The following is a 115,343-nucleotide window of genomic DNA, read 5'->3' as shown; positions in this document are numbered from 1 at the left end:
ATCACATCACTTACTCTGCAGTTATAATTTATCTTTACTCCATATTTTTTAAGGATATTCACAAAAAAATCTCTCACTTCTATTGATTTATCTGAAACCGGAAAAACCCTTAAGCCTCTTTCTACTTTAGTTTTAAGCCCATTTCTATTTAAAAACTCTATTAAATCCTTATTAGAAAACTTGCTAAAAGCGCTATATAAAAATTTACTATTGCCTGGAATATTCTCGAAAAATTCTTCTTTGTCAGCAAAATTCGTAATATTACACCTTCCATTACCTGTAACTAATAATTTTTTACCTAAAATGTTATTCCTCTCAAATATACTTACTTCTTTTCCCATCATAGCTGCTGATAAAGCTGCCATCATTCCTGCTGGACCGCCGCCTACTACAAATATTTTTTTCATATTATTTTTTCATCTCTCCTCAAATGACAAGTATCGTTAAATAGCACTAAAACAGTTTTTCCATCTTCTTTAACATCTATTATATTAAGAGAAGTATTATCAAGTCTAAATCTAGGATAAAAACTTAAGTCAATTCCTAAAAGCCCTAAAATCAGTGCTTTTATAGAAGTCCCATGAGAAACAATCAATATATTTTTTCCTTTATTCTCTTCAACTATCTTCAAAGTATTTTTTACCATTCTCTTTTGAACTTCTTCTAAAGTTTCTCCTTTTTCTATATTAGCTTTAACAGGATTTGTTTTCCATAATGTATATATTTCTTTATACAATTCATTAATTTCTTCCGATGTAAGCCCTTCCCATATACCAAAGGACATTTCTCTAAACTCAGGAATTTTCTGAACTTCTAATCCCAACTCTTTTGCAATTATTTGTGCAGTTACATAAGCTCTTTTTAAATCACTTGAATATATACAATCTATTTTCTCATTTTTTAATCGACTCGCCAGTAGTTCAGCCTGTTTTAAACCTGTAGGTGTCAAATCAATATCCTGCACACCTTGCATTTTATTGTGTAAATTCCACTCTGACTGCCCGTGACGTGCTATATATAGTCGTGTAGTCATACAATTCCTCCTTAAGTTTTATGCGAAATTAAGGTAAAAGATTTGATCTGCGTAAGAAAGCTTTGACACCTCCCATTTTCTCTCTTTTAATGGAATTTTCTTGAAAGGCAAGCCTAACTCATTTATAAATTTTTCAAATCGCTCATCCAGCCAAGGAGGTGTCCAAATACCCGACCTACAAATGTGTATAACCCCTATCAAATTCTCTTTTGGTAATTCTTCTACAGATTTATAATACTGTATATTGTAAAGATTGTTAAAGTCCTCAAAATCTGAAGGCTTTTCAAAGGTGTAAGGGCTATATACAATGTTGGCTCTTTTTACTATACCTTCTTTTAAAAGTTTACCTAGCCAATTAGCACAATTTAATTCAAAATCCAGTGAAGGTAGTCCACCATATCCTAAATCAGAATGGGCATCAAAAGAAATTACTTCAGAACACTCAAAATTTTTTGCCAAATAATAGGCAACTTTATGGGATTCAGAGACAAAAATTTTAATATTTTTATCAAACTCAAACTGTGTCTTTATTTTATCCCAGAAGCCTTTTATGACTTTACCTACTTTTATAGTCTTTTCCAAATTTTCTCCCTCTAATTTCCCTTTTATATATCTCTTATACCACAGTTGAGTCAAATTTTTATCATTTTCTATATAAGAGAAAAACCACTCTTTTTTAGAAGGTATAAAATAATCCCAATCTACAGTTAGAAGACTCCTTACCATAAAGAAGCCTCCTCTGATAAGCTTTTTATAATATTTTACCATATAAAAAAAAGACCTTCAATTGAAGGCCTTTATAACCAACCTCTAATTTTCATAGCTTCATAGACTCGCTTAATCGATATCATGTAAGCTGCTGTCCTCATATCAACTTTGTACTGCTGTGCTAATTCATATATAGCGTTAAAAGCATTTACCATCATAATTTCCTGTCTTTCTTCTACTTCTTTTTCTGTCCAGTAATAATTCATGAGATTTTGCACCCATTCAAAATATGAGACTATTACTCCTCCTGAATTAGCTAAAATATCTGGAACTACAAACACGCCTTTTTCTGCTAAAATTTTATCTGCTTCAGGGGTGGTAGGACCATTTGCTCCCTCGCAAATTATTTTCGCCTTTACATCTGGCGCATTTGCAGAAGTTATCTGGTTTTCTAAAGCTGCTAAAGCTAAAATATCTACATCCATTGTTAAAAGCTCTTCATTTGTTATACTGGTTGTTCCTTCAAAATTGCAAACTGTTCCTGTCTTATTTACATGCTCTACTAATTTTTCGACATCAATTCCGTCTTTATTGTATATACCTCCATACACATCACTTACTGCCACAATTTTAGCTCCTAATCTATGAAGATTTAAAGCTGTGTAACTTCCAACATTTCCAAAGCCCTGTACAGCTGATGTACAATTTTTGAAATCCATCTGTAAACGTTTTACAGCCTCCCGTGCCATCAATGCAACTCCATATCCAGTTGCAGCAGTTCTTCCTTTAGAACCACCATATATCAAAGGTTTTCCTGTAATGACCGCAGGGCTATTGTAGCCTACAATTTTGTTATACTCATCTACCATCCAAGCCATAATTTGCATGTTAGTATTTACATCTGGAGCTGGTATATCTTTATTAGGACCAATTATACTGACTATTGCTCTTATATAGCCCCTGCTTAACCGCTGCAACTCATCGTTAGATAATTCTTTTGGATTTACCACTACTCCGCCTTTTGCTCCCCCGTATGGCAGCCCAACTACCCCACATTTAAATGTCATCCACATGGATAAGGCTTTTACTTCATCTAATGTAACATCAGGATGAAATCTTATTCCACCTTTTGTGGGCCCTAATGCGTCATTGTGTTGGGACCTATAACCTTTAAAGACTTTTACCGTACCATCATCCATCTGCACAGGAATGGAAACTTCTAATACTCGCATAGGTTCCTTTAAAAGTTCGTAAACAGATTCTTCTAACCCCAGCAAATCACAAGCATTTTTAATCTGTTTTTGCGCAATAATCAAAGGATTTAATGACTCTTTTGACATTTTATTATCCTCCTAATTTTAAAATTTTGAAGCAAATAAATCGATTTCTAAATTATATATTCTACAAATTTTTTAATAATCCTTCAAAAATTTTATTATTAATTTGGCTTCGAGAAATATACTCCATATTCATCCCAAATACTTTCCAATTTTTCAAAAGTATCCGTTATTTTCTCTTTTTCTTTGAGACCCACAGCTACAACAAGAGCATTGACAAGACTTAGCGGTGCCACTAATGAATCCACAAAAGAAGCCATGTTGCTTTTCGCAATTAATATCTCATCAGCAACAGAGGTAAGAGGAGAAATTAAACTGTCTGTTATTGTAACGATTTTTGCATTCTGAGATTTTGCATATTTCAGCACATCTAATGTTCTTTTTGAGTATCTCGGAAAACCAATTCCTATCACTAAATCATTTTCACTAACTCTGAGAATTTGCTCGAAAACATCTGATACGCCGGCTTTAACGACTGACACATTTTCCCGTATTAAATTTAAATAAAATCCCAAATATTCTGCAATGACAATAGAACTTCTGGAACCTATTATATAAATTTTTGTAGCATTGATGATATCTGAAACGACTCTTCTAAAGTCATCCTTATTTATTTCATTTATGGTCTCTTTTATGTTTTCTATGTCGGCTTTTAGTACATTATTCAATATAGCAATTTCATCTGTCTCTTCTGTCATTTCTAACCTTTGGACTGTTGTAAGTTTATTTTTTATAAGCTCTTGCAGTGCATTTTGAAGTTCTGGATATCCATTATAGCCTAAAGTATTAGCAAATCTTACAACAGTTGATTCACTTACATTTATGCTGGCTCCCAATTTTGCAGCTGTCATAAAAGCTGCCTTATCATAATGATTTATAATGTACTCTGCTATTATCTTTTGGCTTTTGCTTAATTTTGTATAATTATCTTGTATCCTTTTTATCAAATCATCTGTTTTTGCCATATTTCACTACCCCTCATTTTTACAAGATTATAGCCCTCTGTCAATGCTCTTTTGTTAATCTCTTCTGTGCCTGGAGGTACTCTATTTAAAACAGCTCTTTCCAAAGATTCTTTTGTTACTACATTAGTTAACTCTGCTATTACACCTAAAGATATTATATTCGCCACAAAAGCTCTTCCAATTACCTCTTGTGCAGTTTTTATTATGGGAAGTCGGACAACTTTTTGGGCATCTTCATCATTAGGAATTATTGATTCATCTATTATAATTATTCCATTTTCTTTCATGTCATTTTTATAACATAAATAGGCAGAAGGCGCAAGAGTAAGTAGTATGTCTGGCTTTAATACCTTAGGATACGTTATATATTCATCACTTATTATTATTTCTGCTTTGCTGGACCCCCCTCTTGCCTCAGGACCATAGGACTGACTTTGAACACTATTTTTACCATCCAATATTGCAGCTTCCGCCAAAATTATTCCTGCAAGGATTAAACCTTGCCCTCCTGAACCACTTAATCTTATCTCTATTGAACTCATTTGTAATTCACCTTCAAATTATTTAACATTTTTTGATATTCTTCTACAAATTCAGGCTCATCAATATTTAAAAGCTCTCCAATAATAAATTTGTCATGAAACTCTTCAGGGTCCATTTTACTACCTTGTTTTATGTCTACTGCATGGTCTTTTAACCACTTTAGCATATCTGCAGGTGTTCCTTTTTTATTTTTTCTTCCATAGTAAGTAGGACATATACTTAAAGCTTCAATGAAGGAAAAACCTTTATGAGAAATTCCTCTTTCAATTAGTTTTGTCAATTGTTGAACATGGTAAGCAGTACCTCTAGCTACATAAGTAGCACCTGCTCCAATAGCCAATTTGCAAATATCAAAATACCTATCAATATTTCCGTAAGGTGCAGTAGTAGCTCTGTCAAATCGTGGAGTCGTTGGAGAATACTGTCCTCCTGTCATTCCATAAATATGGTTGTTGTACATTACTACAGTTAAGTCTATATTTCTTCTGCAAGCATGAATAAAGTGATTACCTCCAATAGCCGCATTATCTCCATCTCCAGTAATAACTATTACTGTAAGCTCAGGATTAGCAAATTTAATACCTGTTGCAAAAGCAATAGCTCTTCCATGGGTAGTATGCAAAGTATTAAAATCCAAGTATCCTGATGCCCTTGCAGAACAACCAATTCCAGATACAATACATACCTTATCTTGGTCAAGTCCTAAGTTGTCAATTGCTCTTACAATAGCTGCCGTTACTATTCCATTGCTACAACCTGGACACCAAATATTTGGTAACGTTTCCTTCCTGAAATACCCTTCCACCAGCTCAGATGCCATTTTTAAAACTCTCCTTTATTTTCTCTACAATCTCAAAAGGAGTGAAAAATTCTCCATTAAATTTGTTAATTTTCTCTACATAGGTATTACCTTTGATTATTCTATCTACTTCATAGTAAAGTTGCCCTGTATTCATTTCAACTACAAACACTTTCTTAAATCTAGGATATATTTCCCTCAATTTTTCATCAGGGAAAGGCCATATGGTTATAGGTCTAAAAAGTCCAACTTTTATTCCTTCTTTTTTAAGTTCTTCCATTGCTGCTTCACAAGCTCTAGCAGAAGAACCAAAGGATATAAGTAATATATCTCCTCCTTCAGTATCTTTTTCTTCAAACATCAGTATGTCTTTTTTATTGTTTTCAATTTTTCCCATCAATCTTTTTACCAATTTTTCTGTTACTTTAGGGTCATTTGTAGGCAATCCTTTTTCATTGTGGGCAAGTCCTGTTACATGAAATCTAAAACCTTTACCAAAGGGTGCTAAAGGTGCAACTCCATTTTCTATAAACTGGTAAGGTAAGTAGTTCTCTTTGTCTTGGGGCATGGGTCGTTCAAAAATTTCTACATCTTTATATTCATCCAAATTAACTGCTTCTCTTAGATGACCTATAACTTCATCCATAAGTAAAATTACAGGTGTCCTGTATTTTTCAGAAAGATTAAAAGCTTGAATAGTAATATAGTAAGCTTCCTTTACAGAAGATGGTGATAAAACGATTATAGGATGGTCGCCATGAGTTCCCCATCTGGATTGCATTACATCTCCTTGTGCAGGGGAAGTAGGCATTCCTGTGCTCGGACCCATTCGTTGAACATCTACTATAACACATGGAATTTCTGCCATAGCAGCGAAGCCTATGTTTTCTTGTTTTAAAGAAAACCCAGGACCCGATGTAGCAGTCATTGCTTTTAATCCAGTAAGGGAAGCTCCTATAACTGCTGCCATGCTGGCGATTTCATCTTCCATTTGAATAAATTTCCCACCTACAAAAGGAAGTTTTTCGGCACAAAGTTCAGCAATCTCAGTAGAGGGAGTTATTGGATATCCTGCATAAAATTTTAGTCCAGCATCTATAGCTCCCTCCACTACCGCTTCATTTCCTTGCATCAATACCGTAGGCATCATTCTTTCACCTCTAAATATATGGCAAAATCAGGACACCGGAGCTCGCAAAGGCCGCATTTAGTGCATTTATCCGCATCTATTAGTCTAACTTTACCATTTTTTAGTTCCAATACTTTAACAGGACAAAATTCTACACAAATGCCGCAGCCTTTGCACCATTCTTCTATTATTACGAGCTCTTTATTTTTTACCAATTTATCACCCTCATTAAATTTTGTTTGCAATATATAATATTCTATACAAAAATAAAAAATCCTCCATAAAATGAATAATAAATTTCATGAATATTTTTGATACAATTCTTGCATCATATAGAATATTAGAAATATTTATTCTATTTTTATGTCCCAGGAGTTTAAAATATTTATCATGTTGTACTCTGTTAAATCAAAATGAATTGGAGTAATAGAAATATAACCTTCTTTCACAGAAACAATGTCTGTCCTTTCATCCTTTTCTATTTCCGAAATTTTCCCTGCCATCCAATAGTACTCTTTCCCTCTTGGGTCATAATTTTTTTGAAAAGTCTCAATATAGATTCTCTTGCCGAGTATTGTAGCTTTTACGCCCTTTATTCCCTTCTTAAAATCGGGTATATTTACATTCAATAATGTGTTTTTAGGTAATCCTTTTTCTAAAACTTTTTCTATTAAATTCTCCAAAAATTTATATATACGCCTATCTTCAATATCAGCGGTTTCTGCAAGGGAAACTGCAATAGCAGGAATGGCGTAAATTGCAGCTTCTATAGCCGCAGAAACAGTACCAGAATAAAGTATATCTGTCCCTAAATTTAGACCTTCATTAATGCCAGAAATTATAATATCAGGTTTTTCTTCCAGCACCACTTCAATTCCTAATTTGACACAATCGGAGGGCGTACCATTTGCCGCATATATTTTCAAACCATCCTCTTCCTTCACTTTTTTAAGCCTTAAAGGTTTATGTAAAGTTATAGCATGGCTTATAGCACTTCTTTCTTTTTCAGGAGCTACTACCGTTACCTTATACTTATCTTTAAGATATTCTGCTAATTTTAACATCCCTAATCCTTGTACTCCATCGTCATTAGTAAGAAGTATTTTCATTTTCTACCTCCTCTAATTAATAACGTATAATTACTTTGATTTTATTACAAAATTTATATATAGGCAAGGAGTGATACAGTGATACAAATAGACGACGCGGGAAGTGGAAGTTTAGTAGGTGGAACGTGTATTGGGGCTATGAGAGTAGAAACCGGAGAATTTTTCTGTGATATAATTCCCATAGAATATTATAACGAAGAAAACTTTAAAAATAAATTGTATTTAAAAAAAGCCTGTGAAATCGGGAAAAAACTTTTAGAAAAGCTTAAAGTAAGCAAAACTGAAAAAATACAAGTTTGTAGAGGTTACATGTTTGATACTTTTAGAAAATGGTTAGAACAAGAAGAGTATAATTGGGAAAGTACCCAAATATTAAATCCTCTTCAGGATATAATAGAAAATTCTTTTGAAAATTACGCTTTATCTTTAGGATTGCCAGAAAAGTTTTTAAGATACACAAAATATCCTTTTCATTTTCATCGATTGCTGAGATGGGTATATGCCGATCATGAAAACAGAGCCAAATTGTGCAAAACTGGGTGGAATAGCTGGAAAAAATATGGAAAATTAGAGGTAGAAATAAGCTACACTTATTTGCAAGAAAACAAAAATTACCTATGCTTAAAATGTGGAAAAAATATTCAACCAGGGACTGTAAAAGTTATAAAATATACAAGCAATTATCCTAATACTATATATCTTCACATTAATTGTTAAGGCACCTTAAAAGGTGCCTTAACAATTAAATATTTAGGCAGAAGGTATACATATTTGTTGTCCTGGGTATATCAAATTGGGATCTGGTATTTGTGGATTTGCTCTTATCAATGCATCAAGACTTACGCCAAACATATTAGCTATTGACCACATACTGTCTCCCGGTTTTACTGTGTATATTGTTTTGCAGGTTTCTGGAGACACTGGTGGACAATAGAAAGGTATGCAAATTTGTTGCCCTGGATATATCAAATTAGGATCCGATATCTGAGGATTAGCTCTTATTAAGCAGTCAAGACTTATTCCAAACATATTCGCTATAGACCACATACTGTCTCCTGGCTGCACTGTATAAAAAGTCTTACAATGTCCCGGATGAGGATGATGTGGATAATAGGGATGATGGTAAGGATACTTAGGATAGTTGGGATTGTAATAAGATCCATCTATTGTCATCTTATTTCCCTCCTTTTAAACTTAAACTTTCTACTACATGTTATGAAGGATAAAAATATATGTTACAGGAGGGATTTTTAAATATAAAAAACAGGGAAGATTATTTCCCTGTCAGACTGGATATGTCATATATTCCATATTAAGAAGAGTTGCATCTATTTGATATTTTTTTGCTCTTCTGTATTCAAAAAATTTCTTTGCTACTTGTGGGAAAAGAGCATAAGATAAAACATCTTCTTCTTGTTCATAATACTCTTTAATCTCTTCTTTAATCGCTTCAAATTGCGGTTTTAAAAGATCTGCTGGTCTAACATCTATTACCTCTTCATCTCCTATTATTTTCTTCTTTATTTCTTCTGAAATTGGCGCTGGTGGTCTACCATACAGTCCTTTCACATAATCTTTTATTTCTTTTGGTACCATTTTATACCTTTCTCCAGTTATTACATTCAAGACGGCTTGAGTCCCTACCATCTGACTCATAGGAGTAACAAGAGGTGGGTATCCTAATTCTTCTCTAACTTTAGGAATTTCTTTTAAAACCTCCGGGTACTTATCTAAAGCATTTTGTTGTTTCAATTGGGAAATCAAATTTGATAGCATTCCTCCTGGAACTTGATAAATTAATACATCTGTATCTACACTCGTAACCATAGATAAATCTATTTCTTTATTGTGATTTTGTTTTACTTCTTTAAAGTATGAAGCAATCTCTGATAATAACTCCATATCCAAACCAGTGTCATATTGAGTGCCTTTTAAAGCTGCCACCATTGTTTCTGTAGCAGGTTGAGAAGTTCCTAATGCCAAAGGTGAAATAGCAGTGTCTATTATATCTACTCCAGCCTCTATTGCTTTAAGATAAGTCATGGCCGCCATTCCACTCGTATAATGGCTGTGCAACTGTATAGGAACATTTACTGTATCTTTAAGGCTTTTTACTAACTCATAAGCAACATAAGGAGTTAATATTCCTGACATATCCTTTATGCATATGGAATCTACTCCTAATTCTGTCAGCTCTTTTGCTACTTTAATATAATGGTCAATGTTGTGAACAGGACTTATAGTATAAACAAGGGTACCTTGAGCGTGAGCTCCCGCCTTTTTAGTAGCTTTTATAGCAACTTCAAGATTTCGTACATCATTTAAAGCATCAAAAATTCTTATTATATCTATTCCATTGTAAACAGCCTTCTCAATAAATCTTTCTACTATATCATCAGGATAATGCCTATATCCTAATAGATTTTGTCCTCTCAAAAGCATTTGAAGAGGCGTATTTTTTATCCTTTTCTTTAATCTTCTTAATCTTTCCCAAGGGTCTTCGTCAAGAAATCTCATACAAGCATCAAAGGTAGCTCCTCCCCACGCTTCAATAGAATAATATCCTACTGCATCCAATTTTTCTGCAATTGGGAGCATTTCTTCCGTCGACATTCGAGTAGCCAAGAGTGATTGATGGGCATCTCTTAATACAGTTTCTGTAATTTTAATTTTATTGCTCATATTAATACCTCCTCATAATATATTATACTATTTTTTCAAAAGAAACAAAATAAAAAAAGAGCCAAAAGGCTCAAAATTTTAGAAGAAGGAAAGGATAGATTCCCTTATAAGTTTAGCTGCTAAAATAGAGGTTATACCAGCTATATCGTGAGAAGGCGAGACTTCCACCAAATCCATCCCAACTACATTTAAATCTTTTAAAATATGAATAGCCTCTAATGCCTCTTTTGTGGTTATTCCCCCTGGTTCTGGTGTACCAGTGCCTGGTGCAAAAGCAGGGTCTATAACATCTATATCCCAGCTAATATAAATTGGATAATCTTTTATATCATCAATTACACCTTTCAAAGGTTCAACTACTTCGTACAAAAACATATGGGTATTTTTTTCTGCAAACTCAAATTCTTCTTTTTCACCTGACCTTATCCCAAAATTATACATTTTAATACCTTTAGCAATATCCCATACTTTTCTCATCACTGTAGCGTGAGAATATGCTTCACCAAAAAATTCTTCTCTTAAATCAGTATGGGCATCAAAATGAAGGATTACAAGGTTATCCTCATATTTTTTTAAGTACTCTTTTAAAATTCCATAAGTCACTAAATGTTCTCCACCCAAGAACAATCCTTTTTTTCCACTTTTCAAAATGTCTTCTGTAGCTTTTGAGATTAAATCTAAACTCTTTTCCACATTCCCATAAGGAAGTACTAAATCTCCTAAATCATAAAATTTCTTATCTTCCAGCCTCCTATCTAAATACACACTATAATATTCTAAACCATAAGAGGCTTGCCTTATGGCAGCAGGTCCAAAGCGGCTTCCTGCTTTGAAACTCACTGTGTAATCCATAGGCAAACCTACTATAACTACCTCTGCCTTTTCATAATCTTCAGTAGCCCCTAAAAACTTTCCCGGATCAACAAAATATTTTCCTTCTATCATATTACACCTCATCAAAAATATCCTTCACAAATTTAGGCAATACAAAGGCCGCTTTGTGAATTTCAGGTGTATAGTATTTAGTATCTATTCTTGGAATAGAATTTATGTCCACTTCTTCAGGGTCATATTTTTTTGAACCCATGGTAAAAGTCCACAAACTTCCTGGATAAGTCGGTATTGTTGCTATATAAGCTTTTGTAATAGGATATATTTCTTTGAACATTTTGCTGAGTTTGTTTATCAATTTTCCATAAATAAAAGGTGATTCTGTCTGAGCCACAATAATACCATCTTCTTTCAAGCATTCATATACGGCTTTATAAAAATCAGAAGTAAAAAGCCCTACAGCTGGCCCAATTGGGTCAGTAGAATCCACTATTACCACATCAAATTCATTTTTGTGTTCATTAACATATTTAATTCCATCTCCAATCATTATTTCTACTCTTGGGTCATCTAATGCCTGGCTTATTGTAGGAAGATATTTTTTAGAATTTCTCACTACTGCCTCGTCAATTTCTGCCAAAACTACTTTTTCTACAGAAGGGTGCTTTAAGACCTCTCTTACTGAGCCTCCATCTCCGCCTCCAACAATTAACACGCTTTTTGGATTTTTATGAGTAAAGAGGGGTACATGTACTATCATCTCATGATATACAAATTCATCTTTTTCAGTGGTTTGAAGTATACCATCTAAAGTTAATACTCTTCCAAATTGATATGTATCGAGTATTGCTAAATGTTGATAAGGAGTTTTTTCTACCACCAATGTTTCTTTAACTTTCAAAGAAAATCTCAAATTTTCATCCTGATTTTCTGTAAACCATAATTCCATTGAAAACACCTCCAAGATTTTTAATAATATATTTAAAAAAATATCTCACTCTCCAAAAAACTCTTTTAATTTAACTATCTGAAAATCGCCTTTTTCTTTAAAACCTAATTTACAAAAAAAATCTTTATAAAAAGGTATATTGACACAAGCATTTTCTAACCCCATATCTAGGGCATGATTAAGTACTACTCTTACCATTAAATTTTCAAACCCCTTATCCCTGTAGGAAGGCAAAATTGCCAAATTAGTTATTATAGCATTATTATTTTCTTCTTTCATAGAAATAAAGCCAAAAGGCTTGTCTTCTCTTGCAATCATGAAAATCTCTTCTAAAAAATTTAAAGTTCCCTTCAAATTACACTCATTAGCAATTTTTTTAATAATTTCGAAATCCTCTGCTTTAGCAAAGTTAACTGAAAACATACTTCACCTCAAGCTTTTTAAATAATCTATTTCCTTTTGTGTCAAATACCTCCACTCTCCTGGTTTTAACCCTTCTAAAGATAACTCACCAATTTTAGTTCTTGTAAGAGAAATAACAGGATGTCCAATAGCCTCACACATTCTTCTAACTTGTCTATTTTTACCTTCATGAATTTTTATTTCTACAACACTTGTCCCATTTTTAACTGCTAAAATCTCTATTTCTGCTTTCGAAGTCAAATAATCTCCTATCAAAAGTCCATTTCTAAACCTTTCCAACTCTTCTTGTGTTGGAATTCCTTTGATTTTTGCAATATACGTCTTCACAATTTCATGTCGAGGATGCATTAAGATATTGGCTATCTCCCCATCATTTGTGAGTAACAGAAGCCCTGATGTATCATAATCTAAGCGGCCAACAGGATATATTCTTTCCTTAACTTTAACTAAGTCCATCACTGTAGGCCTGCCAAACTGGTCTTTTACGGAAGTAATATATCCTGTTGGCTTATTTAACATAATATAAACTTTTTTCTTTTCTCTTCTCACAATTTTATCATCAAATTCAATTATGTCAACATCAGGATTGATTTTTACTCCCAACTCTTTTACTACTTTTCCATTTACTTTTACACGGCCTTGTAAAATATACTCTTCGCACTTTCTTCGTGAGGCTATTCCACATTCTGCTAAGTATTTTTGCAACCTTTCCATTTGTGTTCACCCATTTTTTCGTTTATACAAGTTTTTCGTCATAAATTTTTAATAAATTATTTCTCATGATCCTTTCTTTTATCAAGTTGGTATCAGTAGTATAAAGGCCTAATTGTTTCATCCTCTCAAAATATTCTGCCCCTGCAAAAGTATACCTCTTTTTCAAGCCTTCTTTCGTCTTTATGCTTTCATTAGCATATGCTATCAAATCACCAGAAGCTAAATTCCTTGGTAACTCCAAAAGAGGCATGCCAAGAGCTAATCTTACGCTGTTATGTCCAGCAAGACATCCTGTCACCATTGCCTCAGTATGCCCAGTAAACAAGCCAGACTTCTCCCCTGCACATAATAAATTCTCTAAACCTATAACTTTCATTGTATTATCTCGCGGTGCCATTGACAAATATCTTACAGAATTAGCTTTTCCTCCAGAATAGGGGTCATCATAACGTGCTCTTTCTAAGCCAGGAATTTTTCTAAGTTTTTCTAATGGATAAAAAGGAGTCATGAGCTTTACATAACCAGTATCTAATAGTATAACATTTTCTGCGTATTCTGGCAATGCATATTGTTGACACACCTTCAAATTCAATTTTTCCATGTTAATATCTTCTTTAGGCACAGGCAATACTATTACTCCATCTCTTTCCAACTTTTCTCTTATCTCTTTGCTTAAAGATTCTTTATTTAATTTACATGAACCACTAAAAGCACCATAAACTTCATCTGCCCTCATTCCTAAAAGGTCTTCTACCCCTGCCCTATAACTTATGCTAATTCGAGGGCCAAAAGAAGGGCACCTTAAAATACACATAGCACATCCGTTTCCATATCTTAGGCAATTGCCCATAGGTCCTGTAGAACCCGTAGTTTCTATAAAAACATCTCCATACTCTATAGTATCATCTGCTAAAACTATTCCTTTTATTCTTTTTTTGCTTTCCATCACAACATCTGTAGCTCTTGTCATCAGCTTAATAGTAACCCCTTTTTCAAGTAACATTTTTCTAATCATTGGTTCTACCATTGTCACATCATACAGATTTGCATGAGCATGGCCAGGAAAGTTGATATTTACATGTCTTGCTGCCTTATCTGTTATTTCAATAAGTTCATTTCCACCCAAATATATAAGTTCTTCTGCAGCAGTATATCTCCCGTTATTTCTCATTATACCTCCTACAAGTCCGCATCCCAAAAGCATATCAGTCTTTTCTAAAAGCACTACTTCCGCCCCTGCTTTTCGAGCCGTTAAAGCAGCTGCACAACCAGCCCAACCTCCACCTATTACAACAACTTTAACCATGTAACATCTTCCTTTCCAAAGCTTTTCTAATATCCACTTGAACCTTACAGGTTCTTACTTTTTGGTATCCTATCTGAACTTCACAACTACCACATATCCCTTCACCACAGCATATAGTATTATTGTTTGAAACCGCTAAATAGGCTTCTTGATTATATAAGTCCAAATAATTTAAAATATTCACATGCTGTTCATCAGAGCCTCCACTATATACAACCGTTATTTCTTTATCTTTAATTAACTCCTTTAAAATTCTTTCTCCTTCTTCGCTTAAAAGGTCTGTTTCAATTATCATTATATTAAACTCTTTCAAATAGTCATTTATAAAATTTACTCCTACTTTTCCTTTGTCTACGATAGCAATAACTTTGTTTTTGTTGTTTATTAGTTTTGAAATAACAATTACCCCCGGAGCTTGTGCAATTCCTCTCAAAACAACTAAAGCCTTAGAATTGTGAATTCCTTTAATATACCTATGACCTAAAAGCCCATTCCAATAAGGCCCTCTTAAATAAACCTCTTCTCCTTCCTCAGCTTTTTGAATCAATTTTGTTTTTGGACCACTTACTTGTATAGCTATCTTGATTATTCCTTCAAGCTCGTCTGCATACATTACTGACATAGGAGTATCAAAAAAAGGTGGGCTTGAAATTCCCCTTAAAAAAACAAAAGAACCTGGTTCATTCAAATCTCGTGCCATCTTATTTGGTACTTTAAGAGTCAAAATTATAACTTCTTCGTTAATTTCTTCCCTTTTTAACACTTTAGAAAAAATTGTGCTGCGGGTAGCTTTAGCCTTGTATCCTGCCCAAACAAATTCCTGAAAGATACAAACTCCTCGCCAATTACAATCGCAAAAATTTTTCCCCTGAAGTTGTGAACATACTATGCACTCATTTAATTCAGCCAAATAGCAAGGACAATAATCAGTACCAGCGTCAATGCATTCTAATCTATTTGCCAATTTATCTCACCTCCAATTTCACACTAATAAAATATTCTTCAAACTTAAAAACTATTACAAAATCGAGTAGGAGCTGAATCATTATTTTATTCAGCGTCCTCTCACACCACCGTACGTACCGTTCGGTATACGGCGGTTCATTAGGAATTATGTACAATTCTTAGTACATCGTTTCTTCCATCCCTTGACGCCGATGATATACTATGCACTTCCGTTGTCTTTTGAAATTCCCTTTCTCTATCCAACGGATAGCCTCTTTGTTGAGTTGTCTGCAGTCTTCGCATATCTCTCGAGTTCATAGGATTTCCGAAACCTCCTAATGTTCAGTCCTTCCTTATCTATTCATGTCTAGATAAGTACTATGACCTCTGCTGACTTCTCAAGGTTCAGCCATACATCACTGTATGGGTTGTCACTTCATATTTTACTTCCATGACTTATCCTTGAGACCTCCCCGGGTAAGAACGATAGCTTTCATCTCATATATCTGCCAGATTTACTGTATGGGATTCGGGTAGTGTTGGACTTTGTTTTGATGTGCAAACTCGTCCATCCCAATTCAGCCTCTTATCTGGTTCTTGTTCATCAGACCGAGATTTTGCCTTAAGCTTCCTTCAGATTCCACCTCATGATGGACACCCTTGCTCTCGGCTAGTGGTTCCCACTACCAAGCCCACAGCGGACTTTCACCGCCTAGCTATCGCCCATGCCGGGCGCACACAAATAACCCTCTTGAGTCATATTCAAGAGGGATTCAGCACCTTTAACCAATTTTTTATTATCTTTTGAAAATTGTAACCAAACTCTTCTTGTTCTACTTTCTTTAAGGCTACACAATTGACATCACAAACTTTTTCTTCTCCTATCTTTACTGTCACATAACCTATTTTTTCGCCTTTTTCAACAGGAGCTTTGACACTTTTGGGAAGATAAAATTCTAAATTCACATTCTGCTTCTCCTCTTCTAATGCTGGAATAACACATGCTTTCTCACTTACAACTGATACAGTATTTTCTTTCCCACCTTCTACTTTTACCTTCTTAATTAACTCCCCTTTTTCTAAAACTTTATAGGGTTTGTACTTTGAAAAAGCATAATCTAATATTTTCATGGAATCTTCCCACATAGGAGGACTATTTAAAACAACTGCAATAAATCTCCTTCCCTCTCTTGTAGCAGAAGATACAAGACACCTACCTGCTTTATTAGTAAATCCAGTTTTTACTCCATCTGCTCCTTCGTATATCCATAAGAGCTTATTTTTATTTCTCAAATATCTATCCCATTCTTTCCCTTCCCAAGGAATTGTCTTTTCTTTTGTTGATACAATCTCTGTAAATTTAGGATATCTAAAAGCATACCTTGTTATTAAAGCTAAATCATAAGCAGTAGTATAATGGTCATCAATGCCAATGTCTAAACCAGAAGGTGTTACAAAATGGGTGTTATATGCCCCTATTTCTTTTGCTTTTTGGTTCATAATTTCGACAAAACTTTCTACACTACCACCTATATGTTCCGCAATAGCTGTGGCGGCATCGTTCCCTGAGTTTAACATAAGTCCATAAAGTAAGCTTTCCATATCAATTTTTTCTCCTGGCGAAAGCCAAATAGATGAACCTCCAACGCTTGCAGCCCTTTTGCTGACAGTTACAATATCATTTAAATTACCTTTTTCTAAAGCAACCAACAAAGTCATTATTTTTGTAGTGCTTGCCATTGGCAGCTTTTCATGAGAATTTTTTTCATATAACACTCTCCCTGTCTCTTGGTCCATTACAATTGCTGCTTTAGCAGAGATAGAAGGATAGCTCTCAGCATACACTTTTACAGAAGACATAAAATACAACAAAATAAAAAGATAAAGTATAAATTTTTTCATTTTAACCCACATCCTTTCGCTTTGCTCAAGCACAAATTGTAATGAAAGTGTGCTTTTGAGCGATATTTTTGATATAATTTCTTTAAAATATATAGATATACTACAAAGCACGGAGGAGGGAGTGGAATTATTTCTCCCACTCATTGGACTCAAGTCCGCATTTTAACATGTGTAGAATATCCTCTCAAGCACAAATAAGTGTGACTCTGATCACGTACACTAATCATTGTATAAGCAATTCCTTAGTGTTTTATGTGCTGGATATTCAGTCAATGTCTATATATTTTAATTCTTTCCCTTTTGGAGGGTTGTTTATGTTAAAAATTGTTCACCCTATCTGCTGTGGCATAGATGTCCACAAAAAATTCCTAGTTGCTGCTATTGCTATTACTGATTCTAACAATGTTACTACTTATGTTAAAAGACGCTTTTCTACCTTTAACTCTGACCTTATTAAGTTAAGGGATTGGCTTCTCAGTTACAATTGTTTCGAAGTCTGCATGGAATCCACCGGTAAGTATTGGATCCCAATCTTTAATGTCCTTGAAAAATCCTGCCATGTTGTTATTGCTAATCCTAAGTATCTCCGTGCCATTAAAGGGCAAAAAACCGATGATAAAGATGCTACTTGGATTGCCAATCTATTTAAATTCAATATCGTCCCCTCTAGTTTTATTCCCCCTGAGGATATCCGCATGTTACGTGAACTTGTTCGCTATCGTTTTAAACTTATTGGTCATCGCTCTAGTGAAAAAAACAGGCTTCAAAATGCCCTCACCGTATCCAACATCGCTTTAGCCTCCGTCGTCACTGATTCTTTCGGTAAATCTGCTTCTTCTATCATTGATATATCTTAACTTGCGATACTTTTGACCCTGAATACTGCAAGTCACTTCTACACAAAACTCTTTATAAAAAGGCTGACGAAATCATTCAGTCGATTATTGGATACGAATTGAGGGATGATCAATCAGTCAAGATGAAGGTTTGCAGAAAACACTATGATTTTATTAATCAATGTGTTTCTGATTTAGATAAAGCCATTTCTCAATTAGCCAAACCTTATCAAGACTTGATTGATATCGCTGTTACTCTCCCTGGCATAACCGAAAAATCGGCAACTTATATCATCGCTGAAATCGGCACGGATATGACAGTTTTTAAATCTGACAAGCACCTTTGCTCTTGGGCTGGTCTTTCTCCCCAAAACAACGAAAGTGCAGGTAAGAAAAAATCTGTCCATGTCTCAAGAGCAGGTGTTTATTTAAAACCTCTCTTAATACAGTGTGCCAATGCAGCAATTAGGGATAAAAAGAATCCTTATTTTAGGCTTAAATATGAACGTATTAAAAAGCGTCGCGGTCATAAACGGGCAATTGTTGCTATTGCTCGTATGATCCTTACTTGTCTCTATCATATGCTTTTGAAAAGGGAACCTTTTAATCCTTCTGACGCCGATTACATTAATATGCCAGAAAAACTTTATCAAAAGCATAAGCAACAATATATTAAGAAAGCTATTAAACTTTTAGAAAAAGAAGGTTGTACTATTATCCCTCCAACTATTACTTAACATTATTATATATTACCATTATCTGGATTTTGGGCAGCTTTATTTGGTGCCCTTTTTTGTCATGCCCAAATTTCACTATTTCACTTTCACACTATGCCTCCTTTATATACAAAAAAGTGGGATTCCCCACTTTTTAAATATCAGCATTGTTATTTATTGTTGGATTTTGTACCTTTTTTGTCGGCTTACCTTTATTGAACAAGTTTTGTATTTCTTCTATCAATTTAGGCGTCAAATCTATTATTCTCTCCAGCATAGCACTTTGAGTAACTGGCAAGAGTCTGATTTGCCCTTGGCCAACCACCATAAAGGCAACGGGTTGTACAGAAACCCCTGCGCCACTGCCACCGGCAAAGGGCATGTTTTGAGATGAATCTTGTTCTGCACCTTTTTTATCATTTTTTGGCAAGTTAATTTCACCGCCTCCAGCAGCAAAGCCAAAGGTCACACGAGAGATAGGAATTATTATCGTTCCATCAGGAGTTTCTACAGCATCTCCTACTATTGTATTGACATCTATCATGTCTTTTAAGCTTTCCATGGTCGTTTTCATCAAAGCATCGATTGGGTGGTCACTCATTTATTTTCACCTCCCATTTAAACTACCCAAAAACTTTATTCCATTAATAATAATATTACCACAGGTTATTTTAAATATGCAAATTAAATTTCCTTCTAACTTATTCTGACCATAGTAAGGTGTGATATAAACCTCCGGCGCATTAGTAAAAGTAGCATTATTATATATCGGCATAAGAGCTGTATATATTGTTCCCCATAAAGAGCCGTTCAAGATAGCAGTCCAAGCTGCATCTTCTAAGCCAATTTTTAAATTTAAATAAAATCTATAAACAATAGTATCTTTTAGCACATCTTTTAAAAATTCTATAATCTTAAAAAAATCTTTATATCCTATATCTAAAGTCGAAAATTTTCTCTCTTTTTTAGTTCTCTCTAATTTTTTTGTTCCTACACTTTTAAGTATCTGGATGCCAAAAATTTTAAAATACAATTCCTCTTTTTCAGGCTCTTTCTGTAATTTAAAGGTCAAAAAATTTACAAAAAATATATTAGCTGCTATTTCCAGGGAAATATTTTTCTCCTCTTTATTCGCTTTTATTTTAATTTTAAGAGGCAAAAAATACAGTAAAATCAAAAAAATAAGGATTATAAAAACAACAGACAAATATTTCATCATTTCACCTCATATCACGCTGTTTATAAGCCTTTTCTAAGCAAGATTTAGGTCTTTATTATAGTTTTGGTAAAAAAATTGATAGTTATTAAAAACTGCCTATATTGTATTTTTATCCATATAAAGGAAATATAGTATCTTGATATATGATAACCTCTTTTTGAAAAAATAGCAAGTACAATTGTAGAAAACTTCTATGTAAAATTGTACTATAAATTGCAATATTAAATGCAACACTTAATGAAAATCATGTAGATATAGGATTTGGGACAAATCATATATAACCTTAAGCCCATCTTAGTTAACAAATTGAGCGAAGGTCGTAATTTGTCAAGGGTTTAAGTCAGGCGAAGCCTGCCCCTTGACAAATCACGAGCGAGCTCTATACTTTATAAGAGATGGGCTTAACAGATTTTTGCCAGTTCCTCATAAAAGCATTCTTTAGGTGTTTTATAATTTAACAATTTTCGTGGAAGGTTATTAAGCCAATTTTCTACTCTCTTTATCGTATCTATAGATAAATCTTTAATACTTTTTCCTTTAGGGATAAAACGTCGTATAAGACCATTATGTCGTTCATTCGTAGCTCTTTCCCAAGATGAATATGGATGTGTATAATATACTTCTACCCCATATTCTAAAAGAGTACTTTCTAAATCACTAAACTCTGTACCATTATCAGATGTTATGGTTTTAAATACTTTGTTTAAATTATCACCAAATATATCTTTTAATTTTGATAGTGCATCTTTAACAGATTTGCTGTCTTTTGCATCTAAAAGAAGTATTATTTCATGGCGAGTCTTACGCTCTGTTAATGTCAAAAGGACCTTGTCATTAGACTTCTTGCCAATTAACGTATCTATTTCCCAATGTCCAAAAACTTCACGGCTTTCAACTTCTTTAGGCCTAAAATCAATACTTTTACCCATAATACGTTTATTTTTACGGTTTTGCTTCTTCCTTGGTTTTAAACGTAGTTTTAAAGGTAAATCAATGTTTTTAACTTTTAATAATCCTCTATCTATATAGTTGTAGAGTGTTTTAGTACAAACAATGGTTTTATTATTCCAGCTTGGGTCCTTCTTACAATAACCTACAACTGCATCCGGCGACCATTTTTCATGTAATATTTTATTTTCAGCATATTTCAAAAAATCTTCTGCTTTAGCTGCTTTAAATTTAGCTCCACAATTTGAACGATTTTTTTCGTAGACAGCCTGACCAGTTTCAGGGAAATAGCTTGTATAAGAAGACAAATCACTTCTAAGTTGTGTAGTAGTTCCACGTTTAATTTCACGGCTTATGGTACTTGGAGATCGATTAAGTTTTTTAGCAATATACCGAATACTCCTTCCTTCCTTGAGTAATGCATAGATTTCTCCTCGTTCATAGCTACGGCAGTGTAAAATTTAAGTAGGTGAAATGAAGCAGGAAAAAGGGGGTCAAATGTAGAAAAAAGACCTCACCACCAAAACACAATCAAAAACAAAAATGAAAAGGAAGGTGAGGTCTGATATGTTAGATATTCGACACATAGTGGGTGCAATCCTGCTTTTTGCTAATGGTTTAATAAAAATAATAAAAGAAAGCAAAGACTTTTATGAACTTGAAGAAGGTATACATGAGCTTACGCAGAGAATTTCCAATCAAATTTTTGCATGGGCTTTAGAAGAAATAGATACTCGTCTTATGAAGGAACGTGATCGTAACATATGGGAAGTAGTAGGATTTAGGGCGAAACAGGTTGTTAGTACATTTGGAGAATTTATTTACAGGAGGCGTCTTTACAGAAATAAACAGACAGGAGAGACAAAGTTTTTGCTAGATGAGTTATTGGGTTGGCCATCCCGTTCCCAAATAACGCCAAGGTTAAGAGAGATAGCTGTAAAACTAAGTACAGAAATGCCGTTTAGGCGCGCAGCAGAGATATTAAGTTATCTTTTTCCTGGCATTAGTCCAATGACAATTTGGAAAGCAGTACAGGAATTAGGGGAAATTTTAAAACAAGATAGTGAAGAAAGAAGGAAAGAAGTTTTTGAATATGGAGAGGTTCCTAAAGGAGAGAAGGTTACAAAGAGACTGTATATCGAAAGTGACGGGGTGATAATAAGACTACAAAGAGCAGATAAAAAGAGGGGAGAAATAAAGCATTTAATAGCCTATGAAGGCAAAGAGAAGATAGATAAAGAGCGATATAGATTGAAGAACAAGCTAGTAGTAAGTGGATTAGGTAATAGTGAAGAGATATGGGAAGAGACTTATGCAAAAGTGGGATGCAAATGGGATATAGAAGGTGTAGAGAAAGTATACATAGGAGGAGACGGAGCAGAATGGCCGAAAGAGGGTTTAGAATATTTTCCTGCTGCAGAGTATAGATTAGATCCATATCATCTTAACAGACAATTAACAGAAGCACTTTGGTATGACGAAGAAACTTATGACAAAGTACGTGAAGCTATTTATCAAGGCGACCTACAAAAAACTGAGGGAACATTAAGGGAGGCGATAAAGAGAGCCAAAGGAGAACGTAAGAAAAAGCTCTATTAAAAGTAGAGACGCAATATTTCGTTTCATATATAATCCTCCCTCGTATAATTAATTTTAAAGGCAATAAATTTGTCTCACTTCTTAAAATTTAATAAAGCAAATTTATAACTGGAAATCTTTAATATTCTCATCTTGTCTAAAATCTTATCTATTGCCATGAATCCGTAATATTGCGCAATATGCAGGATTCATGGCGCGGCCGTCTCATCTTTTTTCGGCCTTATTATTTACTTTTGAGATAACTTGTAGCATTATTATACTGTAAAGTTAATGTGGGACAGGCTTTCGTCCTCCATGCGGCTTGACCGCTCTTTTAAGTGTGGTCCCTACACCAGATTTGCCTTTTCTTACGCGAAATCTGCTTTGTCATATATAAGCCCCTGGCAGCAGAGGATTCAGGCTTATATATTAAGAGCTAATTGCGAGGTTGCTACATAATCTGGTTGCTAGGGTTATCTCAAATTAACTTTTACTTACTTTATCACTTTTGAAAGGAGGTGTAACAATCTTGAATAAGCTTTTTGTTGGTATGGATGTAAGCCTGAATGATGTCAAGGTTCATATTCTCGACCAGGAGGGTAATGATGCTTCCTCTCGTTTTTCTGTAGAAAATAACCCTCATGGTTGTGATGTTATAGTATCACGTATCTTGGAGTGTTGTAATAAATACAATATCCAAAAGGTCTTTATTGGTTTGGAATCTACCTCAGTCTATGGCTGGCACCTCCAGTATTATTTGGCTGATCATTTTGCTCTTAAGCCTTATCAACCTTCTATTACTACTTTTAATGCTAATATTATTAATGCTTTTAAAAAGTCTCTCGGCAATTTGCCTAAAAATGACTGGATGGATGCCTTTGCTATTGCTGAAAAACTGAGATTCGGTAGACTCCCTAAATCTTGTTCTGTAGATTTTAGATATCTTGCTCTCCAGAGGCTTACTCGCCATCGCTTTCACATTGTTAATAGTATTGTTAGAGAAAAAAATTATTTACTCAGCAATTTGTTCCTTAAGTTTAGCGGTTTGTGCCAAAATAAAGTCTTTAGTAATAATTTTGGAGCAACTGCTACTGAAATGTTTAATGAGTTTTTCACCCTTGATGATATTGCGGCTCGACCGCTTGATGAGCTTGCCGGCTTTTTGGTTGATAAGAGTAAAGATCGCTTTGATGATCCAGAAGCTACAGCTAAATTGCTTCAAGAGGCTGTTCGCAAGTCTTATAGAATTAATGCTACTGTAGATGATTCTTTAAACTTTGTTATCAAGTCTTGCTTTGATAATCTACAGTCCCTTGAAAAACAGAAGAAAGCTGTAGAAAAAGCCATTATTAATGAGGTAAAAGGATTTAACAATGAATTTCTTTGTCTTACATCAGTAAAAGGTATTGGCCCAACCATCGCAGCCGGCTTAATATCTGAGATAGGCGGAATTTCAAGGTTTGATAATGATAATGCCCTTGCAAAGTTTTCCGGCCTTTATTGGTCAGAATACCAGTCTGCTGATTTTAAAGCGGAGGACACATATCTCAAGCGTACTGGTAATGAGTATCTCAGATATTATTTTATTCAAGCAGCTGACCAACTCAGGAAGTATTTACCTGAGTTCTCACAATACTATGCTCGCAAATTTAAAGAAAGCAAAACTCACAAGCATAAACGTGCTCTTGTATTGACTGCACGTAAAACTGTAAGGTTAGTCTTCGCTCTGCTGCGCGAAGAAAAACTTTATAAATCCCCAATAATGAAAGGAGATGATTGTATAAGTTAACATATTATCCCATAACCATATTTTACATTAATTTCCATCAGCTTATTGCGTGATGGTTAGCTTTGCTATGCCCTTTTTTAGGTTATTTTATTAAATTTTTTTTGAATTTTTTTTATCACCCTCTTGACATATTACCGAAATACTTAAGGTGTGATTTCAATTTGCGGTAACTCTTTTAAAGATTTAATTCCAAAATACTTTAAAAAATCTTCTGTAGTAGTATACAGTATTGGCCTACCAGGAGATAAAGCCCTTCCGCTTTCTTTGATCAAATTATACTCCAGCAAAGTATTTATAGCTTTATCGCTTTTTACACCCCTTATTCTTTCAATTTCTGCCCTTGTAATAGGTTGATTATAAGCTATTATAGCCAAAACCTCTAATGCTGCTTGAGAAAGTCCTTGTTTTATTTCTAATCCCAAAGCTTGTCTAACTATTTCTCCATAATTATCATTTGTACACATTTGAACTTTATCTTCAAAAAATATAATATCTAAACCGCGATTTTCTCGGTCGTAATATTCTTTTAATTTGTTTGCAACATCTACTATTTCCTCTTGAGAAAGTCCTACTACTTCGGATAAGGTTTTTAATTTTACTGGTCCCCCTGCTGCGAACAATATAGCTTCTATTTTTCCTTCATTGCTCATTTTTTTCTCCTCTCCTAAAGGATTTAATAAGTATATCCCCATAAGTAGTCTTTTGTTCCGCTATAATTCTATTTAATCTCACTAACTCTAAAACAGCGATAAAAGAAACAATAATTTCTCCTTTTGCTCGACTTTTCTTAATAAGTTCACTAAACCAAAGGAAAGGCTTTTTTACTAATTTCACTAATAACTCTTTAATCTTATTCTCTACAGTATATTCATCTTTTTTTATTTCTATTTCATTTTCTCTGGCGTTATTTTTTGAAATAACTTTAAGATACGCTTTATATATATCTTCACTAGAGTAGTTTAAAGCAATTTTTTTATCTATATATTTTACTTCAGACTCTTCTCTAAAAAAACGAGAACCAATTTTGCACATTTCTTTAAAAGTCTGGGCAATAATTTTATATTTCTTGTACTCAATCAATTTAGTTACTAATTCTTCTCTTGGGTCTACTTCTTCCATTTCTAATTGTTGTCCCTCAAACTGCTGTTTGGGAAGCAACATTTTAGATTTAATTTCTAATAAAGTAGCTGCCATTACAATAAATTCTGATGCCACATTTAAATCCATTTCCTGCAAAGTTTTAATATATTCCATATATTGATCTAAAATAACTGAAATCGGGATATCCATCAAATCAATTTCATTTTTTTCTATAAGGTGAAAAAGCAAATCAAAAGGTCCTTCAAACACTTCTAATTTTACGTTGTACATCTTCACACCTCAAAAGGCTTTAAAATAAGAGTTATAAAAGAGTCCAAAGCATTCATAAGAGGCCCCATGATTTGTCCTATAACCCCAGTGAAAACAAGAAGGAGCAAAATAACCTGTCCATACATTTCATATTGAGAAATCATATAAGCTTCTCTTGGGGGTAACAAACTCCACAGTACTTTTGAACCATCCAAAGGCGGCACCGGTATTATATTGAAAACAGCAAAAATTAAATTGTAAATGTACAATAGATATAAAAGTGGATACAGTATTGGAACATCTTTAAATGCTATCATCAATATTCGAGAAACGATAGCCAACAAGACGTTGGAAAGAGGGCCTGCTAAGGATACAAGCAATACACCTTTTTTTCTATCTCTAAAATATAAAGGATTAATAGGAACAGGTTTCGCCCACCCAAACCTTAAAAGCCAAAGCATTAAAAGACCAAGGGGGTCAATATGAGCTAACGGATTTAATGTAAGCCTGCCACTTTGCCTTGGAGTAGGGTCCCCCAATTTATCTGCCACATAACCATGGCTAAATTCGTGGAAACTCATCGCAATAAGAAGTGCAGGTATTCTATATAAAAAATCTATAAAATCTATCAAATTTATTCTCCTTTCTTTAATTTTTCTATCAGTTTTTTCAAAAATGCAATTTCTTCATCTCTTGTAGCAATAATTCCATTAATTTTCGCCTCAAACACATTATCCATTAATTCCCCATATAAAGAACCGGGAGGAAGTCCTAAATTTTCTATGTCTTTTCCCTTTACAGTCAATTTCCCCTTTATAATTTTTTCGGCTTTTTCTCCTTCCATTACTTCAATAGCTTTTAAAACTTCTTCTTTTGTTTCTTCTATAGTTTCTCTTATTTTTCTGATATTTTTATTTTGGCAATTGAGTTGCTCTCTCAAAAAAACCAAGTCTTTTAAAGCCTTGAGATAAATTTTATTTATTCGCAACCTCTTTTCAATTTCATTAATATCTTTTTCTTTTAGATAGTAAAAAAGCACTAAAAATCTGTATAATTCAATTTCCAAATTTACATATACTGTATCGAGATGTTGAGTATTAAGTGTAATTCCATCAAAAATAACTTTATCAATACCGTAATAAATAAGCTTATCAATCATCTCTTGGGCTTTACTTTCTTTTAAAATTAAAAAGATTTCATTCCTTATTCTATCAGCAGACAAAAGTCTAATATTTTCTATTGATTCTTTCATCAAATTGTGTGTCTTTTCTTCAATCTCAAAAGAATATCTAGTAGCATATCTTATAGCTCTAAATATTCTGGTAGGGTCATCAATAAAACTTTTAGGATGAAGGACTCTAATTAAACCCTTTTTTAAGTCCTCTAATCCATTAAAATAATCCAAAATCTTCTCTTCTATTACATCATAAGCCAAAGTGTTTATAGTAAAATCTCTTCTTGCCATGTCATCGTATATATTTGAAAATTCGATTGTTGGCAGTGCAGCAGGACGTTCATAATACTCTTTACGAGCAGATATAATATCAATAGAAATACCGTCATAACTTAAGGTAGCAGTCCTAAAAGCTTCATACACTACAATATCACCTTTTAAATAAGAAAGCAATATATAAGCAAACTCAATTCCGTCTCCTTCCACTACTACATCAATATCAAGGTTTTTAACCCCTAATAAAAAGTCTCTTACAACTCCACCTACAATATAAGATTTAATTTTTGTTTTTAAAGAAATTTCTTTCAGCAGTTTAATTAAATCTATTTCATTAATCTCTATACGCAAAAAATCACCCTTTTACCAACAAAATAATTCCTTGCTTTTTATATTATACCATAGGAAAAGATAAAAAAATAAGTATAAGTTAAAATTCATTAACCTATACTTATTTCTTAGTCTTTGAATTAAAAATTAAAGAAAAAATGTACCCAAAAAATACTGCAGCAGAAATTCCTCCGGCAGTGGCTGTCAATCCTCCTGTAAAAACTCCAATCAATCCATCTTTCTCAACAGCTTTTATTACACCTTGGGCAAGGGAATTTCCAAAGCCCAAAAGGGGTATTGTAGCTCCTGCACCACCTATATCTATCAATTTCTTATAAACTCCAAGGCCTCCAAGTATTGCTCCTAATGTCACATATGTTACTAATATTCTTGCAGGAGTCAATTTAGTCTTATCAATCAAAATTTGTGCAATAGCACAAATCAAACCTCCCATTAAAAACGCTTTTATATAATCCATATTGACCTCCTTATAATGTTGTCGATATTGTAATAGCATGGGCAATCCCAGGAATAGATTCCCCTTGCTGGCTGCTGGTAGGAGATAAAAGAGCTCCCGTCGCCATAAATAAAACTTTTTTATAGACTCCATTTTGTATTTGAGATAACAGCCATCCATTCAAAACCACTGCAGAACAAGCCGCACCGCTGCCACCAGAGTGAACGTCTTGTGATTCATCAAAAATTTCTATTCCACAATCTTTATACTTGCTTTCTATGTCATACCCCTCTTTATACAGTAACTCTAAAAGTATGTCTCTCCCTACTCTTCCCATGTCTCCCGTCATAATAAGGTCATAGTCTTCTATTGTAAAACCTGTATCTTTAAAATGAGTGATAATTGTATCTGCTGCAGCAGGTGCCATTGCCGCTCCCATGTTATTGGCATCCTTCATCCCCAAATCTACAACTTTGCCAGTAGTAGCATGGGTAATATAAGGGCCTTCTCCTGTGGAGGCTAAAATTGTAGCTCCTGCACCTGTCACCGTCCACTGTGAAGTAAAAGGCCTTTGAATGCCTTGTTCTAAAGGATATCTGAACTGTCTTTCTGCAGTAGAAAAATGGCTGGAAGTTGCCGCTATTATATAGTCAGCATAGCCTCCATCAATAAGCATAGCCCCTAAAGTCAATCCCTCTGTCATAGTAGAACAAGCACCATACAATCCGAAATGTGGCACATTCAGTTGTCGCGCAGCAAAATTTGCACTTATAATTTGATTTAACAAATCACCACCTAATAGGTAATCAATTTCTGAAATCTTGAGATTGGCCTTTTTTAATGCTAAATTTACAGCATCTTGAAACATTTTTGACTCTGCTTTTTCCCAACTTTTTTCTCCATAAGTATCGTCTACTAAAATCATATCAAAATAATCTCTTAAAGGTCCTTCTCCTTCTTTAGGTCCTACAATAGTGCCTCCAGCTATTATAGAAGGAGGATTTTTAAACTTAATAGTTTGTGTGCCTAATTTTTTTTTGCCATATCTAACTTCCCCTTTTACTTTAAAAAATAATATATCAAACCTATAATAATTGAAGTACTGACCCCATATACAATAACAGGTCCTGCAATTGTAAACATCTTTGCTGCCGCCCCAAAAACAAAACCTTCCCTTTTAAACTCCATTGCCGGTGACACAATAGAATTTGCAAAACCTGTTATTGGCACTATAGAACCTGCCCCTGCAAACTTCCCTATATCGTCATAGACCCCAATTCCAGTTAAAAAAGCCCCAAGAAATACCATAGTAATTGATACAAGAGTATTGGCATCTTGCATAGAATAACCTCTTGATAGGTAAAAATTTAAAAAGAACTGCCCTATGTCGCTTATCAATCCTCCTACTACAAAAGCCATTACTAGGTTTTTAAGCAAAGCAGGTTTAGGCTCATATTTCTGTGCTATGTTTTTATATTCTTGCTCTTTTTTTACATCTCTTTCCATTAATTTCACCCTTCCTTATGACAAGAGCACCATAGACGGTGCTCCTTTATTTTCAACCTAATTCTTTATCTGCTCTATAAGCTATTTGTATATTAGCTTTATATTCTACTATTTTACCGTTTTTTACATTTGCTGTTTGATTGATAATTTCAATTCCTGATATATTGTCAATAGACTTAGCTGCCTCTTCTACAGCTTTGTGTATTGCATCTTCCCAGCTCACTGTTGAATCCCCTACAACATTTAATACTTTCACAACTGCCATACAATTTCCTCCTCCCTTATATACCAAATCAGCACTGTCAGGTATTTTTTTATTGGTTTTATGCATATAAAAATAGCTAACAGCAAAAATTAGCAATATTGCCACGATTATAATTAACATCTTTTTCATTTTCATTTCACCAGCCATTATTAGTATGTGAAGATAAGCAAAATTAATTCAAAAAAAGTGTAGTATTTGTGTTAAAATACTACACTTCTTCCAATTCTTTTCTTAGTTTTTGTAAAACTTTTTTCTCAATTCTAGATACTTGCACTTGGGAAATTCCTAAAACACTTGCCACCTCCATCTGCGTCATATCCTTGAAATATCTCAAAAATATTATTTGTTTTTCTCGTGGTTTAAGTTTATTTATAACCATCTGTAAAGCTAATTTATCGTCTATATCAACTTCTTTTTCCTCTTCACTCACCATTTCAATTAAAAGCCTGTCATCTTCGTCATGAGTTGCGTTGTCATATAATGACTCAGCAGTAGCAGCCGATTCAAAAGCCATAGCAATTTCTTCAGGACTTACATTTAATCTTTCAGCAATTTCATTAATAGTTGGCTCTCTATTTAATTCATTGCTTAAAATCTCTTTAACATAAAAAGCTTTTGTAGAAAGCTCCTTTAAAGAACGACTCACTTTTATTAATCCATCATCTCTTAGAAATCTCTTAATTTCTCCCATTATTATAGGTACTGCATAGGTTGACAATTTTACATTGTAAGATTCATCAAATTTTTGAATTGCCTTTACAAAACCTATACAACCTATTTGATACAAATCCTCCAATTCATATCCTCTATTAGAAAACTTTTTAACAATACTCCAAATAAGGCCACTATTTTCTAAAATTAATTTTTCCAAGCTTTCTTTATCATTTTTTTGTGCCGCTCTTATCAATTCCAAATTCTCATCACTTTTTTCAAAATTCCCTTCTTTCATAAAGTCACCTCATTTATCAGACCTTATATACTTTGTCATTCGGACAAGAGTTCCCTTTCCTGGAGTTGATTCAACTTCTAATTCATCCATAAAGGTCTGCATGACAGTAAAACCCATTCCTGCTCGCTCTTCTTCTAAGCGAGTAGTAAAAAGAGGTTGCATAGCTTTCTCAATATCGTCAATCCCTTTTCCCTCATCTATGACTTCAATTGTTATTTTGTTACCTGAAATAAAAGCTTTAATAGTAATGATGCCGATCTTATTCTCATATCCGTGAATTATGCAGTTAGTAACTGCTTCTGAAACAGCAGTTTTTATATCTGCAATTTCCTCAATTGTCGGATCTAGTTGAGCAGCAAAAGCTGCAACAACAGTCCTTGCAAAAGACTCATTTTGCGACTTACTTAAAAATTTTAACTCCATCATGTTTGTGTATTCCATGATAATCCCCCTTCTATATTTCCTTTAAGGCTTCTTCAATGTCATTATAACATTTAATTATACGCAACAATCCAGAAACTTCAATAATTTTATGTAATTGCTTATTGGCATTTACTATAGCTACCTTACCATTATTCTCTTTGATTTTTTTATATCTTCCTATTATAACGCCAATTCCTGAACTATCCATAAAATTTACATTTTTAAAATCAAAAATTAAATTTTTACACGACTTTTTTTTATACTCGTCATCAATAACACTTTTTATGCTCTCCGCCACATGATGGTCTAACTCACCTTCAATTTTTACTATCAAAGCATCCCCTTTTTTTGCAAATTTTACTCTCATTTTATCAACCTCCCCCTATTATATTCGATGTAAATTTTAAAATTCCTCCTTTTTTGTGATATTTTTCTAAAAAATATAAAAAGCACTAAACATCTGTTTAGTGCTTAAGTAAACTACTGATATCTTAGCCATCCAATAAAAACTTTATTGAGATTTTCAAAAAAGTTCGCTTTTTCTACTACTTCCTGAGGATATATGTTAAATGTCTTTATAATCTTGCCATCCTGTGTTATTTTTACAGTGCCTATTGGGACCTCTTTGGCCAGAGGAGCTAATACAGCATTCTTTAGCTCCACCTCTGTTTTTATATTTTTACCTTCTCCTTTTTTAATCAGTATATACTCATCATCGCGGCACACAACACTAACAGCCTGCTTTTTTCCTTTAAAAACTTTGACATTGCCAAAACTTTGCCCCTTTGAAGCTACTTTTACACTTTCATAATTAGCAAATCCGTAATCTAATAACTTAGCCGCTTCACTAAACCTCGTCTCAGAATCAGGTGCTCCAAATACCACCGCTATTAGCCTTGTATCTCCCCTTTTAGCTGTTGCTGCCATACAATAAAGTGCTTCCGAAGTAGATCCTGTTTTAATACCATCTGCTCCTTTATAGCGCCATAATAATTTATTAGTATTTATGAGACTAAATTTCCCATTTCTTAAAGAATCTAATTTATTGGTTAGATATTTAAATATGCTCTCGTGCTTTACTAATTCCCTTGAAATCATTGCAATATCATATACGCTTGTCAAGTGCCCTTCCTCAGGTAGTCCAGTTGCATTTTTAAAAGTAGTATTTTTTGCTCCCAATTCCTTAGCCCTTTTATTCATCATTTCAACAAAATTTTCCTCTGTACCCGCAATATACTCAGCTAAAGCAACAGAAGCATCATTTGCCGAATTCATCGCTATAGCCTTCATTAAATCATCTACTGTCATTTCCTCTCCTACTTCTAAATATATTTGTGTACCTCCCATATCAAAGGCATGTTTACTTGTGACAACTTTATCTGTTATTTTAATTTTACCAGAATCTATTGCTTCAATCGCCAGTAAAAGAGTCATTACTTTGGTAACACTGGCAGGCGGCAAGGGATTATGGCTATCTTTTTCATAAAGAATTTGTCCAGTATTAGCCTCTATCAAAATAGCAGATTTTGACTTTAAATTTAAAGTATCAGCATATACTGTGCCATTTAAGACAAAAGAAATAGCTAGTATCACACTCACTAATAATGTTAAAAGCCTTTTAAACATAAAATCACCCTCCTCATCACTATTTATTTTGCGCTGGAGGGTGAATATTATACTTTTTATATTTTTAAGCACGAGGGTGAAATTTATTATAAACTTCTTTTATTTTTGATTTTGAAATTAAAGAAAGTAAATTTGTATTTAAATCTGTTTGATAACCTAACATTTCTTGAACAGCTCGAATATCTGCACCATTTTGAAGCATATGCTGCGCAAAAGATTGTCTTAGCGTATTTGGAGTAACAGGAAAGCCAGGATTAATTTTATCAGTGTATTCTCTTATTATTTTCCAACATCCTTGTCTTGTAAGTTTTTGCCCTCGCAAATTTAAAAAAGAGTATTTTCTCCATTTTTTGCTTTTCTTCCTTTTTCAATGTAATTTTTTAAGGCCTCAATTGCATGAGAGCCTATTGGAATAACTCTTTCTTTATTAGAGCGAATAACTACATAGCCATAAGAGAGATTCACATCTTCTAATTTTAAAGAAATAACTTCGGAGACTTTAAGTCCTGTAGCATAAAGTAATTCAATAAGAGCTTTATCTCTAAGTCCTTTTTCATCATCACCAAAATCTAGTGAAAGTAACATATCTACCTGTTCAACTGTTAAAGTAGTAGGCTGCTTTTTTTCTACTTTCGGGGTATTAATCATGTATGTTGGGTCTTCTTCTATTTTCTTTTTCATAAATAGATAATGATAAAAGGCTTTAAGAGAAGAAAGATTTCGAGAAACAGTTGCTTGCGATTTGCCTTTTTTCTTCAAATAATAAAGATAATTTAATATTGTTGATTTTTTGACATTATAACAGTTTATTCCGATTTCTTCAAGATAATTCAAAAACTGGTTTATGTCTCTGTTATAAGATTCAAGAGTGTTTTTTGACAGTTTTTTGTTCTTTTTTAAAAAATCCAAAAACTCCCCAACCGCATTATTTAACATATTCTTTACCCCTACAATTCTTGAATTTTTATAATAAATCCATTTAATTATAAATATTCAACATAAATCGTCATTTTCCTTCTTTTATGGTGAAAAAATCGGCAAAAGTAATATATAAGGTGAAAGATAAGATTCTATCAAGCAGCCTATTAATATAACTAAAAACCCTGCATATACCATAAAAGTATAAGATACGAATTGTGATACTAATTCTTCTAAATAAAATTTGCGATTTTTCAAAAGATATAAAGAAAAATTAATAGCCGTTACAGATATAAACAAGATTCCTAATAAGACAAAAATATTTTGAGGCAAAATTCCCATCAATACGAGTAGTATCCCTTTTGTTTCAAATTCTTTTATCAAAACTCCAATAGAAAATCCTAAAATAAAACCTCTTATCCCCACAAGCAAAAATATAAAAGGAATCCCTATAATTGTAGCCCCTAAAATCCATAAAGCAAAAACAGTAACAAAATTATTTAAAAGCGACTGTTTAAAAATTTGAGTAGAATTTAAGTCTACAGATTTTGCAATTTGATAAAATTTCGAAATATATCCTATTATTTGCTCCATCTGTATGTCAGTGAGGTTATTAACAGTAAAAGATCCTGCTGCTATTCCTATCATTAAAGACATTACAGCCAACACATACAATAAAAAATTATTTTTAATATGCAAATAAAGATTTCCTTTTAAAAACTTCAAGAATATTGCCCCCTATTTTTTATAAAGCTAATTTAAATTTATGATTCAAAAGGGGACAATATTCCTTTTAAGTTATAGTAACTTTGCCGTATATTCCTCCTCCTCCCGCTGAAACATCCAATTTCCCTTCTCTTCCTCTCAAAATATTTAATGCCTTTGAAGTTCCTATCACTTTCTCTAATTCTTCATAAGGTACATGATGCAAAGCATACAATTCACTTCCAAAGTAATTCACCAATTTTTCGATAGTCTTACCTCCAATATTAGGAATAAATTCTAAGGGAATTTGATAGACATATAAAGGTCTAAAAGGAGGATGTTTTGTATCATAATCTTTAATTTCCTCTATTCTGTCCTTTACACCTAAAACTATATTTGAACTTCCACATTTTAAGCATTTTTTTACAGGAGGTCCTTCCTTCGCAATATAGCCACAATCCAAGCAAAAAGTTCTGTGGTATTTCCCTAATTTAGGATTTAAGCCATAATTTTTTGCAATTTCTCTTCCCTTTTCTCTTTTTATAGCCAACAAAATCTCCTCAAAATTTGCCTCTTTTATATCAAAAACATTAAACTCTCTGCCTATTTTTTCTAAAGAATGGGCATCTGAATTGGAAAGAAAAGTTTTATTTTGTAACTCCTCAATCTGATCAGCCATATCAGAGTCCGCGCTAAGGCCTAACTCTACTCCATAAATATATTGATAAAAATCTTTAAAGACATATTTAAGCTTATCAGTAGAACTGCCATAATAACTTTTAAAGGGAGTAAAAACATGGGCGGGAATCACAACCCCGCTGTATTTTTCTGCGATTTCAACAACTTGCACACTTGTAAGATTTACTCGTTGAGAGCTTAGATTTATATTTTTAATGTATTTAGAAATTTCTTGAGAAAACAAAGAAATACTCTCAATATCTCTAAAATAACAAGTTAAATGAGGAGAACCCTTTTCCTCTTTGCCAATTTCTATTTCACTGCCTAAAATCAAAGTAACTTTATTTTTATACCTAAGCCCTCCTTCTTCAAGGGAGAATAATATTCCTTCTTGTATATATTCTTTTAGCTCCTCCAAAATAAGCGGAGAAGCGCCATCTACAATGCCAACTATATCAATTCCCTTTAATATACTTTTTTCTAATATATTTAAAACAGTTAAATTTTTTGAGGCCGCAATTTTTACAGGAACTCCTTTTATACTCCTTGCAACATGAACATGCAAATCTCCGTAAAATCTCATAAGCTACTCCTCATTTTTAAATAATATAAAATTCCAATTATCGTTTTAGAATCTTTTATTTGATTTTGTAAAATCATTTCCCACAATTCCTCTGGAGTATATTCATATAATTCTAAAAATTCGTCCTCATCAGGTTGAGCAGTGTATTTTTTTAAATCTTTTGCAAAATACAAATACATTTTTTCATTAGAAAAACCGGGAGTAGTATAAAAAGTAATCAAATGCTTTATAAAACTTGCTTCATAACCTGTCTCTTCTAATAACTCTCTTTTAGCACAAATCAAAGGGTCTTCACCCTTTTCTAATTTTCCTGCCGGTATTTCTAATAAAGACTCCTCTGCAGGTTTTCTATACTGTTTGACTAATAAAATCTTTCCTTCTTCATTAACTGCTACTATGGATACACCGCCAGGATGCTCAACTATTTCTCGCGTAGTAACTTTTCCATTAGGCAGTTTTACCTCTTCTACTCTTAAATTTATTATTTTCCCTTCAAAAATCTTGTTGGTGTTAACTGTAACTTCTTTTTGTTCCAAAATTCATCTTCCTTTCTATGTATAATTTTAGCAATAAATACATACTATAGAAATGAGGTGAGAAAAATGATTATAGTGGGAAACACTCTTTATTATGCTGGAAAATTTTCCACCCTATTATTTTTATTAAAGGAACTAAATAAAAAATACAAAACTTTAGGAGAAGTAATCAAATCAGTTTCGCACTAATTTAAAAGACACATAAAGGGCTGCAGCTCCACAAGCATTAAAAAAGTCTGGCTCACTTTCATAATTTCTTCCCATTGTTGTCAATTTAAGCCCAGATTCTTCTATATATCTTTTAGTAATGGAAGACTCCACAAATTCTATTGTAAATCGCGAAAATACTGGATTCGAAATTATTTGTTCTTTTATTATCTTCTCTTTTTCTCTTTCCATTGTAGGAAAAGTCAAAACACATGAACTGTTACACAGCTCTAAAACAGTTATAGTATGGTGACTAATCCCTTGATGTCTCTGCCTTTTATCATTAAACCCAATTCTTGGGATAAGTACAGGCTTACCTCCTAATTTACTTGTAGCATCTATTATATGGGCTTGTTCTACCCCTGAAAACCCATATTTGGTTCCTGTGCCTACTATTCCCGGTCCCATCGTTACTATAACAACATCTGTTTTTAACACTTCCTTTGCACCTATCAAAGCAGTATAAATATTTACACATTCATAATCTCCTCCAAAAGCATGTCCAATTGTAACTGTTTTATCTATTATTCCCCTCTTTTTAAGCTCAAAAACTGTATTGCTGAAACTAATAGGCAGACATCCTCCATCTGTCATCACATATGTAATTTTAAGGTTAGGATTTGTACTTTTTAGCACTAAGGCTACAGGCGCTACCATACTGTGAAGTTCTCCAACTATTACAGGTAAATCTTCTAAACTTTCAAACTCTTCAAAAGCAGTATGATAAGGACTGTTTTGCTCCTCCATAGTCAACACATTTATCTGAAAAGGCGTATATCTCAATTTCATAATATGCCCATTTCCCACAGCATCGTATTCAGAGTATTTGAGATTTACAACTATAAAGTCATAGCCACCTGTCCCAAGATTTAAAAGGCGAGCAGTTCGGTTTACATAAACTTTATCTCCTACTTCTATTTTACCAGTTATATCGTCATAATTTAAAGCTAACGCCTTTTCTCCCTCTGACTCAACTTCCACAACAGTTATACCTTCTCTTTGTGCAACAATTTTACTTACTTTAGCTAAATAAACGCTAATCACATTATCTTTCTCCTTTTCTTCCTAACATATCGAGGTAATTTAAGACTTTATTTTTTTCGATTAAAGCAGTTAAAGAATATTTTTCTGTAAAAATATGTAATAAAATTAGCAACGCCAATATTATCAACCTGCCATATAAATCAAAAATAAGAATACTGCTTATTCCCAAAGACATTCCTAAAACATTTGATCCAGTGTCCCCCATCATCACATTTGCTTTTAAATCTTCTGGAAAATACACTAAAAGAATCATAGTCAGCAAGACTAAGAAATGGGGATGGGTTTTCCCGATTATTAGAAAAATTAAAGAAATAACCAAAAAAGTTTTTCCGCATCTTCCAGGTCGCAAGTCTACAAGGTTTAAAAAATTCGTAAAAAGTGCAATTATCAAGGTATTTATTATCAATTCCTCTATATTATTTTTTCCAACATTAAAACTCACATAAAAAGCAATTAAAATTCCTGATAAAGCCTTTAAACTGCCTGTAGTAGGCTTTCCTTTTAAAAGCATAGTTATATGACCCTTTAGCCCTCTTACACTCCTGTCTCCTAATACATCATCTATAAAACCGACAAAAGAAATCAGTGATAAGCTCAATAAAATTACCTCTTGATATTCTATTCTAACTCCAAATAAATTGAGAAGTACAATTGACACAAATAAAGCAGGAACAAATACAATACCACCACAAACAGGTATCATAACTTTTTTATAGTTTTCCTTCAAACACAAAGGCTTGTTAATAATGCTATAAAAAAGCTTTTTTGTTATAACTGTCATTATTAAAGGAATTAATATTTTAGTCCAAAACACTATCTCACCTGCTATTCTTTAATATTCTTTGAAAACAACTTATACATTAATACTTTTAGTATATCCCAAAACTGCTTACCTCTGTGCAGGAAGCCTTTCAAGTTTCTCCCTGTAACAGAGTGCGTCATATTCACTTCTACTTCTTTTATTTTATACCCTTTCTTTAATATATCTATTGTCATACCAACTTCTATTCCAAAGCCTTTATAAAAAGTTTTTAAACTCTCTAAAACCTCTTTTTTAAAAGCCCTTTGACCTGACAAGACAGATTCAATTTCATTTCCTGTAAAGTATTTTACTCCTTTTCTGGCTAAAGTTTTAACAAAGCCAAATCCAGCTTTTACATTTGTCTTTGGAAATTTAGCAATTGTAACATCTGCTTCTCCCTCAAGAACAGGCAATATAAGTTTTTTGACTTCTCGTGACGAAAGACCTACATCTGCATCTAAAAAAACTATCACATCATTTTTTGCATATTTCAAGCCTTCTTTTAAAGCTGTCCCTTTGCCAACATTTTTCTTCATATTGACTATTTTAGCTCCTGCTTTTCTTGCCTTTTCAGCAGTACTATCAGTTGAGCCATCATTTATTACGATGACTTCATCAACTTCTTCAACATCTTTTAATCCCTTTATGGTATCAATTATTCTTTCTTCTTCATTGTAAGCAGGTATCAATACACTAACTTTTTTATTCATCTATCTACCCTCACTTTTTAGAATTAGCAGAGGAATTATGTGTAGAATTGTCAGTATTCATAAAAGAATCTGGCATTAAGCTCATTGCACTTTGCTTAATTCCATAATTTCCTTCTTTACCCTCCATTACCATTATAAGCGACGTCTGCCCTATTATATCCTCCACATTATCTATTGTGGAAATATGCTGTTTTTTATACGCATCAATATAGGAATATTTAGTATCACTTTGTTCAACACCTACAATAGGAACATTAAGTAGCTTCACTTGTTTTATAATGGGAATATCTATAGAAGCTACATTATTATCTTTATTATTACTTCCTCCAGCTATAATTACAAAATCTGTATTACCTGGAATCCCTGTAAAATCTATATAACCATTTGTCTTTAAATAATTAATAAGGTCCACATCCTGACCTGTTACAATTGAATTAGCTAATTTTGAAACTACAAATTCATTCAAATGCTTTTCGTCTACTGTAACTCCATATTTATTAGAAAGGAAGTTTATTAAATTTTGCACTTCCAATTCATCGCCAGTATCAAAACTGTCTTTTATAACAGTAATCGACTCAATAGTAGCTCCTGCCTTTAAAAGAGCATTTCTCATGCCAGAATATATAAACTCATTTGTAGTTTCAATAATCGCTACTTTCACTCCCGTTAATCTATCAGCTACTAACTCAGGAAAAATAATTTGATGATATTGATTGTAATACCCTATCTGTTTATTTAACTCTTGAACAGTGTTTTTTAAATTATTATTTTCTGTTTGTAAATCCTTAAACTTTTGTTCTAACTCGTTTATAATTGCAGTTTGTTGCTCTGAAAAAACTTTTTGGCCATCTAACATAAAACCTATAAAAATTCCAATTCCTAAAGCAATAAAAATAGAAGCAATTGTCAAAACATAGTATTTAATATTTATATTCATAGAAAGTCCTCCTCAAAATCCGATTAAAAGGCGAATTCTAAGTTGTAATAGTTTCAATAGCTGCTGCATAGGTGGTGAAAAATACGCTATTACTCCAAGAGGAATCAATGCTGCCAGTATAATGCTAAATATATAAGAAATTTTAAAAGTTTCTCTGTACAGCTTATTTACTCCTTTGGCATCGATTAATTTTTCTCCTACTTTTAATCGCACTAAAAAAGTGCTTGACATTCCTTTTCTCCCTTTTTCCAGAAAATCAATCATGCTGGAATGGGTCCCTACAGCCACAATTAAGTCAGCACCTTTTTCAAAAGCCAAAAGCATAGCTATATCTTCACTTGTACCTGGAGCCTTAAAAATTTCTGCTTTAAGGCCTAATGCCGTTACTCTTTCCAAGCCCGGCGCTCTTCCGTCGGGATAGGCATGAACAATAATTTCCTTAGCCTTTTTTAAAGCCTCATCGCTTACACTGTCCATATCTCCAATGACTATGTCAGGAACAAGGCCAAACTCTAAAAGAGCATCTGCCCCTCCATCTACCCCTATTAAAATCGGTTTTACATCGTTAATATACTGTTTTATTGTAAACAAATCTTCTTTGTAATCCTTTCCTCTAACAACCACAAGAGCATGTCTATTTTTAAAACGAGTTTTAGTATTAGGTAATTCAACACCACCCAAAATAAAATATTTTTCTTTTTTTGCATATTCCAATGTATTTTCAATAAATTTATCTAATTCAACACCTATGTTTTCGCGACTTTCTTGCAATTTATAGTTTATAACGTCCTTTGTAAGAAGTTTCCCGCTTTTTATAAACACACCATCTTTATATATTTCATTATCTATTATAGTGATTTTGTCATTTTCTTTCAACAAATCAAAAATATCCTTCCCAACATCGTCAATAATTGGAATTCCAGCCTCACATAAAATAGAAGGCCCCATGTTAGGATATCTGCCACTTATAGACTTATCAGCATTTATGACTGCCAAAACTTTTTTTTCAACTAAGGATTCAGCAGCCACTTCATCTATATCTCTATGGTCAATTATAGCTATTTCTCCAGAATTTAGTCTTTTTACTAAATTTTTAGTTCTTTTATCCATTTTAATTGTACCTGTTATTTGCATACAAGCTTCCTCCATAAAGTAACATCCCATTGTTTATTATTATAGCATAAAAAATTTTTACATGAAATAAAAAGTCAACATGTCAATCACATAAAATATGCCCTCTATTTGTTTTTTTAACAAACAGAGGACATAACTTATTTGTCGCCGTGAAAATTCAATATTTATCGCCCTATTTTATGTTTGTTGCCCTTTTGAAATGGGAGGTTAAAAAAGAGAAAGCAGGTATCTACCCCTTTTACCCCGCTTTCATCCCCAACCTCAATTTATCAGCAATAAGCGCGATGAATTCTGAGTTTGTCGGCTTACCTTTTTCGTCATTTATAGTATATCCAAAAAGTTCATTTAAGACTTCTGTTTTGCCCCTGCTCCAAGCAACTTCTATTGCATGCCTTATAGCTCTTTCTACTCTGCTAGGAGTAGTATTGTACTTTTCAGCAATTTTAGGATATAACATTTTAGTTACAGAATTTAAATACTCCATATTGCTAATAACAAGAGAAATAGCATCTCTTAGATACATATAGCCTTTTATATGAGCTGGTACTCCTACCTCATGAATAATTTCTGTAATCATTGCTTCAAGGTCATAATTTTTCTTCGCTTTTACCACAGGAAATACAGTCTTTGATACTACATCTAATTCAGGCTCCATAAGCTCAGAAATCCTTTTTGACAACATAGCTAAATCAAAAGGTTTTAAAATATAATAATCTGCCCCTAATGCAATAGCCCGTTGAGTTATTTTTTCTTGGCCTACTGCAGATAAGACTAAAATTTTAGGCTTTTTTAATTGTTCTTCATTTATCTTTTCCAAAACACCAATGCCATCTAAATATGGCATTATAATATCTAAAATTAACAAATCTGGCGGTTGATTTTTAATGAGTTCAATCGCTTGGTTGCCGTCATTGGCAACACCAACCACTTCAATATTTTCTTGAGTAGATAAATACTCAGCTAAAATAGTAGCAAATTCTTTGTTATCATCTGCTATCCCTACTCTAATCTTCTTAACCAATTATTTAACCTCCCATTGCTAATATTAGTATATAATATTTATTCTACATAATAATTGAATTTCCTTCTTTTTCCCTTAAAAATTTTTAGTTATTTGTAAAAACCTGCTTATTATTAAGTAGAGTATTCATTTCATTAATCATCCATTCTGCATAAACAGCATATCCTTTTGTAGGGTCATTCACAAAAACGTGAGTAACTGCTCCTACCAGTTTTCCATCTTGTATAATAGGACTACCACTCATACCCTGTATTATGCCTCCAGTCTTTTTTAATAAATTCTTGTCAACAATTTTAATTATCATACTTTTAGGGCTAGGAGTTTCTTGATACGCTTTTTTGATAATTTCAATATCAAATTGCTGTATACCTGTATTATCAATGGTAGCCAATATTTTAGCTGGCCCTTCTTTTATTTGGCTTTGATATGCTATAGGAATCTCACCATACAAATCGTTCTTAAAGTCTTCATACATATTCCCGTAAATTCCAAATTCAGTGTTTTTTAATATATTCCCTATTGTATCAACTTCTTCTAAAAAAATCCCTTTTAATTCCCCAGGTTTACTTCTTCTTCCTTGGTCAATAGAAGTAATTCGAGAATTCATAATCTCTCCATTTTCTACTGATAACATGTGACCAGTATCTATATCAGTTATAGCATGACCTAAAGCTCCATACATCTTGCTAGTAGGATAATAAAAGGTTAAAGTACCTATACCAGCAGTGTGGTCTCTCACCCAAAGACCTATTCTGTATTGTCTATCCTCTTTTGACTTTATAGGATAAATCGTAGTATAAAAGATATTATTTTTTCTATTTATTTTTAACTTTAAGGCTTTTCCCTGTAATTCATTTGCAATTTGTGTAATGTCTTCTGCTTGCTTTATTTCTATGCCGTTGACTTCTAATATTATATCTCCTATCTGTATTTTCCCTTGCTTATAAGGACTATAAATTTTACCGTCCTCCCCCATTATATCTGAATAGCCTACTACTAATACTCCCTTTGTATTTAACTTGACCCCTATCGCTTGGCCGCCCGGTACTACTTTTATTGTCGGAACGATGTCAACACTGATATGCTTTATAGGAAATATTCCAAAGAGCTTAAAATCCAAATTTACTGTGCCAGTGTTTACCGCTTCTATAGTAATAGGTTCTTTCAAATTTAAAACATTTTTATCTTCTGTCTCATTAATTTTTAAAAAACCTTTTTTATCAGCTTGAAAACTTACTTTTATTGGTATATTAAAGTTATAATTAACTTTTTCACCTTGAAAAAATTTAAAACTTGAGGGAGTTTTCGCTATATCTTGTATAGGAGTAAAATAATTTGCAAATACTAAAAAAAAGCTTAAGGATATAAAAAGTAGCAATTTTACTGTATTTTTTGTCATTCTCTCACTTCCTTTTTTGCAGCTTATTTTAATCTAAAATTAACTTAACCTTTTTTAAAGCTTTATATACTGTCAATATATTATCCGATAGTAAAAGGAAGTGAGATTAAACTAAAATATTAAATTTTGCTTTTAAATTGAGATGCAATATCTAATAATTCTTTTGAATGTTCTAAAGTAGTCTGAGTAACATGTGATCCTCCCATAATACGAGCTAATTCATTTATTTTACCTTGATAGTCAAGTTTTTCCACATTTATATAAGTTCTTTCATTTTTTGTAATTTTGGAGATTCGATAATGTGTATCTGCCATAGAAGCGATTTGAGGTAAATGAGTCACACAAATCAATTGATGTTTTTTAGAAAGATATGCCATTTTTTCAGCTACTAATTGGGCAGTTTTCCCGCTTATTCCTGTATCAACTTCGTCGAAAATCAAAGTGGAAATTCCATCTGCGGAAGCGAGAATAGTTTTTAATGCCAGCATAATTCTCGAAAGCTCGCCACCAGAAGCAATTTTAGACAAAGGTTTTAAAGGCTCTCCTATATTTGTAGAAATTAAAAATTCAATTTTATCAAATCCTGTTTCAGTAGGTTCTTCCATTTTTTCTATATTCACTTTAAAATAAGCATTTGGCATATTAAGTTCAACTAAAATTTGATTTATATTTTTTTCTATGTTATCTGCTATTTGCTTCCTTTTGAGATGTAATGCTTCACCAACTTCTAAAATTTTTTTCCATAACTTTTGCTGCTTAAGCTTCAATTCTTCTTGCTTTTCTTCAAAATTTAATATATTCTCTAATTCTCTTTTTTTATTTTCTTTAAATTCTAAAATATGCTGTATTGTAGGTCCATATTTTCTTTTCAAGGAATTTATTTGATCTAATCGTATTTCTATTTCCTCTAAACTTTGCTGGTTAAAATCTAAGCCATTCAAGTAATCCCGTACCTGTAAAGCACAATCCTCTAATTCATAGAGAATATTCTCCAGCTTATCTTTTAAACCTTTAAGCTTTTCATCTATAGAAAAGGCTGTTTCTAAATTTTTTATTACAACATGTAAATTATCTAAAACAGAAAAGCTCCCACTACCTTCGTACAAAATTTTGTAACTAGAATTCATAGCAGTAAATAATTTTTCGAAATTCATAAGCAAATTTCTTTTTTCTAACAACTGTGTTTCCTCTTCTACGCTCAAATTCGCCTTTTCAATCTCTTCAATTTGATACTTCAAAAGATCAATTGTTTCATTCTTTTCTTTTTCATCTTTAAAAAAACTTGAAATCTCATTTTGTATCTTTCTATATTCTTCTAACAGCTCTTTAAATTTTTCTTTTAAACTTTTAAACTTTTGGTCACCAAAATTATCTAAAATAGAAAGATGTTTTGTATTGTCTAAAAGAAACTGATGCTCATGTTGACCTAAAATATCTACCAAGAAAGCACCTATTTTACTCAAAAAAGAAAGAGGCACTATTCTGCCATTTATCCTACAATAACTTCTTCCACTGCTTGTAATTTCTCTATTTATTATCAAAGTATCATCCTCTTCTAAGCTCAAACCTACTTCTTCTAAAATTTCTACAATTTTATCCTTGTTAGAATCCACAAAAAATATTCCTTCTACGATAGCTTTTTCTTCACCAGTACGTATTATATCTCTACTGGCTCGACTACCTAAAAGCAGCAAAACCGAGTCTATAACTATAGATTTCCCTGCTCCTGTTTCTCCAGTTAATACATTGAATCCTTCTTCAAATTGTATTTCTGCCTTGTCAATAAGTGCAACGTTTTGGATGCTAAGTGCTAAAAGCATAACAAAACCCCCAAAAATCACTTAACTAACTTTCTGAATTTCTCCAATAGCTCTTGAACAGCTTCTTCATTTCTCACTAAAACAAAAATGGTATTGTCACCTGCTAAAGTTCCAACTATATCTTTCCAATTTAATGTATCAATCGCCTCTGCTGCTGCGGGAGCTGTGCCTGATAACGTTTTTATAGCTATGATATTTCCAGCATAATCCACGCTCACTATAGACTCAGATAATAAAGTCATTAGTCTATCTGTAATATGGCTATCTACTTTTCCCATCGGGGCGTATTTATATCTTTTTCCATCCTCTGTTAAAACTTTTATCAGTCTCAATTCTTTTATATCTCTTGACACAGTCGCTTGAGTCACATCAATACCTTGTTTTTGAAGTTCAGCTGCTAACTCTTCCTGTGTTTCAATTTCTTTTTCAGATATTATTTCAAGAATTTTAGCGTGTCGAGCTATTTTCATCATAGTAATCTTCACCTCTTTTACTTTTTATCTTTCTGTAAGTTTGTCCCTCAATAAGTCAAAAAAATTGGTATTTTTTACTTTTATAAGATTGGTATATTCATTGCTTTTTTTAATGTAAATTATATCTCTATAATCAAGTTTATATCCCTGTTGTCCGTCGGTTGTTATCATTAAATCTTGATTCTCTTCGCTTATTTCCAACCTGAGGACATCCTCTCGTGAAACTATTATAGACCTTGAATATAAAGTATGGGGACATATAGGTGTTATTATTATAACTTCTACTGTAGGATATACAATAGGACCTCCTGCTGAAAGTGAATAAGCAGTTGAACCAGTAGGAGTTGCAATTATTACTCCATCTGCTAAATAAGTATCTACATAGTTATTATTGACATAGGTATTTATACGAGCCATTCTTGAAAAAGCTCCTCTTGTAATGACAATATCATTCAAAGCTCTAAAATTAATAATCTCCATATCATTTTTAACTACATTTGCCTCTAGCATCATCCTTTTTTCTACTGTATATTCTCCTTTATATATTTTATCTAAAGAAACAAACACCTCATTTACATCTACTTCCGTAAGAAATCCAAGATGACCTAAATTCACGGCAAAAATAGGCGTGTCAAAAGGCGCACAAAGCCTTGCAACATTTAAAATAGTACCATCTCCACCTAAAGCAATTATAAAATCGCATTTACTATATATATCTGTAGATTTTCTACCGTATTCATCATAACCCATTTTAGACGCAACTATTTCGTTAAGATATGGTTCAGAACCATGCTCCAATAGCCATTTTACTACAGATTTTGTCACTTCTAAGTCTTTATCTTTATTAATATTTGGAATTACACCGACTTTTTTCATTATAATATCACCACATTTATCATATTCTACAAAAAAACAAATTTTCCTGCTACAAATTTTTAAATGCCTCTTTTACAATTTTCGTAATGTCAAAATTGTGTTGCTTTTCAATTCCCTTTTTGCCGTAAATTAAATATTCTATATTGCCTTCTGCCCCTTTTATAGGAGAATAGGTAATATCTATTATACCGTAGTTAAACTTTTGAAACAAAGTCACAATTTTTTCAATCACTTCCCTATGAACGGCCGGGTCTCTCACGACGCCTTTTTTACCTACTTTTTCTCTCCCTGCTTCAAATTGAGGTTTTATTAAAGCTATCAAATCTCCCTCTGGTTTTAAAAATTTATCTGCAGAAGGTATAACAAGTTCAAGGGAGATAAAAGAAACGTCTATTGTGATCATGTCCACTATTTCAGGCAATGTCTCTAAAAATCTTATATTAGTCTTTTCCATGTTTATGACCCGAGGGTCATTTCTTAAACTCCAATCCAATTGCCCGTATCCTACATCTACAGCATATACTTTCAAAGCACCGTGTTTTAAAAGGCAGTCAGTAAAACCTCCTGTGGAAGCTCCAATGTCTAAGGCAATCTTGCCAGTCACATTAATATTAAACGTTTCTATCGCTTTTTGTAACTTTAGCCCACCTCTACTTACATAAGGTAAAGAATTAGTTTTTACTTCAATTGAAGAATCTATGTTGACAAACTCTCCAGCTTTTTCAATTCTCTTGCCATCAACATATACTTCTCCTGCCATAATAGAAGCTTTTGCTTTTTCTCTTGAGGAGAAAAAACCTTTTTGAACAAGCAAAACATCCAATCTTTCTTTTTTTGAAGCCATATTTACCTCATTTCCTTATATTTTTGTAGTATAGTATTTGCGATAGACTCGGCATCTAAATTGTATTTTTTAAACAAGTTTTCCACATCTCCGTGTTCAATAAATTTATCAGGAAACCCCAAACGCAAAACTGGCTTATATATTCCATTAGAATTTAAAAGCTCGAGTATAGCGCTTCCAACACCACCAGCTATGACATTGTCTTCCACTGTAACAATAAATTTAACTTTGTTTGAGATATCAAAAATCAGCTCTTCATCTACAGGTTTGACAAATCTCAAATTGACAATAAAGGGTTGCAAATCAGAAGCTTTTAAAATTTCTTTTGCTTCTAACACCTTTCCTACCATTCTTCCTAATGCAAAAATTGCTATTTCTGTTCCTTCAGAAATTAACTCTGCCTTTCCAAACTCTATACTGCATTCTCTTGTAATATCGAATTCTCCTGCTTTTCCCCTTGGATACCTTATGGCAACAGGGAAGTCAAGATTTCTTGATAATTTAACCATTTCAACTAATTCATTGGCATCTTTAGGAGACATAATCGCTATATTAGGTATAGGCCTCAAATATGATAGGTCAAAAACTCCTTGATGGGTTTCTCCATCCTCTCCTACAATTCCCGCTCTATCAATTGCAAAAACAACAGGTAATTTTTGTATACATACATCGTGTATAAGCTGGTCATAAGCTCTTTGTAAAAAGATAGAATACACTGCAAAATAAGGTTTATATCCTTGCACTGCCATTCCTGCTGCAAAGGTAGTAGCATGCTGCTCTGCTATTCCTACATCAAAAAATCTTTCAGGAATCAATTTTGCAAAATGAATAAGCCCTGTTCCCTCTGGCATGGCAGCAGTTATTGCAACAATTTTGTCATCTTTTAATGCCATTTCAGTAAGAGTCTTCCCAAATACATCAGAATAAGTCGCCTGCCCCTCATTTACAAACTTACCTGTTTGTATGTCAAAAGGAGCTGCAGAATGAAATTTATCAGGAAATTTTTCTGCAAATTTATAGCCTTTGCCTTTTTTTGTGATAACATGTACTAAAATAGGTCCTTTTATTTTCTTTGCTCTTTCTAAAACCTCTATTAGGCTATCAACGTCATGTCCGTCAATAGGTCCTAAATATGTAAAGCCCATCTCTTCAAAAAACATTCCTGGCACTACTAACTGTTTTACAGAATCCTTAATTCTTTCAATGTATTTATGAAGGCTTTTTCCTATTGGAGGTACAATATTGAGTAAATTATCAACCTCTTGTTTTAATTTGTTGTAAGTAGGGTCAGTTCTAAGTTTACTTAAATACAAAGATAAACTACCTACGTTTTCCGAAATAGACATCTCATTGTGATTTAGCACGACAATCAAATCTGTTTTAGACCTTCCTGCATTATTTAATGCTTCAAAAGCCATGCCACCTGTCAAAGCTCCATCACCGATTACCGCTACAACAGAATATTTTTCACCCTTTAAATCTCTTGCCTTGGCAATACCCAATGCTGCAGATATAGAGGTGCTACTGTGACCTGCTCCAAATATATCATGCACACTTTCCGTTCTTTTAGTATAACCAGAAAGGCCATTGAATTTCCTTAAAGTATCAAACTGGTCTTTCCTACCTGTAATTATTTTATGTACATAACATTGATGCCCAACATCCCAAATTATTTTGTCAACAGGTGAATTAAAAACATAGTGAAGTGCAACTGTAAGTTCAACAATTCCAAGGTTTGAAGCTAAATGCCCACCTGTTTTAGACACCTTTTCTATTAAAAACTGGCGTATTTCTTCACAAAGCAGTGGAAAGTCCTTTTTGTCAATTTTTTTTAAATCATAAGGGCTGTTAATTTGTTCTAACATTTAAAACCCTCACTTTCTTTTTTTCCTTTTATTATTTTTATAATCGGGCAAAATCTTTATACCCGTGTTTTTTTCTATCCAAGCAAAAATTACAGCAACTGTATAAACAATAGACTGGCTTTTAGCTATACCTATATTTTTACCAATAGCTTTTCCTCCAATTGTAATGGCAGATAATAAACCTCCTAAAATCGCAGTATAAATAGAACCTTTGGGTCCCTCAAAAGCTAATTTTACAATTATTGCCATCAGAGCAGCACCAGAAACAATTCCAGAAATATCTCCTACTACGTCATTGCAAAAATTAGCCACAATATTAGCATTTCTAAGAAGTTTTATGGCTTCCTTTGCTCCAAATACTTTTTTAGCCGCCATTGCATGAAAAGGTTCTTCTCTGCCTGAAATTACTGCTGTACCTATTATATCAAAAATTATACCAATTAACACTATAAAACCAAGAATACAAAAGGCTACAAGGAGATTGCTCTCTTTTAATGCAACATCAGAAAAAAATTTAATATAGTGGCAAGAAAAAAGGTTATAATAGTTATATGTAAAATCCACTTATAATTCGTATTTATGTTTTTATTTTTCATAATAAAAAAAGACCTCCTACATGTATAAAGGCAAAGTGGTAGCATATTGGGTAAACTTTGCGGCTTAGGTCCAGTAGGATTTCCCAAGCGTGCACTGAACGTCGCCGTTCAGCGGTTCCCCTTTAAGCCCGCTTTTACCTTGTCGCCAAAGGTAAGACTGGACTACCACTTAGTCCGCACCGTAATCCCCAATATGCCGCCCGGCAAGGCGCAGCCTAGGAGTTTTCCTCAACAGAGGGACTAACCCCTATCCTCTTTTGCAATTCGGGTTTCATCAGCAATAGCCAGTAATTCAAGAGCTCTTTGAATTATGGCTTACAACTGATATCCACCCGAATCACTCAAGGCAGGCTACACTGTCCGCAGCTTTATGGCCGCGAGACAGGTTCATCCTACCCCGTAGCCTGTAAAAGCCACGCAAGTAGGTCTCCGCGGAGGAAGGGTCAACGCCCACATGCCATTGTGGATCGCCCCCCCTCCTTAACTCCCAGCACCAGCCCCCAACTGGGCGTTGAAAGCCAGCACCAGGAACTTCATCGATGTGCCCTTGACGGATTTTTAGGCCCGTCTTCGGGATTAGCGCCTCTGACTAGGATACTGCACCACTTTGCCTTTCTTTTCAAGGTATATTAATTATAACATAATAAAAATGACAATATCAAACCTCTACAAAGTCTGTAGAAGGTTGCTACAGTCATTTAACTGTCAAAAAACTCATTTCTTTCAAAAAGCATTGTCAATACTCCCTTAAGCTTTAGTTTACTCTTTCAATCAAATAATTGGAAAGCTCTTTTAAAAACTCTGCTTTTTCTCCAAACCTATCTAAAATCTTTATAGCATTCTGTGTAAGCTCTACAACCATCTCTTGAGATTTTTCTAATCCAAAAATATTGACAAAAGTAAACTTGCCTTTTTCTTTATCACTACCTACTTTTTTACCCAATTTTTCCTCTTCTCCTATTACATCCAATATATCATCTTTTATTTGAAAAGCAAAACCTATTAAGCGTGCATATTCCCTTAAGGCATGAATCTCTTCTTCTGTAGCACTAGCGATGTAAGCTCCTGCGCAAACAGAGGCTTCTATCAAAGCTCCTGTCTTGTGTTCATGCATAAATTTTAATTCTTCATAAGTAAGCTCCGTATTCTGGGATAGTATATCTACAACTTGCCCACCAATAATTCCTTTACATCCTGAGGCTGTCGCAATTTCATTGGTAGCTTTCAATATTCTTTCATAATCTTCAGGATGTTCTAAAGCATGTCTTACTAACACTTCATACCCTAAATTTAAAAGCCCATCGCCAGCTAAAATTGCTATAGCTTCCCCATAAACTTTGTGATTCGTGGGCTTTCCTCTTCTTAAATCATCATTATCCATTGCTGGAAGGTCATCGTGAATCAGAGAATAAGTATGAATAAGTTCAATCGCACAAGCTACAGGAAGAGCTTTTTTTATATCTCCTCCTAAAAGCTCACAAGAAGAAAGGCATAAAACTGGTCTTAACCTTTTCCCTCCCGCAAACACACTATATCTCATTGCTTCATAAATTATCTCTGGTTTTTCATCTATATCAAGTATTCTGTGTAGTTCTTTCTCAACAAGCTGTTGTTTTTCTCTTAACTTTTCTTTAAACATTCTTTTCCTCCTCTTTAAAATCAATTTCTTCATTTTCGTTGATGAGAAGGGTTATCTTTCCTTCAACCTCACTTAACCTTTTTTCTAATCTCTTAGAAATTTCAACACCTTCTTTAAACAAGTTAAAAGACTCTTCCAACCTTAAATTTCCTTTTTCTAGTGTATTTACAATTTCTTCTAATCTCATCATTTCTTCTTCAAAAGTCAATTCCTCATTCATTCTCTTTCACCTCTTGTACAATCGCTTTAGCTTTGCCATCTTTAAATAAAATTTTTATTTCATCATAAGGTTTTATATCTTTCACAGAAGAAATAACTTTTTCTTGCTTATCTAAAACAATTGTATAACCTCTTGTAAGTACTTTTAAAGGACTTAAAGAATTCAACTTTTCTGCTAAAATTAAAAAATCATTTCTTTTATGTTGGTATATAGAAAGCATTTCATTGTATAAAGAGGCTGTTAAATTTTCAACTTTATGCCTTAAAATTTCACTTTTCTTAGTGGGGCTATTAAGATACAAAGCCCTATTAAGCCCTTCAAATTCTTTTTTCTTGCGATTTAATTCAGCAGTCATCAATGTTAATAATTTCGTTTTTAATAAAAACAATTCCCTTTGGTAAACTTTTATGTCTGGTACTACAATTTCAGCAGCTGCAGAAGGGGTAGGAGCTCTCAAATCCGCCACAAAATCAGAAATAGTAAAGTCTGTCTCATGGCCTACAGCAGAAACAACTGGTATGCGAGATGCATAAATACATCTTGCCACTTTTTCTTCATTGAAAGGCCAAATTTCTTCTAATGAACCTCCACCCCTTGCTAAAATAATTACATCAATGTCTTCCCTTTTGTTCAAAATTCGAAGAGCATTACATATTTCATCGGCGGCTGAGCTTCCTTGCACCAAAACAGGAACCACTAAAATGTCTACTGTTGGATTTCTCCTTCTCGAAATTGTTATTATATCTCGTATTACAGCCCCTGTTGGAGAAGTCACCACAGCAATTTTTTTAGGATGTTTAGGGATAGGTTCCTTTTTATCAGAATCAAAAAGTCCTTCTTTTTCCAGTTTCTCTTTAAGCTTATTAAAAGCAAGGTATAAAGCCCCAATACCCTCCGATTGAATAGACTGCACATAAAGCTGATAAGTACCGCTTTTTTCATAAACTGTTATTCTACCTGTAGCAATCACCGACATACCGTCCTGCAAAGTAAAATTTAAAAGTCTACTATATTCATTAAACATCACACACTTTAAAGAAGCTACTTCATCCTTTAAAGTAAAATATATTCCAGTGCTGTGATATTTTAAATTAGAGATTTCTCCTCTTACTCGGACATTTCTCAAAATTATATCATTGTCCATCATTCTCTTGATATAGTCCGTTATCTCACTGACGTTAAGTGCTTTTAATTGCATATTTAAAAGCCTCCAGGGTGTTTTTAAGTATCATAGCTGTCGTCACAGGCCCAACTCCTCCTGGAACTGGTGTTACATAAGAACACAAGTCTTTTACAGATTCAAAATCCGCGTCTCCATATATATTTCCATCGTAAACGTTTATACCTGCATCTATAAGAATTGTCCCTTCTTTAATCATATCTCCCTTTACCAAATTCATTTTTCCGGCTGCCAACACTAAAATGTCTGCTTGTTTAGTATAATAAGCCAAATCTTTTGTCTTTGAATGGCATACCGTAACTGTACAATTTTTATCCAATAAAAGCTTAGCTACAGGTTTTCCTAAAATATTGCTTCTGCCTATTACAACTGCGTGTTTTCCCTCAAATTGAGTATCAATACTTTCTAGAATATGTAAAATTGCTTTGGGAGTACAAGGAACAAAAAGAGGTTTTCCAGCAAAAAGCCTTCCCATATTATAATTAGATATGCAATCAACGTCTTTATAAGGATTTAGCGTATCGTATACCAATTCAGCATTAAAGTTTTTAGGAAGAGGCATTTCTATCATTATGCCGTGGGTATTTTTATCTTCATTTAAAAACTTTAAGGTGTCAAAAAACTTCGACTCTTCACTTTCTGAAAAATAATAGATTTCAGCTTCAATCCCCACATTTTCACAAGCTTTAACTTTAGAGTTTGCATAAACTTTTGAAGACTCATCATTTCCAGCCATCAAAATCGCTAATCTGGGCTTGTAACCAAACTCCCTTATCTCTCTTTTTACCTCTTCTCTTATCTTTTTAGAAATCTCCTTACCATCAATTATCATTTGATTTACCTTCCTCCAATCCTTTATCCCTTACAAACGCTCCCAACAAACCGTTTATAAACACATGAGAATCTTCTGTACTGTATTTTTTAGCTATTTCTACTGCTTCGTTTATAGAAATATTTACAGGAATATTCCCGTATTGCATCTCATAAATGCTGCACCTTAAAATAGCCAAATCTATTTTTGGCATGCGGTTAAGAGCCCAATTTTGAGAGTATCTTTCTATTTCCTTATCAATTTCCTCTAAATGTTCAATAGCCCCTATTACGGTATTTTCTATGTACTCTTTTTGCTCGCCTGGGTCGTTTTCCTTATAAAAATTCTCAAATATTTTGCTTATAGGTAGCCTTGAAACGTCGTATTGATAAAGCATTTTTACAACCCATTCCCTGGCTTCTGTTCTGTTCATTGTCCCAACTCCTTGAATTTTACTTCTTACATATATTGTACCATAACTCTACTTAAACTAACCCTCTGTCTAGCAGAGGGTTAGTTTAAGTAGATATTTTAATTTTCCTCTTCTTTAACTTGCTGTTGTTTTTTATTTTCCTTATCCATATTTACCCCTTGAACGTGAATATTGACTTCAACAACTTTTAATCCTGTCATATTTTCCACAGCATTTTTAACATTTTCTTGTACATTCCAAGCTACTTCAGGAATTCTAACACCATAATCTACAATTAAGTACAAATCTATTGATACTTCTTTTTCTCCCACCTCTACTTTTACACCTTTGCCTAGATTCTTTCTTCCTAACATTTCAGAAAGTCCGTTTACGACTCCCCCGCTCATTCCAGCTACTCCAGGTACTTCCGTTGCCGCCAAGCCTGCAATTACACTAACTACTTCTTCAGAGATTTTAATAGTTCCTAACTCTTGATTTTCATTTGCATTTACATTTTCTTCCATAAATTTCACCCCCTTAAAAAGCAAAAATTTTTAGAGAAAATAAATATTTGTCAAATAAATTATATCATAATTGTAGTTACAAAAACAATTAAGTTTTCTTATTCCAGTCTCGTCATAATTTTTATATTATCTAATGAGACTCCTGTCTGCCTTGAGACAATTTCTACAATTTGTGCCACTTCCTCTTCTGACAGTTTATCTGCCTGTACAATTACATTTACTATGCCATTATCTATCATCACAACTGCATCTTGAAACCCCTTAGCTTTTATCAAATTTTCTATTATCATCTCTTGATTTGTTATTTCTGTAAGTTTTATTATTTGCCTTTGAGCTTCGTCTCTTGTCGCTTCACTGGTATTTTTATTTTCTACTATTTCTTTTAAAGCATCAATACTTCTACTCCTATTTATTTCTCTTTCTTCTCTATAAGTAGTAAATATTCCAGTGAAAAGTTTATCTTTTTCTGTACTAGTTTCTTTTGCAGAAGAAGTACTTGTTTGAATAACTTGCGAATTCTGACTGTACTCATTTTTAGCAGCTTCTTCTTTTTTATTGGTATACCCATAGTTTAAAACAAAAGCAATAGCAATTAGCAAGACAAGGGATATAATCGCTATAAGCTTTTTTCTCATATAGACCATAAAAACTCCTCCCCACTCTTATTTTGAAGATATTACCTTTACTTTATAGGCAGGAATCCCTAAAGCAGTTTGAACTGCCGAAGAAAGTTCGTATCTTAATCTTGGATCTTTTGCTCCATCAGCAACTACAATCACTCCCCTTATTTCTGGCATTATTCTTTTTAATACAATAGGAGCATTTTGCCCAGAGGTATCTTGAGAGGTAACTACTCTGTTGTTTGATTCTGTTTGAATGGTTTCTCGTATTCCTCCACTACTATCTTTTTCATTTGTAGTAGTACTGGATTCTACTATATCCATTGCCGCTACTACCTCTTCATCTGAATTTAGTGTTATGAGGACCTCAACATTTCCCACCCCTTCAATTTTTGACAATATATTTTTTAAATCCTTTTCTAATTTTTGAGCATAATCTTCACTACTACTTTCTTTTTGAGCTAATACCAATTCTTTGTTATCGTTGTTATTTGAAGGGCGAGGTTTTGAAAGAGCACTCGCACCTATTAACAAAATTAAACCTATTAAAAAGATAACAGTCAAATTCTCAACCAACTTTTTATTATCTTTTAAAAGCTTATCTTTAAGTTTATCAAAATCCACTCAAGTACCTCCTTTCAATTTATTCCTCTTTTATAGATATATTCTTTAATGGTACATTATAGAATGCACTTATTGTTTTTTTAATCTCTTCATAGTTAAATTTTTTATCTTCTGTCGGTTTTGCTATTTTTTCTGAATTTTGAGAAACCCTTCTCGCATTTCTAAAAGATAAGGTTATTTCTTTGATTTTCCCAAATTCTTTGTCATTTAAGTCTTCTACAAAAGAAACCTCTACTTCCACTCCCTCAATTTCATACAGATTTAAAAGCTTTTCTTTAATCTGTTCAATCAGCCTTTTTTTATATTCTGCCACAATTAGATTATCCCTCTGCTTTTCTGCTTCTTTTGAGATTTGCTCAATATTTATGTTTTTTAAAAAGTAATCATTTTTAAATACGTAGGCTTCTATATTTGCTCCTCCTTTTAAAAAATTTATCAAAGGATTTAAGATAGTAATCATGATTACAAACCCTATCGCAACTTTAGCATATTTTTTTAAACTGGAGGAAGGAACTAAAAGTTCTAAAACTATCAAAAGGATTGCAATATAAATTATCTGTGTTATCCAGTCTTTTAAAAACTCCATTGTTTCACCTACCTCAGCATAGTGGTAATATTAGCTGTTCCTATAATAGCTGTTATTGTAAAGAACATCATCACAGTAACAGAAGCCAATACCCCAAAAACATAAGTTAAAGAAGTTGCCACATCTGAAAGGCAATTTACTATCCTTTTATCGGAGATTGGTTCAATCACTGCTGCTGCAAAGCGATAAATGATTATGAGAGAAAAAAGCTTTATTAAAGGTACTGCAGAAATTATCACAATTGCTATAAGCCCATAAGTGCCTACTGCTCCTTTTATCAATAATGATGCCCCTATAACTGCATCGACACTATCAGATAAAAGCCCTCCTACTACTGGTAAAAAAGCACCAACTGTATACTTCGCCGTTCTCGATATGACACCATCTGCCATTGAAGAAGATAAACCTTGTATAGTTACTACTCCTAAAAAAATACTCAATAAAATTGAAATAGAAGCTGTAGACAAAGTCTTAAAAAAATCCCCCATTTTATTCAAGCTAAACTTTTCAGAAATATTTCCTACAATTTTTACAGCTGTCATGAGCAAAATAATAGGCAACACAAAATCCCTCATCAGATGGGCTATAAACTCAACTGTCACAATGACAACAGGGTGAAAAAACGCTGCAGAGGTAAAAGCACCTACAGAGACGAGTAAAGTTATAAGTACAGGCAGCATCGATTGCATAAAATCAATCATACTGTCAATTGCCTCTTTGCCAATTCCTAAAGCTTCTGTGAAGCTTTTAACCGCTATTACAATAAAAACTATATAAACCGCTAAAAAAGCAATCTCACTTATATTTTCATTTTCAAAGGAACCGTGTAAATTCATTAATATGCCGCCAATTACAGCCAAAATTAAAAGTTGTGTTAAAAGTCTTACAGAAGAATATAATTCTTTGAAAAACAATTTTAATAAATTTTCAAAGAGTTCCTTTATATTAAAAGGTTGTTTTCCTGATATCACATCTTGTATATAAGTCTTTATATCAACATAGGGAAGTATATTGCCATTTTTTTGATTAGCTTCTTTTACAAAGCGGTCAATCTGATAAGTGTCAATACCTTTCAATTGGCTTTCTATATCTTGTTGTCCCGTATCCGCTCTGGCAGTTGTTAATAAAATCATAATCATTAAAATTACAAAAAGTACCTTTTTCAATCTTTTACACCTCACGGCATTATTGAAAGAATTGTTTCCATCAATGCAACAATTATAGGTATTGATAAAAAAATTATGATTATCTTTCCTGCTATCTCTATTTTAGAAGCCAAATTTTTCTCATTTGCGTCGAGACATAGCTGAACTCCAAATTCTGTTATATAAGCTATACCAATGATTTTTAAAGTTGTCATAAAATAAATATTGTCAAGTCCACTTTTTCTAGCAAGAGTATTCAATACTTCTACAATTGCGCTGAGTTTTGGAAGAATCATCATAAAGATGATGACTCCGGCTACCAAACTTAAAATTATTGCCATTTCAGGATTTGTTTCTCTTAGAACTGTCAAAATAATCAAAACCACTATTCCTAAAATAACAATTTGAAATATTTCCATTCTATCACCTAATAAAGTTGAAATATTGTTTTTACTGCATTAAACAAATTGTTTATCATATATATCACCATCATCAAAACCACTACTATTCCTGCCAGTGTCACCATCATTGCTTGTTCTTCTCGCCCTGAACGGATTAATACTTGATTTAATACTGTTACCAGAATGCCAATTGCCGCAATTTTAAAAATTATATCTATGTTCATTATAATCCTCCTCTATAAAAACAATATGATTATCGCCAGTCCTGCCAAAACTCCAATATTTTTGTACAGCTTTTCGTTCTTTTTACTCTCTTCTTCTGCGTTACTAAGTTGCCTTTTTAAAAGCTCAATGGCTAAATCAAAATTTTTTTCTTGATTGTATACGTCAGAATTGCCAAGTCCATACCCAAAAGACCTCAAAATTTCTACATCTTCTTTTTTAAGATAGCCATTGTCCCATTCATTTAAAGCTATCTCCCAAGCTTCTCCTGCAGTATAACCCTCATTTTGTGATAATATCATTCCTGTCTTAGAAAAAACAAATTTTATACTTTTATCTGAAGAGCGAGAAATTGCCATGAGTATTTCTCCTAAAGGAGCTTTTGAATATGTGATTTCTATTTTAAAAAGATTTAATGAAGATATCATGCTTTTAAGTATCCAACGCCTCATTTTATATTTCAAAGCAAACAAATACCCTAAACTACTGGTAGAAAAAATAACTAAAACTATTCCAAGTAATTTCATTTTTCAGTCCTTCCTCTCCTATAGGGCCCTTTAAACAAAGTATTAAAATTCTCATCTAATATTTTTTCTACTGTACCTGCCCCTAAACGATTGCTTAAAATTACATAACGTTCAAAATATCTTAAAGAAATAACGTCTTTTAAAACAGGTTTTTTCATAAGGTCTTCAATGTCATTTGCATGAACTGTAGTTATAATCTTAACACCAGTATTCAGCACTTCATGAATCGCTTCTATATCCTCTTTTTTACCTATCTCATCTGTCACTACTACTTCTGGAGACATAGACCTTATAAGCATTATCATGCCATAAGCCTTAGGACATCCATCTAACACATCAGTCCTAATTCCCACATCCATTTGAGGTATACCATTGTAACAGCCGGCAATTTCTGACCTCTCATCTACTGCGCCTACTTTTTTACCTTTAAATCCCAAAAAATCTATTCCATTACTTATCCATCTTGTAATATCTCTTAAGAGAGTTGTTTTGCCACATTGAGGAGGTGATATTATTAAAATGTTATATACGTCTTTAGAAGGAGTAATTAAATATTTTAATATTTCCTCTGCCACTCCTATTATCTCTTTTGATATTCGATAATTGTATCCAGAAATATTCTTTAAAGTCTTTATATAACCATTTTCTAACACACATTTTCCAACTATACCTACTCTGTAACCACCTTTTAAAGTAATATATCCATTTCTTATTTCTTCTTCAAAAGCATAAAGAGAAGATTTAGATATTAATTGAAGAGCTTTTTCACAATCTTCAGAAGTAACAATATAGGCCAAAGAAGGTGAAAAAGAAATAGTCCCTTCTTTTGACACAAACTTTTCTTCATTTTTTAAATAAACTGTGAGAGGTCTATTTACTCTAAGACGTATTTCTTCTACTTCTTGCAACAGGTCATCAGGAATTTTTGTAATTACCTCTCTTACTGACGGAGGAAGAGCATAAAGTACTTCCTCAAAATTTTTTCTTGTGTTCATATACCTGTCCCTCCCCTTGTAAAATTATATTTATAAGGCTAAATATTTATGAATAAAAAAATGCCCACTAACTTTTAGTTAGTGGGCATTTTTTTATTAATCTTCATCATCATCTACAATTTTCAAATTTTTTACTTTTAGGGTTTCATTGCAATGAGGACATACCAACTCAGCATCTTCATCTTCTAGAAGCTCTTCTTCCACACTCATCAACATATGGCAATTAGGACATTCTACCTCTACATACTCTTCATAATCCTCGTCTTCATCCTCATATTCCTCATCATCGTCATAATCATAGTCATAGTCGTCATCCTCATCCTCATAGTCCTCATCGCCATATATGTGGTTTTCAATTTCAGAAAGGTCTTCATCTATTTCTCCCACATAATCATCTAATTCGGAATGGGAAGCTTCCAGCTCATTTATAGCATCTGCAAAATCCTCTAAAGTATCTAAAATTGCCAAAATTATTTTACCTTCTTTTGTGCTGTCATCTATCCCTAAGCCGTCTGCTAACCCTCTTAAGTAGGAAACCCTTTCATTTAAGTATTCCATATTCCACATACCCTCCTTTACAAAATAGTATTTGACAAATTGCTGCGTTTATACCCTCTCTAAATATTCTCCGGTTCGAGTGTCAATTCTTATTTTGTCTCCAACGTTTATAAACAATGGGACTTGGATGACAGCACCAGTTTCTACAGTTGCCGGCTTAGAACCCCCTGTTGCAGTATCTCCTCTAAATCCAGGCTCCGTTTCTACAACTTCCAGTTCAACAAAAGTAGGGGGCTCAACGGAAAAGGCTTCGCCTTTATAGAACTTTACTGTAACAATCATATTTTCTTTTATGTATTTAATTGCGTCCTCAACTTTATCATAATTTAAAGGAATTTGCTCATAAGTTTCTGTGTCCATAAAATAATAAAGTTCTCCATCATTGTACAAATACTGCATTTCTCTTCTTTCTATAACTGCTTCTTCAAACTTTTCTGTTGGGCTGAAAGTTTTCTCTATTACAGCTCCTGTCATGACATTTTTAAGTTTTGTCCTCACGAAAGCTGCACCTTTTCCTGGTTTAACATGCATAAAATCCACAACTGTAAAAACCTGCCCGTCAACCTCAATAGTTACTCCTTTTCTGAAATCACCCGCTGCTATCAAAAAAATCCCTCCATCGCTTTAGTTTAATTCAATTAAATATTTCGGTGATTTAGTTAAATTTATAACACCATCTTCTTTTAATAATACCATATCTTCGATTCTTACGCCACCAAAATCGGGAATATATATACCTGGTTCTACTGTAACAATTGCCCTTTCTTTTAAAATTTCTTCTTTTTTGAAAGACAAGCTCGGCGCCTCATGAACTTCAAGTCCTACTCCATGTCCTAAAGAGTGACTAAAATACTGTCCATAACCTTTTTCTTCAATAACAGACCTTGCTAACAAATCCGCCTCTTTAGAAGTGACACCTGCTCTTATATTATCTATCGCTTTTTGCTGGGCTTCTAAAACTATGTTATATATCTCTTTTTGCTTTTCACTGGCTTTCCCCATCACTATTGTTCTTGTCATATCAGAACAATAGCCACCTACTTTACATCCAAAATCTATTGTGACAAAATCACCTTTTTCTATCACTTTTTCAGAAGCTTTTCCATGAGGAAGAGAAGACCTTTTACCTGATGCTACAATCGTATCAAAAGATAGGTCTTCTGCTCCTTGTTTCTTCATAAAATACTCTAATTCTAATGCTACTTCTTTTTCTGTCATTCCTACTTTAATGAATTTTAACAGATGCTCAAAAGCCCTATCAGTAATATTTTGTGCTTTTTTTATGTTTTCTATTTCTTCCTCATCTTTTACCATTCTCAAAGTCTCTACCAAATTAGCCTGTGGTATTAGCTCAATCCCTAAGAGCTCTTTTAATTCCCTATACTGTCCATAAGAAATATTTTCTTCAAAGGCTAGTTTCTTTATCTCCAATGTTTTAATGTATTCTTTTAAAACTTCTTTTATGCCAGTTTTGTGCTCGATAACTTCAAAATCTTTAACTTCTTTTTGTGCTTGCTCAGTATATCTTCCATCTGTAATAAAAATAGCTTTATCGTGGGTCACAAGAGCTACGCTGTCATCTCCAGTAAAGCCAGTAATATATGTAACATTGACAAATTTATAAATAACAAACGCTTCTATGTCTTTTTCTTTCATCAATTCTCTCAAATTTTGTAACCTTTTATTCATGATTTTACCCCCCAATTGAATCCTCTAAAAACTTAACTGCATTGAGGGCAAGGACATAACTATAAGGTCCAAACCCCGTTATCACACCTTTACACTTAGATGCAGTAACAGAGGTCTTTCTGTAATCCTCCCTTCCAAAAATATTTGAAATATGAACTTCTATTACTGGAACTGACACAGCTGCAATAGCATCCATAATAGCTAAACTGTAATGAGTGTAAGCTGCCGGATTTATAATTATAGCATCGAAATTGTTTTCTGCAGAATGGATAAGGTTAATTATTTCTCCTTCACTATTAGATTGCTGAATCTTGACAGCTATATCTAATTTTGCAGCCTCTCTTTTTATCAGATTATTTATTTCTTCGTAATTTATATCTCCATATACCTCTTTTTCTCTTTTACCTGTCAGATTTACATTAGGGCCATGAATTATCAAAACTCTTTTCATAATCTCACCTCACTTTACTATAATACACCTTATTTCCTTATTTGTCCACTACCTAAAATTACATATTTGTAGGTGGTAAGTTCTTTAAGTCCCATTGGCCCTCTCGCATGCATTTTTTGTGTACTTATTCCTATCTCTGCCCCAAAACCAAATTCTCCTCCATCTGTAAAGCGAGTAGAAGCATTTACATATACAGCAGCCGAATCTACTGATTTTAAAAACATCATGGCATTTTCATAATTTTCTGTAATAATGCTTTCCGAATGGCCTGTCGAATACTTTGAAATATGATCTAAGGCTTCTTCTATGCTATCTACAACTTTTACAGCCAGTATAAGGTCTAAATATTCCGTTTCCCAATCCTTATCTGTAGCATCTTTAACTTGAGGACATATTTCTTTTGTAATTTGACACCCTCTTATTTCTACTCCCAAAGAAGTCAATTCTTCTACCATTAAAGGCAAAAATTCTTTTGCAATAGATTTGTGAACCAAAACTGTCTCTACTGCATTACATACCCCTGGCCTTTGTACTTTTGCATTCACAATGATGTCTTTTGCCATATTAAACTTGGCAGTCTCATCTACAAAAATATGGCAATTGCCTACTCCTGTCTCTATTACAGGCACTGTAGAATTTTCAATGACATTTTTTATAAGACTTGCTCCCCCTCGAGGAATAATGAGGTCAATTAGACCATTTAACTTCATCATACGGTTTACTTCTTCTCTATCGGTATTTTCTATAAGCTGTATTGCCCCTTCAGGAATACCAGCCTCATAGGCAGCTTCAGCAAGAATAGAAGAAATTGCTATATTGGAATTGATCGCATCACTTCCTCCCCTTAAAATCACCGCATTCCCCGACTTTAAACATAGGCCTGCCGCATCAGCTGTCACATTCGGGCGAGATTCATAAATTATACCTATTACTCCAATTGGCACTCTCATTTTGCCAATTTGAAGTCCATTTGGCCTCTTCCACATCTTTTCTATACTTCCTACAGGGTCAGGAAGAGCAGAAATCTCTCTTAATCCTTTTGCCATAACTTCGACTCTTTTTTCATCAAGTTTTAGTCTATCTATGAGAGAAGCTTTTATATTCCTTTTTTCAGCCTCCACAACATCCTTTTTATTAGCCTCAAGTATTTTTCCAATATCTTTTATTAAAGCATCTGCCATGTGATTCAAAGCTAAATTCTTTGTATTTTCATCCAACACAGCCATTCTTCTTGCCGCAGCTTTTGCCTGTTTCGCCTTTACTTCAACTTCCATACTTCTCACCTCTTTCAAGTATTACAAGATTGTTCCTATGGATTACTTCATCATAATATTTATAACCTAATACCTTTTCTATTTCATGAGTTTTACAACCTTTTATCTTTTCAACTTCTTCTGAAGAATAATTAATAAGTCCTCTGGCAATCTCTTTTTCTTGATGGTCAACCACTGCAACACAGTCTCCTACATCATAATCCCCTTCAGTTTTTACAACTCCACTTGGTAATAGACTTTTCCCATGCTTTATAATAGCTTTCGCTGCTCCTTCATCAATAAAAAGAAATCCGTTCACTTTCGCATTAAAAGCAATCCAAATTTTCCTGCTATTTATCGGGTTTTTCATAGGCAAAAATGTAGTGCCAATTTTTTCGCCATTTGCTATCCTATTTAATACATTGTCAATTTTCCCATTCGCTATAATCATCTTAACTCCTGAATTCCAACATATCTTTGCTGCCTGAATCTTTGTATACATTCCCCCAGTTCCTCTTTTTGTCCCAGCACTACCCGCAATTTTAAACAATTCATCTGAAAACTCTTCTACGATTTCTATAATTTTTGCCTCTTTATAAATTCGAGGGTCTTTATTATAAAGTCCATCAATGTCAGTCAAAATTATCAAAAGGTCAGCCTCAACTAAACTAGCAAGCAGCGCCGCTAAAGTGTCATTGTCTCCAATTTTGATTTCATCAACAGTTACTGTATCATTCTCATTTATTATTGGCACAACGCCCCATTTGAGCAGGTTTGACAAGGTATAACTGACATTTAAATACCTTCTTCTATCGCTAAAATCTTCCTTAGTCAAAAGAACTTGCGCAGTAATTTTGCCATATTCATTAAAAAACTTTTCATAAATCTCAATTAAAAGCCCTTGCCCTATAGCCGCTAGGGATTGCTTTTCTGGAATGGTTTTAGGTTTTTCCTTTAAATTTAATTTTCCCATTCCCGCCCCAATTGCCCCAGAGGTTACTAATACTACTTCCTCTCCTCTGTTTAATAAATTAGCAATTTGCCTTACTAACTTCTCCATTATTTCTAAATTCAATTTACCATTTTCATATGTCAAAGTGCTTGTACCAACTTTTACTACAATTTTCATACTTTCGACATCCTTTTTGCAATATTTAGATATATCTCTTTTAGTTTTAAAGCATCTTCTGCCATAGTTCCTCTCGATTCACATATGACAATAGGCTCCATCTTTCTTTCATAGAAAAGCTGTGCCAAAGGCTCAAATTCTGGCCCGTATTGAGTGTCTTTCAGTGTCCAATGCCTTTTTTCTCCCTGCTCTGTGTATTCAATTCTGCTAAAATGGACGTGTATCTTTTTCGCCCTTTCTTTTCCCAAATACCTTTCAATAATATCCAAAACCTCTGCATAATCTTCTATAGACTTAAACCTTCCATTATCTCTTGCATGTAAATGGGCAAAGTCTATAGTGGGAATAATTCTCTTATCCACATTGCACAGCTCCAATACTTCTTCTAAAGTACCCAATTGGTTTTTCTTTCCCATTGTCTCTGGACATATGGTTACGTCAGTAAGTCCTTTGTCCTCCATCTCTTTTAAAATTTCATTTAAAACTTTTTTTGCTCTCTCTAAAGCCTCTTTTCTCGTCCCTTCAGTCGCAGAGCCGGGATGAAAAGTTACCCTTTTTGCCCCCATCCATTTTCCCGCAATTAAACTATCTATTAAGTATCTTTTAGAATTCTCCATTTTGGTTTTATCAGTAGTAGCTAAGTTTATGTAATAAGGAGCATGAACAGTAATAGTTATGTTGAATTTTTGTGCGTTTTCCTTAACCTCTTTCGCCATCTTTTCGCTAATTTTTATTCCCCTTGAAAAAGAATATTCATACGCATCAAGCCCCATGTTATAAAGCCATTCAGGCATCTCTAGAGAAGACTTATGCCCTTCTTTGTAAAAACTGTCGGAATTCCCAGAAGGTCCAAATTTTATCGTCAATCCCCTCATCCTTTCTTAAGTCTGATGTAAGCCTTTATAACTTCCTCTGCTACTTCATCTATTGTCATATCGGATACATCAATAGTGTAGTCGGCAAACCTATAAAAAGGCTCTCTTTCTCTTAGAAGCTGTCTTATTTTTTCTTCTGGATTATCCACCATAAGAAGAGGCCTGTCTTTATTCTTTCCTATATTCCTCAATATAATTTCTGGCCTCGCTGTAAAGCAAATTACAACTCCATTTTTTCTTAATTGTACAATATTTGAAGGGTTTAATACAACACCCCCTCCTGTAGCAATCACAAAATTTTTTAATCGAGCTGCTTTTATAACCGCTGCTTTTTCTAATCTCCTAAAAAAGTCTTCTCCATATTTTTCAAAAATCTCTGAAACAGTCATATTTGCCATTTTTTCGATCATTTTATCAGTATCTATAAAACCAAAGGACATAGTGGTAGCTACTTTTTTGCCAACAGTAGTTTTCCCGGTAGCCATAAAACCCGTTAAAACGATGTTTTTCATGAATATTTCCTCCCTAAGGCAATGAAGATATTTTCTCTTTTAAAACTTTTTCTATAGTATCAGTTATTACCTTATTCACATCTATGTTTTGAGGAGATTGAGAAGCAGAAGGCTGTTCTACATTATTTGATTGTTCACTTCTGGTATCATCATACAGAGACTTGAAAGGGTCACTTTTACCTTTTAAAAAATCTGTCGGTATTGAAGTACCACCACTGTCTTTCATTGAATAAATAAAGATCTGTAGAGTCAAAAGAAGGTTGTGCTGATTTTGGTCTTTTTCAATAGAGAAACTTTGAATGTTACAAAGTCTCTTAGAATTTTGTATTTCATTTAGAAAAGCTATAATCTCATCGTAATTACCTGAAACAGTAATATTTACGGGTATTGTCACAAAATCTTCTTTTTTCACATTACTAGTTTCTTTTTGACTTTGATCTTGGTTTTCAAAAGTTAAGCTTTTTGTCTTTACACCTGTATCATTGACCATTTGTTGTAAATTAAAAAGAAAAATTTCTATATCCCTTTCTTCTGGTAAAATCATGCTTAATTCCTTTAGTTGAGTTTGTTGCTTGTCTAAACCTTCTCTTAAATTTTTATTGTTTAAAGCAGTTACTTGTTCTAAAATTTGTCTTTTATTTTTTAATTCAATAGATAAATTTCGTATTTCTAAAATTTTGGGAGTTAAATAATATTGATAATAAAGTGCAAAAAATCCGAGTATGACAGCAAAGTAAATTAATACTCTTTCTCTTCTTGTAAGCTTCATCTATGATACCACCTTGATTTTTACTTGTAAAACATATTTTAGAAGGCCTTTATCTGTCAAATCCACCGATATCACTTTCACATCTTCTACATAACTTATACTTCTTAGGTTAAGCATAAAAGCTGCTATATCAGATTCTGAAAGTGCTTGTCCATCTATTTCCAAAATATTTTTCTCATATTTCAAAGAATCAATAGATACTTTTTCAGGTATATTTGAGGCTAAATTTTGCAATATACCTACTGCATCCACTTTTTGCTTTTTCAATTTTTCTATTAAGCTTTTCTTCTTTTCTATATAAGCGGATAAATCTTTTACATTTTGCTGCAACTGAGAAATGTCTTTAAATTTACCTAATTCATTATCTGCGTATTTTAAGTCTTGATACAATTTATTGATATATACCAGTGGAAAAGCTATTAAGGCAAAAATAACGGTGATTAAAACAAACACAAAAAAAAGACGGGATATTTGTTTTTTTCTTCGCATTTTTTGTTCCTTTAGTTCAGCTGGTATGAGGTTTATATCCTTCAACCTATTCCCCCCTTAAAAGGCATCCATAAACAGGTAAAAAGTATAAATAATCTTCTGTTTCTATCACAAAAGTAGGTATCCTAAAATAATCTTCCACGTATTCTCTCAATCCTAAAAGTTTAGAAGTACCACCTAACATGATAATTTTTTGTATATTTTTATGATATGTGGCATAATAAAAATCAAATATTCTGCTTAGCTGTTGAAACACTTCCGAAAAGGATAAAAGTATAGTATCTTCTATATCCTTATAGTTTTCTTCTCCAATAAATTTTTTTGCCCTTTTATATTCTTCTGCTGCTTGAAAATCTATATTAAAGGCATTCGCAATTATTTGTGTAATTTTATTTCCACCAAACTCTATGCTCCTACTAAAAATGTAATTTCCGTTATCAATCACCGTCACATTGGTAACAACTGCCCCTATATCTACAACTGACACTATTCCTTCAGCTAAATTCACCTTTTTACAAGCTTTATAAATTGAATTGCTATAAATATCAATGGCTTCTAATTTTAATTTTAACATCTCTGCTAATTTAACATATTTTTCTATTATATCCTTAGGAGAAGAGGCAATCAGTACTCTAATCATTTTATCTTTCTCCGCAATATTAGGTAAATATCTATAATCTATTACATAATTTTCATAATCAGGAATGTATTGCTCAATCTCATAGTATAAGGCCTTTTCGACTTCCTCTTCTTTCATTAGTGGCAATTCTAAATCCCTTATTATATTATTTGAGCTGGAAATAGTAAAACACACTTGTTTTTCTTTGATATTGTTCCTTTTCAAAGTCTCATTAATTACATCTGCCAATGAATTTATATCAATAATTTTACCATTAGTTATCACATTAGAAGGCGTATTTATCATTAACCTTTTACCAAAGAATTTATTCTTTTTTTCTCCAACTAATAATTTTGTATTAAAATTCCCTATTTCAATTCCAAGCATTTTTTACCTCCTAATGGCGCTTATTGTTATTCACTTTAATAGCAGCCATTGTTATAGCTTTTATTATGTCTACCTCAAATTGCCTGACTAACTCATTTGTCTTTACATATAGTTCTCCTTCTTCTGATACAACATATTTTGGAGGTAAATTGTTAAGTGCTAAAGCTTTTATGTCCATTCTACATCTGTCGCATTTACAAACGTCTAAATCTTTCAAAACCTTATCCATCATTTGGTCAACAGCGTCTTCCATGTAATTTTTAAGATGCATAAAAACCCTCTCCTTATTTTTATTGTGTTTGTGGAATTGAATCAATTGTCCATTTATCTACTATAGGTGGAGACTGTGATGTATTACCACTAAGAATCACCTTATAATTCGCACTCTTATCAGAACCCATCTTCGTAATATTTACATTAATATTAAATGTAATCTCCGCATAACCGTAACGTACGATTTTGTTCATCCTACCTTCCGTCCATGCACGTACTTTATAGGTTAAAACTTGAGCTCCTTCATTTTCAAAAGCTTCAATTGAAGGAGGAACCATTTCTATACTGTCAATTTTATACTCTTGTCCTGAATCACCCAGTGAAATCCACTCCCCTATTGGGATGTCAAGTCCAAATGACTCCTTTAATAAATTTTTGGCATCTTGTTTATACTGAATTTTAGTTGTATTTTTATTTTCAACTACATTTATCCAAAATTCACCTTTCCCTTTTCCTTTCCCTTTTCCTTGATAAGCATCTAACAAAGCTATGTTAAATTCATTTTTTACTCGTTCAAGGCCAGCTTCTGCTGCATAAGTAGCTGAGATAGAGTTTGCATAAGCATGAGAAATTTTGTAATTGGTAACAGTTACTTCTAAAATTGCTACAGCTAAAACTGTGAGAATCAAAATTACCATTAAAGTAAAAATTAAAGCAGAACCTCTCTCATTGAACATTTATACCACTCTTTCTTAAAAAAACGTCTGTAGAAAGAGAAAATCTGTTTGAGCCGTTATCATCACTTTGTCCAATTATTTCAATATTTATCATGTTGCCATTTTTTTGAATTATATTAAATCCGTAAATCTTTACAGCTAATTCGTGACCTACATTGTCATTAATATACAAAGCATGTTTTTTGTTGTCTAGCTTTATTGTAATCTCATCACGATTATTCACATCTTTCATCAATAAGCCATGGCCATTATCAATAATAATGACTTCAGAAGGGCCTTTTTCTAATAAAGATATGATATAATTCATAGCAAACCTGACATTTTGCTCTACATCTACACTGTTTTCAGTGCTTATGAAGGATTTAAAGCCCGAATAATATAAAGAAGAGTAAACTCCTATTACCACTCCGAGTATTGCCAATGTTACGATAAGTTCGATGAGGGTAAATCCTTCTTCTTTTCTCACCACCATTTTAACCACCATGGAACCTTAACGCCAGTAATTTCTGAAGCTTTTGTCCCTATTGCTTTTAAACTAGTAACTCCCTGTTTTATCATGTTAACAATAGTATCTGCTATAGTGAAAATTTTTGTTTTGGTAACCTCATTCCAACCCAATGTGATTACCACAAAAACTAAAAATAAAGCAGTCCATGTAGCAATTATCACTATTGTTATCAGGTCCACTACATGCTTTATTACATCATTACTACTGCTACCGCTTCCACTTGGGTCTTCCTCAGAAGGTATTTCTACAGGAACATAAGAAGTAATTTCCGTTGCAGGCGCCATAATATAAAGGGTATACATAGGAGTGTTTGAACCAATTTTTCCTACTTTTATTTGATACTGAGAAACTTCCCCTGTAGAGGTTTGCTGTTCTACATAAGCTATAAAGCCTTCTTTTTCAAAGTCAGTTACTACTTTGGCAAGGTCTGCCTTGTCTTTTACAATTCCCGCCTTTATGTTTTCTGCAATTGTCTGCGCAATTGTAGCTTCTTTTGTCTTTATCTTAGAGTTAGCAGAAGTTATAGCAGATTGACTAAAAATACCCAAAAGAGGTATTGCCACTATTGCAAATATAGCTATTGAGACAAGTACCTCTATTAAAGTCATGCCTTTATTATCCTTTAAAATCTTCATAAAATCACTCCTAATAATTCCCCTTTATCATAATACGCCCTGTAGCAGGAAGCACAGTTATATAAATTTCTTTTTTGTTATTTTTTAAAGTTATTGTACAACCTCCAGTAGATGGAACCCCCATCTGATTAAACCTTATTTCTTTTTGTATATTTTTCTCTATTATAATTCCTTTAGGCAAATCTTTTGTCTTAATATTTTTATCGTCCTCATATCTATTTATGTAATAACCAGTCTTATCGGGTTTGATTTCAAAATATAAATTTTCTCTTTCGAAAATACTTTTGTGCTGAATATATTTTAAATCCTTCACAACTTCATGAGCTATAAGAGTAAGTCTTACATTTGACCTTGTCGCATCAAAAAAGTCAGTCGAAGGAATAACTATAAGAACTATAACTGTGAAAATTGCCAAAACCGTTACAAGCTCTATTAAAGTTAATCCTTCCTCTCTTTTCATAAGCTTAACCTCTTATGAATTTTATATAATAGTTAAGAATCTCATACCCATACAAAATTGAAATAAACCATGCAATGGAAATGTGGGGTGCAAAAGGAATGTAATCTTTTCTCCCTTTAATTTTCAAAGCTACTAATATAGCTCCTCCCAATGCTCCAATGATTACAGAAAGGAAAAGCACTAAAATTGTAAGCTTCCATCCTATAAAAAATCCAATTAACGCCATAAGTTTTATGTCTCCTCCTCCCATCTCTCCTCCAGAAATTAAAGAGATGAGAAGGAGAATTCCTCCACCTAAAATTAAGCCCAATACATAATCCAAAAATCCATAATTGTACATTAACAATCGAAAGATTATAGCACCTACAAATCCTGCAATAATTATTTTATTTGGCACTATTTTGTGTTCCATATCAATAAAACTTATTGAAATCAATATAGAAGCTAAAAACATGTAAGAAAAAGCTTTAAAATCTAAACCAAATTTATAGTAAATTATCAAAAACACAATTCCAGTCAATGCTTCAACAACAGGATACCTTGCTGAAATCTTTTCTCCACAATACCTACATCTTCCTTTAAGTAGAATATAACTCAATATAGGTATTAAATCAATAGTTTTTAATTCATGTCCACATTTAGGGCAATGAGAAGGAGGATAGACTATTGACTCTTTTCTTGGCACTCTGTGTATGACCACATTTAAAAAACTTCCTATAATTGTGCCGAATAAAAATATCAGTATGTAAAGTAGTATCTCCATAATGACCTCCTAAAAAAATATTAAGGAGGGCACAAAAATGTGCCCTGGATTATTTAATTATTTCATATGGAGCAGTAGCTAAAATTGCTCCATTATCATCAATAGACACTTGAACTTTATGATTATTTTTATCAAGAGTAATTACAAATTTGCTTCCGCCAGATTGAGGTATGTAATTATCAGCTAAATAATGTTCATTGTATAATTGATCCACTGTAGGGATATTATCATCACTACCCTTATCCACAATCCATCTTGCTGCTGCATCTGCTATAATTTGTGCTGAAGCCTTATCAGCTTTTTCTTTAGAACTAGTTAATGTCCCTGTAAATTGAGGCACTGCAATGGCTGCCAGTATCCCTAAAATTGCAATGACAACAATTAATTCAATTAGTGTAAAACCTCTCTCATCCTTGTTTAATGCTTTTACAAACCATTCCATCCTTTTTCACCCCCTTTCCCAATATCACTGACCTATGAAATTGTATAATTGGAACAGCGGCATGACAATTGAAATAACTATAAATCCTACCACTGTCGCCAGCATAACAATTATTAATGGCTCTAGAAGAGTAGTCATTTGTGACACAGCTGTATCCACTTCTCCATCATAAAAATCTGCAGTTTTATTCAAGATACTGTCCAATGAACCTGAACTTTCACCAATACTTATCATCTGAATTACCATTGGCGGGAAAATGCCAATTCTTTTTAAAGGTTCTGAAAGTGGTAAGCCTTTTTTTATATCTTCTTGCGCTTTTTTAAGTCCCTCTGCTACTACTGTATTACCCATAACTTTTTCTACTACTTCCATTGCCTTCATAAGCGGTACACCAGCACTTATCAATGTTCCTAAAGTCCTTGTAAACCTGGAAATTAAAATCTTTTTGTTTAGAGGGCCAAAGATTGGCATGTTTAAAAGCATTCTGTCATAAGTGCGCCTTCCTTCAGGTGTCTTCAAAAAACTCGAAATCGAATAAGAAATCACCAAAATTACTCCTGTGTAAAAGTACCAATATTGAGATATAGAACTGCTTATAGCAATAAGTATTCGAGTGGGAAGAGGCAACTGGATTCCAGCGTTTTTAAACATCCCTACAAAAATAGGTAAAACATTTGTCAAAAGAAAAATAACAACCAATACAGCAACAAAAAAACAATGGCAGGATAAGTCAAGGCAGATTTTACCTTTTGATTGAGGTCATTTTCTTTTTCATAGTGGTCTGCCATTTCATTCATAACTTTATCCAAAGTTCCGCTCACTTCCCCTACTTCCACCATGTTATAAAGAAGCATAGGAAAAACGTCTCCGTATTTTTTCATTGCATCAGACAAAGTCCTTCCCTTTTGAACTTCCTCATAAACTTCGCTTATAGCTCTTTTTAGCCTTTTATTCTCCACTTGCTCCTTAATAGTGGCCAAAGCCGTCACGATGGGTATACCTGCATTTATTAAAGTAGCAAATTGTCTACAAAAAACAGCAATATCTTTTATCTTTACCTTTTTAAAAGAGCCAAAATCTAATATGTCCTGTTTTACAACTTCTTCTTTTATGTCAATTATATAATAATTTTTTTGCTTTAAAACATCAATGCACTGAGCCTTTGAATCAACTTCCAAAGTCCCTGTAACGAGATTTCCTCCCATATCCCTTGCCCTATATGCATACAACGGCATATAATCACCTCTATATCATGCGAGAAAAATTCTCTTGGTCCACACAATAGGTCAATGCATCCTCCAAAGAAATAACTCCTCTTTTTAACAGATGTAAAATAGACATATCCATTGTCATCATTCCAAACTTGCTACCTGTTTGAACTGCCGACTGTATCTGGAAAGTCTTCCCTTCTCTTATGAGATTTCTTATAGCAGGAGTAGCAATCATCACTTCTGTCGCAACTACTCTGCCACTGTTGTCCTTTTTAGGTATAAGCTGTTGAGAAATAATTCCCTCTAAAACATTTGAAAGCTGAATTTTTATCTGCTGCTGCTGATGGTGAGGAAAAACATCAATAATCCTATCGATCGTCTTAACGGCTCCTATTGTGTGAAGAGTGGACAAAACAAGATGGCCTGTCTCAGCAGCAGTTATAGCAATTTGGATGGTTTCTAAATCCCTCATCTCTCCCACTAATATAACATCCGGGTCCTCCCTTAAAGCAGCCCTTAAAGCTGAAGCGTAAGATGCCGCATCATGCCCAATCTCTCTTTGATTTACTATGCTTTTGTTGTGTTTATGTAAATATTCTATAGGGTCTTCCAATGTGAGAATATGACAAGTCCTTTTAGAGTTTATCCAATCCACCATCGCAGCCAGTGTAGTAGATTTACCACTGCCAGTAGGTCCTGTTACCAATATAAGCCCTCTTGCCTTTAAAGCTAAGTCTTTAAGTATTGGAGGAAGTCCCAATTCCTCTATTGTAGGTATTCTCAAAGCTACAGACCTTATTGCAAGGCTATAACTTCCCCTTTGTTTGTATACATTTATTCTAAACCTTCCTACTCCTGTAACTGAATAGGACAAATCAATATCTCCATTTTGTTCTAACTTTTTCAATTGCTCACTTGTCAATAAATCCTTAACTATTTCTTCAGTCTGCCCAGGGGTAAAAGGCTCCCCTTCTAATCTTTCTAAATAGCCATTAATTCTAAGAACTGGAGGTACTCCAACCGTTATATGCAAGTCTGAAGCTTTTCTTTCAACTACTAATTTTAAAAGTTCCTTTGTATCCATATCCCTCATTCCTCGTAAGTTAGTCTTATCATTTCATCAATTGTAGTTTTTCCTTGTAATACAAGTCTTTTAGCACTTTCTCGTAAAGTTTTCATGCCATTTTTTACAGCCTGAGCTCCAATAACATCAGAGGAAACCTTAGCATTTATAAGCTCTCTAATATCAGAAGTAACAGTCATTATCTCATATATAGGAATTCTTCCTCTATAGCCTGTTTTATTACAAACAGGGCACCCTCTCCCCTTGTATAAAGTAATGTCTTCATTTTCTGAAATTCCCAATAGCTCTTTTTCGCCTTTGGAAGCTTTATAAGAAATTCTACAGTTATCACATATTTTTCTCGCCAATCTCTGAGCAATGACCCCTACTACAGAAGAAGACACAAGATAAGGCTCTATACCCATATCTATAAGCCTAGTCACCGCTCCCGCCGCATCATTTGTATGCAAAGTGGAAAGGACTAAGTGCCCTGTTATGGCAGAGCGAATAGCTATCTCAGCAGTTTCAGTATCTCTAATTTCTCCAATCATAATTATATCAGGGTCTTGCCTCAAAATTGACCTAAGAGCAGTCGCAAAGGTAAGGCCTGCCTTTTCATTAACTTGTACTTGGTTTATTCCCTCAAGGGAATACTCAACAGGGTCCTCAACAGTTATTATATTAACATTGGGTTTGTTAAGCTCTCTCAGCATTGCATAAAGAGTGGTGGTTTTCCCACTACCTGTAGGACCAGTCAAAAGCACAATGCCATTAGGCCTTTTGATAAGTTTATCAAAGAGCACCAGATCCTCTTCTTCAAAACCTAATTGCTCCTTTGTCATTATAAAATTTTCCTTGTCTAAAAGCCTCAATACCAATTTCTCTCCAAAAACAGTGGGCAACGAAGAAACTCTTATGTCAATATTTTTACCACCTGTAGTAAAATCAAATCTGCCATCTTGAGGAAGTCTTCTTTCAGCGATGTTCATATTAGCCATAATTTTTACTCTTGTCACAACAGGGGCATGGGTACTTTTTATAGTCCTCATAGCTTCTGTTAATTGTCCATCTATCCTAAATCGAATTCTAAGGTCTTTTTCAGTAGGTTCAATGTGAATATCTGAAGCCCTATTTTTTATTGCCTGCTCAATTATAGAATTTACAAAGCGTACAGCAGGCGCGTTTTGTACTTCTTCAAGAATCTCATCTGGCAGCTCTTCTTGACTTTCACTTTGAAACTCCTTTTTAAAATCCTGTACTGCTTTTTCTGCCTGTTCTCTTCCGTAAATTCTATCTATGGCTTTTAAGATGCTTCCTTCAGAAGCAATTAAAGGCTTTACATTTTGTTTCGTAATGATTCTCACATCATCTAGTGCAAAAATATTCAGAGGATCTGCCATTGCTACCAATATACCATCTTCATCTTTTTTTATAGGAATAATAGTATGTCTTTTAGCAACAGCTTCTGGAATTAATTTTGCCACATCTGGGTCAATATAGTATTTTTGCAAATCTACATGTGGAATACCTAATTGAAATTCTAAAGCCTCTAGTATTTGGCTTTCTGTAACATACCCCAATTTAATGAGAACTTTTCCTAACTTTTCTCCTGTTTTGCTCTGAACTTCTATTGCGTGCTTTAGTTGTTCTTCTGTTATAAGCCCTACCTCAACTAAAAGCTCTCCTAGCTTTTTTTTGGCCATAAAATATACCTCCAAAAATAATAAAGCCGACATAAGCCGGTTGCACCACTGTATCCGTGAGGCATAAAGTGCCCGCATATAGCCTCACTTCATCTACTCTTTATAAAATATTCTACAAATTATGCGTAATTCCTTCTTTTAAATACATGTATACCAAATTTTTGTCGAAAAATTCCCCTGTCCACAACTTGAAAGAATAATTAGCTTGATTAAGTAGCATAAAAAGTCCATTAGAATACTTTATTCCATTCTTTTTCGCATGTTTTAAAAGAGCAGTTTCAAAAGGATTGTAAATAAGGTCATATACAAATTTAGCTTTCAAAACCACTTTTTCATCAGCAGGAGAATCTTCTGTATTTGGATACATTCCTACGCTTGTAGTATTAACAAGTATATCTATTTCTGGTAGTTCTTTTACTTCATTTATACTGCAGTAATCGCACTGAATCTTAAATTCCCTTTTAATATATTCTGACAAATCTTTTGCTCTTTCAACACTTCTATTGGCAATTATTATCGAATCTATTCCTTTTAGAGCAAGAGCGACACAAACTGCCTTAGAAGCCCCACCAGCTCCTAAAACAACAGCTTTCCTCCCTTCAATTTTTTCTCCTACTTCTGTTAATGAGTCTATAAAGCCATAGACATCTGTATTATATCCTTTTAATATTCCTCCTTCATTAACTACAGTATTGACTGCGCCAATTTTTAATGCTTCTTCTGAGACCACATCTAGGTATTTAATTATTTTCTCTTTATGAGGTACAGTTACATTAACTCCTCTTATTCCTAAAGCTTTTACTCCTTTTACTGCTTCTTCAAGCTTTTCCGGCAAAACATCAAAAACAGTGTAGACACAATTTAAGTTTAGAGATTTAAAAGCATAGTTATGTATTAAAGGTGATAAACTATGTTCTACAGGATGGCCTATAAGACCATACAGTTTAGTATTTGCATTAATTTTCATATTCCTCAATCCTTTTAAGTACATGTCTTTCCGCCCTTCTCATAAGCTTAGTCCATCCTAATTCCTCTTTCGATAAAGGCTTTACTAAAATAGTATATAAGCCTGCTCTTTTTCCCCCAAAAATATCAGTAAATATTTGGTCTCCTATCAAAGCAGTCTCATTAGGCTTAGCATCTAAAATCTTTAAAGCCTTTTTAAAAGCTCCTTTTCTTGGTTTAATAGCCCAAGCTATTCCAGGTACACCAACTTTTTCTTTAAATTCATTCACTCTTCTTTTAGTGTTATTTGAAATGAGGCAAATTTTAAATCCTTCTTCTTTCATTTTTTCCAACCATTCGATAGTTTGTTTATCAGGAAATTTTGATTTTTGAGGTACCAATGTGTTGTCAATATCTAAGACAAGACTAGTAATTCCTTTTTCTTTTAAAAAATCCAAATCAATTTGATAAATATTTTCCACTATCATATCAGGAATCAACTTTTCATACATATGTTCACCTCATTTTGTTAAAATTATATAATAAAAAAAATAAACTGTCAATACAAACAGTTTTACATGGAAAGCTCTTTAAAAAGCTTATTTAAAGCCTTCTTTTCAATCCTTGAGACATAGGAACGAGATATACCAAGCATCTTTGCTATTTCTCTTTGAGTCCTCACTTTCCCATTGTACAGACCATACCTCATTTCTATAATTAACCGTTCTCTATTTTTTAAAACGCTGTTCATTTTACTGTACAACTTTTTAATTTGAAGTTTTTTCTCCACTTGCTCTGATATTTCATCTTCTTCTGTGCCGAGGACATCCATTAAAGATATCTCATTGCCCTCTTTATCGACACCAATAGGATCCTGTAAAAAAACCTCCCCTTTCATCTTTTTTTCTGCTCTTATAGACATAAGTATCTCATTTTCTATACATCTTGCTGCATATGTGGCAAGATGAGTACCTTTTGAAGAATCAAAAGTAGAAATTGCTTTTATAAGCCCTATTGTTCCAATAGATATCAAGTCGTCTATATCTTTACCAGTTCCACTGTATTTTTTTACTACATGGGCTACCAATCTCAAGTTCCTCTCTATTAAAATATTCCTCGCTTCCTCATCACCGTTTCTATAAGCTTCTAAATATTTTTTTCCTCTTCTGGAGTAAGTGGATTGGGAAAAGAGTTGGTGTTTGTCAAGTAACCAAGATTTAAGATTTCCTTTACAATTGATGCCAAAATTGCAGCAACAACTTCCCACATTGCCGCCACTCCTTTTTTCAACATTACACATCTATTATATGTGTTTTATTTAAAATGGTGCACGTACATCAATATTTCATTATTTCCTCCGCTATTTCTTTGAAAAGAGGGGCAGCTTTAGTTCCTCCAGTATCTCCATTTTTTACAAAAATCGAAATTGCATATTTAGGTTTATCAAAAGGAACAAAACCTGTAAACCAAGCATGATATATATTTAGCTCTTTACTGACTTCAGCAGAACCTGTTTTACCAGCACTGCCATACGTAGTCTCAGCCCTTTTCCCTGTCCCTTCTGGGTCAATAACCACTTCTCTCATCATTCCTTTTAAAATTATGGCTGTTTTTTCGCTTATCACCCTGTAAGACTTTTTCTGAGACAATTTTTCAATTTCTTTCCCTTCTTCATCAATTATTGCAGTCACTAAACGTGGAACATTCCTAACACCGTTATTAGCTATTGTCGCTGCGATATCAGCTGCTTGAAGAGGCGTCATCAGCACATCTCCTTGCCCTATTGACAAATTCCCAATACCTGCTCCATAAGTATCAGACAATTTAGGCAATCTCCCTATTCGCTCAGGTATTGGCAGACCATCATCACTTTCTATTCCAAATTTTCTCGCCATCTCCAAAATATTTTTGGCCCCTGTTATTTGCCCAATCTTTATAAAAGTAGTATTGCAGGAAACTGCAAAACCTTTTACCATGTTTATTACTCCATGACTTTCTCCTTTGTAATCGTGAAATACTATTCCATTTATATCATAACTACCACTGCAATAAAAAGTATCCTGTAAATTCACTTTATTATATTCTAAGGCTGCAGCAGCTATTACAATTTTAAAAATAGAGCCAGGTGGATACATTGAGACAGCTTTGTTTATAAATTCTTCGTTAGAGCTATTTAAATAAGCTTGAATATTATTTTGGTCAAAATTAGGCCTACTTGCCATTGCAAGTATATCACCTGTTTTTATATCTAATACCACTGCTGCTCCATCTACCATATTCTTGTCAAGAACATTCTCTACTGCCTTTTGTATGTGATAATCAAGTGTAGTTTTTACCCCCAAAACTTCTTTTCCAGAAGTTTTTAACCTTACTCCTAACCCTTTTATATAATCAGTATTATTCCCATCAGTAAACACTGCAATGCTATCTTCCCTTTTGCTATTTAAAATTTCATTAAAAGTATCTTCTAAACCCATCTTTTTCTCTCCTACATACCCTATTACATGTCTTGCTAAAGAATTTTGCGAATACCTTTGAGGCAAAGCTAACTTAAAAATGCCTATAGGTAATTTGTTGTTTGAGTTAAATTTAACTTCATATTCCACATAATCTTTTGCACTTTTTAAGGATTTTAACACATCCTCACAGTTTAATGCGGCAATTTCACTTATAACCTTAGCGGCTTTTTCTTTGTCAGTTAACATTTTAGGTATCGCAAATATATATTCTTTATATTCTCTATCAGTAAAAGGAATCATATTCCTGTCGTATATTTCTCCTCTTCTCTCCAAAATTTTAAAGCTTCTAATTTTTTGTTCCACTGCTTTTTGAGAATAAAAATCTCCTTTGATTACCTGAATGTAAAAAAGCCTAAAAATCAATGTTAACGTTAAAATTGACAAAACTACCCTCAAAAAAGCAATCCTATAGTTTCTATTTTCCATAAAACTTTGCTCCTTTCAGGAAAAAGTATTCCCAAAAGGAGCAAGTTTTAACCTAATTTTTAATTTCTCGACGCAGTATAAAAAATTCTTCTACAGGATACTTTACAGGAATTTTCACTATCATTTGAGGATGGGGAGCTACTTCAATCTCATTTCCTTCTTCATCCCACATTTTTTCAATTTGCTGCTCAAACTCTACTTTAGGACCCATAATCTCAATTTTATCTCCCACAAACATCCTATTTCTTTGCTCTACAACAGCAATTCCTGTATTTGGGTCATAATCTTTAACAATTCCTACAAAATCATGAGTCCGTATATATTTTGAAGACTCATAATTTTGAGCATCAGGACCTGGTTTGCCAAAATAAAACCCTGTGGTAAATCCTCTGTGACTTGCTTTAGAAACCTCTTCAAGAAGTTTTTTGTCAAAAACATAATCTATTCCTTTTTCAAGGTAATCGTCAATCGCCTTTCTGTAAGCCCGTGTCACTACAGCAACATAGTAGGCACTTTTGTTTCTTCCCTCAATTTTAAAACTTGTAACTCCAGCCTCAACAAGTTCTGGAATGTACTCTATCATGCATAGGTCTTTAGAATTCATAATATATGTGCCCCTTTCATCTTCGAAAATGGGCATATACTCTCCTGGCCTTTTTTCTTCTACAAGATAATATTTCCACCGGCAAGGTTGTGCACATTCACCTTTATTAGAATCTCTTCCTGTAAGATAATTGCTTAAAAGGCACCTTCCTGAGTAAGAAATGCACATAGCCCCGTGGACAAATGCCTCTAATTCTAAAGTTTTTGGTGTCTTCTCTCTTATCTCTTTTATCTCTTTTAAAGATAGTTCTCTTGCCAAAATTATTCTTTTTGCACCTAAATTATGCCAAAACAGAGCACTTTTATAATTCACATTATTTGCTTGCGTACTTATATGAACATCTACTTCAGGAGCTACTTCTTTTACAATAGAAAAAATCCCTGGGTCAGAAAGAATAATAGCATCTATGCCAAGGTCAACAACTGATTTAATGTATTCAGGCAATCCTTCCAAATCCTCATTGTGGGGAAAGATATTTATAGTAATATATGCTTTTTTTCCACTTTTCCTCACATATTTTATTGCTTCTTTTATCTCTTCAAGAGTCAAACCAACAGAAGCCCTTAAACTATAATGTTTCCCTCCAAAATATACCGCATCTGCTCCGTAATTTATAGCTATTTTTAATCTTTCCAAATCTCCAACTGGTGCCAAAAGCTCTAACATGATGATTCCTCCTTAAAGCTTACCGCTAATCCGTCTCCTAAAGGCAAAATTACCGTGTACAAAGTTTTATCTTGATATAATATTTCTATAAATTCTCTCATTCTGTACACAATAGTTCTTCTCTTATGTTTTACATTTTTCTCATTTACAACATATCCCTTATACAAAATATTGTCCCACAAGATTACGCCCTCTTTGCTTAAAAGTCTTTTCAGTTCTTTGTAAAATTCTATATATTGCCCTTTCGCCGCATCTACAAAAATCAAATCGTACATCTTGGTTAAATTTGGAAGAACATGCTGTGCTTCTCCACAAATAAGCTCGATTCTATCTTCTACTTTTGCTTTCTTAAAATTTTCTTTAGCTATTTCAGCCAAATTTATATCCCTTTCAATAGTGACTACACTAACTTCTGAATAAGCTTTTGCCATTATTATAGTAGAATAGCCAATAGCAGTACCTATCTCTAATATATTGTTAGGCTTTTTTAGCTTCACAATAAAACTTAAAAAATCAGCAACCTCCGGTTTTGCAATAGGGATATAATTTTCGTAGGCATATTTCTCCATCTCATCTAAAGGATATCCAAATTTATGAGCTATCCATCTTATAAATTTTATATCATTTGGAGTTATTTCCATAACTCAACCCTTTCATTTAGTATTATTATTTTCATTTGCTTCAATTTCTTTCTGAGCTTTTAAATGGTCTTCATAAGTTATACTGAAAATATGAGACCCATCTTTCTTTGCAACATAATAGTAAAAGTCATGCTTAGCTGGAAAAAGAGCTGCTTTAATAGATTTAAGTCCAGGATTACAAATGGGACCTATAGGAAGTCCATAGTGTTGGTAGGTATTGTAAGGGGAATCTACCTCCAAATCTTTGTACAAAAGCTTATCCTTGTGTTCCCCTAATGCGTATTGTACAGTAGCATCTATTTGTAGTTTCATATGTTTTTTCAAACGGTTGTATATAACACCTGCAATTAGAGGTCTGTCCTTATCTACCACAGCCTCTTTTTCTATCAGAGAAGCTATTATCACAATTTGATCAGGTGTCATTCCTACATATTTTGCATTATCCTTTATAGTACTATTATAAACTTGTTGAAACCTTTTAAGCATAATATTTATTATTTCTTTTTCGCCAGCCTCTATAGGTATTTGATAAGTATCGGGAAAAAGATACCCTTCTAATCTACTTGGTCTATCTTTAGGTATGTCTTTTAAAAAATCGTAGTTAAAAGTATCTTTTTGTGCAACTTCTAAAAATTTATCTTTATTTACTAAGCCTAATTGCGATAACTTATTGGCTATATCTTTAACAGAATAACCTTCCGGAATTGTCACTTTTATTGTATCCTTTTGTGCTTTACCTGCAAATATTTTTTCTATTATTTGATCAGTAGTCATGTTAGGGCTTAAAAGATATTTTCCTGCTTGTAATTTTCCATCAGCACCTAAAACTTTCGCTCTCCATATAAAAAACCACTCATTCTTAATTAAACTATTCTCCTTTAACACCTTAGCTATTTGCACGGTAGAATACCCTTTTGGAATATTTATAATCTTTTGAGGCGCATCACTTTTTGTAGTTACTGGTTGAAAAAAGCTTTGATAGTATACAAAAGCAGAGAAAAACAAAAAAATTATAGTCGTTATTACCACAGCAAATCTACTTTTTCTTTTGTATTCGACATTATTCATTACATTTCTCTCCCTTGGGTAGGTATACCTAAATTATATAATTAATTAAAAATAAAAACAAGTAAGCCTTCTGCTTACCTGTTTTTATAAAGAATACTTATCTTTTAATCTTTTGTATGTTGCAATCACTACATACCCAAATACACCTGTCACAATAGCTTCACTTAAAGCGATATATAAAGCTACAAGATAATAGGGCATTTTCGTGAAATAACTTACCCATATTGAAACAATAAGAGCATTTAGTATTATAGGAGGCAATATGCCTTTGTAAAAAGTTTTAGTTTTTGATGTAAGGTACGCAGCAAGTAATGTCACTAAACTTCCACCTAAAATATCGATAAGTCCAAAAGGACTTCCTATATTGGCTAATAAACATCCTATAAAAACCCCCCATATTGCTGCCGGCTCTACCATGGGTAATACAACTAAACATTCAGATATTCTAAATTGAATAGGGCCATAAGAAACACTGCCCAAAAGAATAGTAACAACAAAGTAAATGGCTGCAATGGCTCCTGCTTTTACAATGTACTTAGTATCTATTCTTTTCATCTACTTCATCTCCATCGGTTCCATGATTATTTTTAGTATATCATCCATTATCTTGCCAAGAGTGTATTCTAAAGACAAGTACGAACTTAACTCTGGATTAAGATTTAATATCTCCCATAGCTTTTCTAACACTTCTTTTTCTTTAGGATCCACTTTTTCACCTGACAACTCTTTGGCTTGAATCTCTAATTGCTTTTTTCTAAAATCCTCTAACATTTTTTTATTTTGCTCATTTTCATTTATTTTTTGATACGCCTCTTTAAAAGCTTTGTATTCTGGCAACTGTCTTATGGCATTAGCCAGTTCATAAGCTTTGTCGTAGACGTTCATATTTAAGAGCCTCCTGTTTAAATTTCCATTATGATTGGCAATATCATAGGATTTCTCTTAGTTTTTTCATATAAGAAGCTGCTTAAATTGTCTTTTATCATTGATTTTATAGTAGCCCATTCGTTAACTTCCTCTTTCTCACACTTTGATAACACATCTCTGACAATATTTTTGGATTCCTCCATTAAATCCTCTGATTCTCTCACATATACAAATCCTCTGGAAATTATGTCGGGACCCGCTATAATTCCTCCAGTCTCTTTAGAAATAGTAACCACTACTACTAACAAACCATCTTGAGCCAAATGTTTTCTATCTCTTAAAACGATATTCCCTACATCTCCAACTCCCAAGCCATCTACCAACACTTTCCCTGCTGTTACTGTTCCTGCAATCCTTCCAGAATTTTTTGTAAACTCTAATACTGTCCCATTATCTACTACAAAGATATTTTGGGGAGGCATTCCTAAAGTCTCTGCAAGCTTAGCATGCTGAACTAAATGTCTGTATTCTCCATGAACAGGAATGAAAAATTTAGGTTTTATTAATGTATGAAGTAGCTTAATCTCTTCTTGACAGGCGTGACCCGATACGTGAATATCTGCCAATGCTTCATAAATTACATTGGCACCTTTTTTAAATAATTGGTTGATGACGCGAGAAATAAGTTTTTCATTTCCCGGAATAGCAGAAGCAGAAATTATCACTGTATCTCCCGGTACAATCTCTACTTTTTTATGCTCAGAAGAAGCCATTCTGGTAAGAGCTGACATAGGTTCCCCTTGGCTGCCTGTCGTTATAATAACAACTTTATCATGGGGCAATTTATTGGCTTCATCAATATCAATCAAAAGGCCATCAGGAACAATTAAATAGCCTAATTCCATCGCTACATTAACTACATTTAACATGCTTCTGCCTGAAATAGCAACCTTTCTTCCATACTTGTGCGCAGAATCTATAATTTGTTGAACTCTGTGGATGTTAGAAGCAAAAGTTGCCACTATGATTCGTTGTTCTGCTTTTCTAAATATACTGTCAAAAGTCTCTCCCACTGTCCTTTCTGACATGGTATAACCCGGTCTTTCAATATTGGTACTATCACATAGCATTACTAGTACCCCTTTTTCCCCTAACTGGGCAAAGCGGTGTAAGTCTGGTATTTCTCCCCCTATAGGGGTAAAGTCTACTTTGAAATCCCCCGAGTGGAAAACCGTCCCAACAGGAGTATGAATAGCTAAAGCCGCAGAATCTGCAATGCTATGAGAGGTTCTTATAAACTCCACTTTAAACTGACCAATTTCGACAATCTCTCTTGGCTTCACCGTTATCAATTTACTGTCTTTTAAAATACCATGCTCTTTTAACTTATATTCTACTAAACCTATAGTCAGACGAGTCCCATATACAGGAACATTAAGTTGCTTTAAGACATATGGTAAAGCTCCAATATGGTCTTCATGACCATGTGTTAAAACAATTGCCTTAACCTTTTCCCTATTTTTCAATAAATAAGTAATGTCGGGAATGACCAAATCTATTCCCAACATTTCATCATCTGGAAAAGCGAGACCGCAATCCACAACTATAATGTCGTTTCCGAATTCAAAAACAGTCATGTTTTTGCCAATCTCATTTAACCCGCCCAAAGGAATGATTTTAAGTTTTGCCTTGTGTGCCAAATACTTATCTCCTTTCATTAGATATTTTTAGCTTTAATTTTATTTTCCCCCAAAAACCCAAAAAACTTACCCGTACCTTACACCAGTTAATATAAATTATACTTTATTTGAAAAAATACTTCAACCCTATTAATGTAAATTATTTCTTAAACAAAATCCAAAATCTCACTATAAGTTTAATTATACCTGCTCCTACATTTGCTACAATAGCCAAAAAATTTCACATTATGATCTATTATTTCAAAATCTTTAGTCTCTTCTATTGCCTCTTCTAAATTCTCCAAAAGGTCTCCTTCCATTTCTATAACTGCTCCGCATTTTAAACAAATCAAATGATGATGCTGATGGTTTTCATTATGATATAGCTCGTATCTATTTCGACCATCGTCAAAATTTAATTTATAGACAATACCTAATTCCTCAAATAACTGAAGGGTCCTATAAACTGTAGCAAGCCCTATTTCAGGATATTTTAGCCTTACAAGGTCATATATTTCCTCAGAGGAAAGATGTTTATCCCTATTTTCCATAATGACGTCCAATATCACACGCCTTTGAGTTGTCAACTTATATCCCTTATCTTTTAATTTTTCTTTAAATTTTTCAATTTCATTCATCTAAATCACCACCAAATAATATCAACTACTATTAGTTTATGATATTCATTTTCAATTGTCAAACACTTTTTTTGATTTTTTAGCAAATATCAAATTTTATAATAGACAAAGATATTTCAATTGAGAATCTCATTTCCCTTTTACATAGAAATCAAATTTTGGGGATATATAAAATTAAGATATACCAAAGCGGTATATCTTAATTAAATTTCACTTTAATTTAATTTACTTTTCTTCATCAAAATCATCATCATAATATTCTTCATACTCTTCCATCAGTTCATTGTATGCTTCGACAGCATCATTGAACTCATCTTCGTCTTCAATCCCTACAAAAATATCATTGCCATTTTCATCTTGTTCCACTCTCAGGATGTAAGCATCTTCTCCATCACCATCGACAGGGACCACAACTGCATACCTGGTATCGTCAAGGTCAAATGATGCTACAAGTTCGAAGTCTACTTCATGGCCGTGCTCGTCGATTAGCTGAATGATTTCTGGTTCCATACTATTTCACCTCAATTCTACTTCAAGATAATGTAATTGTATAACATACCAAAAAGACTGTCAAGTTTTTAATAAAAATTTATTTATTTTTTTGTGAATCTAAGTAGTTCTGAAGTATAAGAACTGCAGCCAGCTTATCAATTACTTCTTTTCTCTTTGCCCTACTTATATCAGCTTTTTCTATTAAAACCCTTTGTGCTTCTACTGTAGTAAGCCTTTCATCCCACAAGATTATTGGTATACTAAAAGCTTCCTTCAAGTGTTCAACAAATCTCACAACTTTTTGTCCTTGTGGCCCCAAAGTCCCACTCATATTCTTAGGTAATCCTACAATTATCATTCCCACTTCATATTCATTTATTATTTGTTTTATTCTCTCAAAATCTTTTTTGTTACTACTTCTTTTAATAGTAGTAAGTCCCTGTGCAATTGTGCCTGATAAGTCACTTATAGCTACCCCGATTGTTTTATCACCCACATCTAAACCCATAATCCTCAAAGAAACCTCTCCATTCTAAAATTGCCTCACACAAAGTGAGGCAATTTCATTTTTCTTATTTTTGGGAAGACAAATACTCTCTCAAAAGTTCTTCTACTAATTCATCTCTTTCAATTTTTCTTATCAAATTTCTCGCATTTTTATGGCTGGTTATATAAGTAGGGTCCCCAGACAATATATAACCTACTATTTGATTAATTGGATTATAACCTTTTTCAGAAAGTGCTTCATACACTGCTGTCAATATCTCTTTAACAGTTTTTCTATCAGTTGTAACGTGATACCTCAGAGTCTGTTCGTTTTTATCTACCATAATATATCACCTCTAGATACATTTAACTACCATCAACTTTATAATAACCTATATTTACTTGGCTAGTCAAGCTTTTCTCAATTTTTTAACTGTTCTTTTACAATATCTATCGCTTTGTTTAACGCTTCATCTACCTTAGATAGATTTTTGCCTGTTCCTTGAGCCATGTCTGGTCTTCCACCGCCATTTCCTTCAGATACTTTGCACACCTCTTTAATAATAGCTCCCATGTCTATCCCTTTTTGAACAACATCTTTAGTAGCCATACCGACAAATATAGCTTTTTCTGGGGTAGAAGATGCTAATACTACTGCAGCAATTTTTAATTTATCTTTTAAAATATCTCCTAATGCCTTCAAAGCCTCACTATCATAATCTTCAACCTTTGAAACCACTACTTTTATACCATCTAATGAAATAGCAGAATTGATTAAACTATCAGCCAAAATAGAAGCCATTTTTATTTTTAATTGTTCTATCTCTTTATCTTTTGTCTTTAAAACTTGCTGCAAACTCTCAATTTTTGAAATTATCTCTTTATCTTGGACTTTTAATAAATCAGAAGCCTCTTTTAATATTTCTTCTTTCTCTCCTAAATATTTTATTGCGGCAAGTCCTGTTAAAGCTTCAATTCTTCTTAAACCTGCACCAACTGCACTTTCAGATACAATCTTAAAAATCCCTATTTCGTTAGTATTTTTAACATGAGTTCCACCGCAAAGTTCCATGCTGTAATCATCAATTTTTACAACCCTTACTTTATCACCATACTTTTCTGTAAATAACGCAACAGCCCCTTCTTTCACTGCCTCATCATAAGTTTTTTCTTCAATATGAACATTTAAACTTTGGTATATCTTTTCATTAACCCTATTTTCTATTTGCTTTAGCTCTTCTTTAGTCACCGCTTGATAATGTGAAAAATCAAATCTTAATCGATCATCAGCCACAAGAGAACCAGCTTGATGAACATGGTCGCCTAAAATCTCCTTTAGGGCTTTATGAAGAAGATGAGTTGCAGTGTGGTTTCTTGCAGCATTCCTTCGACTTACCACATCAATTTGAGCTTTTACTTCATCTCCTACTGAAATTAAACCTCTTTCAATTGTTCCAGTGTGTATAAACTTATCTCCTATTTTTTTACAGTCATTTACTTTTATCAAAGCATTTTCATTCTCTAGAACTCCCTTGTCTCCTATCTGCCCACCACTTTCAGCATAGAAAGGAGTAACATCTAATATGATACTCACATCATCTCCAGCTTCTGCTTCCTCAACAAGCTCTTCATCTTTTACAATAGCTAAAACTTTTGAATCGCTTTCATAAGTATCATATCCCACAAATTTTGTTTTAATATCTCCTAAAGTAGAATATATGTCTTGTTCCCACAAACTATTATCTTCTTTTCTGCTGCTTCTCGCTCTTATCCTTTGTTTCTCCAACTCCTTTGTATATCCTTCTTCATCAACAGTAATGCCAGCTTCTTGCAAAATTTCTTTTGTTAAATCCAATGGGAACCCATAGGTATCGTATAGTTTAAAAGCTTTAGAACCTTCTAATACGGTTTTTCCTTGTACTTTTAGTTCGCTTATATAATCTTGTAAAATTGTAAGTCCTTGGTCTATTGTCTCCTTAAATCTTTCTTCTTCCAGTTTGATTATTCGCTTTATATAGTCCTTTCTCTCAATTATTTCAGGATATGCCTCTCCATAATTTTCTATGACTGAATCAACCACTTTATACAAGAAGGTATCGTTTATCCCCAGCAATTTACCGTGCCTTGCAGCCCTTCTTAAAAGCCTTCTCAAAACATAGCCTCTTCCTTCATTAGAAGGCAGAATTCCATCTGATATCATGAAAGTTATCCCTCTTATATGGTCAGTGATAACTCTCAAAGACACATCTTTTTCTGCATCTTTTCCATACTCTACTTCCGCAATCTTAGATACAAAATTAGTAATGCCTCTTATTACGTCTACATCAAATATGCTGTCGACTCCCTGCATTATTGTGGCTATCCTCTCAAGTCCCATGCCTGTATCAATATTTGGATTTGGCAACCTGTGATAATTTCCTCGTTCGTCTTTATTAAACTGGGTAAAAACTAAATTCCAGAATTCAATAAACCTATCGCAATCACAGCCAACTCCACAAGTAGGCTTCCCACAGCCTTTTTCTTCACCTCTGTCAAAATAAATCTCTGAAGAGGGGCCACAAGGTCCTGTGCCAATCTCCCAGAAATTATCTTCTTTCCCCATCCTCACAATTCTTTCAGGAGGTAACCCAACTATTTTATTCCAAATCTCAAATGCTTCATCGTCTTCCTCATAAATTGATACCCATAACCTGTCAACTGGCAACTTCAAAATTTCTGTTACAAATTCCCAGGCCCACGGAATAGCTTCTTTTTTGAAATAATCACCAAAAGAAAAGTTACCCAACATTTCAAAAAAAGTACCGTGACGTGCTGTTTTACCCACTCTTTCAATATCCGGTGTCCTTATACATCTTTGGCAAGTAGTTACTCGTTTGCTGGGGGGAGTTTCTTTTCCTGTAAAATAGGGTTTTAAAGGAGCCATTCCAGAATTAATTAATAATAAACTTTTATCATTTTTAGGAATTAGAGAAAAACTTGGTAGTCTCAGGTGCCCTTTGCTTTCAAAAAAGCTTAAAAATTTTTCTCTAATTTCGTTCATCCCGAGTTTTTCCATAAAAATCCTCCTTTTTGATACAATAAAAACCGTCCCAAATTGGGGACGGGCTTTTACCCGCTCTTTTTTGAGTATATTATACAAGATTGAATATAACAAGTCAATAACTGGTTTATTTCTCAATAAAAATTTCTGTTACAATAACTTTCCCTATTGCTACAACAGGCACAGATAATAAAAGCCCCCAGACGCCAAAAAGTTCCTCTCCTGCAATCAATGAAAAAATCACTGTAATAGGATGAAGCCCTACACTGTCGCTAATTATTTTAGGTGTTATAAAGGCATTTTCTATCTGTTGCACTAAAAGACACACAAGTAAAGCCCAAAAGCCTTTAGATAAAGAATCAAGGAGCCCTATTAAAACAGCAGGAATAATTGATAAGATAGGCCCTATGTAGGGAATTATATTTAATATTCCTGCCAATATTCCTATTAAAAAAGCATATTTAACTTTAATTAGAGAAAGGCCTATACTTGTAAAAATAGCAACAAAGATAGAAAGATATATTTGTGCTCTTATGTATTTACTTAAAATTTTGTCTATTTTTTTTAAAAGAGCAAAAAAACTATCATGATATTTGGAGGGAATCATTCTTTCAATTTCTTTTTCAAATACATTTTTATCTTTTAAAAGATAAAAAGTAATAATCGGTACAATTATCACGTCTATAATATCTTTTAATATTGCAACAGTAGATTTAAAAACCAAATCGACACGAGAGGCAAAAAGATTATTTAGGGCATTCAAATTTTTATCTAAAACTTTTTCAAATTGAGGGGGCAAATAAGAAAAATAGTTAAATTTTAGTTGAATCAAAATTTTTTGTAGTTCTTCAGTATAGAAAGGTATCATTTTCACAAAAATAACTATTTCATTTATCAACAAAGGGAGAATGTAAAAAGAAAAAAATAGTATTACCAAAGCAACAATTAAAAACAGTAGAAGAATAGACAAAAAAGTAGAAAAGCCCTTTGAATTAAAAAATTTTACCATTGGATTTAATAAATAGGCTATTAAAGCGGAAACAAAAAAAGGGGAAAGTATATTTTTAATACTCACCAAATTCTTTATAAAAAAATACAATAAGCCTATGGCACCAATGATTAAAAAAAGTAGATACACTTTTTTAACTTGCATTTTATCACCTGAAAAATCTATCTAATTTTTATTTTGTTCATTGTACGCCATATTTTTGTCATATTTTTTTCTATCATATCTTTATAACGTCTATATTTTCTCATATCTATTTTGGGAATTATATATGCAGCAGCTACTATTCCTGCCAAAAATCCCTTTATATATTTGTCTCTATTCATAAAAGCCCTCCTTTGAAATCTAAAAAAGTTTCTGCTTTTTATAGATTTCCCTCTTTAAAATAAAAAATGCACACTTTTTGTGTGCACTATCTCACCTTTTTTTCAATTATTCCTCCTCCTACTACTACATCTTTATCGTAAAAGACAACTGATTGTCCTGGAGTTATAGCTCTTTGAGGTTTTAAAAATTTTACTAATACTTTATCTTCTTCATATGGCTTTATTATAGCCTCTTCTTCTTTAGCTGTATAACGTATTTTTGCAGTTACCTTCATTTCCCTTTTAAGTTTTTCAATGGAAATAAAATTGTTATTTGAGGATATTAGCTCCTCTCCCCACACATCTTCTTGATGTCCAACAACAACTACGTTGTTTTTTACATCTATATCCACGACGTATAAAGGTCTATCAGAAGATAAACCCAATCCTCTTCTCTGACCAATTGTATAGTGTATTATTCCTTTATGATACCCTAAAAATTTACCGTGAACATCTCTAAATTCTCCTGGCTTTATTTCATCTTTAACTTGCCTTTTTATAAATCCGCTGTAATCATTATCTGGGATAAAACAAATTTCTTGACTCTCTGGCTTTTTAGCAACAGGTAGCTTTAACCCCTCTGCCAAAGCTCTTATTTCTTCTTTTTTGTAATTTCCTAAAGGGAAAAGAGCATGTTCTAACTGCTTCTGTGTCAAACGATATAAGACATAGCTTTGATCCTTAGAAGAATCTATACCTTTTTTAATAAATATCTTTTTGTTTTTTCATCATAGTCTTTTCTGACATAATGGCCTGTAGCAATGTAATAAGCTCCCAACTCAAATGCTTTCTCTAGAAGCTCTCCAAATTTTATTTGCCTATTACACAATACACAAGGATTAGGAGTCCTTCCTTTTAAATATTCATTGATAAAATAATTTACTATTTTATCATAAAAGACTTCACTAAAATCAACTGTGTAATGAGGTACTCCCAACATCTCTGCAACTTTTTTTGCATCTTGTGTAGCTCTTAAAGAACAACAGCTCTTATCGCTATCAAAAGCTTTAGCTGCATGGTCTACCCATACTTTCATTGTAAGGCCTATAACATCAAATCCTTCTTTTTTTAAAAGATATGCAGCTACAGAGCTATCTACTCCTCCACTCATTCCAATTGCTACTCTATTGTTTATCTCCATATTATATATAAAATCCTCCCCTAAAAGTCCTAAAATTATTATTTCCCTAAATGTAATACATAAAAGCACTTTTTTGATTTAATCGCCTGTAATCATCCACCATATCCTGTAAAGTAATAGAGTCTATCACTTTATTTATACTGTCTCTTATTCTTTCCATCACCAACTTTGTCGGACAACCTCCTGCTCTGCTGCACTCAAAAGGAGTATCTTCCAAAACGCAATCTGCAGGAGCCAGTGATCCTTCCAATGTTCTTATCACATCTCCAACGGTTATCTTATCAGGAGGAGCTGCTAGCATATATCCTCCCTGTGCTCCTCTGACACTTTTCACAAGGTCAGCTTTTCTAAGAATTGCTATAAGCTGTTCTAAATAATGCTCAGAAAGTCCCTCATTTTCTGCTATAGTTTTTAAAGAAATCGGGCCCTCCCCGTAGTAAAGGGCTAATTCAAACATAGCTTGTATCCCATATCGACCTTTTGTAGATAGTTTCACGATTATCCACCCCTGAATTCCTACTATTTTACCAGGATTTCAACAAAAAGAATACCACTTAAAAAAGTGGTTGTCAACACTTAATTTTCTATAATTCTTTTGCTTTATCTTGCAAAGAACCCGGCATTATTTGCATTAGTTCTATTCTATTTCCATCAGGGTCTTCTATCCAATATTGATAATTTCCATCTGCTCCCATCATAGGCTGCCCCTTTATTTCCAAGCCTCTCTTTCTTAGTTCTTCTAATGTAGCAAAAATATCATCTACATGTAGACACAAATGTTTAAACCCTATCCTTTCATCTTCATCTTTTCCCTTGTCTATCCCTCCGTGGAAAAGTTCAATGAATTGTCCTTCCACCACTTTTAAGTACACAAGCATTAATTCCCCATTTTCATGGTTAAGCCTAAAAGCTTCTTTTAGTCCCAATTTGCCACAGTAAAATTCTAAACTTTCATCAAGGTCTTTAACTTTGTAGGCTACATGGCCTAAACCTATTATCATTTTAAAACCTCCCAAAAATATTATTCCTTTTCATTTTTATTATAACAGTAAATTAATGTTTTTCATAATGCAAAAAGAGGCTTATTTTTTACGCCTCTTCAATGACTTTTTCTACATATTCAGATGTAGAGCAGGATAAAATCCCTCCATATCTCAGTTTGAACTTTATTATATCTCCCACATTATATGGATACTGGGAATTTGTAACATTAACAATTAAATGGTCACTGCTTGAACCTATTAATTCAATAGAACTGTCCATAGGAATTAGGTCATTCATATTGACATCCTGTTTTCCTACAGCCAAAATTGCCCTTTTCATTATCCCTCTATCCACATATACTTGTCTTTCTCCAAAAGCGTCCATTCCTAATATACCTCGTGGATAAGAAGGTTTTTCTTTTAATTCGACTATCTGTGCTTCTAAAGTAAATACATCGTCATAAGTATGGGGAATTCTGTCTCCAAAAGCCGTTTCCCTACCTAAGACAATAGCTTCTCCTATTCTAAGTTGCGTTATTCCTCTTGGTATGAGACCATTTTGAACTAAGTACAGACTGCTTGAGTTTCCTCCTGAGACTATATCTAAATTCAAGTTGAATTTTTTGTTGATAGAATTTTTTATTTCCACAAGCTCTTCTAATATATCTGGCGTAGGAATAACCGAACCATAACAAGTTAAATTAGTACCTATTCCCCTTAATCTTATACCTTCTAGTTTTACTATTTGTTCTACTATTGGAATAACATCCTCTTTCAATACGCCCTCTCTCAAATCCCCTAAGTCTACCATTAGGATTATTTCATGAATTTTCCTTTGTTTTTTTGCCTCTTCCGATAGGCTTTTTATTGTATCTATTTCTGAGTTTAGGCTTATATCTGCATATTTTATAACTTCTTCCACTTCACTTTTCATGGGAATTCGAAGAAGCATTTTAGGTACCGGTATGTGTTGTAATTTTTTAAATTTTTGATTCGAGAATCTCCTAAGATTTCCACTCCACCCTTTACCATCGTCTGTGCTATTTCTGGAATAGCACAAAAAACTTTTGTAACACCTACTACCTTTATATTTCTCTTTTCACACAAATTAACGATAGTTTGCGTATTTTTTCGAAGTTTTTCTAAGTTTATTCTCAACAAGGGATACACTTAATCTCCCCCATTTCTAAATACATAAGCTATTTTTGATTAATTTCAAAGCTTCGTCAGGATATTTCTTAGACAAAACACCACAAGCCGCCATGATATAATCTCTGTCAATTAAAACTTTTGCCGATGAAGGAGGATAAAGCTCTTTTCCACTTCCTCCATCATTTATATTTTCTAATAATTTTTCTCCTCCTTCAAGTCTTGAAAATATTCCACCGGTACCTATTATCCATTTAACATTTGTCAAATCTCTTCCTTCCACATAAAAGGTTCTTCCTGTAGGTCCAAAATAACTGCTTAATTTACCTGCGTGACGCTTTACTGCCACTTCTAATGCCTTGCTTGCAAGATACAACACAAATTCTTTTTCTTCTTCTTTTTGGGGTATTGGCTTTATATTGTTTATTAGTTCATCTGCATTACTGAATTTTTTATATATATCCTCTCCGCACAAATCAAATAAATTTCTTGAATTAACAAAAACCCCTAAATCCCCCTCTACTGTGCGTTTAGCCAAAGGCTCTGGATTTACAGTTATTTTTTGTATTTCATCGCTTCCTTCAGTAACAGAATGAACATCTGTAGTAGCTCCACCTATATCGACTGCCATCAAATCACCTATGTCATTGTAAAGAAGCATAGCACATTCCATGACAGCACCTGGCGTTGGGATTATATTTCCTGTCACCAATTCTTTTACTTTACTCATACCTGGCGCTGTTACAATATGCTTTTCAAAAACTTTCTGAATCATTTTTCTTGTCGGTTCTACATTTAAATTGTCAATTGATGGATAAACATTGTCTACAATGTATACTTCCTGACCGGCTTCTTGAAAAATGTAGGAAATTTCTTCTCTATTTTCTATGTTGCCTGCATAAATTACTGGCACATTCAACTTTAATTCCGCCAATTTTTCTCCATTATAAAGAGCAGTTTCTCTATCTCCGTAATCCACTCCACCTGCTAAAAGTATTATGTTTGATTTTATTTGTTTTATTTTTTCTAAATCCGTTCTTCTCAGTTTTCCTGCTGTTATAAGTTTTATATTGGCTCCTGCCCCAAGGGCAGCCTCTTTAGCTGCCCTTACAGTCATGTCGTAGACTAAGCCATGTACAGTCATTTTGAGGCCACCAGCAGCACTGCTACAAGCAAGCATCTCACTATATACAAAATCTCCAATTTTATCTTTTAAATTCTCAATAGCCCCCACAAGACCAATATTCACATCCCCATCTAAGACTGTGGTAGGAGCCATCCCTTGACCTATAAAAACAGGATCACTGCCCAGAACAAAAGCATTTACAGTTGTCGTAGTACTTCCAATCTCGGCTACAAGTATGTCAATTGTTTTCCTCATTTTCCTTTTCCCTTCTTTTTTTAACTAAAAAACTTGCCACTTGATTTCCTTTTGTACCTCTTCCAAATCCCGCATCAAAGCCAACACTTTTAGCAAGGTCGTTTGTAATCTGCGTACCTCCACCTACCAAAATTACTTTATCTCTTATTCCTTTTTCTATACAAAGGTCGTGAATTTTTTTCATATTCTTTATATGGACATCGTCATGGGTTATTATAGTGCTGACTAAGATAGCATCGGCATTTTCCTCTATAGCTGCATCAACTAACTTTTCTACAGGACAAGAAGTACCAAGGTAAGTAAATTTTATGCCATATTTTTCAATTCCGCCATGTTTTATGTCCAAAATCTCTCTTAAGCCCACAGAATGTTCATCATTTCCTACAGTTGCAGCAACCACCTTCATAGGCTTTCTCTTAATATCTTCTTCTATTTCCTCATCTGAAAGTATTTCCTCTTCCGGCGGTATTTCTAATTCATTTTTGTCAATAGAAAATTGAACACGCCCTCTTACTTCCACGTACGTTCCCTCCGCAGGATGCATTGGAAGTTTACCTAAAACGACTACATCAGTAAGCCCCAGCTTTTCTGCGTATTTAATAGCCGCGTATTCAGCAGTCCTTTCATCTACAGGCAAAAATAGGTTCATGCTTATTATGCCGTCTCCTGCCCATTCAACTTCTGGCTTTATTTTATCTCCTTTTCTGTACTCAACAGTTTCTTTCAATCTATTTTCTACATTGTCATTCTCATCCAATTCGTCTATATAATGGATTTTCTCATGCTTGCAAAGAGTACATCCATCTATTAAATCGCAAGGTTTATTAAGCCCTTCTGGCAAATTGTTATATCCAAAGTGAGAGCATACTGGTGCAATATAGTCTTTATCTCTTTTGTAAACAGTACCGGCGCCAATACCGCCATTTATAGTTCTTACAATGCCATCTCCATTTCTCTCTGGATAATAGCCTGAATCCACAAAGAAGCCTTCTTCTACTGCCTTAAAGTATCCTCCAACTTCTAAAATTTCTTCCATAAAGAGAATGGCTCTCATCTTTAATTCTCTTACTTTTTTGCCTAACTCTCCATCAAAATTGAGCTTTACCATCTCTTTTAATCCGTCCATGCCGATAAGGGCTTGTTTAGCAGTGTTTATCGCGTTGATATTGTTGTAATGCCATGGGACATTTCTTCCCTCATCAGGAGTAATAGTACTTTGTATATCTGCTGAGGTCAATCGAGATATTAAAAGGTTAAGCACATGTGTTACAGTTGCTTCTCTCATATCGTGCTCAATATATTTTGTATTCATTTGCGCTCTCATTTTATAATCTTTAAAAAGCTGCCTCAAAGCTACTGCATACGGCAAATCCAAACGTATGGAAGGAGTTGGTGGAGCATTTGGTGGCACTGTAGATAAGGCTATGTTTTCTGGTTTCATTCCTACTTTTCTCGAATAAAGTGTATTTATAGCGTGCTGAACTAAAAGTTCAGGCATAACTTTCCATCCATATTTTGCTGTTGCATTGGCATTGTGAGCACCATCAATTTGAAGTATATTAGCATCTGCCATTATTTTCTTAGCAACTGCTGCATCTACAAAAGACCTTACCATGTTTATATTTCTATAAAGGACATTGTACTGAGGGTCTTGATGGGCACCATTTACCCCTTCTTCAGCGAACATAACAGCTACTTCAGGACCGGCTATCCCACTTACATAAGAGTGAAAGTTTATAGGCCTACCGACCTCATCTTCAATTAAATCCAATGCTTTTCTCGTCGCTCTTATTTGTTTTCTCGAAATAGGAACTCCTCCTACACCTTCAGGTGTTCCTTCAATGAGTCCATCAAAATGGCTTTGTCCTAACGTTCTAATAACCATTATGTGGTCTGCTCCATGCCATGCTGCCATTCTCATGCGCCTTATATCATCTTCAAACCTTCCTGAAGCTATTTCTGTGGTTATCACACAATCTGGCTGAGGGTCAATGTTTCCAAAGTGTTTTGCAGCAGGTAAAGGAATACTGTTTTTAAGTGGTTTTGAAACCTGATAATACTCAAAATCGCCAATTTTGTGTTTACCTACATCCTCTCTCCAGTGCCATCCTCTTCTCCTAGGCACATATTTGTCCAAATCCTTTAAAATTTCTTCAATATCTATTTTTTTATCCTTTTCAAGCTTCATTTTTACTAGCCTCCCTTGCTATATCATCAAGCACCTCCAAGTACTCTCCATTAGCTATGGATTTTCCAGCAGTGAGGTAATCCTTTTTAACCCTTTCTGCAACTTTCAACACAATATTTCCTGCTCCTTTTGGCAAAAGACCTCTTTCCTCAATTCTGTTTACAATCTCCTTTGCCTCAATACTAGAAAAACCCATTCGTAAAAGCACAGAACGCTCAATAGATGGAGATGTGTGATAATATGCCAACTCTATCAAAGGATCTACAATTTTTTCTGCCAATTTCCAGAAATACGCGTCTAATTCTTCATCTGTCATGTGCTTTAAGTGTTTGCTTCTTGTTTCAAAATCATCTTCTCGTCTCATACTAATCCTCCATTCTGTAATTCTGAAATTACTTCTTTCACAAATTCTTCACTGGACTTAGTATCTTCTGCTAAAAACTTGATGTCCTCCTCTTTAGGCATTATTCCAAAATGTTGGACACAGTTTTTAATATAGGATTTTTTCAAATTTGAAAGATTGACTTCTCTTGCTTTTATCATAGAAGGATGTTCAGGCAAAATTATATTTTGTCCTGGTATCTCATCATCAGGATTTCCTACTAGAATTTTTATGCCGTTTTGCATAGCAAAAGTAAGCTGAGCCGTTGGATTTTTACCTGCCCCTGTATATTCTGTCTCCTGCACCACTATTATCTGGTCATTTTCCATTTGCTGTGCCAAACTGAAAGCTGCCGCTAAAGAGGTATTTCCCGCTGGTCCTCTTTCTAAACCTTCTAATTGAGCTAAAAGCTCTGTCATGTAAAAGACTTCCCCTTGCTTGACAAGGTAATACCCATCCATGTACCTTAAAGGCCTTGCAGCATTTCGAGGCACATCTGCTCTATCCGGCCAAGTCGCAAAAGGAATTCCAAATCCTGTATGTCCCGTCGTAAAAGACTTTCTATTAAAATCTTTATCTGAGGCCATGTGAAGTCCTGTCAAATCAACACTTGCTCCGTACACCTTTGTATGAGTAGCTCCTGCTTTTATAAGTCCTCTCGCAGTACCTGTCAAATTGCCTCCACCGGCATGGGTGGCCACAACAACATCAGGAAATTTGCCAGTCCTCTCTTTTACTTGCTGAGCTATTTCATATCCCAATGTTTCAATACCAGCAACTCCAAAAGGAGTGTACAAAGAAGCATTAAAATATCCCGTCTCTTCTAATAGCATCAAGTTTACATAAAATAATTCCGGTCCAACAGTTAATTGTATCACTTCTGCACCAAATGTTTCACATTTTCTTCCTTTTTCCAATATTTCTGGCTGCCCTATGCCTTTGCTATCATAAGCTTCTTGGACGACAATGCATTTTAAACCTATCATGGCAGCTTGTGAAGCCACTGCTGCTCCGTAATTACCACTAGTAGCAGCTATGACTCCCTTATATCCCTTTTGTTTTGCGTGATATATAGAAACACTAGCCCGCCTTTCTTTAAAACTTCCTGAAGGGTTACAAGCTTCATCTTTTATAAAAATTCTGGCAGCTTTTCCTGTTGGTGAAACTTTTCTCGCTAATTCTGTTAAATTTTTAAGCTCTATAAGTGGAGTATCCCCTACATTTGCTTCTCTTTGTATTTTAATAATCTCTTCTAATGTATAGCCTGTTTCCTTCATCATTCTTTCATAGTCAAAAGCAATTCCACCTGATTCAAATCTCTCATAATCTATTCCTAAAGATTTTTTCATTATTTCGTTTTTCCTTGCCATTACTTCCTTATACCTACTCATTCTCTTCACCGCCATACAATATCTCTCTTGCTTTTATACCTGCTTTTATAAGCTCAGGAATTGGATTGCCAAAATCGTGAATATACCGGGGATTTACGTCTATTAAAACTCCTTCCACTATTCGGCCTGTAAAAGTCTTAATTTTGACTGTGTCGCCAATCTCTCCATCTTGTAAAAGTAAACCTTTAACCCACATTGTCAAGGGAGTCTCTTTTGTATCTTGAGGTATATTTTCAGCTCTTTCCTCTGGTTCTAAAATTACCTGTTTAATTTTTACCCAATCGCCTTTTTGAGCCATTTTATCTCCTCCTGATCATATCTCTTGCATCACCCATAATAGCTCTAGGTACAGGCAAATCCAGCATAGTAACAAGACCTGGCTGCGCATTTATGACGTGAGGTATCATATTGACACAAAGGGCAATAGTACCTAAGCCCCCAGGTATTTCAGGCTTTATAGACAACTTTATATTTGGAGTTCCTTTAATCTCAATATAGTCTCCAGTCTCTACTCCTTCTTTTTGAGGTAATATCTGTTGCGGATGTTCTAATTCTATTTTTACCTCTCCATCTACCTTTCCATACCCTATTTGGCGACATCCAGCAACGTAACCCGGCTCAACTCTTGCATAAGGGGTCTCTCTATAAGTTTTAGAAACTATAGGCTCTCTTGTCTGCTCAATACCTGAAAGTTTCCACCCTAAAGCATCACAAATCATCGAAATAGACTCAGGAAATCCTATATGCCCTGCAACAGTCCCCTTTTTTACGCCTTTTTCAAATTCCTCAGGAGTGAGTCCCACCCCTTGTTCTTCCATAACAGCTTTTCCAAAAGGAGATAAGTCATTAATTCTTACTGCTTTAATGGAATCAACATCTACGCAAACTCCCGTCAGTGCAATGATTAAATAGTCTAATACAAATCCCGGATTTATTCCTGTACCTAAGACAGATACGCCATTTTCTCTTGCAAGTCTGTCAATTTCTTTGGCTAATTCTAGATGTTGTGCAGAAGGATACGCCATCTCCTCAGCAGTTGTAATGACATTGATGCCATTTTCTACCGCCAATTTAATGAGTGGGAAAACCTTTTCTACATAGGAGGATGTAGCAATAACCGCTATATCAGCACTTCCTTTTTTTATAATATCTTGAGGTTCAGAAGTGATGTAAACAGGTTTAGAATTTGTCCCTAAAATTTCATTCAAATCCTTTCCTCTTTTATTTGGATCTGTATCAATTGCTCCAACTATTTCCATTCCTTTTTTAGAAAGTATCATGTTAGCAATGCCGCTTCCCATTGCACCAAGTCCCCATACTACCACTTTTATGTTTTCCATTCTATCACCTCTAAGAATTTTCTCTATATCTATATTGTATACATTTACTTAAGCTAAATAAAAGCTTTCCCATTCCTTAAAAACCGAAGAAAACCCAATATTAAATTGGGTTTTCTTCGGTTTGCGAGAGTATGCCTTAGTATGTTTCGATTTTCTTAATTTTTTGGAAAATTAAACAATTCTTTTCATATTTATTCAAGGAATAAAATTAAAAATCCTGCATAATGCAGGATTTTTAATTGTTTAAATGCTTTTCTATAAACTTTACAAAGTCTGCTTTAGGTCTTGCTCCTATTATTTTATCTACCATCTTGCCATTTTTGAAAAGCCCTATTGTAGGTATGCTCATTATTCTAAATTGCATTGCCAGCTCATTTTCTTCATCTACATTAACCTTTCCTACTTTAATCTTTCCTTTATACTCTTTTGCTAGTTCATCTATTATGGGAGCAACTAATCTACAAGGCGCACACCATTCAGCCCAAAAGTCTATCAATACTGGTACATCAGAGTTTACAACTTCTTCTTCGAAATTATCGTATGTAATTTCTACCTCGTCAGATTCTTCTGATTGTGTAGCACCGCCATTGAGATGTTTTTCTATAAACTTTACAAAGTCTGCTTTAGGTCTTGCTCCTATTATCTTATCTACCATTTTGCCATTTTTGAAAAGCCCAATTGTGGGTATACTCATTATTCTAAATTTCATCGCCAATTCATTTTCTTCATCAACATTAATTTTACCTACTTTGATTTTTCCTTCATATTCTTTCGCCAATTCGTCAATTATTGGAGCCACCATTCTACAAGGCATACACCACTCAGCCCAAAAGTCTATTAAGACTGGTACATCTGAATTTACAACTTCTTGTTCAAAATTTTCAAGTGTAATAACTAATTCTGCCATAAAACCACTCCTATACTTTTATTTCAATTTTATTTTTATACAAAGCAATTGCTTTATACATTTATTATAAAACAAATTGCTCACAAAACCTAACTTTTAAAATCACTTCATAAATTTTATAAATGTCTCAACTAGTTCATCTATCATGTCATCTTGCTTTTCAGTACACATTGCTCCCTTTACACAGCTAGTAGTATAGCTTTTAAGAAGAATTTTGCCAACGCTGTTTATTGCAGACCTAACAGCAGCCACTTGTACCAGTACATCTACACAATAGGCGTCATTTTCAATCATTTTTTGTATGCCTTTTACTTGTCCTTCAATTTTTCTTAATCTTCTCAACAAATCCTCTTTGCTATCTTGGTACATATTATACCTCCCAACCCCATCGGGGTATCCAATGAATAGTATAAAAGTTTTTCACAGATATGTCAATAGGTTTTTGTTATTTTTTTAATAAATCCTTTACTACCTCTGCCGCTAAAATTAAACCTGCTACAGAGGGAACAAAAGAAATACTGCCGGGTACCAATTTTGAAGAAGTTACAGTTTCCTCACTTTGATAGAAATTTTTTAAAGGCTCTTCTTTAGAGTATACCACTTTTAAAGATTTAATACCTCTTTTTTTAAGTTCTCTTCTAACTATTTTTGCCAGAGGGCATACACTTGTCTTGTATATATCCGTTACTTCAAATTTTGTAGGGTCTAATTTATTTCCTGCCCCCATACTGCTTACTATAGGAATATTTAACGAAATGCATTTTTCTATCAAATCTATTTTAGAAGGCACTCTGTCAATTGCATCAATCACATAGTCATACTCTTTAGACAAAAGCCTATCGCTATTTTCGCTAGAGTAAAACTCTTTAAAAATAATAACCTGGGCTTGAGGATTTATTTCCAATATCCTATCTTTCATCACTTCTACCTTTGGCCTGCCTATTGTATGAGTAGTAGCATGTATCTGTCTATTTATATTTGTGACACACACGTTGTCCCCGTCTATCAAAACCAATTTACCAACTCCTGCTCTTACTAAAGCTTCAACAGCAAAAGAGCCTACTCCTCCTATTCCAAAAACAGCAACAGTACTGTTTTTAAGTTTTAAAAGCCCTTCTTTCCCTATTAAAAGCTCTGTTCGTGAAAAAATGTCCACACTCTTCCCTCCATAAAAAAAACCCCATAGTGCCGTGCCTCCCGGTAGTTTTTGAACCCGGACTCACAAAGTGGGTGCCCTCTTGGCAGCTTCATATTTCCGTTCGAAGACGGCCTATATTCCACTGCCAAAGCCCAGGCTCCCTTATTATTGGTGTTGGCTCAAACTTTCACCGGACCTCACGTACACCACAGGGCTTTTCAGCTTTATTCATCTTTCTATATAAATAATATCACAAAAGCCTCTATTTTTCAACTGGTAAACGTTTATAGGTCTACCTTTATGTGCAATTCCTTTAACTGCTCTTCTGAAACCTCAGAAGGAGCATCTGTCATCAAGCACACTGCATTTTGAGTCTTTGGAAATGCAATTACATCCCTTATGGTGTCGCTTCCCGTTATAATCATTGCAAGCCTATCCAACCCATAAGCTATACCTCCATGTGGAGGAGCACCGTATTTGAAAGCCTCCATCAAAAATCCAAATCTTTCCCACGCTTTTTCTTCGCTAAATCCCAAAACTTTAAACATTCTTTTTTGAAGCTCAGTATCGTGTATCCTTATACTTCCTCCACCAATCTCTGTACCATTTAAAACTATGTCATAAGCCTTTGCCCTGACTTTTAAAGGTTCCTTTTCCAGTAGCTCTATATCTTCATCTTTAGGAGCAGTAAAAGGATGGTGCTTTGCTACATACCTTTTTTCTCCTTCGTCGTACTCTAAAAGTGGAAAATCTACTATCCAAACAAACTCATATTTATTCTCATCAATTAAATTAAATCTCTTGCCAAGCTCTAGCCTCAAATGAGCTAAAGTATCAAAAACTATTCCATCTTTGTCTGCCACAATTAGTAGCAAATCTCCGGCTTCTGCCTCAAGTCTTTCGAGTATTTTCTTCATTTCTTCTTCACTTAAAAATTTAGTAGCAGGAGATTTCACTTCCTTTTCAAAAACTTGTATCCACAAAAGTCCTTTAGCGCCATAAGTTTTTGCAAACTCTACCAGTTCGTCCAACTGTCTTCTTGGCATAGAAGCAGCACCTTTTACATTTATACCTCTGACAGACCCACTGTTTTTTAAAGCATTCTTAAACACATTAAATTCTGATTGTGCCACTATATCAGATAAATCCTTAAGTTCCATTCCAAACCTCAAGTCTGGTTTATCTGTCCCAAATCTTTCCATAGATTCTTGATAAGATAATCTTTTAAAAGGAATTGGTACATCAATGCCTAAAGTCTCTTTAAATATCTCTGCAATCATTTTTTCGTTAATTTTCAAAACATCTTCTACTTCTACAAAAGACATTTCTATATCTATTTGTGTAAACTCTGGTTGCCTATCTGCTCTTAAATCCTCATCTCTTAAACATTTGGCTATTTGGTAATACTTATCAAATCCAGAAATCATAAGAAGTTGTTTGAATATTTGAGGAGATTGAGGCAAAGCATAAAATTTTCCTGGATAAATTCTACTCGGTACAAGATAGTCCCTTGCCCCTTCTGGAGTACTTTTAATTAAAAGAGGAGTTTCTATTTCTATAAAACCATTTCTGTTTAAAAAATCGCGGACAACTTTAGTTATTTTAAACCGAGTCATCAAATTTTGTTGCATTGAAGGCCTTCTCAAATCTAAGTATCTGTATTTCAACCTTATAGCTTCTGATACATTGCTCCTATCCTCTATTGGAAAAGGCGGAGTCTCTGATTTGCTTAAAATTTTTAAAGTATTAGCATATATTTCAATTTCTCCTGTAGAAATTTTAGGATTTACATTTTCCGGAGCCCTTTTTACCACTTTTCCCTCTATTGCCAGTACATATTCACTTCTTACGCTTTGCACTTTTTCAAAGGCTTCAGAAGAAACCTCATTGCTAAAAACCACCTGCACAATGCCTGTTCTATCTCTTAAATCTATAAATACTAATCCTCCATGGTCTCTTCTCCTTTGCACCCATCCCATTACTACAACTGACTTATCTACGTCTTCAACTGTCAATTCTCCACACATGTGAGTTCTTTTAAGGCCATTTAATTGTTCTCCCATTTAACTCCCTCCGTTTATATATTTTTTATCCTTTGTTCTATCTCATCAATGGATATTTCTACTTCGCTTCCAACTCTCATATCCTTTAATTTAACTTTGTTTTCCTTCATCTCTTCTTCTCCTATTACAATAGCAAATTTCGCATTAAGCTTATTTGCGTACTTCATTTGTGCTTTTAAACTTCTATCCATGTTATCTCTTTCTACTTTTAATCCATTAAATCGCAGTTTATTAGCAAGGGCAAAAGTAAATAATTTTGCTTCTTCCCCAACATAAGCTATAAACAAGTCTACACCTTCAGGTTTAGGAATCTCAATGCCATTTTGCTCTAATGTAATAAGGAGCCTCTCTAACCCCATTCCAAAACCTACTCCCGGCATAGAAGGCCCTCCGCATTCTTCTATAAGGCCATCATACCTTCCTCCACCGCATACAGTCCCCTGAGCTCCGATGTCTTTTGAAATTATTTCAAAAGCAGTTTTGGTATAATAATCAAGTCCTCTCACAATTCTGGGGTCAATTATATAATCATAGCCCATTATATCTAAATACTTTTGTAGCTCTTCAAAATGACTTTTGCAATCATCACACAAATAATCTGTAATGAGAGGGGCATCTTTGGTTATCCTCTGACAACTTTCTACTTTGCAATCCAACACCCTCAAAGGATTTATCTCATATCTGACTTTACAGTCATCACACAAATACTCCAAATTGTCCTTTAAAAAATCCTTAAGTACTTTATTATAATTTTTTCTACAAGCAGGACATCCTATACTGTTTATTCTAAGCTCCAAATTATTAAGCCCTAATTTTTTTAATAAAGTCATAGCAACACTTATAACTTCTGCATCTGCAGAAGCGCTTTTAGCACCAAAAATTTCTACTCCAAATTGGTGATGTTCTCTTAACCTTCCTGATTGAGGCCTTTCATATCTGTAAACAGGAGTTATATAGTACAATTTGGTAGGCTGTGTTTCTGCGTACAAATTGTGCTCTATAAAAGCTCTTACAGCTGGAGAAGTACCTTCAGCCTTTAAAGTAATGCTTCTCCCACCTTTATCAGTAAAAGTGTACATCTCTTTTCTCACAATGTCGGTTGATTCCCCTACTCCCCTTAAAAACAACTCAGTATGTTCAAAGCCAGGCGTTCTTATCTCTTTAAAACCGTAAACATCACATATCTCCCTTATGAGTCCTTCTATATATTGCCATTTATATGATTCTGAAGGGAGAATGTCCTTTGTCCCTCTTGGCGCTTTTGTAAGCATTTTACCAACTCCTTTTACATTTTCTAAAAACTTTATACATTTAAAAACCCCTCGTCTGCAACAATTTGCAGGGACGAGAGGTTAAATCCCGTGGTGCCACCCTGATTCGGACTCATTCCCTTAACGCAGGTTCACGGAGCCAGCCTACATTATCGACTGGTCTGCTCACAGGTGTCATTCACAATAGCATAAGTATAAAGATACTCTCAGTCGCGGTATCTTCTCCCTGTATACCTGCTATTGCTACTCTCCTGGTCATCGCATTTATCCCTCATTTTATTTGATATTATACATTATACTATTATTAGCTGTCAATCACAATTATCTTTTTACAGAGATTTCGCATCTAATTTCCAATAAAACTTTTTTCTTGACAGGAAATCAGACGTATTCTATTTTGTTGAAATTTTGGAATTTGAAAAGGCCGTAGGCCGTGTATATAGATACACTTTCCCCCTCCCCATTATATCGAAAAGATATACTTCCAATTTTATTATCAACTATGTAGTGTTAAAAATTGGATTAATCCAATTCATAATTATCAACATTTCATCTTTCAGATCTTCTATTATATTTATCTGCAAATGTCTTTTCCCTCTAAATCCCCTAATGTTTCTAAAAAAGTATAATTGGGTCAAGTTAAAGGCTATCATCATGAATTCAACTATAGCCTCTACGCCCCTAGGGCTATGCAAATAGCAATGATCAAAATGACACTCTGCTTTCAATTGGTGAAATACATTATTTTCAATATCCCATCTTTTATGTATTATCTTCCATAAAGTCTCAACACAAATATTTTTGTTGGTGGTTACAATCCAGACTTCTTTTAACTCTTTCTTATCACCTTCTTGAATATTCTCTAAAAATCTTATAAATCTCACCTTAATATCCATACCCCTCATTTCAAATCCATCATCATCCCAAGCACTAACGATAATCTTCTTTGTGTTTCCTTCACGCACTATCCATTGTTTGTCAGCTTCACGTCTTTGAAACAGTCCTAATGCGTCTTTAACAATATGAAGCCTTTCATCTTTTACTCTGATAACTGCATCCATTCCAATTGCTAGAACTTCCATAATCCATGATGCTTTGCAATACAAAGCATCCGCAACTATAACATCTGCAAAATGATGAAATTTTTTATAAAGCTTTCTAATAAGTCTTTTACCTCCAGTAATTTCACCTTCATCTTTATTTGAAAGGTCTTTTTTAGGTTCTAACATCTCATAGCCTAATACAATATGGGGATCAGAACCCACAGTTGCACAAACAACTGCTCTGTGGAAGTAATGAGTTATTCCTTGTTTATCAACACGGGTAAGGCATTTTTCACACCTCTTTTTTGTACTTTCAAATATCTCAACTCCATCAATAGCAGCAACCTTTATTCCATCTATTGTACCATTTCTAAATACCTTATTTTTGAATATAGTGCTTATTATATGATCATGCAAAATATTCAAACCGTTTATATCAAAACTACTTAAGGAACGTCTAACAGCATCAATATGGGGCAATCTTGTTTTCTTTGGAAATAAATTTTTAAATCTTCTTTTTTTAAGCCAATGTTCAAGTCTATTAAAACTTTTAAGTCTACAGATAAATGTAAGCAAGACTATAAAAGAAATAGTTGAAGTCTCAATTTGAGGATTTAATCTTCCATCTTTTAACCCCTTGATTTTTTCTCCAAGATGGTATACCTTAGAGAAGTAGGTGAGCATTTGTTTTAAATAGCACTTGTTCATCTTAACATCCTTTCTATTGAATTGGTTACAAGATTCATTATAGAAAGGATGTTTTTATTTTTAAACACTAAATTTTTTTCCAGTAAAAATCGGAATTTACATGCTTCAATTATTATTCATCTAATCCTTGTCATATCATGGGCTAAGCACTATTTGTTTTTTAATCTGCGAAATCTCTGATCTTTTTATATTTTTATCGCTAATTGGGCATTGTTCTACAATGTCTTTTTTATACTTTTATAATATCTCACCCAACTATTGACAAAAAAATTTTAGTGAGTTAATATTTTTATATACAAAATATTTTATATTGAAAATTTTTGAGGTGAAACTTTATGAACAAGGATTGCGATAGTAAGCTTTTATATGATTTGTTGCGTACAATTAGACAAAAACTCAACAACCAATTGAGAGCAAACAACCTCTCTGAATTTCAAAAAGACCTCACAATTGGAGAACAACAAGTAATAATGGTTTTAAGTGAGAATAAAAATACTCCAATATACATGAAAGATATTGCCTCAGAACTAGATATTTCTCCCAGTACCCTTACAAGTATAGTAGATAAACTTGTAGAAAAAGGTTTAGTTCAAAGGGACTTTGATTTAGAAGATAGAAGAAAAATACAAATTTCTTTAACAAAAAAAGGAGAAGATATATATAAACATTTAGTAGACTTTAGAATGAAAGTTTTACAGCCAATTTTTGAAAAACTCTCTCCCCAAGAAATAGAAACATTAAAAAGCATATTGCAAAAAATTAAAGAAGAACTATAATTTTGAAGGTGGTGCTTTATGAAAAACAGTGTAAAAACGTTTTTAATAGTCTTAGTCATCTTAGCAATTGTGGCTTCTACCGTTTATGCAATCTCTATAAAAAACAAAAACTCTGCTTCCACTGTAGAGGTAAATGCTGCTAAAGTTGAAAAAGGTGATATAGTTTCTTTATTCTCTACCACAGGAGTAGTAGAATCAAAGTCCAAACAAGAATATTACATATTATCTCCCACTAAAGTTTTAAAAGTCTATGTATCCGTTGGAGATAATGTAAAAAAAGGAGATAAACTTCTAGAATTAGAAACACAAGATTTATCTATACAATATCAAATTGCACAAAAACAACTGGAAATGGCGCAAATGCAACTGGATGCATTAAAAAAATTAAAAGAAAAACAGTCACAACAATCCCAAGTCGCAGCTCAAATTCCAAATACCTCTTTGCCACAACAACTCCCTTCGGGAGAAAGTACAGTACAACAACCCTCCACTTCTCAGATACAAACTTCTTCTCTTAGCCTTGATGACCAAATAAAACTCCAACAAAAACAAGTAGAAATTGCAGAATTAAATCTCAAAAATATAAAGCAAAATATGTATAAACAGCAAAAATATGTTATTGCTGAATTTGATGGGACAGTAACCATAGTAAATGCCAAAGATAATAGCTATTTTACCTCCTCTCAATTTCCTGCAATTGCAGTAGAAGACTTAAACAACTTGCAAATTGCACTTGATGTAAACCCTTATGATGCGGTAAATTTAAAAGAAGGGCAAAAAGCCTACATACATTTTGCAGACAAAACTTTTGAAGGAGTAGTCAGCAAAGTGAGTCCTACTGCAACAAAAGTAATTACTCAAACAGGAGGAGATAATGTAGTAAAAGTCTATGTGGACCTTTTAAACAATGATGGCACAATAAAGCCCGGTTTTAACGTGGATGTTGATATAAAAATTGGCGAAAAGAAAGATACAATAAAAGTTCCATCAGAAGCAATCGTAAGCGATAAAAATGGCAATGAATTTGTGTATGTAGTAGAAAATGGCATAGCTAAACAAAAGAAAGTAAAAACCGGTCTCGCTTTTGATTTAGAGACAGAAATCATAAGTGGAGTAAATGTTGGTGAAAAAGTCATACTAAACCCCACCAGTTCTATCGAAGATGGCACAAAAGTTAGCGTAAAGGGCGGGAAGGACTGATGATTGAGCTAAGCAATGTAAAAAAGGTGTACAATCTTGGAAAGATACAAGTTGATGCATTAAAAGGCGTATCTTTAAAAATAGATAAAGGTGAATATGTAGCAATTGTCGGTCCTTCTGGCTCTGGCAAATCCACTTTAATGAACATTATAGGCCTTTTAGATAAACCTACATCTGGAAGTTATAAACTCAATGGAACTGAAGTATCAACCCTAAGCGATGACCAGTTAGCTTATTTGAGAAATCGTCAGATAGGATTTGTCTTTCAATCTTTTAACCTTTTGAGCAAATTGAACGCACTGGCAAATGTAGAACTGCCAATGTTGTACGCCAAAATACCATCAAAAGAACGAAGGCAAAGAGCCCTAAGAGCTTTAGAAATAGTGGGATTAAGTGAAAGAATACACCACAAACCTAATGAGCTATCAGGAGGGCAGCAGCAAAGAGTTGCTATTGCCCGTGCTATTGTGATGAATCCTTCTTTTTTGCTAGCAGACGAACCAACAGGAAATCTTGACACAGCTTCTAGCATTGAAATAATGAAAATCTTTTATCAACTCAATGAATCGGGTACTACAATAGTAATGGTTACACATGAGCAAGATATTGCAAATCATGCAAAAAGGATAGTCCGCTTAAGAGATGGAAATATTATAGAAGATACGCTTGTTCCAAACAGAATAACTTATTAGCAGGTGATAAATATGTATATTTGGGAAGCAGTAAAAGTGGCAATTGACAGCATATTGAGTAACAAATTGAGAGCTTTTTTAACGATGTTGGGAATTATAATAGGCATTGCTTCAGTTATAACAATTGTCTCTTTAGGAACAGGTGGCCAAAAGGCTATATTAGGTGAATTTGAAAAAATCGGTGTAAATGTGTTTTCTATTAAAACAAGAAATGACGTAGAAATTAGAGATAGCGATAGATTAGCTATTAGAGATGTAGAAATGATTAGAAAAAGATTGTCTTCTGTAAAATACGCTGCGCCAATTGCAGAAAAAATGGGACTTGCCAAAACAGACAAAGTTACTAAAAGAGCCCTTTTTATAGCTACAGATTTTGATTATGGAAATGTTTCTAACTTAAAAGTAATCTATGGACGATTTTTAAATGAAAAAGATATTCTTTTAGGAAGAAACGTAATACTTATCGATAAAGACTCAGCTAAAGAACTTTTTGGCTATGAAGATTGCGTAGGAAAAAGCATCAAAATAGGCAGCTATTCCTCCTTTGACACAGCAAAGATAATTGGCGTCATTGACAGTGGAAATTTAAAAAGCTTAGGCGGGTCAATAGCTGATCAAATACCTGTAATAGCTGCAATTCCAATAACTTACGCACAAAAAATTTTTCCAGACGTTAATATCTCGCAAATTTACGTAATGACCTATAACCAAAACCAATTAGATGAAACATCCTCCCAAGCCGTGCGTTTGATAGAATCATTACATCACAACAAAAACAAATACAAGACAGAAAACCTCATAAGTTTTTTGGAAGAATTTAATAGAATATTAGGAATATTTACAGCTGTCATAGGTGCCATTGCGGGTATTTCTCTTTTGGTCGGGGGAATAGGGATTATGAATATAATGCTTGTATCTGTAACGGAGCGCACAAGAGAAATAGGAATAAGAAAAGCAATAGGAGCAAGACAAAAGGACATATTGACACAGTTTTTGATTGAAGCAGTTACAATTTCTCTTATAGGTGGAGCAATAGGTATTTTCTTAGGATATATTTTAGCAAATATAGTCGGGCCCTTTATTGATATAACTCCGGTCTTTTCAATAAATACAATATTAATCGCTTTTCTCTTCTCAACAGCAGTAGGGATATTCTTTGGAATCTATCCCGCACAAAAAGCCGCCAAATTAGACCCAATTGTAGCATTACGATATGAATAAAAGCAAGAGGAATAACCTCCTCTTGCTTTTTCACTCCATCAAATCCCTTAAAAACATATTAAGTCTCTTTTCCTTGCCAATAGTTGAAGAGTCCCCATGACCGGGGTATATTGTAACATCATTTCCTAAAACTAAAAGTTTATTTTTTATAGAGTCCATTAAAGTAGAAAAATCTCCTCCTGGAAAATCGTATCTTCCTATAGAGCCTTTAAATAGGATATCGCCGGTAAAACATACATTATTAATTTTAAAACACACTCCTCCTTTTGTGTGCCCTGGGGTGTATATAACTTCTACGCTGTATTTTCCAAAAGTTAAAGTATCACCGTCACTTAATAAAATATCTGCAGGATTGCATAGTATTCTTTTATAGACCATTTCAGATAAGTTTAAACTAGGGTCTAAAAGCATAGGAGCGTCTTCTTTTGAAATGGCAACTCTTGCTTGAGTTAGTTTTTTCAGCTCTTCTACTCCACCTATGTGATCAAAATGCCCATGTGTGAGTAAAATATATTTTACATTTAAATTGTTAGTAATAATATAATCTTGTATTTCAGATGAATATTCCCCTGGGTCTATTACAATTGCTTCACTCTCTTCTTCGTCAGAAACAATATAGCAATTGGCTCCATAAAGTCCTACCATATACCTTTGTATTTTCATAAACTCACTCCTAAAATATTTTTTTAGAATCAATAAGTATAGTAACAGGCCCGTCATTTTCAATTAATACTTTCATCATGGCCTGAAATTTACCTGTTTTGACACTCACACCTCTTTTTTCAATCTCATTTACTAATAAATTAAAATACTTCAAAGCCTCTTCCGGCTTTTGAGCCATCATGAAATTAGGCCTTCTCCCTTTTCTCACATCCCCCAACAAAGTAAATTGAGAAACGAGGAGTATTTCCCCTCCTACATCCAAAAGAGATAAATTCATTTTTCCCTCTTCATCTTCAAAAACACGCAAATTTACTATTTTATCCGCCATATAGGCTACGTCTTCTTCTGTATCATCAACAGAAATACCTACTAAAACAACAAATCCTTTCCCTATTGAACCTATAACTTGGTCATCTACACTAACTTCTCCCCGAGTCACCCGTTGAACAACTGCTCTCAACAAAATCACCTCTATGCACTTAATCGGTAAACATCCATTACTCCCTCTAAAGCTTTTAATTTATTCATAACTTTTTCTAGTTGCTCTTTTGAAGTAATCTCTAAAGTTAAGTTTATAATTGCAATATTGTCTCTCGTTGTTCTCGCATTGACAGCTTTTACAGCAATTTTTACATCTGCAAGAACACTTGTAACTTCTGTTAAAAGCCCAAATCTATCATTGGCCATAATCTGTATATCAGCTTGATAAGCGATGTTCTTACCTTGATCCCACTCTACTTCTACAATCTTGTTCCTATCAAAAAGGTATTCTTTTATATTGGGACAATCTTTTCTGTGAATAGAAATACCCCTTCCTTTAGTCACATAACCTATTATTTCATCACCCGGAACAGGAGAACAACATTTTGCAAACCTCACCATTACATTGTCTACACCTTTTACAATGACCCCCGTTCCGCCTGTTTTCTCTTTTTTCTTTCCAGCCTTATCAATTGGAACGGACTTTAAACCTATTTCTTTCTGAGATTTTTTGATTTCTTCTTTAATTCTCGGTATTACCTGATTTAAAGTTAACCCTCCATAACCAATTGTTGCATATAAATCCTCTATTGTGTGAATGTTGAGTTTTTTAAGCACTTCCTCCCATATCTCACTTTTTATCATAGCAGGTTGTATTCCATGACGCCTGAGGTCTCTTTCTAACATTTCCTCGCCGCGAGCGATATTTTCTTCTCTTTTTTCTTTTTTAAACCACTGTCTGATTTTGTTTCTCGCTTGAGAACTTCTGACAATCTGGAGCCAGTCTCTACTTGGACCTCTGTCTTTATTTGGACTTACTAATATCTCAACAATATCACCGTTTTTTAATTGATAATTTATAGGTACTATTTTACCGTTTACTTTAGCACCATTTAATCGATGACCTATTTCAGTGTGTATGCTGTACGCAAAGTCAATAGGAGTAGACCCCGCTGGAAGATTTATGACATCCCCTTTAGGAGTAAAGACAAAAACCTCATCTGTAAAAAGATCAATTTTTAATGTTTCCATAAACTCTTTTGCATCTTTTAACTCTTTCTGCCATTCTAAAAGCTGCCTAAGCCAAGAAAGCTTTTGGTCAAATTCGTCTTCTGTAGTCTTACCCTCTTTATATTTCCAATGGGCTGCAATACCGTATTCTGCCGTTTTGTGCATCTCCCATGTTCTTATTTGTATTTCAAAAGGTTCTCCTTTAGGACCTATTACTGTAGTATGAAGGGATTGATACATATTAGGTTTTGGCATAGCGATATAATCTTTAAATCTTCCAGGAATTGGCTTCCATAAAGTATGCACAATTCCTAATACGCCGTAACAGTCTTTTACGGTGTTAACAATTATCCTCACTGCTAACAAATCGTAAATTTGCTCGAAAGTTTTATTTTGCGTTTTCATCTTTTTGTAGATACTGTAAAAATGTTTAGGT

General features: G+C 33.7%; 127 protein-coding genes, 1 other RNA gene, 8 pseudogenes and 1 riboswitch (2 of these 137 cut by a window edge). Of the genes and pseudogenes, 9 read left to right on the top strand and 127 right to left on the bottom strand.

From position 1 onward, the window contains the following. The 10 genes from THEWI_RS06475 to surE all read right to left on the bottom strand — a co-directional run. Positions 1-407: the 5' end (the start) of a BaiN/RdsA family NAD(P)/FAD-dependent oxidoreductase gene (locus THEWI_RS06475; RefSeq protein ID WP_014062854.1), read on the bottom strand. It extends 814 nt beyond the left edge of the window; only the first 407 of its 1,221 coding nucleotides appear in the window; the start codon lies at positions 405-407; its stop codon lies beyond the left edge, outside the window. Then, entirely contained in the window at positions 404-1,033 is a 630-nt protein-coding gene (locus tag THEWI_RS06470; protein WP_006570430.1) for a histidine phosphatase family protein, read from the bottom strand. Before THEWI_RS06470 ends, THEWI_RS06475 begins: the two co-directional genes overlap by 4 nt. An 18-nt stretch (positions 1,034-1,051) precedes the next feature. Then, a complete protein-coding gene (locus THEWI_RS06465; RefSeq protein ID WP_014062853.1) occupies positions 1,052-1,759 on the bottom strand; it encodes a hypothetical protein in 708 nt (235 codons plus the stop codon). A gap of 71 nt (positions 1,760-1,830) precedes the next feature. Then, entirely contained in the window at positions 1,831-3,081 is a 1,251-nt protein-coding gene (locus THEWI_RS06460) for a Glu/Leu/Phe/Val family dehydrogenase (RefSeq protein ID WP_014062852.1), read from the bottom strand. Between the two features lie 98 nt (positions 3,082-3,179). Further along, positions 3,180-4,043 carry a MurR/RpiR family transcriptional regulator gene (locus THEWI_RS06455; protein ID WP_003870661.1) on the bottom strand — a complete coding sequence of 288 codons (864 nt, stop codon included), beginning with the start codon at positions 4,041-4,043 and terminating at the stop codon, positions 3,180-3,182. Next, a complete protein-coding gene (locus THEWI_RS06450) occupies positions 4,022-4,585 on the bottom strand; it encodes a 2-oxoacid:acceptor oxidoreductase family protein (RefSeq protein ID WP_014062851.1) in 564 nt (187 codons plus the stop codon). The genes THEWI_RS06455 and THEWI_RS06450 overlap by 22 nt, the downstream gene beginning before the upstream one ends. Beyond that, positions 4,582-5,406, bottom strand: a complete 825-nt coding sequence (locus THEWI_RS06445; protein WP_014062850.1) for a 2-oxoacid:ferredoxin oxidoreductase subunit beta — start codon at positions 5,404-5,406, stop codon at positions 4,582-4,584. Before THEWI_RS06445 ends, THEWI_RS06450 begins: the two co-directional genes overlap by 4 nt. Next, positions 5,396-6,535, bottom strand: a complete 1,140-nt coding sequence (locus tag THEWI_RS06440; RefSeq protein WP_014062849.1) for a 2-oxoacid:acceptor oxidoreductase subunit alpha — start codon at positions 6,533-6,535, stop codon at positions 5,396-5,398. The genes THEWI_RS06445 and THEWI_RS06440 overlap by 11 nt, the downstream gene beginning before the upstream one ends. Then, the gene (locus tag THEWI_RS06435; protein WP_003870657.1) at positions 6,532-6,729 is read right to left on the bottom strand and encodes an ATP-binding protein; all 198 of its coding nucleotides are present in this window, start codon (positions 6,727-6,729) and stop codon (positions 6,532-6,534) included. Before THEWI_RS06435 ends, THEWI_RS06440 begins: the two co-directional genes overlap by 4 nt. A gap of 135 nt (positions 6,730-6,864) precedes the next feature. Then, positions 6,865-7,623: a 5'/3'-nucleotidase SurE gene (gene surE / locus THEWI_RS06430; RefSeq protein ID WP_014062848.1), complete on the bottom strand. Its 759-nt coding sequence runs from the start codon at positions 7,621-7,623 to the stop codon at positions 6,865-6,867. A gap of 78 nt (positions 7,624-7,701) precedes the next feature. On the opposite strand from surE, the gene THEWI_RS06425 reads away from it, so the two are divergent. Next, positions 7,702-8,340: a hypothetical protein gene (locus tag THEWI_RS06425; RefSeq protein ID WP_014062847.1), complete on the top strand. Its 639-nt coding sequence runs from the start codon at positions 7,702-7,704 to the stop codon at positions 8,338-8,340. 33 nt (positions 8,341-8,373) lie between these two features. On the opposite strand, the gene safA is transcribed toward THEWI_RS06425, so the two are convergent. The 10 genes from safA to THEWI_RS06375 form a co-directional block, all read right to left on the bottom strand. Then, positions 8,374-8,796, bottom strand: a complete 423-nt coding sequence (safA, locus tag THEWI_RS06420; protein WP_014062846.1) for a SafA/ExsA family spore coat assembly protein — start codon at positions 8,794-8,796, stop codon at positions 8,374-8,376. A gap of 111 nt (positions 8,797-8,907) precedes the next feature. Beyond that, a complete protein-coding gene (locus tag THEWI_RS06415; RefSeq protein WP_014062845.1) occupies positions 8,908-10,305 on the bottom strand; it encodes an oxaloacetate decarboxylase subunit alpha in 1,398 nt (465 codons plus the stop codon). A 78-nt stretch (positions 10,306-10,383) separates the two neighbouring features. After that, positions 10,384-11,250 carry an agmatinase gene (gene speB, locus THEWI_RS06410; RefSeq protein WP_014062844.1) on the bottom strand — a complete coding sequence of 289 codons (867 nt, stop codon included), beginning with the start codon at positions 11,248-11,250 and terminating at the stop codon, positions 10,384-10,386. A gap of 1 nt (position 11,251) precedes the next feature. Then, positions 11,252-12,085 carry a polyamine aminopropyltransferase gene (gene speE, locus THEWI_RS06405; protein WP_014062843.1) on the bottom strand — a complete coding sequence of 278 codons (834 nt, stop codon included), beginning with the start codon at positions 12,083-12,085 and terminating at the stop codon, positions 11,252-11,254. A 45-nt stretch (positions 12,086-12,130) separates the two neighbouring features. After that, positions 12,131-12,508, bottom strand: a complete 378-nt coding sequence (locus THEWI_RS06400; protein WP_014062842.1) for a GNAT family N-acetyltransferase — start codon at positions 12,506-12,508, stop codon at positions 12,131-12,133. A 3-nt stretch (positions 12,509-12,511) separates the two neighbouring features. Beyond that, positions 12,512-13,222 (bottom strand): pseudouridine synthase, encoded by a 711-nt coding sequence (locus tag THEWI_RS06395; protein WP_003870648.1) that lies wholly within the window; start codon positions 13,220-13,222, stop codon positions 12,512-12,514. A gap of 22 nt (positions 13,223-13,244) precedes the next feature. Next, positions 13,245-14,528 (bottom strand): FAD-dependent oxidoreductase, encoded by a 1,284-nt coding sequence (locus THEWI_RS06390; protein ID WP_014062841.1) that lies wholly within the window; start codon positions 14,526-14,528, stop codon positions 13,245-13,247. Further along, positions 14,521-15,492, bottom strand: coding sequence for a sulfide/dihydroorotate dehydrogenase-like FAD/NAD-binding protein (locus tag THEWI_RS06385; protein ID WP_004396305.1), 972 nt, complete (start codon positions 15,490-15,492; stop codon positions 14,521-14,523). Before THEWI_RS06385 ends, THEWI_RS06390 begins: the two co-directional genes overlap by 8 nt. A 140-nt stretch (positions 15,493-15,632) precedes the next feature. Beyond that, entirely contained in the window at positions 15,633-15,791 is a 159-nt protein-coding gene (locus THEWI_RS14185; RefSeq protein WP_014062067.1) for a hypothetical protein, read from the bottom strand. A gap of 444 nt (positions 15,792-16,235) precedes the next feature. Beyond that, positions 16,236-17,375 carry a D-alanyl-D-alanine carboxypeptidase family protein gene (locus tag THEWI_RS06375; RefSeq protein WP_041589212.1) on the bottom strand — a complete coding sequence of 380 codons (1,140 nt, stop codon included), beginning with the start codon at positions 17,373-17,375 and terminating at the stop codon, positions 16,236-16,238. A 314-nt stretch (positions 17,376-17,689) separates the two neighbouring features. Between THEWI_RS06375 and THEWI_RS15790 the strand changes: the two genes are divergently transcribed. Both THEWI_RS15790 and THEWI_RS15785 read left to right on the top strand, forming a co-directional pair. Next, positions 17,690-18,232 carry an IS110 family transposase gene (locus THEWI_RS15790; protein ID WP_208854404.1) on the top strand — a complete coding sequence of 181 codons (543 nt, stop codon included), beginning with the start codon at positions 17,690-17,692 and terminating at the stop codon, positions 18,230-18,232. A 122-nt stretch (positions 18,233-18,354) separates the two neighbouring features. Next, positions 18,355-18,948 carry a transposase gene (locus tag THEWI_RS15785; RefSeq protein WP_208854403.1) on the top strand — a complete coding sequence of 198 codons (594 nt, stop codon included), beginning with the start codon at positions 18,355-18,357 and terminating at the stop codon, positions 18,946-18,948. A 133-nt stretch (positions 18,949-19,081) separates the two neighbouring features. Here THEWI_RS15785 and ytfJ read toward each other — a convergent pair whose 3' ends face one another. From ytfJ to THEWI_RS06355, 3 genes are all read right to left on the bottom strand, one after another. Next, positions 19,082-19,528, bottom strand: a complete 447-nt coding sequence (gene ytfJ, locus THEWI_RS06365) for a GerW family sporulation protein (protein ID WP_014062838.1) — start codon at positions 19,526-19,528, stop codon at positions 19,082-19,084. A gap of 6 nt (positions 19,529-19,534) precedes the next feature. Next, complete coding sequence (locus tag THEWI_RS06360) at positions 19,535-20,143, bottom strand: DUF2953 domain-containing protein (RefSeq protein ID WP_014062837.1); 609 nt, start codon at positions 20,141-20,143, stop codon at positions 19,535-19,537. Positions 20,144-20,547: 404 nt separating this feature from the next. Then, a complete protein-coding gene (locus THEWI_RS06355) occupies positions 20,548-21,555 on the bottom strand; it encodes an IS30 family transposase (RefSeq protein WP_052877853.1) in 1,008 nt (335 codons plus the stop codon). 106 nt (positions 21,556-21,661) lie between these two features. On the opposite strand from THEWI_RS06355, the pseudogene THEWI_RS06350 reads away from it, so the two are divergent. Together THEWI_RS06350 and THEWI_RS06345 are read left to right on the top strand one after the other, a co-directional pair. Beyond that, a pseudogene (locus THEWI_RS06350) lies at positions 21,662-22,687 on the top strand (ISLre2 family transposase); the annotation flags it as partial. Positions 22,688-23,222: 535 nt separating this feature from the next. Next, complete coding sequence (locus THEWI_RS06345) at positions 23,223-24,461, top strand: IS110 family RNA-guided transposase (protein WP_208854412.1); 1,239 nt, start codon at positions 23,223-23,225, stop codon at positions 24,459-24,461. 143 nt (positions 24,462-24,604) lie between these two features. Here the strand turns inward: THEWI_RS06345 and scpB are convergent, their stop codons facing one another. The 101 genes and pseudogenes from scpB to THEWI_RS05860 form a co-directional block, all read right to left on the bottom strand. After that, on the bottom strand, positions 24,605-25,111 hold the full coding sequence (scpB, locus tag THEWI_RS06340; RefSeq protein ID WP_003870641.1) for an SMC-Scp complex subunit ScpB: 507 nt from the start codon (positions 25,109-25,111) through the stop codon (positions 24,605-24,607). Next, on the bottom strand, positions 25,101-25,832 hold the full coding sequence (locus tag THEWI_RS06335; protein ID WP_014062833.1) for a segregation and condensation protein A: 732 nt from the start codon (positions 25,830-25,832) through the stop codon (positions 25,101-25,103). The genes scpB and THEWI_RS06335 overlap by 11 nt, the downstream gene beginning before the upstream one ends. Before the next feature lie 2 nt (positions 25,833-25,834). Continuing rightward, positions 25,835-26,443 (bottom strand): site-2 protease family protein, encoded by a 609-nt coding sequence (locus tag THEWI_RS06330; protein ID WP_014062832.1) that lies wholly within the window; start codon positions 26,441-26,443, stop codon positions 25,835-25,837. Between the two features lie 2 nt (positions 26,444-26,445). Further along, positions 26,446-27,612 carry a CCA tRNA nucleotidyltransferase gene (locus THEWI_RS06325; RefSeq protein ID WP_014062831.1) on the bottom strand — a complete coding sequence of 389 codons (1,167 nt, stop codon included), beginning with the start codon at positions 27,610-27,612 and terminating at the stop codon, positions 26,446-26,448. Between the two features lie 100 nt (positions 27,613-27,712). Beyond that, positions 27,713-28,069 carry a stage V sporulation protein AE gene (gene spoVAE, locus THEWI_RS06320; protein WP_003867997.1) on the bottom strand — a complete coding sequence of 119 codons (357 nt, stop codon included), beginning with the start codon at positions 28,067-28,069 and terminating at the stop codon, positions 27,713-27,715. A gap of 10 nt (positions 28,070-28,079) precedes the next feature. Continuing rightward, the gene (spoVAD, locus tag THEWI_RS06315) at positions 28,080-29,126 is read right to left on the bottom strand and encodes a stage V sporulation protein AD (protein ID WP_014062830.1); all 1,047 of its coding nucleotides are present in this window, start codon (positions 29,124-29,126) and stop codon (positions 28,080-28,082) included. Next, positions 29,108-29,554, bottom strand: coding sequence for a stage V sporulation protein AC (spoVAC, locus tag THEWI_RS06310; protein WP_014062829.1), 447 nt, complete (start codon positions 29,552-29,554; stop codon positions 29,108-29,110). Before spoVAC ends, spoVAD begins: the two co-directional genes overlap by 19 nt. A gap of 52 nt (positions 29,555-29,606) precedes the next feature. Further along, positions 29,607-29,966, bottom strand: coding sequence for a dodecin family protein (locus tag THEWI_RS14445; protein WP_014062828.1), 360 nt, complete (start codon positions 29,964-29,966; stop codon positions 29,607-29,609). Between the two features lie 61 nt (positions 29,967-30,027). Further along, positions 30,028-30,768 carry an RNA polymerase sporulation sigma factor SigF gene (gene sigF, locus THEWI_RS06300; RefSeq protein ID WP_003870636.1) on the bottom strand — a complete coding sequence of 247 codons (741 nt, stop codon included), beginning with the start codon at positions 30,766-30,768 and terminating at the stop codon, positions 30,028-30,030. A gap of 9 nt (positions 30,769-30,777) precedes the next feature. Beyond that, entirely contained in the window at positions 30,778-31,209 is a 432-nt protein-coding gene (spoIIAB, locus tag THEWI_RS06295; protein WP_003870635.1) for an anti-sigma F factor, read from the bottom strand. A 13-nt stretch (positions 31,210-31,222) separates the two neighbouring features. After that, the gene (spoIIAA, locus tag THEWI_RS06290) at positions 31,223-31,558 is read right to left on the bottom strand and encodes an anti-sigma F factor antagonist (RefSeq protein ID WP_014062827.1); all 336 of its coding nucleotides are present in this window, start codon (positions 31,556-31,558) and stop codon (positions 31,223-31,225) included. Between the two features lie 113 nt (positions 31,559-31,671). After that, on the bottom strand, positions 31,672-32,817 hold the full coding sequence (locus THEWI_RS06285) for a D-alanyl-D-alanine carboxypeptidase family protein (protein ID WP_014062826.1): 1,146 nt from the start codon (positions 32,815-32,817) through the stop codon (positions 31,672-31,674). Between the two features lie 64 nt (positions 32,818-32,881). Continuing rightward, positions 32,882-33,465: pseudogene (locus THEWI_RS15260) on the bottom strand (tyrosine-type recombinase/integrase). Between the two features lie 63 nt (positions 33,466-33,528). Further along, positions 33,529-33,753, bottom strand: a pseudogene (locus THEWI_RS15780) (site-specific integrase); the annotation flags it as partial. Positions 33,754-33,837: 84 nt separating this feature from the next. Beyond that, positions 33,838-34,461, bottom strand: coding sequence for a stage II sporulation protein M (gene spoIIM, locus THEWI_RS06275; RefSeq protein ID WP_014062824.1), 624 nt, complete (start codon positions 34,459-34,461; stop codon positions 33,838-33,840). 67 nt (positions 34,462-34,528) lie between these two features. After that, a complete protein-coding gene (locus tag THEWI_RS06270; RefSeq protein ID WP_014062823.1) occupies positions 34,529-35,701 on the bottom strand; it encodes an endonuclease Q family protein in 1,173 nt (390 codons plus the stop codon). Next, positions 35,698-36,237 (bottom strand): NUDIX hydrolase, encoded by a 540-nt coding sequence (locus tag THEWI_RS06265; protein WP_014062822.1) that lies wholly within the window; start codon positions 36,235-36,237, stop codon positions 35,698-35,700. Before THEWI_RS06265 ends, THEWI_RS06270 begins: the two co-directional genes overlap by 4 nt. A 174-nt stretch (positions 36,238-36,411) precedes the next feature. Further along, entirely contained in the window at positions 36,412-37,488 is a 1,077-nt protein-coding gene (locus THEWI_RS06260; RefSeq protein ID WP_014062821.1) for a DUF3866 family protein, read from the bottom strand. A gap of 1 nt (position 37,489) precedes the next feature. Beyond that, positions 37,490-38,302 (bottom strand): MraY family glycosyltransferase, encoded by an 813-nt coding sequence (locus THEWI_RS06255; RefSeq protein WP_003871241.1) that lies wholly within the window; start codon positions 38,300-38,302, stop codon positions 37,490-37,492. An 11-nt stretch (positions 38,303-38,313) separates the two neighbouring features. Then, positions 38,314-39,000: a glycosyltransferase family 2 protein gene (locus THEWI_RS06250; RefSeq protein ID WP_014062820.1), complete on the bottom strand. Its 687-nt coding sequence runs from the start codon at positions 38,998-39,000 to the stop codon at positions 38,314-38,316. A 10-nt stretch (positions 39,001-39,010) separates the two neighbouring features. After that, positions 39,011-39,937, bottom strand: coding sequence for a copper transporter (locus THEWI_RS06245; protein WP_014062819.1), 927 nt, complete (start codon positions 39,935-39,937; stop codon positions 39,011-39,013). Between the two features lie 12 nt (positions 39,938-39,949). Continuing rightward, positions 39,950-41,071: a putative cytokinetic ring protein SteA gene (steA, locus tag THEWI_RS06240; protein ID WP_003871238.1), complete on the bottom strand. Its 1,122-nt coding sequence runs from the start codon at positions 41,069-41,071 to the stop codon at positions 39,950-39,952. A gap of 238 nt (positions 41,072-41,309) precedes the next feature. Continuing rightward, entirely contained in the window at positions 41,310-42,092 is a 783-nt protein-coding gene (gene spo0A / locus THEWI_RS06235) for a sporulation transcription factor Spo0A (protein ID WP_003871237.1), read from the bottom strand. 85 nt (positions 42,093-42,177) lie between these two features. Then, positions 42,178-43,491 carry a SpoIVB peptidase gene (gene spoIVB / locus THEWI_RS06230; RefSeq protein WP_004396343.1) on the bottom strand — a complete coding sequence of 438 codons (1,314 nt, stop codon included), beginning with the start codon at positions 43,489-43,491 and terminating at the stop codon, positions 42,178-42,180. A 119-nt stretch (positions 43,492-43,610) separates the two neighbouring features. After that, positions 43,611-45,311, bottom strand: coding sequence for a DNA repair protein RecN (recN, locus tag THEWI_RS06225; protein ID WP_014062818.1), 1,701 nt, complete (start codon positions 45,309-45,311; stop codon positions 43,611-43,613). Positions 45,312-45,328: 17 nt separating this feature from the next. Continuing rightward, positions 45,329-45,784, bottom strand: coding sequence for an arginine repressor (locus tag THEWI_RS06220; protein ID WP_003871234.1), 456 nt, complete (start codon positions 45,782-45,784; stop codon positions 45,329-45,331). Between the two features lie 24 nt (positions 45,785-45,808). Further along, positions 45,809-46,660 (bottom strand): NAD(+)/NADH kinase, encoded by an 852-nt coding sequence (locus tag THEWI_RS06215; protein ID WP_003869847.1) that lies wholly within the window; start codon positions 46,658-46,660, stop codon positions 45,809-45,811. A 49-nt stretch (positions 46,661-46,709) separates the two neighbouring features. After that, positions 46,710-47,504, bottom strand: coding sequence for a TlyA family RNA methyltransferase (locus THEWI_RS06210; protein ID WP_003869846.1), 795 nt, complete (start codon positions 47,502-47,504; stop codon positions 46,710-46,712). Between the two features lie 2 nt (positions 47,505-47,506). After that, positions 47,507-49,369 (bottom strand): 1-deoxy-D-xylulose-5-phosphate synthase, encoded by a 1,863-nt coding sequence (dxs, locus tag THEWI_RS06205; RefSeq protein ID WP_014062817.1) that lies wholly within the window; start codon positions 49,367-49,369, stop codon positions 47,507-47,509. Between the two features lie 9 nt (positions 49,370-49,378). Continuing rightward, positions 49,379-49,965, bottom strand: a pseudogene (locus tag THEWI_RS06200) (hypothetical protein). A gap of 754 nt (positions 49,966-50,719) precedes the next feature. Continuing rightward, complete coding sequence (locus tag THEWI_RS06195; RefSeq protein WP_014062815.1) at positions 50,720-51,604, bottom strand: polyprenyl synthetase family protein; 885 nt, start codon at positions 51,602-51,604, stop codon at positions 50,720-50,722. After that, positions 51,597-51,824 carry an exodeoxyribonuclease VII small subunit gene (gene xseB / locus THEWI_RS06190; RefSeq protein WP_014062814.1) on the bottom strand — a complete coding sequence of 76 codons (228 nt, stop codon included), beginning with the start codon at positions 51,822-51,824 and terminating at the stop codon, positions 51,597-51,599. The genes THEWI_RS06195 and xseB overlap by 8 nt, the downstream gene beginning before the upstream one ends. Further along, the gene (xseA, locus tag THEWI_RS06185) at positions 51,817-53,022 is read right to left on the bottom strand and encodes an exodeoxyribonuclease VII large subunit (RefSeq protein WP_014062813.1); all 1,206 of its coding nucleotides are present in this window, start codon (positions 53,020-53,022) and stop codon (positions 51,817-51,819) included. The genes xseB and xseA overlap by 8 nt, the downstream gene beginning before the upstream one ends. Further along, positions 53,003-53,836 carry a bifunctional 5,10-methylenetetrahydrofolate dehydrogenase/5,10-methenyltetrahydrofolate cyclohydrolase gene (locus tag THEWI_RS06180; RefSeq protein ID WP_003869840.1) on the bottom strand — a complete coding sequence of 278 codons (834 nt, stop codon included), beginning with the start codon at positions 53,834-53,836 and terminating at the stop codon, positions 53,003-53,005. Before THEWI_RS06180 ends, xseA begins: the two co-directional genes overlap by 20 nt. Beyond that, positions 53,826-54,248, bottom strand: a complete 423-nt coding sequence (gene nusB, locus THEWI_RS06175; protein WP_004396360.1) for a transcription antitermination factor NusB — start codon at positions 54,246-54,248, stop codon at positions 53,826-53,828. Before nusB ends, THEWI_RS06180 begins: the two co-directional genes overlap by 11 nt. Positions 54,249-54,346: 98 nt before the next feature. Next, positions 54,347-54,751, bottom strand: coding sequence for an Asp23/Gls24 family envelope stress response protein (locus tag THEWI_RS06170; RefSeq protein ID WP_003869838.1), 405 nt, complete (start codon positions 54,749-54,751; stop codon positions 54,347-54,349). Positions 54,752-54,849: 98 nt separating this feature from the next. Then, on the bottom strand, positions 54,850-55,395 hold the full coding sequence (locus tag THEWI_RS06165; RefSeq protein ID WP_003869837.1) for a SpoIIIAH-like family protein: 546 nt from the start codon (positions 55,393-55,395) through the stop codon (positions 54,850-54,852). A gap of 18 nt (positions 55,396-55,413) precedes the next feature. Continuing rightward, a complete protein-coding gene (gene spoIIIAG, locus THEWI_RS06160; protein WP_014062812.1) occupies positions 55,414-55,995 on the bottom strand; it encodes a stage III sporulation protein AG in 582 nt (193 codons plus the stop codon). 19 nt (positions 55,996-56,014) lie between these two features. Further along, the gene (gene spoIIIAF / locus THEWI_RS06155; protein WP_004396366.1) at positions 56,015-56,581 is read right to left on the bottom strand and encodes a stage III sporulation protein AF; all 567 of its coding nucleotides are present in this window, start codon (positions 56,579-56,581) and stop codon (positions 56,015-56,017) included. A gap of 8 nt (positions 56,582-56,589) precedes the next feature. Beyond that, positions 56,590-57,747, bottom strand: coding sequence for a stage III sporulation protein AE (spoIIIAE, locus tag THEWI_RS06150; RefSeq protein ID WP_014062811.1), 1,158 nt, complete (start codon positions 57,745-57,747; stop codon positions 56,590-56,592). 11 nt (positions 57,748-57,758) lie between these two features. Beyond that, positions 57,759-58,145, bottom strand: a complete 387-nt coding sequence (gene spoIIIAD / locus THEWI_RS06145) for a stage III sporulation protein AD (RefSeq protein WP_003869833.1) — start codon at positions 58,143-58,145, stop codon at positions 57,759-57,761. A gap of 8 nt (positions 58,146-58,153) precedes the next feature. Further along, complete coding sequence (gene spoIIIAC / locus THEWI_RS06140; protein ID WP_003869832.1) at positions 58,154-58,351, bottom strand: stage III sporulation protein AC; 198 nt, start codon at positions 58,349-58,351, stop codon at positions 58,154-58,156. A gap of 12 nt (positions 58,352-58,363) precedes the next feature. Then, positions 58,364-58,876 (bottom strand): stage III sporulation protein SpoIIIAB, encoded by a 513-nt coding sequence (spoIIIAB, locus tag THEWI_RS06135; protein WP_003869831.1) that lies wholly within the window; start codon positions 58,874-58,876, stop codon positions 58,364-58,366. Continuing rightward, the gene (spoIIIAA, locus tag THEWI_RS06130; RefSeq protein WP_014062810.1) at positions 58,873-59,871 is read right to left on the bottom strand and encodes a stage III sporulation protein AA; all 999 of its coding nucleotides are present in this window, start codon (positions 59,869-59,871) and stop codon (positions 58,873-58,875) included. Before spoIIIAA ends, spoIIIAB begins: the two co-directional genes overlap by 4 nt. A gap of 96 nt (positions 59,872-59,967) precedes the next feature. Continuing rightward, positions 59,968-60,429, bottom strand: a complete 462-nt coding sequence (locus THEWI_RS06125; protein ID WP_003868440.1) for a CD1247 N-terminal domain-containing protein — start codon at positions 60,427-60,429, stop codon at positions 59,968-59,970. A 48-nt stretch (positions 60,430-60,477) separates the two neighbouring features. After that, entirely contained in the window at positions 60,478-61,035 is a 558-nt protein-coding gene (efp, locus tag THEWI_RS06120) for an elongation factor P (protein ID WP_004396379.1), read from the bottom strand. 18 nt (positions 61,036-61,053) lie between these two features. Then, positions 61,054-62,118: a M24 family metallopeptidase gene (locus THEWI_RS06115; protein WP_014062809.1), complete on the bottom strand. Its 1,065-nt coding sequence runs from the start codon at positions 62,116-62,118 to the stop codon at positions 61,054-61,056. Between the two features lie 4 nt (positions 62,119-62,122). Further along, the gene (gene aroQ / locus THEWI_RS06110; RefSeq protein WP_003869827.1) at positions 62,123-62,569 is read right to left on the bottom strand and encodes a type II 3-dehydroquinate dehydratase; all 447 of its coding nucleotides are present in this window, start codon (positions 62,567-62,569) and stop codon (positions 62,123-62,125) included. A gap of 29 nt (positions 62,570-62,598) precedes the next feature. After that, the gene (locus tag THEWI_RS06105; protein WP_014062808.1) at positions 62,599-63,843 is read right to left on the bottom strand and encodes a glutamate-5-semialdehyde dehydrogenase; all 1,245 of its coding nucleotides are present in this window, start codon (positions 63,841-63,843) and stop codon (positions 62,599-62,601) included. Further along, on the bottom strand, positions 63,833-64,951 hold the full coding sequence (gene proB, locus THEWI_RS06100) for a glutamate 5-kinase (RefSeq protein ID WP_014062807.1): 1,119 nt from the start codon (positions 64,949-64,951) through the stop codon (positions 63,833-63,835). The genes THEWI_RS06105 and proB overlap by 11 nt, the downstream gene beginning before the upstream one ends. Further along, positions 64,948-65,826 (bottom strand): TIM barrel protein, encoded by an 879-nt coding sequence (locus THEWI_RS06095; protein ID WP_003868446.1) that lies wholly within the window; start codon positions 65,824-65,826, stop codon positions 64,948-64,950. Before THEWI_RS06095 ends, proB begins: the two co-directional genes overlap by 4 nt. After that, positions 65,823-66,338, bottom strand: a complete 516-nt coding sequence (locus THEWI_RS06090; RefSeq protein WP_014062806.1) for a shikimate kinase — start codon at positions 66,336-66,338, stop codon at positions 65,823-65,825. Before THEWI_RS06090 ends, THEWI_RS06095 begins: the two co-directional genes overlap by 4 nt. A 13-nt stretch (positions 66,339-66,351) precedes the next feature. Continuing rightward, positions 66,352-67,107, bottom strand: coding sequence for a type IV pilus inner membrane component PilO (locus THEWI_RS06085; RefSeq protein WP_014062805.1), 756 nt, complete (start codon positions 67,105-67,107; stop codon positions 66,352-66,354). Continuing rightward, on the bottom strand, positions 67,108-67,641 hold the full coding sequence (locus THEWI_RS06080) for a PilN domain-containing protein (protein ID WP_003869821.1): 534 nt from the start codon (positions 67,639-67,641) through the stop codon (positions 67,108-67,110). A gap of 1 nt (position 67,642) precedes the next feature. Next, positions 67,643-68,602 (bottom strand): type IV pilus assembly protein PilM, encoded by a 960-nt coding sequence (gene pilM, locus THEWI_RS06075; protein WP_006570464.1) that lies wholly within the window; start codon positions 68,600-68,602, stop codon positions 67,643-67,645. A 10-nt stretch (positions 68,603-68,612) separates the two neighbouring features. Further along, entirely contained in the window at positions 68,613-68,873 is a 261-nt protein-coding gene (locus THEWI_RS06070) for a late competence development ComFB family protein (RefSeq protein WP_003869819.1), read from the bottom strand. Between the two features lie 19 nt (positions 68,874-68,892). Next, positions 68,893-69,552: a pilus assembly PilX N-terminal domain-containing protein gene (locus tag THEWI_RS06065; protein ID WP_014062804.1), complete on the bottom strand. Its 660-nt coding sequence runs from the start codon at positions 69,550-69,552 to the stop codon at positions 68,893-68,895. Further along, on the bottom strand, positions 69,542-70,024 hold the full coding sequence (locus THEWI_RS06060) for a PilW family protein (protein ID WP_003869817.1): 483 nt from the start codon (positions 70,022-70,024) through the stop codon (positions 69,542-69,544). Before THEWI_RS06060 ends, THEWI_RS06065 begins: the two co-directional genes overlap by 11 nt. Beyond that, positions 70,015-70,695, bottom strand: a complete 681-nt coding sequence (locus THEWI_RS06055) for a type IV pilus modification PilV family protein (RefSeq protein WP_014062803.1) — start codon at positions 70,693-70,695, stop codon at positions 70,015-70,017. The genes THEWI_RS06060 and THEWI_RS06055 overlap by 10 nt, the downstream gene beginning before the upstream one ends. A gap of 10 nt (positions 70,696-70,705) precedes the next feature. Continuing rightward, positions 70,706-71,155 (bottom strand): prepilin-type N-terminal cleavage/methylation domain-containing protein, encoded by a 450-nt coding sequence (locus THEWI_RS06050; RefSeq protein WP_014062802.1) that lies wholly within the window; start codon positions 71,153-71,155, stop codon positions 70,706-70,708. 4 nt (positions 71,156-71,159) lie between these two features. Continuing rightward, a complete protein-coding gene (locus THEWI_RS06045) occupies positions 71,160-71,918 on the bottom strand; it encodes a prepilin peptidase (RefSeq protein WP_014062801.1) in 759 nt (252 codons plus the stop codon). A 49-nt stretch (positions 71,919-71,967) separates the two neighbouring features. Further along, positions 71,968-72,360, bottom strand: a complete 393-nt coding sequence (locus THEWI_RS06040) for a type II secretion system protein (protein WP_014062800.1) — start codon at positions 72,358-72,360, stop codon at positions 71,968-71,970. Between the two features lie 24 nt (positions 72,361-72,384). Then, positions 72,385-73,595: pseudogene (locus THEWI_RS06035) on the bottom strand (type II secretion system F family protein). Positions 73,596-73,605: 10 nt separating this feature from the next. Next, complete coding sequence (locus tag THEWI_RS06030) at positions 73,606-74,655, bottom strand: type IV pilus twitching motility protein PilT (protein WP_014062798.1); 1,050 nt, start codon at positions 74,653-74,655, stop codon at positions 73,606-73,608. A gap of 5 nt (positions 74,656-74,660) precedes the next feature. Next, the gene (gene gspE, locus THEWI_RS06025) at positions 74,661-76,337 is read right to left on the bottom strand and encodes a type II secretion system ATPase GspE (protein ID WP_006570472.1); all 1,677 of its coding nucleotides are present in this window, start codon (positions 76,335-76,337) and stop codon (positions 74,661-74,663) included. A 26-nt stretch (positions 76,338-76,363) separates the two neighbouring features. Then, positions 76,364-76,446, bottom strand: a riboswitch (cyclic di-GMP riboswitch). 3 nt (positions 76,447-76,449) lie between these two features. Continuing rightward, positions 76,450-77,304 (bottom strand): shikimate dehydrogenase, encoded by an 855-nt coding sequence (aroE, locus tag THEWI_RS06020; RefSeq protein WP_041589323.1) that lies wholly within the window; start codon positions 77,302-77,304, stop codon positions 76,450-76,452. Then, positions 77,294-77,794, bottom strand: coding sequence for a YqeG family HAD IIIA-type phosphatase (locus THEWI_RS06015; RefSeq protein WP_006570474.1), 501 nt, complete (start codon positions 77,792-77,794; stop codon positions 77,294-77,296). The genes aroE and THEWI_RS06015 overlap by 11 nt, the downstream gene beginning before the upstream one ends. A gap of 62 nt (positions 77,795-77,856) precedes the next feature. Continuing rightward, positions 77,857-78,551 (bottom strand): annotated as a pseudogene (gene sigK / locus THEWI_RS06010) (RNA polymerase sporulation sigma factor SigK). A 68-nt stretch (positions 78,552-78,619) separates the two neighbouring features. Beyond that, positions 78,620-80,227 carry a peptidoglycan D,D-transpeptidase FtsI family protein gene (locus THEWI_RS06005; protein ID WP_014062795.1) on the bottom strand — a complete coding sequence of 536 codons (1,608 nt, stop codon included), beginning with the start codon at positions 80,225-80,227 and terminating at the stop codon, positions 78,620-78,622. 52 nt (positions 80,228-80,279) lie between these two features. Continuing rightward, on the bottom strand, positions 80,280-81,497 hold the full coding sequence (locus THEWI_RS06000; protein WP_014062794.1) for a peptidase U32 family protein: 1,218 nt from the start codon (positions 81,495-81,497) through the stop codon (positions 80,280-80,282). After that, positions 81,491-82,138 (bottom strand): O-methyltransferase, encoded by a 648-nt coding sequence (locus tag THEWI_RS05995; protein ID WP_014062793.1) that lies wholly within the window; start codon positions 82,136-82,138, stop codon positions 81,491-81,493. Before THEWI_RS05995 ends, THEWI_RS06000 begins: the two co-directional genes overlap by 7 nt. A 12-nt stretch (positions 82,139-82,150) precedes the next feature. Continuing rightward, a complete protein-coding gene (gene mltG, locus THEWI_RS05990) occupies positions 82,151-83,206 on the bottom strand; it encodes an endolytic transglycosylase MltG (protein ID WP_014062792.1) in 1,056 nt (351 codons plus the stop codon). 84 nt (positions 83,207-83,290) lie between these two features. Next, on the bottom strand, positions 83,291-83,761 hold the full coding sequence (locus THEWI_RS05985; RefSeq protein WP_014062791.1) for a QueT transporter family protein: 471 nt from the start codon (positions 83,759-83,761) through the stop codon (positions 83,291-83,293). Further along, the gene (locus THEWI_RS05980; RefSeq protein WP_003869801.1) at positions 83,762-84,091 is read right to left on the bottom strand and encodes a YlbF family regulator; all 330 of its coding nucleotides are present in this window, start codon (positions 84,089-84,091) and stop codon (positions 83,762-83,764) included. It lies immediately after the preceding gene. A gap of 17 nt (positions 84,092-84,108) precedes the next feature. Then, a complete protein-coding gene (locus THEWI_RS05975; RefSeq protein ID WP_014062790.1) occupies positions 84,109-85,773 on the bottom strand; it encodes a ribonuclease J in 1,665 nt (554 codons plus the stop codon). A gap of 176 nt (positions 85,774-85,949) precedes the next feature. After that, complete coding sequence (locus THEWI_RS05970) at positions 85,950-86,390, bottom strand: Fur family transcriptional regulator (RefSeq protein WP_003869799.1); 441 nt, start codon at positions 86,388-86,390, stop codon at positions 85,950-85,952. A 225-nt stretch (positions 86,391-86,615) separates the two neighbouring features. Beyond that, the gene (locus THEWI_RS05965) at positions 86,616-86,900 is read right to left on the bottom strand and encodes a DUF1292 domain-containing protein (RefSeq protein WP_014062789.1); all 285 of its coding nucleotides are present in this window, start codon (positions 86,898-86,900) and stop codon (positions 86,616-86,618) included. A gap of 79 nt (positions 86,901-86,979) precedes the next feature. Continuing rightward, positions 86,980-87,399: a Holliday junction resolvase RuvX gene (gene ruvX, locus THEWI_RS05960; protein WP_014062788.1), complete on the bottom strand. Its 420-nt coding sequence runs from the start codon at positions 87,397-87,399 to the stop codon at positions 86,980-86,982. A 55-nt stretch (positions 87,400-87,454) separates the two neighbouring features. Next, positions 87,455-87,712 (bottom strand): IreB family regulatory phosphoprotein, encoded by a 258-nt coding sequence (locus THEWI_RS05955; protein ID WP_003869796.1) that lies wholly within the window; start codon positions 87,710-87,712, stop codon positions 87,455-87,457. A gap of 77 nt (positions 87,713-87,789) precedes the next feature. Next, positions 87,790-90,423, bottom strand: a complete 2,634-nt coding sequence (gene alaS / locus THEWI_RS05950) for an alanine--tRNA ligase (RefSeq protein ID WP_003869795.1) — start codon at positions 90,421-90,423, stop codon at positions 87,790-87,792. A gap of 112 nt (positions 90,424-90,535) precedes the next feature. Further along, positions 90,536-91,561, bottom strand: a complete 1,026-nt coding sequence (locus THEWI_RS05945) for an AI-2E family transporter (protein WP_014062787.1) — start codon at positions 91,559-91,561, stop codon at positions 90,536-90,538. Positions 91,562-91,578: 17 nt separating this feature from the next. Beyond that, entirely contained in the window at positions 91,579-91,740 is a 162-nt protein-coding gene (locus tag THEWI_RS14370) for a hypothetical protein (protein ID WP_003869793.1), read from the bottom strand. A gap of 86 nt (positions 91,741-91,826) precedes the next feature. After that, positions 91,827-92,920: pseudogene (gene mnmA, locus THEWI_RS05940) on the bottom strand (tRNA 2-thiouridine(34) synthase MnmA). Positions 92,921-92,966: 46 nt separating this feature from the next. Then, on the bottom strand, positions 92,967-93,416 hold the full coding sequence (locus THEWI_RS05935; protein WP_003868830.1) for an RrF2 family transcriptional regulator: 450 nt from the start codon (positions 93,414-93,416) through the stop codon (positions 92,967-92,969). Positions 93,417-93,504: 88 nt separating this feature from the next. Then, positions 93,505-93,921 (bottom strand): VOC family protein, encoded by a 417-nt coding sequence (locus THEWI_RS05930; RefSeq protein WP_014062785.1) that lies wholly within the window; start codon positions 93,919-93,921, stop codon positions 93,505-93,507. 88 nt (positions 93,922-94,009) lie between these two features. Next, entirely contained in the window at positions 94,010-94,855 is an 846-nt protein-coding gene (locus tag THEWI_RS05925; RefSeq protein WP_244262336.1) for an alanine/ornithine racemase family PLP-dependent enzyme, read from the bottom strand. Next, positions 94,834-95,073, bottom strand: a complete 240-nt coding sequence (locus THEWI_RS15775) for a hypothetical protein (protein ID WP_244262335.1) — start codon at positions 95,071-95,073, stop codon at positions 94,834-94,836. Before THEWI_RS15775 ends, THEWI_RS05925 begins: the two co-directional genes overlap by 22 nt. Before the next feature lie 16 nt (positions 95,074-95,089). Beyond that, on the bottom strand, positions 95,090-96,433 hold the full coding sequence (locus THEWI_RS05920; protein ID WP_014062783.1) for a GlmL-related ornithine degradation protein: 1,344 nt from the start codon (positions 96,431-96,433) through the stop codon (positions 95,090-95,092). Then, positions 96,417-98,621 (bottom strand): D-ornithine 4,5-aminomutase subunit OraE, encoded by a 2,205-nt coding sequence (gene oraE / locus THEWI_RS05915; RefSeq protein ID WP_014062782.1) that lies wholly within the window; start codon positions 98,619-98,621, stop codon positions 96,417-96,419. Before oraE ends, THEWI_RS05920 begins: the two co-directional genes overlap by 17 nt. After that, entirely contained in the window at positions 98,611-98,985 is a 375-nt protein-coding gene (locus tag THEWI_RS05910) for an ornithine aminomutase subunit alpha (RefSeq protein WP_003869787.1), read from the bottom strand. The genes oraE and THEWI_RS05910 overlap by 11 nt, the downstream gene beginning before the upstream one ends. After that, positions 98,982-100,394 (bottom strand): 2-amino-4-oxopentanoate thiolase subunit OrtB, encoded by a 1,413-nt coding sequence (ortB, locus tag THEWI_RS05905; protein ID WP_014062781.1) that lies wholly within the window; start codon positions 100,392-100,394, stop codon positions 98,982-98,984. The genes THEWI_RS05910 and ortB overlap by 4 nt, the downstream gene beginning before the upstream one ends. Continuing rightward, positions 100,387-100,692 carry a 2-amino-4-oxopentanoate thiolase subunit OrtA gene (gene ortA, locus THEWI_RS05900; protein WP_003869785.1) on the bottom strand — a complete coding sequence of 102 codons (306 nt, stop codon included), beginning with the start codon at positions 100,690-100,692 and terminating at the stop codon, positions 100,387-100,389. The genes ortB and ortA overlap by 8 nt, the downstream gene beginning before the upstream one ends. A 1-nt stretch (position 100,693) precedes the next feature. Further along, positions 100,694-101,734 (bottom strand): 2,4-diaminopentanoate dehydrogenase, encoded by a 1,041-nt coding sequence (gene ord, locus THEWI_RS05895; protein ID WP_014062780.1) that lies wholly within the window; start codon positions 101,732-101,734, stop codon positions 100,694-100,696. 235 nt (positions 101,735-101,969) lie between these two features. Continuing rightward, positions 101,970-102,338: a thioredoxin gene (gene trxA, locus THEWI_RS14805; RefSeq protein WP_049753480.1), complete on the bottom strand. Its 369-nt coding sequence runs from the start codon at positions 102,336-102,338 to the stop codon at positions 101,970-101,972. Beyond that, positions 102,339-102,641: pseudogene (gene trxA / locus THEWI_RS14800) on the bottom strand (thioredoxin); the annotation flags it as partial. Between the two features lie 102 nt (positions 102,642-102,743). Continuing rightward, positions 102,744-103,010 carry a metal-sensitive transcriptional regulator gene (locus THEWI_RS05880; RefSeq protein ID WP_003869782.1) on the bottom strand — a complete coding sequence of 89 codons (267 nt, stop codon included), beginning with the start codon at positions 103,008-103,010 and terminating at the stop codon, positions 102,744-102,746. Positions 103,011-103,086: 76 nt separating this feature from the next. Beyond that, positions 103,087-103,797 carry a tRNA threonylcarbamoyladenosine dehydratase gene (locus THEWI_RS05875; RefSeq protein WP_014062779.1) on the bottom strand — a complete coding sequence of 237 codons (711 nt, stop codon included), beginning with the start codon at positions 103,795-103,797 and terminating at the stop codon, positions 103,087-103,089. 17 nt (positions 103,798-103,814) lie between these two features. Next, positions 103,815-103,997: non-coding RNA, 6S RNA (gene ssrS, locus THEWI_RS13890), on the bottom strand. A 66-nt stretch (positions 103,998-104,063) separates the two neighbouring features. Next, positions 104,064-105,842 carry an aspartate--tRNA ligase gene (gene aspS, locus THEWI_RS05870; RefSeq protein WP_014062778.1) on the bottom strand — a complete coding sequence of 593 codons (1,779 nt, stop codon included), beginning with the start codon at positions 105,840-105,842 and terminating at the stop codon, positions 104,064-104,066. 14 nt (positions 105,843-105,856) lie between these two features. Beyond that, complete coding sequence (hisS, locus tag THEWI_RS05865) at positions 105,857-107,113, bottom strand: histidine--tRNA ligase (RefSeq protein WP_014062777.1); 1,257 nt, start codon at positions 107,111-107,113, stop codon at positions 105,857-105,859. Between the two features lie 500 nt (positions 107,114-107,613). Further along, entirely contained in the window at positions 107,614-108,864 is a 1,251-nt protein-coding gene (locus tag THEWI_RS05860) for a transposase (protein ID WP_014062776.1), read from the bottom strand. Between the two features lie 335 nt (positions 108,865-109,199). Between THEWI_RS05860 and THEWI_RS05855 the strand changes: the two genes are divergently transcribed. From THEWI_RS05855 to THEWI_RS05840, 4 genes are read left to right on the top strand one after another with little or no spacing between them, the layout of a single operon-like run. Beyond that, complete coding sequence (locus THEWI_RS05855) at positions 109,200-109,640, top strand: MarR family winged helix-turn-helix transcriptional regulator (RefSeq protein WP_003869777.1); 441 nt, start codon at positions 109,200-109,202, stop codon at positions 109,638-109,640. Positions 109,641-109,658: 18 nt separating this feature from the next. Continuing rightward, on the top strand, positions 109,659-110,840 hold the full coding sequence (locus THEWI_RS05850) for an efflux RND transporter periplasmic adaptor subunit (protein ID WP_014062775.1): 1,182 nt from the start codon (positions 109,659-109,661) through the stop codon (positions 110,838-110,840). Continuing rightward, on the top strand, positions 110,840-111,532 hold the full coding sequence (locus tag THEWI_RS05845; protein WP_003869775.1) for an ABC transporter ATP-binding protein: 693 nt from the start codon (positions 110,840-110,842) through the stop codon (positions 111,530-111,532). Before THEWI_RS05850 ends, THEWI_RS05845 begins: the two co-directional genes overlap by 1 nt. A 12-nt stretch (positions 111,533-111,544) precedes the next feature. Continuing rightward, on the top strand, positions 111,545-112,753 hold the full coding sequence (locus THEWI_RS05840) for an ABC transporter permease (RefSeq protein WP_014062774.1): 1,209 nt from the start codon (positions 111,545-111,547) through the stop codon (positions 112,751-112,753). A 30-nt stretch (positions 112,754-112,783) separates the two neighbouring features. Here the strand turns inward: THEWI_RS05840 and THEWI_RS05835 are convergent, their stop codons facing one another. The 3 genes in view from THEWI_RS05835 to THEWI_RS05825 are tightly spaced (at most 11 nt apart) and all read right to left on the bottom strand, a layout consistent with a single transcriptional unit that may run on beyond the window. Beyond that, a complete protein-coding gene (locus tag THEWI_RS05835; protein ID WP_014062773.1) occupies positions 112,784-113,416 on the bottom strand; it encodes an MBL fold metallo-hydrolase in 633 nt (210 codons plus the stop codon). A 10-nt stretch (positions 113,417-113,426) separates the two neighbouring features. Further along, positions 113,427-113,876: a D-aminoacyl-tRNA deacylase gene (gene dtd / locus THEWI_RS05830; RefSeq protein ID WP_041589209.1), complete on the bottom strand. Its 450-nt coding sequence runs from the start codon at positions 113,874-113,876 to the stop codon at positions 113,427-113,429. A gap of 11 nt (positions 113,877-113,887) precedes the next feature. Continuing rightward, positions 113,888-115,343: the 3' portion of a RelA/SpoT family protein gene (locus THEWI_RS05825; RefSeq protein ID WP_014062771.1), read on the bottom strand. The gene runs 704 nt beyond the window's last position; only the last 1,456 of its 2,160 coding nucleotides appear in the window; its start codon lies beyond the right edge, outside the window; the stop codon is at positions 113,888-113,890.

The sequence above is a fragment of the Thermoanaerobacter wiegelii Rt8.B1 genome (assembly GCF_000147695.2).
GTDB lineage: Bacteria > Bacillota > Thermoanaerobacteria > Thermoanaerobacterales > Thermoanaerobacteraceae > Thermoanaerobacter > Thermoanaerobacter ethanolicus.
Note: the sequence above shows the minus strand (reverse complement) of the source record. Positions and strands in the feature narration are given on the sequence as shown.

Bases quoted from the DNA above. Each gene is read 5' to 3' on its own strand.
- THEWI_RS06470 (WP_006570430.1), bottom strand. From the start codon at position 1,033: ATGACTACACGACTATATATAGCACGTCACGGGCAGTCAGAGTGGAAT.
- THEWI_RS06465 (WP_014062853.1), bottom strand. From the start codon at position 1,759: ATGGTAAGGAGTCTTCTAACTGTAGATTGGGATTATTTTATACCTTCT.
- THEWI_RS06460 (WP_014062852.1), bottom strand. From the start codon at position 3,081: ATGTCAAAAGAGTCATTAAATCCTTTGATTATTGCGCAAAAACAGATT.
- THEWI_RS06455 (WP_003870661.1), bottom strand. From the start codon at position 4,043: ATGGCAAAAACAGATGATTTGATAAAAAGGATACAAGATAATTATACA.
- THEWI_RS06450 (WP_014062851.1), bottom strand. From the start codon at position 4,585: ATGAGTTCAATAGAGATAAGATTAAGTGGTTCAGGAGGGCAAGGTTTA.
- THEWI_RS06445 (WP_014062850.1), bottom strand. From the start codon at position 5,406: ATGGCATCTGAGCTGGTGGAAGGGTATTTCAGGAAGGAAACGTTACCA.
- THEWI_RS06440 (WP_014062849.1), bottom strand. From the start codon at position 6,535: ATGATGCCTACGGTATTGATGCAAGGAAATGAAGCGGTAGTGGAGGGA.
- surE (WP_014062848.1), bottom strand. From the start codon at position 7,623: ATGAAAATACTTCTTACTAATGACGATGGAGTACAAGGATTAGGGATG.
- safA (WP_014062846.1), bottom strand. From the start codon at position 8,796: ATGACAATAGATGGATCTTATTACAATCCCAACTATCCTAAGTATCCT.
- THEWI_RS06415 (WP_014062845.1), bottom strand. From the start codon at position 10,305: ATGAGCAATAAAATTAAAATTACAGAAACTGTATTAAGAGATGCCCAT.
- speB (WP_014062844.1), bottom strand. From the start codon at position 11,250: ATGATAGAAGGAAAATATTTTGTTGATCCGGGAAAGTTTTTAGGGGCT.
- speE (WP_014062843.1), bottom strand. From the start codon at position 12,085: ATGGAATTATGGTTTACAGAAAATCAGGATGAAAATTTGAGATTTTCT.
- THEWI_RS06400 (WP_014062842.1), bottom strand. From the start codon at position 12,508: ATGTTTTCAGTTAACTTTGCTAAAGCAGAGGATTTCGAAATTATTAAA.
- THEWI_RS06395 (WP_003870648.1), bottom strand. From the start codon at position 13,222: ATGGAAAGGTTGCAAAAATACTTAGCAGAATGTGGAATAGCCTCACGA.
- THEWI_RS06390 (WP_014062841.1), bottom strand. From the start codon at position 14,528: ATGGTTAAAGTTGTTGTAATAGGTGGAGGTTGGGCTGGTTGTGCAGCT.
- THEWI_RS14185 (WP_014062067.1), bottom strand. From the start codon at position 15,791: ATGAACTCGAGAGATATGCGAAGACTGCAGACAACTCAACAAAGAGGC.
- THEWI_RS06375 (WP_041589212.1), bottom strand. From the start codon at position 17,375: ATGAAAAAATTTATACTTTATCTTTTTATTTTGTTGTATTTTATGTCT.
- THEWI_RS15790 (WP_208854404.1), top strand. From the start codon at position 17,690: ATGTTAAAAATTGTTCACCCTATCTGCTGTGGCATAGATGTCCACAAA.
- THEWI_RS15785 (WP_208854403.1), top strand. From the start codon at position 18,355: ATGAAGGTTTGCAGAAAACACTATGATTTTATTAATCAATGTGTTTCT.
- ytfJ (WP_014062838.1), bottom strand. From the start codon at position 19,528: ATGAGTGACCACCCAATCGATGCTTTGATGAAAACGACCATGGAAAGC.
- THEWI_RS06360 (WP_014062837.1), bottom strand. From the start codon at position 20,143: ATGAAATATTTGTCTGTTGTTTTTATAATCCTTATTTTTTTGATTTTA.
- THEWI_RS06345 (WP_208854412.1), top strand. From the start codon at position 23,223: ATGGATGTAAGCCTGAATGATGTCAAGGTTCATATTCTCGACCAGGAG.
- scpB (WP_003870641.1), bottom strand. From the start codon at position 25,111: ATGAGCAATGAAGGAAAAATAGAAGCTATATTGTTCGCAGCAGGGGGA.
- THEWI_RS06335 (WP_014062833.1), bottom strand. From the start codon at position 25,832: ATGTACAACGTAAAATTAGAAGTGTTTGAAGGACCTTTTGATTTGCTT.
- spoVAE (WP_003867997.1), bottom strand. From the start codon at position 28,069: ATGGATTATATAAAAGCGTTTTTAATGGGAGGTTTGATTTGTGCTATT.
- spoVAC (WP_014062829.1), bottom strand. From the start codon at position 29,554: ATGGAAAGAGATGTAAAAAAAGAGCAAGAATATAAAAACATAGCACAG.
- THEWI_RS14445 (WP_014062828.1), bottom strand. From the start codon at position 29,966: ATGGCTGGTGAAATGAAAATGAAAAAGATGTTAATTATAATCGTGGCA.
- sigF (WP_003870636.1), bottom strand. From the start codon at position 30,768: ATGAAAGAAGGGAATTTTGAAAAAAGTGATGAGAATTTGGAATTGATA.
- spoIIAB (WP_003870635.1), bottom strand. From the start codon at position 31,209: ATGGAATACACAAACATGATGGAGTTAAAATTTTTAAGTAAGTCGCAA.
- spoIIAA (WP_014062827.1), bottom strand. From the start codon at position 31,558: ATGAGAGTAAAATTTGCAAAAAAAGGGGATGCTTTGATAGTAAAAATT.
- THEWI_RS06285 (WP_014062826.1), bottom strand. From the start codon at position 32,817: ATGTTTAAAAGGCTTTTAACATTATTAGTGAGTGTGATACTAGCTATT.
- THEWI_RS06270 (WP_014062823.1), bottom strand. From the start codon at position 35,701: ATGAGATTTTACGGAGATTTGCATGTTCATGTTGCAAGGAGTATAAAA.
- THEWI_RS06250 (WP_014062820.1), bottom strand. From the start codon at position 39,000: ATGAATAAAAAAGTTAGTGTATTGATACCTGCTTACAATGAAGAAGAA.
- THEWI_RS06245 (WP_014062819.1), bottom strand. From the start codon at position 39,937: ATGAATATAAATATTAAATACTATGTTTTGACAATTGCTTCTATTTTT.
- steA (WP_003871238.1), bottom strand. From the start codon at position 41,071: ATGCAAATAACAGGTACAATTAAAATGGATAAAAGAACTAAAAATTTA.
- spoIVB (WP_004396343.1), bottom strand. From the start codon at position 43,491: ATGACAAAAAATACAGTAAAATTGCTACTTTTTATATCCTTAAGCTTT.
- recN (WP_014062818.1), bottom strand. From the start codon at position 45,311: ATGCTTTTAGCACTTAGCATCCAAAACGTTGCACTTATTGACAAGGCA.
- THEWI_RS06220 (WP_003871234.1), bottom strand. From the start codon at position 45,784: ATGATGAAAATAGCTCGACACGCTAAAATTCTTGAAATAATATCTGAA.
- THEWI_RS06215 (WP_003869847.1), bottom strand. From the start codon at position 46,660: ATGAAAAAAGTCGGTGTAATTCCAAATATTAATAAAGATAAAGACTTA.
- THEWI_RS06210 (WP_003869846.1), bottom strand. From the start codon at position 47,504: ATGGCTTCAAAAAAAGAAAGATTGGATGTTTTGCTTGTTCAAAAAGGT.
- dxs (WP_014062817.1), bottom strand. From the start codon at position 49,369: ATGTTAGAACAAATTAACAGCCCTTATGATTTAAAAAAAATTGACAAA.
- THEWI_RS06195 (WP_014062815.1), bottom strand. From the start codon at position 51,604: ATGTTTAAAGAAAAGTTAAGAGAAAAACAACAGCTTGTTGAGAAAGAA.
- xseB (WP_014062814.1), bottom strand. From the start codon at position 51,824: ATGAATGAGGAATTGACTTTTGAAGAAGAAATGATGAGATTAGAAGAA.
- xseA (WP_014062813.1), bottom strand. From the start codon at position 53,022: ATGCAATTAAAAGCACTTAACGTCAGTGAGATAACGGACTATATCAAG.
- THEWI_RS06180 (WP_003869840.1), bottom strand. From the start codon at position 53,836: ATGATAATTGATGGTAAGGAGATTTCTAAAAAGATAAGAGAAGAGGTA.
- nusB (WP_004396360.1), bottom strand. From the start codon at position 54,248: ATGAACAGAACAGAAGCCAGGGAATGGGTTGTAAAAATGCTTTATCAA.
- THEWI_RS06170 (WP_003869838.1), bottom strand. From the start codon at position 54,751: ATGGAAGAAAATGTAAATGCAAATGAAAATCAAGAGTTAGGAACTATT.
- THEWI_RS06165 (WP_003869837.1), bottom strand. From the start codon at position 55,395: ATGGTCTATATGAGAAAAAAGCTTATAGCGATTATATCCCTTGTCTTG.
- spoIIIAF (WP_004396366.1), bottom strand. From the start codon at position 56,581: ATGGAGTTTTTAAAAGACTGGATAACACAGATAATTTATATTGCAATC.
- spoIIIAD (WP_003869833.1), bottom strand. From the start codon at position 58,145: ATGGAAATATTTCAAATTGTTATTTTAGGAATAGTGGTTTTGATTATT.
- spoIIIAC (WP_003869832.1), bottom strand. From the start codon at position 58,351: ATGAACATAGATATAATTTTTAAAATTGCGGCAATTGGCATTCTGGTA.
- spoIIIAB (WP_003869831.1), bottom strand. From the start codon at position 58,876: ATGAAATTACTTGGAATAGTTTTAGTTATTTTTTCTACCAGTAGTTTA.
- spoIIIAA (WP_014062810.1), bottom strand. From the start codon at position 59,871: ATGAACACAAGAAAAAATTTTGAGGAAGTACTTTATGCTCTTCCTCCG.
- THEWI_RS06125 (WP_003868440.1), bottom strand. From the start codon at position 60,429: ATGGAATACTTAAATGAAAGGGTTTCCTACTTAAGAGGGTTAGCAGAC.
- THEWI_RS06115 (WP_014062809.1), bottom strand. From the start codon at position 62,118: ATGAATAAAAGGTTACAAAATTTGAGAGAATTGATGAAAGAAAAAGAC.
- aroQ (WP_003869827.1), bottom strand. From the start codon at position 62,569: ATGAAAAGAGTTTTGATAATTCATGGCCCTAATGTAAATCTGACAGGT.
- THEWI_RS06105 (WP_014062808.1), bottom strand. From the start codon at position 63,843: ATGGAAGTTGAAGTAAAGGCGAAACAGGCAAAAGCTGCGGCAAGAAGA.
- proB (WP_014062807.1), bottom strand. From the start codon at position 64,951: ATGAAAATTGTAGTAAAAGTTGGTACAAGCACTTTGACATATGAAAAT.
- THEWI_RS06095 (WP_003868446.1), bottom strand. From the start codon at position 65,826: ATGAGGGGATTGACGATAAAATTTGGACCTTCTGGGAATTCCGACAGT.
- THEWI_RS06090 (WP_014062806.1), bottom strand. From the start codon at position 66,338: ATGAAAAACATCGTTTTAACGGGTTTTATGGCTACCGGGAAAACTACT.
- THEWI_RS06085 (WP_014062805.1), bottom strand. From the start codon at position 67,107: ATGAAGCTTACAAGAAGAGAAAGAGTATTAATTTACTTTGCTGTCATA.
- pilM (WP_006570464.1), bottom strand. From the start codon at position 68,602: ATGCTTGGAATTGAAATAGGGAATTTTAATACAAAATTATTAGTTGGA.
- THEWI_RS06070 (WP_003869819.1), bottom strand. From the start codon at position 68,873: ATGCATCTTAAAAATTACATGGAAGACGCTGTTGACCAAATGATGGAT.
- THEWI_RS06065 (WP_014062804.1), bottom strand. From the start codon at position 69,552: ATGTTCAATGAGAGAGGTTCTGCTTTAATTTTTACTTTAATGGTAATT.
- THEWI_RS06060 (WP_003869817.1), bottom strand. From the start codon at position 70,024: ATGGTGGTGAGAAAAGAAGAAGGATTTACCCTCATCGAACTTATCGTA.
- THEWI_RS06055 (WP_014062803.1), bottom strand. From the start codon at position 70,695: ATGAAGATTTTAAAGGATAATAAAGGCATGACTTTAATAGAGGTACTT.
- THEWI_RS06050 (WP_014062802.1), bottom strand. From the start codon at position 71,155: ATGAAAAGAGAGGAAGGATTAACTTTAATAGAGCTTGTAACGGTTTTG.
- THEWI_RS06045 (WP_014062801.1), bottom strand. From the start codon at position 71,918: ATGGAGATACTACTTTACATACTGATATTTTTATTCGGCACAATTATA.
- THEWI_RS06040 (WP_014062800.1), bottom strand. From the start codon at position 72,360: ATGGAATGGTTTGTAAAAGCATTAAACAAGGATGAGAGAGGTTTTACA.
- THEWI_RS06030 (WP_014062798.1), bottom strand. From the start codon at position 74,655: ATGGATACAAAGGAACTTTTAAAATTAGTAGTTGAAAGAAAAGCTTCA.
- gspE (WP_006570472.1), bottom strand. From the start codon at position 76,337: ATGGCCAAAAAAAAGCTAGGAGAGCTTTTAGTTGAGGTAGGGCTTATA.
- aroE (WP_041589323.1), bottom strand. From the start codon at position 77,304: ATGAAAATTAATGCAAATACTAAACTGTATGGTCTTATAGGCCATCCT.
- THEWI_RS06015 (WP_006570474.1), bottom strand. From the start codon at position 77,794: ATGTATGAAAAGTTGATTCCTGATATGATAGTGGAAAATATTTATCAA.
- THEWI_RS06005 (WP_014062795.1), bottom strand. From the start codon at position 80,227: ATGGAAAATAGAAACTATAGGATTGCTTTTTTGAGGGTAGTTTTGTCA.
- THEWI_RS06000 (WP_014062794.1), bottom strand. From the start codon at position 81,497: ATGTTAGAGCTTTTGGCACCAGTTGGAGATTTGGAAAGATTAAAAATA.
- THEWI_RS05995 (WP_014062793.1), bottom strand. From the start codon at position 82,138: ATGGAAATAACTCCAAATGATATAAAATTTATAAGATGGATAGCTCAT.
- mltG (WP_014062792.1), bottom strand. From the start codon at position 83,206: ATGAATAATGTCGAATACAAAAGAAAAAGTAGATTTGCTGTGGTAATA.
- THEWI_RS05985 (WP_014062791.1), bottom strand. From the start codon at position 83,761: ATGAAAAGAATAGATACTAAGTACATTGTAAAAGCAGGAGCCATTGCA.
- THEWI_RS05980 (WP_003869801.1), bottom strand. From the start codon at position 84,091: ATGAACGTCTACGACAAAGCTTATGAACTGGCTAATGCCATAAGACAG.
- THEWI_RS05970 (WP_003869799.1), bottom strand. From the start codon at position 86,390: ATGAATGAAATTGAAAAATTTAAAGAAAAATTAAAAGATAAGGGATAT.
- THEWI_RS05965 (WP_014062789.1), bottom strand. From the start codon at position 86,900: ATGGAACCAGAAATCATTCAGCTAATCGACGAGCACGGCCATGAAGTA.
- THEWI_RS05955 (WP_003869796.1), bottom strand. From the start codon at position 87,712: ATGGTAGATAAAAACGAACAGACTCTGAGGTATCACGTTACAACTGAT.
- alaS (WP_003869795.1), bottom strand. From the start codon at position 90,423: ATGGAAAAACTCGGGATGAACGAAATTAGAGAAAAATTTTTAAGCTTT.
- THEWI_RS05945 (WP_014062787.1), bottom strand. From the start codon at position 91,561: ATGCAAGTTAAAAAAGTGTATCTACTTTTTTTAATCATTGGTGCCATA.
- THEWI_RS14370 (WP_003869793.1), bottom strand. From the start codon at position 91,740: ATGAATAGAGACAAATATATAAAGGGATTTTTGGCAGGAATAGTAGCT.
- THEWI_RS05930 (WP_014062785.1), bottom strand. From the start codon at position 93,921: ATGATAATAGGTTTAGGCCATGTAGCCTACAAAGTTAAAGACCTTGAT.
- THEWI_RS05925 (WP_244262336.1), bottom strand. From the start codon at position 94,855: ATGCTTCTTCGAATTCCCATGAAAAGTGAAGTGGAAGAAGTTATAAAA.
- THEWI_RS05920 (WP_014062783.1), bottom strand. From the start codon at position 96,433: ATGAGGAAAACAATTGACATACTTGTAGCCGAGATTGGAAGTACTACG.
- oraE (WP_014062782.1), bottom strand. From the start codon at position 98,621: ATGAAGCTTGAAAAGGATAAAAAAATAGATATTGAAGAAATTTTAAAG.
- THEWI_RS05910 (WP_003869787.1), bottom strand. From the start codon at position 98,985: ATGAGACGAGAAGATGATTTTGAAACAAGAAGCAAACACTTAAAGCAC.
- ortB (WP_014062781.1), bottom strand. From the start codon at position 100,394: ATGAGTAGGTATAAGGAAGTAATGGCAAGGAAAAACGAAATAATGAAA.
- ortA (WP_003869785.1), bottom strand. From the start codon at position 100,692: ATGGCTCAAAAAGGCGATTGGGTAAAAATTAAACAGGTAATTTTAGAA.
- ord (WP_014062780.1), bottom strand. From the start codon at position 101,734: ATGGAAAACATAAAAGTGGTAGTATGGGGACTTGGTGCAATGGGAAGC.
- THEWI_RS05880 (WP_003869782.1), bottom strand. From the start codon at position 103,010: ATGTACCAAGATAGCAAAGAGGATTTGTTGAGAAGATTAAGAAAAATT.
- aspS (WP_014062778.1), bottom strand. From the start codon at position 105,842: ATGGGAGAACAATTAAATGGCCTTAAAAGAACTCACATGTGTGGAGAA.
- hisS (WP_014062777.1), bottom strand. From the start codon at position 107,113: ATGCTTACAAAAGCGCCAAGAGGGACAAAGGACATTCTCCCTTCAGAA.
- THEWI_RS05860 (WP_014062776.1), bottom strand. From the start codon at position 108,864: ATGAACAAGTGCTATTTAAAACAAATGCTCACCTACTTCTCTAAGGTA.
- THEWI_RS05855 (WP_003869777.1), top strand. From the start codon at position 109,200: ATGAACAAGGATTGCGATAGTAAGCTTTTATATGATTTGTTGCGTACA.
- THEWI_RS05850 (WP_014062775.1), top strand. From the start codon at position 109,659: ATGAAAAACAGTGTAAAAACGTTTTTAATAGTCTTAGTCATCTTAGCA.
- THEWI_RS05845 (WP_003869775.1), top strand. From the start codon at position 110,840: ATGATTGAGCTAAGCAATGTAAAAAAGGTGTACAATCTTGGAAAGATA.
- THEWI_RS05840 (WP_014062774.1), top strand. From the start codon at position 111,545: ATGTATATTTGGGAAGCAGTAAAAGTGGCAATTGACAGCATATTGAGT.
- THEWI_RS05835 (WP_014062773.1), bottom strand. From the start codon at position 113,416: ATGAAAATACAAAGGTATATGGTAGGACTTTATGGAGCCAATTGCTAT.